The organism is Roseibium sp., from assembly GCF_965233565.1.
Lineage (GTDB): Bacteria > Pseudomonadota > Alphaproteobacteria > Rhizobiales > Stappiaceae > Roseibium.
Window position 1 is genome coordinate 1,762,632 of the sequence record NZ_OZ247494.1, and the last position, 115,343, is coordinate 1,877,974.

General features: G+C 59.8%; 68 protein-coding genes and 1 tRNA gene (2 of these 69 cut by a window edge). 33 read left to right on the forward strand and 36 right to left on the reverse strand.

Annotated features, from left to right (window positions below; translation table 11 throughout):
- From fliF to ACO6TG_RS08425, 5 genes are all read right to left on the reverse strand, one after another.
- Positions 1-156, reverse strand: partial view of a flagellar basal-body MS-ring/collar protein FliF gene (fliF, locus tag ACO6TG_RS08405; protein WP_422377757.1) — the start only. It extends 1,461 nt beyond the left edge of the window; only the first 156 of its 1,617 coding nucleotides appear in the window; the start codon lies at positions 154-156; its stop codon lies off the left edge, out of view.
- A gap of 280 nt (positions 157-436) precedes the next feature.
- The gene (locus tag ACO6TG_RS08410; RefSeq protein ID WP_422377758.1) at positions 437-823 is read right to left on the reverse strand and encodes an ankyrin repeat domain-containing protein; all 387 of its coding nucleotides are present in this window, start codon (positions 821-823) and stop codon (positions 437-439) included.
- A gap of 120 nt (positions 824-943) precedes the next feature.
- Positions 944-1,219: a DUF1153 domain-containing protein gene (locus ACO6TG_RS08415; protein ID WP_008194991.1), complete on the reverse strand. Its 276-nt coding sequence runs from the start codon at positions 1,217-1,219 to the stop codon at positions 944-946.
- Positions 1,220-1,547: 328 nt separating this feature from the next.
- Complete coding sequence (locus tag ACO6TG_RS08420; protein WP_422377759.1) at positions 1,548-2,207, reverse strand: flagellar hook assembly protein FlgD; 660 nt, start codon at positions 2,205-2,207, stop codon at positions 1,548-1,550.
- Positions 2,208-2,236: 29 nt separating this feature from the next.
- Positions 2,237-4,240, reverse strand: a complete 2,004-nt coding sequence (locus ACO6TG_RS08425; RefSeq protein ID WP_422377760.1) for a flagellar hook-length control protein FliK — start codon at positions 4,238-4,240, stop codon at positions 2,237-2,239.
- 351 nt (positions 4,241-4,591) lie between these two features.
- Here ACO6TG_RS08425 and mnmA point away from each other — a divergent pair, with 351 nt between their 5' ends.
- The 5 genes from mnmA to ACO6TG_RS08450 all read left to right on the forward strand — a co-directional run bounded on the left by mnmA (position 4,592) and on the right by ACO6TG_RS08450 (position 8,762).
- Positions 4,592-5,770, forward strand: a complete 1,179-nt coding sequence (gene mnmA / locus ACO6TG_RS08430) for a tRNA 2-thiouridine(34) synthase MnmA (protein WP_422377761.1) — start codon at positions 4,592-4,594, stop codon at positions 5,768-5,770.
- Positions 5,771-5,885: 115 nt separating this feature from the next.
- Positions 5,886-5,962: transfer RNA gene (locus tag ACO6TG_RS08435), tRNA-Met, on the forward strand.
- Between the two features lie 347 nt (positions 5,963-6,309).
- Positions 6,310-6,744 carry a 4'-phosphopantetheinyl transferase superfamily protein gene (locus ACO6TG_RS08440; protein ID WP_422377762.1) on the forward strand — a complete coding sequence of 145 codons (435 nt, stop codon included), beginning with the start codon at positions 6,310-6,312 and terminating at the stop codon, positions 6,742-6,744.
- Between the two features lie 321 nt (positions 6,745-7,065).
- Positions 7,066-8,013: a LysR family transcriptional regulator gene (locus ACO6TG_RS08445; protein WP_422377763.1), complete on the forward strand. Its 948-nt coding sequence runs from the start codon at positions 7,066-7,068 to the stop codon at positions 8,011-8,013.
- Positions 8,014-8,105: 92 nt separating this feature from the next.
- The gene (locus ACO6TG_RS08450; RefSeq protein ID WP_422377764.1) at positions 8,106-8,762 is read left to right on the forward strand and encodes a thioesterase II family protein; all 657 of its coding nucleotides are present in this window, start codon (positions 8,106-8,108) and stop codon (positions 8,760-8,762) included.
- Positions 8,763-8,766: 4 nt separating this feature from the next.
- On the opposite strand, the gene ACO6TG_RS08455 is transcribed toward ACO6TG_RS08450, so the two are convergent.
- From ACO6TG_RS08455 to ACO6TG_RS08465, 3 genes are read right to left on the reverse strand one after another with little or no spacing between them, the layout of a single operon-like run.
- Complete coding sequence (locus ACO6TG_RS08455) at positions 8,767-17,835, reverse strand: amino acid adenylation domain-containing protein (RefSeq protein ID WP_422377765.1); 9,069 nt, start codon at positions 17,833-17,835, stop codon at positions 8,767-8,769.
- Positions 17,835-21,914, reverse strand: coding sequence for an amino acid adenylation domain-containing protein (locus ACO6TG_RS08460; RefSeq protein ID WP_422377766.1), 4,080 nt, complete (start codon positions 21,912-21,914; stop codon positions 17,835-17,837). The genes ACO6TG_RS08455 and ACO6TG_RS08460 overlap by 1 nt, the downstream gene beginning before the upstream one ends.
- Entirely contained in the window at positions 21,911-37,486 is a 15,576-nt protein-coding gene (locus tag ACO6TG_RS08465) for an amino acid adenylation domain-containing protein (protein ID WP_422377767.1), read from the reverse strand. The genes ACO6TG_RS08460 and ACO6TG_RS08465 overlap by 4 nt, the downstream gene beginning before the upstream one ends.
- A gap of 286 nt (positions 37,487-37,772) precedes the next feature.
- On the opposite strand from ACO6TG_RS08465, the gene ACO6TG_RS08470 reads away from it, so the two are divergent.
- The 3 genes from ACO6TG_RS08470 to ACO6TG_RS08480 are packed head-to-tail and all read left to right on the forward strand — an operon-like array spanning position 37,773 to position 40,706.
- A complete protein-coding gene (locus ACO6TG_RS08470; RefSeq protein ID WP_422377768.1) occupies positions 37,773-39,017 on the forward strand; it encodes an MFS transporter in 1,245 nt (414 codons plus the stop codon).
- The gene (locus ACO6TG_RS08475) at positions 39,014-40,039 is read left to right on the forward strand and encodes a GSCFA domain-containing protein (RefSeq protein ID WP_422377769.1); all 1,026 of its coding nucleotides are present in this window, start codon (positions 39,014-39,016) and stop codon (positions 40,037-40,039) included. Before ACO6TG_RS08470 ends, ACO6TG_RS08475 begins: the two co-directional genes overlap by 4 nt.
- Positions 40,014-40,706, forward strand: coding sequence for a hypothetical protein (locus ACO6TG_RS08480; protein WP_422377770.1), 693 nt, complete (start codon positions 40,014-40,016; stop codon positions 40,704-40,706). Before ACO6TG_RS08475 ends, ACO6TG_RS08480 begins: the two co-directional genes overlap by 26 nt.
- A 189-nt stretch (positions 40,707-40,895) precedes the next feature.
- Here ACO6TG_RS08480 and ACO6TG_RS08485 read toward each other — a convergent pair whose 3' ends face one another.
- From ACO6TG_RS08485 to ACO6TG_RS08495, 3 genes are all read right to left on the reverse strand, one after another.
- Positions 40,896-41,789, reverse strand: coding sequence for a TauD/TfdA dioxygenase family protein (locus ACO6TG_RS08485; protein ID WP_422377771.1), 894 nt, complete (start codon positions 41,787-41,789; stop codon positions 40,896-40,898).
- Positions 41,786-42,487 (reverse strand): hypothetical protein, encoded by a 702-nt coding sequence (locus ACO6TG_RS08490; protein WP_422377772.1) that lies wholly within the window; start codon positions 42,485-42,487, stop codon positions 41,786-41,788. The genes ACO6TG_RS08485 and ACO6TG_RS08490 overlap by 4 nt, the downstream gene beginning before the upstream one ends.
- A gap of 568 nt (positions 42,488-43,055) precedes the next feature.
- Positions 43,056-43,895 (reverse strand): PhzF family phenazine biosynthesis protein, encoded by an 840-nt coding sequence (locus ACO6TG_RS08495; RefSeq protein WP_422377773.1) that lies wholly within the window; start codon positions 43,893-43,895, stop codon positions 43,056-43,058.
- Between ACO6TG_RS08495 and ACO6TG_RS08500 the strand changes: the two genes are divergently transcribed.
- Positions 43,884-44,471, forward strand: a complete 588-nt coding sequence (locus ACO6TG_RS08500) for an Lrp/AsnC family transcriptional regulator (protein WP_422377774.1) — start codon at positions 43,884-43,886, stop codon at positions 44,469-44,471. The genes ACO6TG_RS08495 and ACO6TG_RS08500 overlap by 12 nt on opposite strands.
- Before the next feature lie 172 nt (positions 44,472-44,643).
- Here ACO6TG_RS08500 and ACO6TG_RS08505 read toward each other — a convergent pair whose 3' ends face one another.
- Positions 44,644-45,525, reverse strand: a complete 882-nt coding sequence (locus ACO6TG_RS08505; protein WP_422377775.1) for a LysR substrate-binding domain-containing protein — start codon at positions 45,523-45,525, stop codon at positions 44,644-44,646.
- A 109-nt stretch (positions 45,526-45,634) separates the two neighbouring features.
- On the opposite strand from ACO6TG_RS08505, the gene ACO6TG_RS08510 reads away from it, so the two are divergent.
- Together ACO6TG_RS08510 and ACO6TG_RS08515 are read left to right on the forward strand one after the other, a co-directional pair.
- Positions 45,635-46,384, forward strand: coding sequence for an SDR family oxidoreductase (locus ACO6TG_RS08510; RefSeq protein ID WP_422377776.1), 750 nt, complete (start codon positions 45,635-45,637; stop codon positions 46,382-46,384).
- A gap of 109 nt (positions 46,385-46,493) precedes the next feature.
- The gene (locus ACO6TG_RS08515; RefSeq protein WP_422377777.1) at positions 46,494-46,637 is read left to right on the forward strand and encodes a hypothetical protein; all 144 of its coding nucleotides are present in this window, start codon (positions 46,494-46,496) and stop codon (positions 46,635-46,637) included.
- A 246-nt stretch (positions 46,638-46,883) separates the two neighbouring features.
- On the opposite strand, the gene ACO6TG_RS08520 is transcribed toward ACO6TG_RS08515, so the two are convergent.
- Complete coding sequence (locus ACO6TG_RS08520; RefSeq protein ID WP_422377778.1) at positions 46,884-47,303, reverse strand: hypothetical protein; 420 nt, start codon at positions 47,301-47,303, stop codon at positions 46,884-46,886.
- Positions 47,304-47,412: 109 nt separating this feature from the next.
- On the opposite strand from ACO6TG_RS08520, the gene ACO6TG_RS08525 reads away from it, so the two are divergent.
- A complete protein-coding gene (locus tag ACO6TG_RS08525) occupies positions 47,413-47,646 on the forward strand; it encodes a hypothetical protein (protein ID WP_422377779.1) in 234 nt (77 codons plus the stop codon).
- Positions 47,647-47,838: 192 nt separating this feature from the next.
- Here the strand turns inward: ACO6TG_RS08525 and ACO6TG_RS08530 are convergent, their stop codons facing one another.
- Positions 47,839-48,684 (reverse strand): enoyl-CoA hydratase/isomerase family protein, encoded by an 846-nt coding sequence (locus tag ACO6TG_RS08530; protein WP_422377780.1) that lies wholly within the window; start codon positions 48,682-48,684, stop codon positions 47,839-47,841.
- Positions 48,685-49,180: 496 nt separating this feature from the next.
- Here ACO6TG_RS08530 and ACO6TG_RS08535 point away from each other — a divergent pair, with 496 nt between their 5' ends.
- On the forward strand, positions 49,181-49,816 hold the full coding sequence (locus ACO6TG_RS08535) for a 4'-phosphopantetheinyl transferase family protein (RefSeq protein WP_422377781.1): 636 nt from the start codon (positions 49,181-49,183) through the stop codon (positions 49,814-49,816).
- Positions 49,817-49,902: 86 nt separating this feature from the next.
- Here the strand turns inward: ACO6TG_RS08535 and ACO6TG_RS08540 are convergent, their stop codons facing one another.
- Positions 49,903-52,695 (reverse strand): bifunctional aconitate hydratase 2/2-methylisocitrate dehydratase, encoded by a 2,793-nt coding sequence (locus tag ACO6TG_RS08540; RefSeq protein ID WP_422377782.1) that lies wholly within the window; start codon positions 52,693-52,695, stop codon positions 49,903-49,905.
- 285 nt (positions 52,696-52,980) lie between these two features.
- On the opposite strand from ACO6TG_RS08540, the gene ACO6TG_RS08545 reads away from it, so the two are divergent.
- Positions 52,981-53,637, forward strand: a complete 657-nt coding sequence (locus ACO6TG_RS08545) for a lipoyl protein ligase domain-containing protein (RefSeq protein WP_422377783.1) — start codon at positions 52,981-52,983, stop codon at positions 53,635-53,637.
- Between the two features lie 314 nt (positions 53,638-53,951).
- A complete protein-coding gene (dld, locus tag ACO6TG_RS08550) occupies positions 53,952-55,658 on the forward strand; it encodes a D-lactate dehydrogenase (protein WP_422377784.1) in 1,707 nt (568 codons plus the stop codon).
- Positions 55,659-55,711: 53 nt separating this feature from the next.
- On the opposite strand, the gene ACO6TG_RS08555 is transcribed toward dld, so the two are convergent.
- The 7 genes from ACO6TG_RS08555 to ACO6TG_RS08585 all read right to left on the reverse strand — a co-directional run bounded on the left by ACO6TG_RS08555 (position 55,712) and on the right by ACO6TG_RS08585 (position 76,127).
- Positions 55,712-56,362 carry a peroxiredoxin gene (locus ACO6TG_RS08555; RefSeq protein ID WP_422377785.1) on the reverse strand — a complete coding sequence of 217 codons (651 nt, stop codon included), beginning with the start codon at positions 56,360-56,362 and terminating at the stop codon, positions 55,712-55,714.
- A gap of 299 nt (positions 56,363-56,661) precedes the next feature.
- Positions 56,662-58,302 carry a cyclic peptide export ABC transporter gene (locus tag ACO6TG_RS08560; protein WP_422377786.1) on the reverse strand — a complete coding sequence of 547 codons (1,641 nt, stop codon included), beginning with the start codon at positions 58,300-58,302 and terminating at the stop codon, positions 56,662-56,664.
- Between the two features lie 46 nt (positions 58,303-58,348).
- The gene (locus ACO6TG_RS08565) at positions 58,349-58,558 is read right to left on the reverse strand and encodes an MbtH family protein (RefSeq protein WP_094072029.1); all 210 of its coding nucleotides are present in this window, start codon (positions 58,556-58,558) and stop codon (positions 58,349-58,351) included.
- Positions 58,559-58,583: 25 nt separating this feature from the next.
- Complete coding sequence (locus ACO6TG_RS08570) at positions 58,584-60,131, reverse strand: 4-hydroxyphenylacetate 3-hydroxylase N-terminal domain-containing protein (protein WP_422377787.1); 1,548 nt, start codon at positions 60,129-60,131, stop codon at positions 58,584-58,586.
- A complete protein-coding gene (locus tag ACO6TG_RS08575; RefSeq protein ID WP_422377788.1) occupies positions 60,121-73,746 on the reverse strand; it encodes an amino acid adenylation domain-containing protein in 13,626 nt (4,541 codons plus the stop codon). The genes ACO6TG_RS08570 and ACO6TG_RS08575 overlap by 11 nt, the downstream gene beginning before the upstream one ends.
- Positions 73,747-73,908: 162 nt before the next feature.
- Positions 73,909-75,282: an NtaA/DmoA family FMN-dependent monooxygenase gene (locus tag ACO6TG_RS08580; RefSeq protein WP_422377789.1), complete on the reverse strand. Its 1,374-nt coding sequence runs from the start codon at positions 75,280-75,282 to the stop codon at positions 73,909-73,911.
- A 167-nt stretch (positions 75,283-75,449) separates the two neighbouring features.
- Positions 75,450-76,127, reverse strand: coding sequence for a class I SAM-dependent methyltransferase (locus ACO6TG_RS08585; protein ID WP_422377790.1), 678 nt, complete (start codon positions 76,125-76,127; stop codon positions 75,450-75,452).
- Between the two features lie 280 nt (positions 76,128-76,407).
- Between ACO6TG_RS08585 and ACO6TG_RS08590 the strand changes: the two genes are divergently transcribed.
- From ACO6TG_RS08590 to ACO6TG_RS08600, 3 genes are all read left to right on the forward strand, one after another.
- Positions 76,408-77,514: a prohibitin family protein gene (locus ACO6TG_RS08590; protein WP_422377791.1), complete on the forward strand. Its 1,107-nt coding sequence runs from the start codon at positions 76,408-76,410 to the stop codon at positions 77,512-77,514.
- Positions 77,515-77,608: 94 nt separating this feature from the next.
- Positions 77,609-78,187, forward strand: a complete 579-nt coding sequence (locus ACO6TG_RS08595) for a DUF697 domain-containing protein (RefSeq protein ID WP_422377792.1) — start codon at positions 77,609-77,611, stop codon at positions 78,185-78,187.
- Positions 78,187-78,363 carry a hypothetical protein gene (locus ACO6TG_RS08600; protein WP_198338420.1) on the forward strand — a complete coding sequence of 59 codons (177 nt, stop codon included), beginning with the start codon at positions 78,187-78,189 and terminating at the stop codon, positions 78,361-78,363. The genes ACO6TG_RS08595 and ACO6TG_RS08600 overlap by 1 nt, the downstream gene beginning before the upstream one ends.
- A gap of 111 nt (positions 78,364-78,474) precedes the next feature.
- Here the strand turns inward: ACO6TG_RS08600 and ACO6TG_RS08605 are convergent, their stop codons facing one another.
- The 3 genes from ACO6TG_RS08605 to ACO6TG_RS08615 all read right to left on the reverse strand — a co-directional run bounded on the left by ACO6TG_RS08605 (position 78,475) and on the right by ACO6TG_RS08615 (position 81,942).
- On the reverse strand, positions 78,475-79,713 hold the full coding sequence (locus tag ACO6TG_RS08605; RefSeq protein ID WP_422374724.1) for a saccharopine dehydrogenase family protein: 1,239 nt from the start codon (positions 79,711-79,713) through the stop codon (positions 78,475-78,477).
- A gap of 48 nt (positions 79,714-79,761) precedes the next feature.
- Complete coding sequence (locus tag ACO6TG_RS08610; RefSeq protein ID WP_422377793.1) at positions 79,762-80,859, reverse strand: carboxynorspermidine decarboxylase; 1,098 nt, start codon at positions 80,857-80,859, stop codon at positions 79,762-79,764.
- A gap of 252 nt (positions 80,860-81,111) precedes the next feature.
- Positions 81,112-81,942: a nitroreductase family protein gene (locus ACO6TG_RS08615; RefSeq protein ID WP_422377794.1), complete on the reverse strand. Its 831-nt coding sequence runs from the start codon at positions 81,940-81,942 to the stop codon at positions 81,112-81,114.
- Between the two features lie 595 nt (positions 81,943-82,537).
- Here ACO6TG_RS08615 and ACO6TG_RS08620 point away from each other — a divergent pair.
- The 5 genes from ACO6TG_RS08620 to ACO6TG_RS08640 all read left to right on the forward strand — a co-directional run bounded on the left by ACO6TG_RS08620 (position 82,538) and on the right by ACO6TG_RS08640 (position 88,313).
- Positions 82,538-84,124: an ABC transporter substrate-binding protein gene (locus tag ACO6TG_RS08620; RefSeq protein WP_422377795.1), complete on the forward strand. Its 1,587-nt coding sequence runs from the start codon at positions 82,538-82,540 to the stop codon at positions 84,122-84,124.
- Between the two features lie 221 nt (positions 84,125-84,345).
- Positions 84,346-85,317, forward strand: coding sequence for an ABC transporter permease (locus ACO6TG_RS08625; protein ID WP_094072039.1), 972 nt, complete (start codon positions 84,346-84,348; stop codon positions 85,315-85,317).
- A 14-nt stretch (positions 85,318-85,331) separates the two neighbouring features.
- Complete coding sequence (locus ACO6TG_RS08630; RefSeq protein WP_422377796.1) at positions 85,332-86,306, forward strand: ABC transporter permease; 975 nt, start codon at positions 85,332-85,334, stop codon at positions 86,304-86,306.
- 4 nt (positions 86,307-86,310) lie between these two features.
- Positions 86,311-87,321: an ABC transporter ATP-binding protein gene (locus ACO6TG_RS08635; RefSeq protein ID WP_094072041.1), complete on the forward strand. Its 1,011-nt coding sequence runs from the start codon at positions 86,311-86,313 to the stop codon at positions 87,319-87,321.
- Positions 87,318-88,313, forward strand: a complete 996-nt coding sequence (locus tag ACO6TG_RS08640) for an ABC transporter ATP-binding protein (RefSeq protein WP_422377797.1) — start codon at positions 87,318-87,320, stop codon at positions 88,311-88,313. The genes ACO6TG_RS08635 and ACO6TG_RS08640 overlap by 4 nt, the downstream gene beginning before the upstream one ends.
- Before the next feature lie 106 nt (positions 88,314-88,419).
- Here ACO6TG_RS08640 and ACO6TG_RS08645 read toward each other — a convergent pair whose 3' ends face one another.
- From ACO6TG_RS08645 to ACO6TG_RS08675, 7 genes are all read right to left on the reverse strand, one after another.
- Complete coding sequence (locus ACO6TG_RS08645) at positions 88,420-89,853, reverse strand: MmgE/PrpD family protein (RefSeq protein ID WP_422377798.1); 1,434 nt, start codon at positions 89,851-89,853, stop codon at positions 88,420-88,422.
- Positions 89,854-89,916: 63 nt separating this feature from the next.
- Entirely contained in the window at positions 89,917-91,428 is a 1,512-nt protein-coding gene (locus ACO6TG_RS08650) for a tripartite tricarboxylate transporter permease (RefSeq protein WP_422377799.1), read from the reverse strand.
- Positions 91,429-91,440: 12 nt separating this feature from the next.
- A complete protein-coding gene (locus ACO6TG_RS08655; protein WP_422377800.1) occupies positions 91,441-91,899 on the reverse strand; it encodes a tripartite tricarboxylate transporter TctB family protein in 459 nt (152 codons plus the stop codon).
- Positions 91,900-91,960: 61 nt separating this feature from the next.
- Positions 91,961-92,917, reverse strand: a complete 957-nt coding sequence (locus tag ACO6TG_RS08660; protein ID WP_422377801.1) for a Bug family tripartite tricarboxylate transporter substrate binding protein — start codon at positions 92,915-92,917, stop codon at positions 91,961-91,963.
- Positions 92,918-93,083: 166 nt separating this feature from the next.
- Positions 93,084-93,767, reverse strand: a complete 684-nt coding sequence (locus ACO6TG_RS08665) for a GntR family transcriptional regulator (RefSeq protein ID WP_422377802.1) — start codon at positions 93,765-93,767, stop codon at positions 93,084-93,086.
- 83 nt (positions 93,768-93,850) lie between these two features.
- Complete coding sequence (locus tag ACO6TG_RS08670) at positions 93,851-97,066, reverse strand: reductive dehalogenase (protein WP_422377803.1); 3,216 nt, start codon at positions 97,064-97,066, stop codon at positions 93,851-93,853.
- A 63-nt stretch (positions 97,067-97,129) separates the two neighbouring features.
- Complete coding sequence (locus tag ACO6TG_RS08675) at positions 97,130-97,579, reverse strand: MarR family winged helix-turn-helix transcriptional regulator (protein WP_422377804.1); 450 nt, start codon at positions 97,577-97,579, stop codon at positions 97,130-97,132.
- Positions 97,580-97,694: 115 nt separating this feature from the next.
- On the opposite strand from ACO6TG_RS08675, the gene ACO6TG_RS08680 reads away from it, so the two are divergent.
- The 3 genes from ACO6TG_RS08680 to ACO6TG_RS08690 are packed head-to-tail and all read left to right on the forward strand — an operon-like array spanning position 97,695 to position 100,510.
- A complete protein-coding gene (locus ACO6TG_RS08680) occupies positions 97,695-98,711 on the forward strand; it encodes a TRAP transporter substrate-binding protein (RefSeq protein WP_422377805.1) in 1,017 nt (338 codons plus the stop codon).
- 3 nt (positions 98,712-98,714) lie between these two features.
- Entirely contained in the window at positions 98,715-99,209 is a 495-nt protein-coding gene (locus ACO6TG_RS08685) for a TRAP transporter small permease (protein ID WP_422377806.1), read from the forward strand.
- Positions 99,206-100,510 carry a TRAP transporter large permease gene (locus ACO6TG_RS08690; RefSeq protein WP_094072047.1) on the forward strand — a complete coding sequence of 435 codons (1,305 nt, stop codon included), beginning with the start codon at positions 99,206-99,208 and terminating at the stop codon, positions 100,508-100,510. Before ACO6TG_RS08685 ends, ACO6TG_RS08690 begins: the two co-directional genes overlap by 4 nt.
- A 21-nt stretch (positions 100,511-100,531) precedes the next feature.
- On the opposite strand, the gene ACO6TG_RS08695 is transcribed toward ACO6TG_RS08690, so the two are convergent.
- Positions 100,532-102,145, reverse strand: a complete 1,614-nt coding sequence (locus ACO6TG_RS08695) for a phage tail sheath family protein (protein ID WP_422377807.1) — start codon at positions 102,143-102,145, stop codon at positions 100,532-100,534.
- A 517-nt stretch (positions 102,146-102,662) separates the two neighbouring features.
- Between ACO6TG_RS08695 and ACO6TG_RS08700 the strand changes: the two genes are divergently transcribed.
- The 4 genes from ACO6TG_RS08700 (at position 102,663) to ACO6TG_RS08715 (ending at position 107,557) form a co-directional block, all read left to right on the forward strand.
- Complete coding sequence (locus ACO6TG_RS08700; protein ID WP_422377808.1) at positions 102,663-104,681, forward strand: FAD-dependent oxidoreductase; 2,019 nt, start codon at positions 102,663-102,665, stop codon at positions 104,679-104,681.
- Between the two features lie 18 nt (positions 104,682-104,699).
- Positions 104,700-106,244 (forward strand): ammonia-forming cytochrome c nitrite reductase subunit c552, encoded by a 1,545-nt coding sequence (locus ACO6TG_RS08705; protein ID WP_422377809.1) that lies wholly within the window; start codon positions 104,700-104,702, stop codon positions 106,242-106,244.
- Positions 106,245-106,318: 74 nt separating this feature from the next.
- On the forward strand, positions 106,319-106,900 hold the full coding sequence (locus ACO6TG_RS08710; protein ID WP_422377810.1) for a Tll0287-like domain-containing protein: 582 nt from the start codon (positions 106,319-106,321) through the stop codon (positions 106,898-106,900).
- A gap of 195 nt (positions 106,901-107,095) precedes the next feature.
- Positions 107,096-107,557: a globin family protein gene (locus ACO6TG_RS08715; RefSeq protein WP_422377811.1), complete on the forward strand. Its 462-nt coding sequence runs from the start codon at positions 107,096-107,098 to the stop codon at positions 107,555-107,557.
- Between the two features lie 69 nt (positions 107,558-107,626).
- Here the strand turns inward: ACO6TG_RS08715 and ACO6TG_RS08720 are convergent, their stop codons facing one another.
- From ACO6TG_RS08720 to ACO6TG_RS08730, 3 genes are all read right to left on the reverse strand, one after another.
- Complete coding sequence (locus ACO6TG_RS08720) at positions 107,627-108,421, reverse strand: YrhK family protein (protein WP_422377812.1); 795 nt, start codon at positions 108,419-108,421, stop codon at positions 107,627-107,629.
- 460 nt (positions 108,422-108,881) lie between these two features.
- Positions 108,882-110,537: a hypothetical protein gene (locus ACO6TG_RS08725; protein ID WP_422377813.1), complete on the reverse strand. Its 1,656-nt coding sequence runs from the start codon at positions 110,535-110,537 to the stop codon at positions 108,882-108,884.
- A 127-nt stretch (positions 110,538-110,664) separates the two neighbouring features.
- Positions 110,665-111,672 (reverse strand): helix-turn-helix domain-containing protein, encoded by a 1,008-nt coding sequence (locus ACO6TG_RS08730; protein WP_422377814.1) that lies wholly within the window; start codon positions 111,670-111,672, stop codon positions 110,665-110,667.
- A gap of 193 nt (positions 111,673-111,865) precedes the next feature.
- Here ACO6TG_RS08730 and ACO6TG_RS08735 point away from each other — a divergent pair, with 193 nt between their 5' ends.
- The 3 genes from ACO6TG_RS08735 to ACO6TG_RS08745 form a co-directional block, all read left to right on the forward strand.
- Complete coding sequence (locus ACO6TG_RS08735) at positions 111,866-112,246, forward strand: hypothetical protein (protein WP_422377815.1); 381 nt, start codon at positions 111,866-111,868, stop codon at positions 112,244-112,246.
- Entirely contained in the window at positions 112,243-113,457 is a 1,215-nt protein-coding gene (locus ACO6TG_RS08740) for an HlyD family secretion protein (RefSeq protein ID WP_422377816.1), read from the forward strand. The genes ACO6TG_RS08735 and ACO6TG_RS08740 overlap by 4 nt, the downstream gene beginning before the upstream one ends.
- Positions 113,458-113,799: 342 nt before the next feature.
- Positions 113,800-115,343 carry the 5' portion of an amidase gene (locus ACO6TG_RS08745; protein ID WP_422377817.1) on the forward strand. Its footprint extends 121 nt past the window's final position, so 1,544 of the gene's 1,665 nt are visible here — the first part of the coding sequence; it begins with the start codon at positions 113,800-113,802; its stop codon lies beyond the right edge, outside the window.

Sequence of the window (115,343 nt, forward strand, 5' to 3'; positions counted from 1 at the left end):
TTCAAGGGTCAGCTCATTGTAGAGCGTCGTCATCTGAGGGGCTGTGACACGGAAAATGATAAACGCGAACACGCCGATCAGGATAGCCGCAACCGCGCCCATCGCGGCGATACGTGCCGGTCCCAGTGTTCTAATGAATTCAGTTAGTCCGTTCACGAATGCCCGCCCGCATCTGAAACATGCCTAAAGCCGTTATTGTTGGAGTCGGCTCGGCATACCACACCTTCGATGGGCAAAATTTGCCGCCCAGAGGGTTAACAAGTGGTTAACAAACCCTTTCCCGCATTCCGGGATCGGCGGATTTCTGCGAATTCATATAATGCAAAACGCAACTCAGGTGGGGAAAAACTGCCTACCTGATTAATTTTTGGATAAGTTCCGTTGAGGTCAGCCGGCACCGCGCAGCGCAAATCAGCGGGAGTATTGGCGCTGACAATCAACGGCCCCGAAGCAGGCGCTGGACATCTCCACCAACCGCTTCCGCCTTGCCAAGTGGCGTGTCGCCAAACTCCGAGACCAGCGACGTGTTTGCTCCCGCCTCCAGCAGCGCCTCGATAATCTTGAGATTTTGCCTGGAGATCGCAACATGCAAAGGCGTCTCGGACATGTCGCCGACGGCGTTGACGTCCGCACCGGCACGTATGAGCTCCAGGGCAGAATATGTATCGTCCCGCCAGAGCATGACATGCAGCGGCGTGTCCCCATCGGCGCCGCGGCTGTCGAGACGGACCTCCGCCGCCCCCATCTCTGCCGGGAAGAGCGTTTCGGAACAGGAGGCGAGGATCTCCTGGAGACTGGCGCGTCGTTTGGGTCTTCTGGACATGGAAAACGCTTTCGCCAAGAAAACTGGAGGACAGGGTTTCTGCTGTTCAATAAAAAAGGCCGGCTGAGCCGACCCTTCAACGGCGCGCCATCCGCGCCGCTCCATCCAAATGTGTTCCGGTCAGTTCCGGTATTGCTGGATCCGTGTGGCCCTGAGGCCGGCAAGCCCATGCTTTTCGATCGAACTCTGCCAGGAGAGGAATTCCTCAACCGTCAAAGTGTATCTCTGGCAAGCCTCTTCCAGGGACAGGAGTCCCCCTCGAACCGCCGCAACCACTTCCGCCTTGCGCCGGATGACCCACCGTTTGGTGGAGGTCGGCGGAAGGTCCGCAATGGTAAGCGGGCTTCCATCGGGGCCGATGACATATTTTACACGCGAACGAATCTGTTCGGTCATTGTACTCTCACACTAACCATGACCAAGGTTGATTTGAGACTACCTGATGACGCTTAACAAACGACTAAAGCAAAGTTGTGTTTTTATTAACTATAAAATCTAAATTTAGTGAATGATATTTAGGGTTTCGTCAAAATAATCATTCGAATTGTAAATACCGATATATGAATTCGTTAACCATAGTTACTAACCCATGCAATTTGCGAGGCAATTCGGTTTCAATCCAAAATTGCGACAGACACACAAAAGACAGGAAGATGGTTGGACAACAAAAAGCCCCGAACAGGTTCGAGGCTTTTCGGATCGGATTATCCTGATCGACCTGTCGCTACGACGGGCTGGACACCTTTGTCACGGCGCTGATCGGGAATTCCTGGTTGCCGACCTTCAGCACTGCCTCGCCGCTGGACCAGTCCACGCTGTCAACAACTCCCGTCACCTGCGTGCGCACCGTCTCCGGCCGGCTTGAAGAGTCCTTCACGTCGAAGGCGATCGTATAAAGCCCGTCCACCGCCTGCTGGCCGCTGTCGGTGCGGCCGTCCCAGTTGAACGTGCCACTGCCGGCATCAAGCTCGATATCGCCGCTATAGACCACCGCGCCGCTGGAATTGCGGATCTCGAAGGTTCCCGTCGCCGCCTCGGTCACATCGTATGCCCAGCTCGCCTGACTGCCCGTCAGCGTCGTGGTAGAGGCGTCCGCCGTCACTTCATTGCCGATATAGCTGACATAGCTCATGCTTTGATTGCTCTGCAGCGTCGCGATGATGTCTTCCAGGTTCTGGTTCTGCTTGATCGCCTGCTCGACATTGGAATACTGCACCAGCTGGTTGGTGTACTCGGCCGAGTCCAATGGATCGAGCGGATCCTGGTTCTGGATCTGCGTCGTCAGGATACTCAGGAAGAGCTCGTAATCCGCGATCAGGCTGGCGCTGCTGTTTGCCGCATCGCCCGTCGTTGTCGCAGATGTGGATGAAGTAATTGTGGTCATGCTTCACTCCCGGGACGGATCCCGCCCCTTTATACTTTCATGTCCAGACCGCCGCGCTGTTCGGCAAGCATCAATCGGACCCGGTCACTGACCTCCGGGTCTGCATCTCCGGCGCCGTCTGCAGAGCCCTCATCAGCACTGCCCGAACCGTTCCGGTTCTCCTGGTCCCCGGCCATGTCCTGACCACCATCCTGCTTCAGCGAGAACTGCAGATTGTCGGAATCCGGATTGAGACCAGCCGCTTCGAGAGCGCGTTCCAGGCCCCGCTGGTCCCTGAGGAACATGTCGAGGGTTTCCGGCCGCTCGACGATCAGGTGCGCTTGAACGCTGCCGTCGGCGGCGACCCGCATGTTGACTTCAACCCGGCCGAGCTCCGGCGGATCGAACCGCATCTGAAATTGCGTCTGTCCGTTTTTCAGGTTCCGGACAATTTCTGCAGCCACCTGTGTGGCCACCTGCGTTGACTGAGCCTGATTGGGCGTCTGCAGGCTTTCCGTGCGCATTGCCCCGCTCATGTCACCGCCGCGAACGGTAGCCGTCGTGAACTCCGAGCCGGCTTCCAGTTCAAGAACACCTGGCGGCAGGTCGCCTTCCTCACTCAGGACTGGAGCCAGGGCAGCTGCGGCAACAGGCGCCGCCAGGCCGGCAGCTGTGTTTTGAGCTGCGCTTGATCCACGGTCAGAATTGGCGGAACCTGCCGTTCCCGCCCCCGCTCCAGCCGCAGGCTTGGCGCCGGTCGCTGGCGCAGTGTCAGCAGATAATGGCTTAAGAGGCAGAGCATCTCCATCAATGTCCTGATCCAGTGCCACATCCAGCCCGGACGCGACCACCACGGGTGCATCATCCGTCGCCGCCGGGATCTGGATCTGGGGCTGGACCGCGGACTGCCCCGCATTCGCAACAACAGCAGGAGCCGCTGCCGGCGCCCCTGCGGCTTGAGTGACGCCCCCCTGCCCGTCAGCCGGCTTGGACCCGAGACCCTGGCCGGCAATCTGTTGGACCGGCGCGGACGGCGCTTTAGTCATGACATCGGCCACTGTCTGCGATTGGAGCACCGCCGACGGCGCTCCACCGGTCATTGGTCCGGAAGTGTCGGTCACCGTTTGCTGCGCCGGGGCTGCGGCAGTTACCTGCACCACCGGTGGTTTCACCCCGGTTGCCGGCGTACCGGCCGCTCCGGCAGTGGCAACAGCGGGCAGTTGCATCTCAACAGTCGGAACAGGTCCGGCGGGCCGCGACTGGACGGGAACCGTTGTCGGCGCGCGGAATTCTTGCGGCAACTCGGTCTGCCAACGCCGCCCGGCAGGGGCTGTGGCCTGTTGAAGAGGTTCACCGGATGACTGGGACAGCGGACCCGTTTGCACACCTTCGCCAACTTGCTGAGGTGTGGCCGGCGATGCCGCTCCTGAAGAAGCCGATTGCGAAGGTTGGGCAGGTATCGGCGTCGCGGGCGCGGCACCGGAAACAGCACCAGCACCCACGCCTGCCGCCAGTCCGCCGGTCTGGGGCAAGGCACCCCCTGCGCCTGTATCGACTGAAGGCCCAGTCACCTGAGGCACAACGGCGGCACCTGCCGAAACGGCCGGCGACATAACCACGCCCATATGGGCCGGTGCCAACGCCGCCAGGGTAATTTCTCCGGCAGGCGTAGCTGGCAGACTGACGTCATCCGTCTCCGCGACCTCCACACCAGCTTCTGCCACCGGCATCTGCTGGCCTTCCTCCGGCACTGCCACTTCGGGCAAGGTTTCCGGCACCGCGTCTTGCGGCAGGACGGTCCCCTCCGGCAGTTCAGCGGAAGACTTTAAAAGCTGAAGTGTTTCCAGAGCGCTTTCCGCCGCCCCGGCCTGCCCGGCCTTGGCTCCGTCCTGCGCGAGAGCCTGCCCGGCCACCGCTTTCAGTTCATGCGCGAAACCGCCCGCTTCTCCACCGGCGATCACACCACCAGAAGCCGGCGCAGCTCCGAGCGCACCTCCGCCCCCGGCAGCCAGCGCCCCGGCAGAAACATCCGTTGTCAGTCCAAATGGCAGCACGATTGCCCCCGAAATCCTCGCCCGCCGCTGCAGGCACATTGCGTCACGAGACAGAAAGCAAGGAGCGGGCCAACCGAAGCCCCTTTGCAAGTGACTGATTTTCCTGACGAAAGGAGTCACATCCTCGCAATACATACCCTCAAGGGGCGGCAAGGTTTGCCGATCGGGCAAAGCGTGCCTGCCATGCACAGGCGGGCAATTGGCAAAGAATGACCATATCTGTATAGTGCCGCCAACTTTGAAACAGGCCTTGAGATCAGCGCGCAGCCTCTCCCGATGCAATCGGCGTGGACGGCCCGGGGCAACTGCCCGGAGCGCTGAACCGGCCAGGACTTCTGGAAGACTTTGAAAATGCGAAACAGTCTGGATCTGCCCGGCCGCCCGGAGGATACGCGTGTTGTCGTTGCCATGTCCGGCGGCGTCGACAGTTCCGTCGTCGCGGCGCTGATGAAGGCGGAGGGCTATGACGTCATCGGCGTCACGCTTCAGCTTTACGATCATGGTGCCGCGGTTGCCAAGGCCAAGTCCTGCTGCGCCGGCGTCGACATTCACGACGCCCGCCGCGCGGCCGAGACAATCGGCATCCCGCATTACGTGCTTGATTATGAAAGCCGCTTCAAGGAGCAGGTCATGGACCGCTTTGCCGACAGCTATATAGCCGGCGAAACCCCGATCCCCTGCGTCTCCTGCAATCAGACCGTCAAGTTCACCGATCTCCTGAAGACCGCGAAGGATCTCGGCGCAGATGCGCTGGCGACCGGCCATTATGTGCGCTCAAGCCAGCAGGGCAACAAGCGCGCACTCTACCGGCCCACCGACCTGGACCGAGACCAGAGCTACTTCCTGTTCGCCACGACCCAGGAGCAGTTGGACTTTGTCCGCTTTCCTCTTGGCGGCATGCCCAAGGCAAAGGTGCGGGACCTGGCTGAACAGTTCGGTCTGTCGGTGGCCAACAAGCCGGACAGCCAGGACATCTGCTTCGTGCCGAATGGCGACTATGCAGAGGTAATCCGCAAGCTGCGCCCCAATGCGGCCGAGCCGGGCGAGATAGTCCATATGGATGGCCGGGTGCTGGGCCGGCATGAAGGCATCATTCACTACACGATCGGCCAGCGCCGCGGTCTCGGCGTTGCCACCGGAGAACCGCTTTACGTGGTCCGCCTCGACCCGGACGAGCGCCGGGTGGTGGTCGGCCCGCGTGAAGCCCTGGCAACACGCACCATCCTGCTTCGGGACATGAACTGGATCGGCGATCAGCCGCTGGATGAGGGCGACGAGATAGAGCTCTTTGCCAAGGTGCGCTCCACCCGGCCACCGGCACCTGCCACCTTGCGCTTCCTGAACGGCAAGGCCTTTGTCGACCTGGCAAATGCCGAAACCGGAGTGGCGCCGGGCCAGGCCTGCGTCTTTTTCGATTCAGACGACGACACGGCGCGGGTTTTCGGCGGCGGCTGGATCGACAAGACCGAGCGCACCGGCACCTGGACCATCGATTTTCCACAAGCCGAAAGCCCGGTTTCTGCCGCTTGAGCAACATTGAAAAACTTTGCGGACGGGCATCGATTCAACGCTTGACGCCCGCCCGCCGCCTCACTATAAGCACCCCACGTTGCGCGGGCCGCCCAGGCCCTGAAGCGCATTGGATGGCGGAGTAGCTCAGCCGGTTAGAGCAGCGGAATCATAATCCGCGTGTCGGGGGTTCGAGTCCCTCCTCCGCTACCAATCCAAGTTGATCTTGTCCGATTTAATTCCACCCAAGCTATGACCCTGCAGCCATATCACCCTCACTGGGTTGGGCGGGCTTTGTGAACATAGTCTTCCTGGTTGAAGCGAAGGTGTGCTCGCCCCATGCACTTCCTAAACTCCGCGACCGAAAGGCTTCGCTCGGTGATCTGTACCGCCGTGTCCTGGCTGAAACCGTCACTGAAATTGATTGTGCCAATCATGCCCCCTTGCTGCTGATCTTCCCAGAGACCTAGCCCGTTAAGGCCCGGCTTTTACACTGAGAACTGCCCCATGTTTAAACCCACACCTGCGTGATTTCTGTGAAGGAATACGGAGTGAGAGACATGGCGTTGTTGAGCGTTGTCAGACACTGGCATTTTCTTGATCAGCTTTCGATCCAGGAGATTTCCCGGCGCATCGGATTGACCCGGAACACAAAGCGCAAGTATTTGCGCACCGATACGGTTGAACCCGTGTTCAAGGTTCCCGCACGGCCCAGAAAACTCGAACCCTCGCCGACAAGCTGTCGGACTGCCTGCGCACAGGGGCCACCAAATCGCGCAACCCAGAAACGACTGAGCTTCCTGAGGATCTGGTGTCTCAAGGAAGCCATTTTCAAAGCAGTGGGCAGCGGCCTTTCCGAAGATCTTGCGGCAATCGATCTGACGGCCTCCCCAGACGAAACGGTCAGGCCCGTCTTCTACCGGAAAAATTGGTGGTTAGCTCGCACTTTCAGAAATCACCACAACCCAGAGTTACCAATTGCAACATGGCCATGAAATCGCCCTCATTAACCTCAATTTGAAGGGCGTAAACATTGATGCAACTATTGATGCAACTATAAGTTTTTAAACACTTTTTCTGAAAAGATCACTAAGCATTTTCTCCAATTGCAGCACGCTGGGAGGGTATTAAAAACTATTTCTGACCGACGGATAATGTGGATTTATTTTTCGCGACCCACCGCATGCCGGAATATTCTATTCTATTTTTTATAGCGAAATCTAGAATACACGATCAGTAGTTGCGTACCTTGCGGTTTTGGATCTCTATGGCACAGCTACAGGAGATGTTCTCGGCTTAGCTATTGGGGAAGTAAATTGGAATTATCGTGGCTTAAAGATTTTGTAGCGCTGTCGGAAGTTAAAAACTTCTCGAAAGCTGCAGACTCTCGCAATGTAAGCCAGCCTGCATTCAGTCGACGCATTAAAATACTAGAAGAAGAAGTCGGAACAAAGCTTATAGATCGCACGACGGTTCCATTATCCATGACATCCGCCGGAGAAATTTTCCTTTCACAAGCGAGACATATACTTTCCACATACCACGACACCGTCACACGATGTCGCGAAGCGAGTACAGTCCTGGCCGGCAAGTTGCGCATAGCGGCTCCCCAGTCGCTTTACCTCACCCAATACCTCTGGCATCTGGAGCGGCACCTCGATCCGCAAATGACAGAGCGGAACCTGAAGTCTCCGTCCTGGTCGTCCGATCAGTACATTACGGCCTTGCAGCAGAAGTATTGTGACCTGGTCCTCCTTTATTGGCATCCGGAGATGCGTCACGCAGAAGAACTCGACAAGGGGGAATTCGAACACATCTCGCTGGCACATGACCGGCTGATCGCCGTGACCTCCACAAAACCGTCGATCCCGATTGCAGCGGGCAGCCCCTCTCCTTTCAGCCCTGGTCCGGTTCTCGGCTATTGCTCGACTTCGTCACTCAGTTCGCTGGTGGACCAGCTGATTTGCCGGCATTTCCCGCAAATCGGCGTCGAGGAGGTCAACCGTGCCGGCAGAGCCGTCGGCGTCAAGGCACTTATCATGGAAGGTTTCGGGGTCGGCTGGTTGCCAAAGGCAATGTGCCAGAAGGAACTCGATTGCGGCCAGTTACGGCAGATCGGAGATGACAGGTTCTCCGCGCAACTTGAAATCCGCCTCTACAGGCGCCGTGCAAATACCAAGGAAAGCCTCTCGCGCCTCTGGCAACTTCTGCAATCGGAAGCAAAAGAACGCTCGAACGTTTTTCCACTTTCAAGAAATGCCTGAAACATATGTCTCCCTGGTTTCGCTCCCCCTTTCGATCCGACCACCTGAACCTTGTTTGCCTCCCGCAGGCCGGCTCGGATACGTCGCTCTTCATGCGCTGGCAGAAAGACCTTGCAACCCATTTGCATATTGTGCCGGTGGCCTTACCCGGGCGCAGCACGCGTCTAGATGACAAAATCCCCGCGAGCCTGGAGACCATGGTCGAAGAGCTGTTCGAAGCCATGATCCCCATGACCGTGTCTCCTTACGCAATATTGGGATCCAGCATGGGCGGGTGGTTGGCATACGAACTTTGCCGCCGGATCGAAGCACACAATCTTGCCCGGCCCGTCGCGGTGTTTGTCATCACGTCCCCCCCGCCGCACGCAGAGCGGATCTTGCCGGAGCTCGATCCTGGCAACATCGACTTTACCCTCGAGCAGCTGATCGCCTTCAATCCGGCGAATGGGATCCTCAGGGAATACCCTGAGCTTCAGGAGGTTTTGTTGCCGACTATCCTCGCGGACTTCAACCTCTGCCGCCGGTATCGGCTTGAGCGGCCGATCCCTATCGGAACTCCGCTTGTCGCCGTCAGCGCGAACCTTGACACGATAGTTCCGGCAAAACTGATGTCCGACTGGGGTGAATACACGATCGGGAAGTTTCAGCATTTCGAACTTCCCGGCGATCATGCGCTGATCGAAAATCCGCCGCCTCAACTGTTTCAGGCCCTTCGGTCTCAGCTAGGCGTTTCGCGGTTAGCTCCCTGATCGCCTATTCCGCTGCTTCGCCAGCCACGGTCTTCCGGTCGATTGTAGACAGCAAGAGACCTGAAATCTGCGAAACCGCAGGTTTTTCGACAATACCGTAGTGATCGGCATCCAGAAGGTGAAACGACGTCTTGCTGCCAAGCGATCTCGACCAGTTTCGCTGTTGCGCTGCCGGCTTCTCGAAGACGGCTCCTTTTAGTGAGCTCCCTTGCCTGGCAAGGAAAATTTGCGTCGGCACCGCGATCCTGCCAGGCCGCCACGAGCGCAAGAGGCCGATGTTGCGGATGCAGGCGCCGCGGACCTTCGCCACATAGTCTCCGTCAGGTGCGCCGACGGTTTCAGACCCTGAATGCGTTCTCGATACCGTCGCAAGCTCGCTGTCAAGAACCGCGTCGAGGCTGATTTCGTTTAGCGTTGCGAGGCCCCCGCCTTCGGGATGAGGAGGAGGGTCGATCATCCAAAGTCCGGCGATGTGCCTTCCTTCCTCCTCGAGCAGTCGAACCATTTCATGGGCGACACAGGCCCCGAATGACCAGCCGGCGAGGATCCATGCCCCGGCGAAAGGTTCGACAGCGGCCTGCAGTTCATCCAGATAGCAATTGGCCTTCTGCCTCAGGGTCTCGTGGATTTCGCCCGGAGAAATAAGAGAAGGATCCGAGATCACGCAGATGCCGGTCTCGCTCGGCAGGGCATTGGCCAAATCATGATAGCACTGGACATCGCCACCGACCGGATGCACGAAACAGACCATTGGACCGCCAGCGGGCCACCGCCAGATTTCCGCTTGCGGCAGCGGTTTCTCCGCCTTCGCCGCGCGAACCTCGCTGGAAAGCAGAGCGGCGATGTCGGAAATGCAGGACCGGGGTCCAATCGCTGCGATGTTGACGCGAATGCCTAGCTCTTTCTCCAGGCCCTCCAAAAGTTCGATCGTTGCAAGCGAATCCACTCCCAGGTCAGAAAGCAGATCCGCTTCCGTGACCGTTTCGCAGTCCAGCAATTGCTTCAGGTGCCGGACTACTGTGGCTGCCGAAGTTTCCTGCGTGTGTCTGGCGGATCTGCGGTCAGCTGAATTGACCGCGCCATAAAAGCGGCTCGCGGCCCTTTCAGGGTCAACCGTCGACACTAGCACCCGTGGGAGGCCCGATGTCACACATCTTCGGAACACATCACGTCCGTCGGCATTGGACAGTCCTACTGCAAGATGCTCGGTATGGGTCTTTCCGCCCACCGTCGAGCGAACCGCCATGCCTGCTTCGGACCAGATATCCCAGTTGATGGAAAGACGCTGAGTACCAACCCCGGTATCCGCGTCCATGACGGCAAGAGCATCGAGAACGGCATTGGTTGCCGCATAGTCGAATTGCCCAAGCCCCCCGAAATGCGCTGCCATCGAGGAGCAGTAGAGCGCGAATTGAGGGCTGAATTCCCCGATCAACTCCTCGCAGAATATCGCCGTTTCGATCTTCGGCGCTCGCAATTTTCTCTGCTCGGCGGCGTTCCGGTGTGCAAGCAAGGCGCCATGTCCCAGCCCGACCGCATGCACAATACCGGCCAGGGGTCCGGCTTCATCACGAAGTGCCTGCTTCACCTGCTGCCTGCCTTCCAGCGTAACCAGATCGGCGCGTAGTGTGCGGACGCGTCCTTCGTAACCTGCCATTTCCGGCATGACGTCGGTTGCAGATCGCCCGACCAGAAGGACCCTGGTGTTTGTCTGAGACAGGATTTCCAGCGCAAGGGAAGCACCAATGCCGCCTGTCCCACCAAGGACCAGATAGAGCCCGTCGGGAAACACGCTTGCCCCCCCAGAAGGGTTTTCCCTGGCCGGCATCATCCGCGCGGCAAAGAGTTTCCGCCCCCTGACTGCAAGCTTGTCCGTTCGATAAAGCTCCAGCAGGTGCGGCAATGCAGCCAGAAGGCCTGCCGACATCTCTTGATCGTCGACATCGATCCAAAGCGTGGAAAGACCGGTTTCCTGCCTGAAGACCGGAAGGACGGAGCCCAGCACACAAGCCGAGGTAAAGGGTTCGGAGCCGCTAACCGGTGCAGCGTTCCTGGAGAGCGCGACAAGACGAAGATCTGCCGGGCCGGCATTGGCCAGCTCCTGTCCGGTAGCAGCCAGACCGTCAACGCAAAGCTGTTCACCACGCAGGAGAGCCTGGCGGGTTCGCCCCGCCTCGACACCCAGGGCTCCGGCATGGACCCAGTCCACACCCTTTGCGTCCGGATATCGCTGCAAAAGACCCTTCAGAAACTCGCGCGCCTGACCGAAACCCACCGGCTCCTCCAGCGGCAACCATTCAACGGCTCCGTATGTGCTTTCCAGCAGCCGGACAGTTTGTTCCGGCAGGCGCTCAAGCGATTGGACGACCAGAATTCGGCCGGTGTTTTCATCACGGGAGCGGAGGCGTCCGGCCTCGATCCAGCATTCCTGGTACAACCAGTCTTCAGGGTCGCTGCGTTTTGCTGTTTCAGACGGTTCGACGATGGCTGGCTGGCCGTTCGTCTCAAGGAGGTTGAAGCGTCGGCATCCGAACGGATAGGCCGGGAAGTCATCCGGTGAAGGCCCAACCCCGTTCTCGATCCAGGGGCCCCCATTCAGCCAATCGGCCAGGTCAGGATCAACGGGAGCGGAAGGTTTTTCTCCCTTTTCGACTGACCTCAGGAAACCAATGGCGGTCTCGCAGTCGGGACAAAGGGCGGCGGTTCTGAAGGCAAGGTGACGTTGTCCCAGCCGGAGGTGCCGAAGAACCTGGGGCAATTGCCCCGGGTGTCGTTCGAGATAGTCGGCGATCAGTCCTGCCCATGACCGTAACACGGTTAAAGCAGCCGCGGACAGCAGAAGGACCGGACGGTCTGCCGTTTGCTCTTGTTTCACAGAAAGTGGCGGTGCGGCTCTCAGAACCGCATGCGCGTTGGTGCCGCCTATGCCGAAACTGGAGATGCCTGCGATCATGGGACGGTCCGAAGACCAGGGTTCTGCCTGCGCGACAACCCGGAACCCCAGCGCAGACAGGCTTGTTTCCCCGTTCTCCTCCGAGAAATGAAGACAGGGCGGCAGCATGCCGATGCGCATCGCCGAAATGGCCCGAATAACCCCGGCGAGACCGGCAGCCGCACCAAGATGGCCGATCTGACTCTTGAATGAGGTCAGCGGGACGACCGGATGCTCGCCACCATAGGCAATGGAAAGCCCCTTGATCTCTATCGGGTCTCCAAGGGCGGTTCCGGTTCCATGCGTCTCGACAAAGCCGATATCGGCAGCAGTCAAACCCGCTTGACGCATTGCCCGTTTGATCGCATCGGCCTGCCCTTCCGCAGACGGCGCCGCGTAACCCATCTTTGCACGGCCGTCATTGTTAATGGCGCTGCCGAGCAGAAGCGCATGCAGGCGACTTCCATCCTGCATGGCAACGGGAGCGGACTTCAGGACCACCGAACAGACGCCGCTCGCACCGATCGTGCCGGAGGCCAACCTGTCAAAGGGACGGCAGGTTCCGTCTCTGGAAAAAATGTGGTTCGGGCGATAGCGGTACCCGTCAGTCAGTGTCGGGTCCGCGAGGACCCCTGTCACGACAACGATGTCGCAGTCGCCGGACCGCACCGCCTGAGCCCCCAGATGCAAGGCGACGAGCGAACTTGAGCAGGCGGTCTGAACGCTGTAGGCCGGGCCGGTAAACCCCAGGCGGTAGGCAATCTTGCTCGCCAGGTAATCCTTGTCGTGATGCAGCGCCAACTGGAAGCCATCGGGCAGCCTCTTTCCGTCAACGTGCTTCAACACCTGCTGAAAATAGACATTCTCGCCAGCACTGGCGATTATCCCTATCTTTGCAACCGATCTATCCGGATCGACACCGGCATTGGCGAGTGCCTGGACAGCATTCAGCAGGGCATGACGCTGCTGCGGGTCCATCAGTGCAGCCTCCGCGTCCGAAATCCCGAAATAGCCGGGGTCGAAGTCCATCAGACCTTCTATCTGGCTGCGGACGGCAACGTGGTCGCCCCGGTCCTCACCGATCCGCTCGATGCCGCAGAGACCGCCACTGATCATGGCGCCAAGCTCATCCGTGGTGGCGGCGCCGGGAAGATTGAAGGCCATTCCGACAATGGCGACATCGGCTGACCGGGGCAGTTCCGGGGAATGGCCATCTGCTGCCGCAAACGCGCGGCCAACTGGCTCCCCACCTGCCAGCGCTGCCGCGACGGCCCTCGGAGTGGGATTGGAGAAAAGGTCCGTGACCGCAATGTTGCAACCAAGATGTTCGCCGAGCTTCTGCTTGATCCGGACCAGGTCCAAACTGGTTGCCCCGGCGTCGAAAAATGTCTGGCCGGCGGCGATACTGCGTCCAGTCACGACAGCGAAGCACGCCTGCACTTCAGCGACAATCGTGTTTGTTGCAGGCAGGTCCTCACCGGATTGCACCCTGAGGGGCTTCCAATCGGCCTGCTCCAGATTGCGACGGTCAATCTTGCCGCTCGGCGCGCGCGGCCATTCAGTCAATACCCGGTAACTGGACACCCGCACATGCGCCGGCAAGGTGACCCGAATGGCATTGTCAAGATCGGTTTCGCTCGCAATCCCGGGTTCACCGACGAAATATGCGCAGATCCGGCCCTCCCCGTTCGGCTGAACGATCGTGTTGTCATTGCCGGACGCGACGCGGAGAACATCCTCGATCTGCGCAAGTTCCACACGGTGCCCTGATATCTTTACTTGCGTATCGCTGCGGCCGGTCCAGGATAAACAGCCATCCGCATCCATGACGGCAAGATCGCCCGACCGGTACCAAAGCCAGGTCCTGGCTCCTGGCAGATCATCCCGGGAAACAAAGTGGAACGCATTGAGGTCAGCATTGCCGACGTAACACCGGCGGATCAGCTCTCCACCAATCCACAGATGTCCCTCCTGGCCAAAGGGAACGGCTTCCCCGGCATCGTTGAGGACAGCCAGGCCGAACCCCGGCACGGCCGTGCCGATCGGAACTGTGTCGGGCCAGTCTGTACTCGCGCCCTCCAAGCTATACGCAGAGACGACGTGCGTTTCGGTGGGACCGTACTGGTTGACAAGACGTGCTCGGGGGCTGCCGGCGAACCAGGCGCGGATCGCGCTGGTGCAGACCAGCTGTTCTCCGGCGACGATCACCTCACCAAGCTCTTCCGGAAATCGAGCGCTTGAACGGCCTTCCTCGGCAAGAATCTGCAAGGCCACATACGGCATGAAAATTCGCTCGACAGAATGGCGTTCGATATTGTCGAGAAGCGCCGACATATCGGTTCGCCACTCTGATTTCAGAAGGCAGAATATTCCTCCAAAACAAAGCGTTGAGAGTATTTCCTGGAAAGAAACATCGAACGACAACTTGGAAAACTGCTGTGTGGTTCTTGCGCCGCCACTGGACTTGTTCTGCCACGCGAGGAGGTTCCAGAGGAGATCCTCCCAGACCGCAACAGCCTTTGGGACGCCGGTCGAACCGGATGTGAACAGCATGTAGAAGGGCGCCCCGTCCTGTATGCGGGTTGCCTGGCTTTCCGGTTCCGGCAAAACGTCGTTCACATCGAAGAGCAGATGGTTTTGCGCTGAAAGTGCAGCATGCTCAGAAACATCATCGCGGGTGCCATCGTGAAGGATGACCGCCGGCCGGGCCTGTTCCAGCACCTGAAGTTGAAACGGGAGCGGATAGCTCATGTCGAGTGGTACGACTGTCAGTCCCAGTCGAGCCAGAGCCAGCAACGAAACAATATGTCCGGCACCCCCTGACATGGCTATCGCAACCCTGAGGGCGTCATCTCCACACCCGGCTATCCGCGGGTCATTGTGCAATGTCGCCGCAAGCCGGTTAGACCGCCGTAAGAGTTCCTCGTAACTGACTGTGCAGCCCGTTTCAGTCACGAGGGCACATGTCCCGGGCGACGCAGCAACAGCCGCGTCGAATGCATCAATGATACGGCTGCCGGTCGACGTGGAAACACCTCCCGCGGTCACGAGGATCGACCGGCTCGCGGACAGATGATCCAGTCGCGCCGTTTCGTCGCCCAGTGCCTGCAGCAACCCTTCAAAGACGTCCTGAATTTTCCGAAGAACTTGCCCGGATATCCGCGAAACTGCAGCTTCCCAATGGAAATCGACCGTGGCCCCGTGATCGAATGCGGTGACGAGAAGCGGGCACTTGGCTTCCGCATTACGAAGAAAATCTACGTCTGCCTTCGCCGAACCGAGTTTCAACGCATCATAATCGGTCGTTTCCAGAACAAAGAGAAAATCGAAATCGCCAGTTCCGACACTCTCGCGATAGACCGGATCAGTCAAGAGATCCTCGAGCAACACGCTGTCGTGCGCCATGATCCGCGCCGTGCGCCGTGCCTGATTGACGATTGCTTGCCCCGCATTGCCAGTCCGGACCGAGTGGCAGGGAAGCAGAACCGTGTTTGCAAACATGCCGACCCCCTCCAGCGCTCCCGAAGGAGCTCTGTTGGCAGCAGGCGTTGCCATAACGAAATGATCAAGTCCCAGGACGCATCCGAGTGAAAGTGCCAGTGCGCCTTGCAGAACCTGAAACCGCGTCAGCCCGTGCACCCTTGCAAAATCGGCCAGGTGGTCCGCGGCTTCGGCTGAAAGACGCGTTTGAAAGATCTCTGCACTTTCTCTGCCAGGACCGGGTTTCGCAGGAAGCCTGTCCCGTACGGGTCCTTCCTGACCGGTTGCGCCGCAAGCCGCCTCCAGCGATCTGCGGTAATCCTCGCCGCGTCGCCAGGCCCGTTGCCAGTTTCCGAAATCGAGACTGTCCATTCCCGCCGGCTCGAGAAGCATTTCGTTCCCGGTCGCGTAAAGAAGACTGAGATCCCGCAGCAATTCTGTCAGCGACCAACCGTCAATGACGATGTGGTGACAATGAATGAGCAAGGTCCCTCCGGTCCGGTCGGAAGGAACCCAGAAAACCCTGAAAAGATCCGGTCTGCCGAGATCGAAAGGAATGCGAAAGACTTCGTCTGCAACGTCTTGCCAACGGTCTCCTTCGCGAACCGAAAAGCCTGTATCAGGCCAGTCCTCCAGCACCTGACGAAGCTCACCGTCCTGCTCGCAGAACCGGACGCGCAACGACCGGTGCCGCTGGGCCAGCTTCCGGAACGCATCTTTGAGACGGCCTGGATCCACCTGCTCATCAAAGTGGAAGACCAGAGGCACGTCATAGGCTCGGCTCTGCGGATTGACTTGCTGAAATAGCCAAAGACGAAGCTGCTCGCTGCTGGCCGGGGCGCTGCTCAATGTTCCCCAGATGCGTTCGGGACCGGCCGTTTCCGAAGATGGAACAGCAAGCAGTTCAACAATTTCGGTCAGTGTCCGGTTCAGCAGGTCACCAGGTTGAATTCTTTTTCCAGACTGTCTTGAAATCCGGCTTGCGAGCCTCATTGCCGACAGCGAGTCCCCACCGCATTCAAGGAAAGTCCGTCCCTCGTCGACAGGGCGTTGCTCCAGGATCGTTTCGACGAGACGGAGCGCGTCGTCATGCGCCGACCCGGGTCTCATTGCGGTCGTGTCGATCTCGCCGACTGACCGGGCAGGCAGGTCGAGCAACGCCGCCTCGTCGATTTTCCCGTTTGCGTTCAGCGGAAAGCGGTCCACCAGGAGGCTTGCGTGCGGATGCATCTGTCTCGGCAGCGTTGCCGCGACCTGTTCCCGGTAGCGGACCTCGTCCAGGTCCTTGTCCGCGATCAGGAAGGCAAGGAGCTGAAGCGTACCCGAAGAGGATTTTCTGACGCAGACATGGACCCCTCGGATGCCTTGTAATTCGCAGAGCCTTGCCTCGACTTCACCTGGTTCCACCCGGAACCCGCGGATCTTGACCTGCCGGTCCATACGGCCGACGAAACGCACCAGACCATCCGCGTCGAGCTGGACCAGATCTCCGGTTCGATAGTAACGCCGCGTTTCCTCTCCGTCCTGAAGCACAACAAAGGCCCTGGCGGTCTCCTCGGGTCGATTGAGATACCCTCTTGCCAGACCGGAACCGCCAAGCAGCAGTTCGGCGATCTCTCCGGGATCCGCCGGATGTCCATCCGGCCGGCGCAATTTGACAACCGTTTCCGGTAACGGGCGGCCAATCGGCACGACCTCGCCCTGATGGTTTCGGGGAATGGGATAGCTCAGAGCGAATGTCGTGTGCTCGGTCGGACCGTAAACATTGTGGATCGTGCAGCGCGACTGTGGGTTGGCAGCGTACCAGGCCCGCACCTTGGCCGCATTGAGCTGTTCACCACCAATCAGGACCGTTTCCAGAGATGCAAAGCAGGTCGGCACTTCTTCGACAAGCAGGTTGAACAGCGCAACCGTCATGAAGAGGCGATCTATGCGAGCACTCTCGAGCCATCTGGCAAAACCGTCTGCATCGTCAGCAATGTCCATGGGAACGATGACACATGTTCCACCCGTCAGGAGCGGGGTCCAGACATCGAAGCTGATGGCATCGAAGGCCGTATTGGAGAGGCAGGCCGTCCGATCTCCTTTGGCCATGGGGACATAGCCCGGCTGCATAGCAAGCCTGAGCAGCCCGGCGGTCGTCACTTGAACGCCCTTCGGCATACCGGTGGAGCCTGACGTATAGAAAAGAAAAGCGGTCCTGTCTTCCGCCATTCCCCCGAACACAGGCACCTTATCGCCGGTGTCTTGCGACAAGAGCGTTTCCACATCCAGGACAGGCAAGTCTCCGGCCGATTGTGTTCGACAACTCCGCTTATGTCCCAGGATCGCGCGTGCAGAAGCATCGGCAAGCATACGCTGGGTCCGCTCCGGAGGACTTGCGAGGTCGAGCGGCATAAGCGTTAGACCAGCCCGAACGCCCGCGACCATGCTGACGACCAGCGGCCACCCACGCGGGAGCGCAAGCGCGATCACATCGCCCGGATTGAACCCGCGCCCGAGCAGGCTTTCGGCGAGCTTTCCGGCCTTCTCCCAGAGACTGGCATAGGTGAAGGTCGCATCACCGTCCGTGACCGCAATGCAGACCTCATGTTTGGCAAAACTGCTTTCTAGGAGATCCAGGAAACGCGAAGCTTCGCGTGTGTTTACGCCAGCTTCCATCATTCGGCTCCTTCCAGTTCCAGGAGCCTGAGGGGAACCTTTTCGTCAGCCCCTTCAAGAATGGATGCTTCCGTGAGCACGGCCTGACGCACGGTCTCCAGCTCTTCGGTTTCCAGCATGTCCCAGTGATCCCCCCGGACCAATCTCACGGACAGACCGCCCAGGGCGCGGCGCTTCCAGAAACGTCGTGTCTCATGGAGAGCCGGGCGCGGAAGATCGGAAACGGCCTGGATGAAAACGGTTCTTGCCTTGGTAGGGGGCACCTCATACTCGCGGACCGACAACCGGTTTTGGTTATAGACCGTGAAATACCGCTCGATCTGGCGATCCTCGATCCCCGGATAGGTGCCGTTGAAACGCACCAGCTTGGAGCGAAAGTCGTCCATGTCGACTTCACCGATGGACCGCCGGATCCGCTCGTCCTCTGTCCCCTGCGTGTCCAGAAGAACCACCGCAACATCCTCTTGCCCTCTCGCGGTGAGGCGCGCGCCCATTTCGTGAGCGACAAGACCGCCAAAGGAAAGACCAGTCAGGATCACGGGGCCGGCAAGATGAGGCGCAAGCCGCTCCAGATAGAGCTCGGCCATCTGCTCGACCGCTTGCAGGGGAGCTTCTCCATTGTTGAGGCCAACCGATTGCAACCCGATCACCCCCATGCTTTCCGGGAGAGAACGCGCCAGCGACAGATAACAAAAGGCCGTTCCGCCGGCTGGATGGATGCAAATCAGTTTCGGTCCCGGAACTCCCTTGCGAAATTCAATGAGGATATCGTCTGCCTGCCGGCCGGACGTGTTGTCCCGAACAAGGGTCGCCTGCGCTTCAATGGTCGGGTTTTGGAAGATCTCCCGGACAGGAATGTTCTTCTCGAAGCACTCCGATATGGCATGCGCCAGCTTAATTGCCGCTATCGAATTTCCCCCAAGGTCGAAAAACGTGTCCCTTATCCCGATATGCGGATGGGTCAGCACACGCTTCCAGATCTGATAGAGGATCAGTTCCGTTTGATCCCGTGGGTTTGTCTGATTGACTGCATTGGAACGGAACTTGCCGGCGAGCTCGCACAGGGCCTTCCGATCTGGTTTGCCGTTGGGCAAGCTCGGCAGGGTCTCGGGAAATAGGAACCGATGTGGCTGCATGTGGGAGGGAAGTTCGCGCGCGATCGCGGCTTGCAGCGTTTCCTCGTCGTCCTCGCTGCCCGGAACGAAGGCCGTCAGTTGCTCGTGCGCGGCAACGACCACTGCACCGAGCGCACCGGCCCGCTCCAGCGCGGCTTCGATCTCTCCGAGTTCGATCCGGAAACCGTTGAGCTTTACCTGAAAATCCCGTCGTCCTTCGAATGTCAGCAGTCCGTCATGGCTAACACGAACCAGGTCACCGGTTCGGTAGACCTTTTCGTCGATGGCCCACCGATCCGGGACAAAGGCTTCATCCGTGAGATCCTGGCGGTTCAAATAACCCAAACCGACCCCGGCGCCGCCAACAAGCAACTCCCCAGCCATGCCCGGCGCCACCAATCTGCCGAAGCTATCCACTACACGGACATGGGCACCATCAATCGGGCGACCGATTGGAATGCTGTCACCTGCCAGATCCTCTGCTTCGACCACATGCCAGGTCGAATCGACGGTTGTTTCCGTCGGCCCGTAGACATTGACGAGTTTGGCCTCCGGGAGCCTTGTCAGAACTGTCGACGCGAGCGCTCCGGTAAGCTGACCTCCCCCGCAAAAGACATAGCGCACAGAGGGACAGCTGCCGAGATCCAGTCTATCGGCGAAGAGCTGAAGCGTTGCCGGGACGAACTGAAGCGCGTCCACCTCGTGACGCGCAATCAGGTTCGCCAGGGACACCGGGTCGGCAGCCTGTTCCCCGGCTGCGATGACAAGAGTGTGTCCCGCACACAAGGGCCAGAACACTTCCCAGATGCCGGCGTCAAAGCTGAGACTGGTCCTTTGCAGGACCTTGGCTCCGTCCCGCAAGGGGAAGGCTCCGATGGTCCATCCGACAAGGTTCGACAGCCCGCCAACGCTCAGGCAGGCGCCCTTCGGGCGGCCGGACGACCCCGAGGTATAGATGACATAGGCCAGGTCTTGTTGTGCCGCCGGGCATGGACTTGCCTGAGCAGCACGTCGCCACTGCGCTGATGGACCGTCTATCCGTGCCACCTTGGCTCTCTCGCCGGTCGGAGACATTGCATTGTCCAGCGCCGGCAGGCCCAGTGAAGCCTCGCCCGCCTCGTCGGTCAGGATCAGCGCCGGTTTTGCATCTGCAATCATCCAGTGCAGCCGATCGGCGGGGTAGTCCGGATCGAGCATGAGCCAGCCGCATCCGTTCGCCAATGCCGCAAGCATCGCGGCGACCGTGTTTGCAGAACGGCGGGCACAGATACCGACAAGTCGCCCCTTCCCGATCCCTTCGGCCTGGAACCAGCCAGCCAATTGCGCCACCATCTCGGAAAGTTCTGCATAGGAAACCGAGGTTTCGCCCTCCTGGATGGCGACAGCTGCCGGCGACCTGTCCACCTGGGCCTGAAACCGGTCAAGCACTGCGACTTGCGGCTCGGCAGGTACCCTGCCCGCCCCCAAGTCCACAATCAGGCTGTGTTCCAGTTCTTTGCTGATGAACCGGGCTTCGGTGAGAGCGGTTCGAGGATTGTCAAGGAGCCAATCAAGAACGGTTTCATACTGTCCGGCCCAGCCTTCCACTGTTCGCCGGTCATAGAGGTCGCTACGGTATTCGAACCCCAGACGCAGCCGGTTTTCGGTCCGGAAGACCTCGATGGTCATCTCGTATTTCGCCGTGCCACTGTCCGTCGCGAGCCCCTCGACATCGACCCCCGTCAGCCTCAGGCGGCCCGGCGGCGTGTTCTGGTAGATGAGCATGGTTTGAAACAACGGCGAAAAAGCCTGGCTGCGTGGTGGGTTCACGGCCTCGACGACACGATCGAAGGGAACTTCGGCATTGTCCATGACTTCCAGCTGCTGCTCATAAAGACGCTGGCACAGGCCGGCGAAATTTTCCGTCCAATCAAGGCGGTGACGCAAGACGACCGTGTTGATGAAATGCCCGACCAGGTTTTCCAGCGAGGTGTCTTCCCGACCGGCGACCGGAGACCCGACAGGAATGTCCGTCTCGCCGCTGTTGAACGCCAGCACGCACATGTGCAGGCCCATGAAGACCGCGAAGGGCGTCACTCCGGTCTCACGGCAGAACCGGTCGAGTCTTTCGGCTATCCCTTCGTGCAGGTCCACCTGCAGATGGGCTCCCGGGTTGCCTTCAGCAGCAAGGTGCTTGCGGTCCGGCGTGAACCCGACACGAACGGGGCATTCCTTCAGACTGCTTTTCCAGAATTCCAGTTGCGGCAGGAACTCCTGCGCTTCCTCGCGCCGTTTCTGCAGCCGGGAAAAGTCACAATAGCTCCGCTCGAGCGGCGGCAGAGTGGATGGTCGTCCTTCTACGTCCGCCGAATACAGCTCGGCCAGTTCATTGAGGATCAGACCGATGGACCAGCCATCGGCCGCAATGTGATGAACAGTGAGAAGGAGCACGTGCTCGCGTGGCGCCAGTTCCAGCAGCCTTGCCCTGAAAGGAAGATCCGACGCAAGATCGAAGCCCTTGGCTGCTTCTTCCTGCAAGAGTTCCTCGAGTTTTTCAGGGCCGGCCTCAAGGCGGTCCAGCAGACCGGACCGGCTGGCCATGACATGTTGTTCCAACCCGTTTTCGCCAGACCGGAACAGAGTTCGCAAAGCTGTCTGCCGGCTGCAGAGCGCGTCGACGGCGCGAGCAAGCGCGGCAATGTCCAGATGCCCCGTCAGGCGGAGCGCCAACGGGTTGTTGTAGCTGGCATCGCCCGGCGAGAGCTGGTCCAGAAACCAGAGTTGCGTCTGACCGAAAGATGCCGGGGCAGTCTGTTCGGGGCGGGACAGGAGGAGCGTGATGAGCTCGGCCTTGTGACGGGACAGCTTGTCTTTCAGCGCTCCGGAGAGAACTCCCTTCGGAGCCTTTACCTTCAGGTCTTTGCCATCTGTGCTGAGCTGGACCTTCAGCTCTTCCAGTCGGGTGAGGAGTTCAAGGGCGGTCACAGGTCGAACTCCTCGTATTCTTCCACCGAGGTCAAGGACGGGTCGACGGCATCGTCTTCAAGGTCCTCGCGAAGTCCGCCCAGGAGCGAGTACATGGGCCTGTGTGCGCTCCCCAGCCCAAACAGGCGGACGACGAGTTCCGGTTCCGCATTTCCGATCCCGCACAGGCCGAGACGGTTCTTCGCAGCTGCATGGGCAAGTTCCTGTGCCATCTCGCCGGTCTCGATCAGGCAGAATGCCTCGCTTTGCTCCCCATAAAGAGGTTCTATCGCAGCCAGATCGGCCACCAGGAATATCGAGAATGCGGCTCCCTCGAATGTCGGCCGGTTGACGAAAAAGTCGTAGGCATCGGCTGTCAGCCGCTCCTGCCCGCTCAAAGTTACCAGGGCGCCGGCTTTGGGATCGAAATAGTAGGCTCCCTCAGCGCAGCCTTCGACCAACCCGTCCTTGACATAGAGATAGGTCTGAACCGGGTAGAGACCGCCCGCCGAGGCATATCGGTAACGAGGAGCAGCATCGTCGCCGTTTCGCGCGAGCGCACCAAGAAGCCCGGCAAGTGCCGCAAGCGGCACCGGTTCCCGCCGATACTCCCGCACGGACCGAAGTCTGCGGTAATCAGCCGTATCCGGTGCAATCGGAAGCGCAACCCTGCGGGCAGACGACGGCAATTTGCGCAAGCCCCGCTCTTCTTCCTTGAACGAGGACCTTGCGGCATGATCCTCGATAGGCCCCCCGCGGGATACCGCCTCACCAGCCGCCGCCTCGGGCATCGGACGGGCTTCCCGCCAGATTTCAAGAAGCGTCAAGAGCGTCGGCGCGCGCATGAAGCGGGCAAGAGGCGGGCGAACCCCGAGTTCGGAAGCAATTGCATTCGACATGCGGACGATGTCGATGGAGGTTGCCCCGAAAGCCAGAAGGTTGTCCGACGGTTTTACCGACCGGCCTCCCATAATCCCGGAGACGATCTCGCCGATACGCTCCTCCTCGGCCGAACCGTACTCACAGCTCAACGCAGGTGCTGGAGTGGTTTCGCGAATTTCAGGCAAACGGGCACGATCGACCTTCCCGTTTGATGACAGAGGCATATTCTCCAGCTGGATGATCGAGGATGGTACCTCGTAGCTCGGCAGGATGGTCTCAAGAAAGGTCTTGAATGCAATTTCATCGAAGCTGCCCGCATTCATGACCACATAACCTGCCAGCGTCTTTGCCGACATGTTATCTCCCCAGACCCGTGCCGCCGCAGCCCGCACACCAGGGTAGCGCTCCAGAGCTTTTTCGATTTCCCCCAGTTCGATCCTGTAGCCCTGAACCTTGACCTGCGTATCCGCCCGGCCAAGGAATTCTATGATCCCGTCTGGCCGATACCGGCCCAGATCCCCGGTACGGTAAAGTCTCTGGCCCGTGACCGGATGCAGGATGAAACTGCGCGCCGTGCGCTCGCGGTCCTTCCAGTAACCCAGCGCAAGACCGCGCCCACTGATGTAGATTTCACCTGTTGCCCAGGCCGGGCGTTCGCGCAGAGCGCTATCGAGGACATGCATCCCCTGCCCGCGAAGGGCCGTGCCATAGGGAATGCTGCTCCAGCTTGGGTCCAACTCGTCCACCGGGTGCGATATGGACCAGATCGAGGCTTCGGTGGCACCGCCGAGGCTCAACACCTTTGCGGAAGGGCAAAGGGTGCGGAACCGGTCCGGCAGGGTCAGCGGGATCCAGTCACCGGACAGCATGGCAAGGCGCAGGCTCTCCGGAATCGAGCGGCGTTCAGCCTCTGCGGTCTCCACAAACATGGAAAGAAGTGCCGGTACCGAGTTCCAGACCGTCACGCCGAAGCGGTCAGCCAGTTTCAGCCAATGGACCGGATCTCGTGCCAGATCGGCCTCCGGATAGACCACCGCTGCGCCTGCCGTGAGCGTCCCGAAAATGTCATAGACGGACAGGTCGAAACTCAGGGCGGACAAGGCGAAGACGCGGTCCGACGAAATCAGACCAATGCGGTCGTTGATGTCCAGGATCGTATTCACGGCTCCGCCGTGATCGATGACGACACCCTTCGGAACGCCGGTGGATCCGGACGTGAAGATGACATAGGCAACGTCGGTCTCCACACGCTCCACACGCTGAAAAGCAAAGGCACTTTCCTCCGGATCGGGCTGCACCTCGATAATCCGCATCCCGCCCGGCAGACCGATCTGAACCTTGGGCTGCACAAGGGCGATTTTCGCTCCGGTCTGATCGACGATGGACCTGATCCGTTCTGAAGGCAGCGACGGATCCATCGGCAGATAGGCGCCACCTGCGAAAAGGATTGCAAGCGCGGCAACAGCCTGTTCCCAACCAGGAGACATCGCGATGGCGACCAACTCGCCTGGTTCCAGGCCCTCTTGCTGCAAACGTCCCGCCAATGACCTGGCTTCCGCGGCCACCTGTGCGTAGGACATCGACCGATGTCCGGAGAGGATTGCCGGAAGATCCGGCGTCAGAGCCGCCTGCCGGTCGAACCTGTCGTGCAACAGGCCGAGCTCCTCCCGTTGCCAGGAGGCAGGTTCCGAAGGAAGCGGCTTGCGATCGGCGAGGACCTCGTTCCATCCCCCGTCTGCGGAAAGCCGGTCCAGAAGCTCCAGGTATTCCGCGAACATTGCCTCCATCAGCCCGTCCGGGAAAAGGTCGTCGATGCTGTCCCAGTTGAAGGCGAGGCAGCCGTCGATCTCGACGATCGTGTGATCGATCCAGACTTGCGGCGTCTGCGTGATCGTGTGCACCCGTTCGGCCTTCAGCTCCCTGGAAAACCCGAGTTCCACCGGATCGACATCGCCAGCGACAAGCGTCGAATTGAAAACCACCGGAAACGGCGCCTGCTGGCTTTGCCGGGCCTTTGCGAGTTCCCGTGTAATGCGGATCCCGCTCACCTTGGCATGGTCCATGTCCCGCCACAGGCGGGTTTGCACCTGCCGCGCGAATTCGGCGAAGGGAAGGTCATCTTCAACCTCGACCTCACACAGCACGACCGACGTGAAGTCGCCGATGACACGATTGATGTGAGGGTGGAGCGGCTGCCGGTTGAATAGCGGAAGCGACAAGGTGAACCGGGATGTCTTTGCATAACGGGCAAGAACTTCCGAGAAGACGGCCAGCAACATCCCTGAAGGCGAAAGCCCCCGCGAAGCCGCCTGTTTCTTCAAAGCCGACCATTCTTCTGCATCCACGACATGCTCACGCCGGGTGAACCTGGGTTTCGTAATGCTGTCGGGTTGCCTCAGAAGGGCAAGATCGGGCCCGGAGGCCAATGTGTCCAGCCGTTCGAGCCAATAGTCGAGGGAAGTCTTGTATTGGGGGGCGTCGCGCATAGCCCGTTCGGCGAGCACATAGTCCCGGAAGGTTACGTCGATCGGCGGGAGCCGGGCTTCAGGATCCCGATAGAGTGTGACCAGTTCATGCATGAAAATGTCACCGCTCGCCGCGTCGACGATCAGAGAATCCATGCTGAGATGAAGATGGAAAACGGTCTCGTCGACACGGGTCAGAACGAACTCGTAGAGGGGCCAACGGGTCGCATCATGCAGCTGGTGGGACATGCGTTCGCGCGTCTCTGCCAGTCTGGTCTCCCGATCTTCGCTCGAAAGGCCTGATACATCCACGATCTTAACGGTATAGTGCGGCACATCCTGGAGGATCTTCTGTGTCCCATCCTCGAGGAACACGACGCGAAGCATGTCATGACGGGCAATCAGGCGATTGAGCGCCGTCTCGAACCGCTCCGGATCAAGCCCGGTCAAACGTCTTTCGTCATAGGCATGGGCACTGACCCCGCCGAGGCCAATTCCCTCTGATCGACCGACCCAATAGGCTTCCTGAATGTCCGTGAGAGGGAACGGGCAATAGCGATTGTCAGGGTCTGCAACGATCGAAACGACATCCTCGGCACCCGGCGACGTTGCCCGTCGGGCATCGACGACTGCAGCCAAATCGGCCAGCGAGGGATGCTGAAAGATGTCGCTCAGCCCGATTTGGACCGCAAATACTGAACGAATATGGTGGATCAGCTTCGCCGCCAGGAGCGAGTGCCCCCCGAGGGAGAAGAACGTTTCTCGGCGTCCGGCACCGTTGACCTTGAGAATTTCTTCCCAGATCGCCGCAAGACGCTGCTCCGTTTCACCGACAGGTGGCTCGTGATCATTCGGCCGGCTTTCGACAACATCTTTTGCCAATGCCCGACGGTCGATCTTGCCGTTTGCCGTGATCGGAAAACTTGCCAGTTGCTGCCAGCGCAAGGGCATCATGTGCTCCGGCAATCGTTTGGCCAGAGCAAGCTTCAGATCTTCGAATTCGACTTGTCCGCGGACAAAAGCAACGAGTTCAAGATCGCCGCGAGGTGTCGGCTGCGCGATTACAGCAGCCTCCTCGACACCGGGAAGATCCAGTATAGAAGCTTCGACCTCACCGAGTTCCACCCGGAACCCGCGGATCTTTATCTGGTCATCCTGACGACCGACATATTCAATCGCCCCTTCTCGATTGAACCTGCCCAGATCTCCGGTGCGGTACATCTTGCGCCCCGGATCGTTCCCCCAGGGATCGTCGACGAACCGCTCCAGTGTCAGTGCCGGGTTGTTCCAATAACCGGCCGCCACGCATTCACCCGCAACGACGATTTCACCGATCGCCCCCTGCGGCAGCAACTCCAAATCTGGGCCAAGGATGTAGACCCGGGTGTTGGGCAGCGGACGACCGATTGGCGGGCGCGCCGGCCAATCGGCCATGTCGGCGATGTCGAGCACCTGCTCGGTCACCACGTGCGTCTCAGTGGGACCGTACTGGTTGCACAGCACCCGGCCGCCGCACCGCCGGGCAAAGGACGTGACCGCCTCTGTCGCAACAAGGGCCTCGCCGGCGGTGATGATCTCGCAAGCGCCTCCCAGAGGCTGTTCGAAGCCCGCGAGTTGCTGGAGTACGGCAAAAGGCAGAAACGCCCTGTCTATGCCGGCTTCCGAGAGAAACTTGCCGAGCTGCTCCATATCGCGGCGCATGTCCTCCTCGACAAGAACGAGGCAACCTCCTCCCGAAAGCGTGGTGTAGATTTCCTGGAAGGCAACATCGAAGTTAAGCGATGCAAATTGCAGCACACGAGCAGGATTCGGCCTTTTCTGCCGGTCTGTGTCAGTCTGCCAGCTGACGAGGTTGCACAGCATCCGATGGGTTTGGGAAACCCCTTTCGGCCAACCGGTGCTGCCAGACGTATAAAGGATGTAACACACGTCATCCGGACCACTCTCATGGGCGGGGACAGAAGACGGCTTCCGGCTTTTCTCAAGGGTTTCCGGGTGGATGACCGCCTGTCCGGCGTTCGGCATCCCGGGCGTGTCGCCTTCACGGGCAATCCATACCCTCGGCTCGGCGTCCTTCAGGATGAAGGCACGGCGATCGGCCGGATAGGCCGGATCCACCGGCACGCAGACCGCACCAACACGGGCCGTTGCCAGCACGCCTGCGACCATGTCAAAGGAACGGTCAAGGCTGATCGCAACCCGGTCTCCAGGTTCAACACCGGACTGCTGCATCGCCCAGGCGATGCGCTCCGCGTTTTCCAGAAGGCCGGCATAGTCCAGTCGATCGCCGCTGAACTCGAGAGCCGGCGCATTCGGCGTCTTTCTGGCCTGGTTCTCGAAGCGATGCCAGAGCGGTACCCCGGAGTAGTCCACGCGAGCGCCACTTGAGAGGCTTGTCAGAATCCTGCTTCGATCCACGTCGCCCAGAAAATCGATTTCCGCCAATGCGATACCGGGTGTCCGGCGGACCTGCTCCAGCAGTCGTTCCAACACCTTAAGAAGCCGGAATGCCGTATCGTCCTCAAACAGCGCAGTGGAGTATTCAAGGCTTCCTCGAATGCCGTCGGCTGTTCCATGCAGTCCGAGCAACATGTCGAATTTGGCTGACCGACGCTCATGCGGCAGCAATTCCACGCTGAGACCCGGCATCGCAGGCGGCTCTTCGACGTCCCCTTCCCAGGCCAGCATCACCTGGAACAACGGGCTGAAGCTTGCCGATCTTTGAGGGTTCAGGACACGAACGATTTCTTCGAACGGAATATGCTGGTTGTCCTGCGCTTCGAGGAACCTTTCCCGCACTTGCGCTACGAGTTCGTCAAAACCGGAGGCCTCCGAAAGGTCGACACGCAGCGCAAGTGTATTGACGAAGAAACCGATCAGGTTCTGCGTTTCGGACTTTTGCCGATTGGCATTGGGAATACCCAGAACGAGGTCACTTTGCCCGGCAAACCTGCCGACGACCAGCGCCAGCCCTGCCAGCAGCACCGTGAAGACGGTGGTATCGCACTGCTTGGCCACTGAGTTCAGGCCGGCGGTCAGCTCTTTGCCGAAGGAAACCGGAAGCGCTCTTCCCTTGTAGTCCCGATTGCCTGAGCGCGGCTGGTCCGGTGGTGGCGTCGAGGTGGGCGGCGCATCACCCAACCTTTCCTTCCAGTATTCCAACTGGCCAGCAAAAGCACCGGACTGGAGACAGCGATTCTGCCACGCGGCATAATCCGCATAGGTGGCGGACGGTTCCCGAACGTCCAGAACCTCCCCTGCCCGGACTTGAGCATAATAGCTCGCCAGTTCCCGCCACAGCTCGCCGATGGACCATCCATCAGCCGCGATATGATGGATCGTGAGCAGCAATTCGTGGCAGCTCATGGAGCGCTTCAGCAAAGTCGCCCTGATCGGAAGGTCGCGTTCCAGATCAATTGGTCTCGCGAGTTCAAGCTCCCGTAGCCTTTCAATCTCGTCTGTATCGGCACCGGTCATGTCCTGGACCGAAAGGGAGAGTGTCGTATCCGGTGGCAGAATTTTCTGAACCGGTTCCCCTTCATCTTCGGCGATCAGCGTCCGCAGCGGTTCATGGCGTTTCAGGACTGCATTCAATGCCGTCTGCAGCGCCGCTGCGTCCAGCTCTCCGGTAAGGTGCAGGAACAACGGCATGTTATAGGCCGCGTTCGCGTTACCTTCCCTGGTCGCAAGCCAGAGCTGGCGTTGCGAGGGAGACAACTCGAGTGGCTGCGACCGATCGGCCGGCTCCATGTCCGGCAGAGTATCCGGGTTGCTCTCCTCCAGAGCACTGGCGAATTCGCTCAGGCAAGGCTTGCGGAAAAGCTCGACTGCCCGAATGTCCCGCTTGAGGATTTCGGTAAGCCGAAGAGCAACCCGCACCGCAGGCATTGAATGACCGCCAATGTCAAAGAACCTGTCGTTACGCCCGATGCGGGCGATCCCAAGGATCTCTGCCCAGACGGATGCGGCCAGCTTTTCCATATCGGACCGCGGGGCCTCGAACGCTGGGTCTTCCGCGTCGCTCGAAGAAGGCAAATCCAGGGCTTCCCGGTCAATCTTGCCGTTTGCAGTCAAGGGAAAACGCGACAGGGACAGGATCCGGGACGGCACAAGATAGGCCGGGAGGTCCGAGAGCAGTGCTGTCTTCAGCTTTTCCGGTGAAACGGCATCATCGGTGAAAGCAACCAGACACCCGGAACGTTCGACAACGACGGCGGTACCGGCACCGGCGCGCAGCAAAGCAGCCTCAACTTCGCCGGGTTCGATACGGTGTCCGGACACTTTCACCTGATTGTCGGCCCGCCCAAGAAATTCCACGTCGCCGTCTTCCGTGAGACGCACGCGATCACCGGTTCGGTACATCCGTCCGAGGCCACACAGATCCAGTTCCACGAACCGTTCAGCCGTCAATTCCGGCCGGTTCAGATACCCTCTCGCGACACCCGCACCGCCGACATAGAGCTCCCCCACCTCGCCTTTGGCGACCGGATCGCCCCGCTCATCCAGAATGGCCGCGCACATTCCTGGCAACGGTCGGCCGAGCGACAGGCGGTCTATTGCCTCCGGACTGGTCGGAAGAACAGACACAAGACTGTCAATCGTTGCTTCCGTCAGGCCATAGGCATGCAGCAACCTCGCGTCAGAAACGCACAAGCTCCGCAAACGGGTGGCGGACTGGGCACTCCACCGGTCCGAACCACACACAACGGTTTCGAAATGGCCGAAACATTCTTCGTCCCCCCACCGGGACTGCATCAGCATGTCGAGGGTCGCAGGCACGAAGTCGGCGAAATTCGTCCGTTCTTTCCTGATAAGCGCCGCCAATTCTTGCGGATCGAGCAGGCTTTCCCTTCCAGCTAGAACCAGTTTACCGCCAAAGCAGAGGCTTCGAATGACATCGGCGGTGAAAACGTCGAACGCAGCGGACGCCATCTGCAGAACCGTTGTTTGCGGCCCGAGATTGAGACCCTGATGCCAGGCATCGACGACAGCGGAAAGGTTACGGTGTTCAACGACAACGCCTTTAGGCGTGCCGGTGCTGCCCGACGTGTAGATGACAAGGGCTGCGGCGCTTTCAGAGACGCCCTCGCCGGCTTGCGCCAATCTTTCTTTCGGCAGGCCCCGGCTTTGTTCTAGAAGATCCGACACGGACGCAACCGTTTCGCCCGCAAAGAACTCCGTTCTCTCGTCCAGGCACACGATGACCTGCGGCGCGGCGTCCTTGCAGATCGCCTCGAGACGGGCCTGTCCGCCTTCAGGGTCCACCGGCAGATAGGCTCCACCTGCTTTGAGCGTTGCCAAGATGTACGTAACGAGCTCGAGACTCCGGGGGATCGCGAGCATCACGATCCGGTCCGTACCGACCCCGCGCCGAACAAGCACGCGTGCGAGCTGGTTGGAAGCCTCATCCAGTTCCCGATAGGTCATGCATCTGTCGCCATCGACAAGCGCGACAGAAGTCGGAGTTTGGCTGGACCGCTCCTCGAAGTGATGGTGAATTGCCTTGCCTTCGGGCGACGCAAGAGGGGCTCCCATGAGGATTGCTGACGAAAGATCCTTTGCGGTGGAATGTTGCCCTGCCTTCGACACGATGTCCGAAACCGGGATGTCGGAGCCGGTCTCGACCTGGCGAGCAAGATTGAGGCAAATATCGACGAGAATTGCGGCGATCTGGGAGGACTGTTTCCCGCCGCTCGCGGTCACAGCGATCCGCACATAACCGCCGGCATCGTCGACATCGACGGAAAGCGGGAAGTTGGATCGTTCCTGGCAGGACAGCTCTTCCACATCTGGCAGAACACGTCCCGATTGATCGCCATCCGCCATCGGATCGCGATGACGATAGTTGAGCAGGGCATTGAACAGCATCTTCGGGGCCTTGATGCCGCTGAGCTGTTGAATGAACGGGATCGAGGTATTTTCGAACCTGATCAGGCCGTTGAGTTCACCCTGCACATGGTTGAGAAATGCGCGCGGAGCCAGGTCAGGGCGGCCATGACTGAATGGCAACGTATTGATGAAAGGGCCGAGAACACGTTCGGCACCTGCTCCAGCGTTCATCCGCCCCGTCATGACCGAGCCGAAGGTAACTTCTTCGCGGCCGCTGCCCTTCATCATCAGCAGCGTCATAGCCGCATGGGCAAATGCGGCCAACGACACACCGGCCGCACTCGCCGCCCTTCTGAGAAGGGCAAGGGACCCGTCCCGGAGAAACACGGTATGGGCATGGGTCATCTTAAGCGCTTCGACCGACACGTCGCATCCGAAGGCAACCGTGGGCTCCGTTAGTTGCCCCAGCCGAGCTCCAAAGTATGCCGCCGCCTCAGGCGTTTCCATTTGTTCGCGCATGGCAAGCAGGTAGGGCCGGAATGGCACCGGTTCAGGCAGCTCAGCGACTTTCCCCCGCATGACCTGCGCGACTTCGAAGTCAAGCTGTTTCAGCGAGGTATTGTCGTCGATGATATGGTGGAAGACATTCAGCACCACATGGGCGCCATCGACATCCCGCGCATGGTAAAGCTTGAACAACGGCGGTTTTGACAGGTCGAAGCGAAAAGTTTCGAGCCCGAGGATCTTCTCGAGTTGAACGACAGGGTCACTCTCGCGGTCCAGAACGGTCTCCAGCTCGACCAGCTCGACCGGAGCATGCCTGGCGACGAACTGGAGGGGGCTAACGAGCTGCTGCCAGACAAAACCGGTGCGCAGGGCGTCATGCCGGTCGATGACCGTCTGGAGGGCTTCGACATATCGATCCACCTCCACTCTCGAACGGAAGCGGTAGCCCCGCCAGATCGTGTAAGGATCGGTCTCGCTCGTCATGAGATGGTGAAACAATGCCCCTTCCTGGAAAGGACCGAGCGGATAGGCATCCTGGAGATTGTCCCGGCCGCCGGGAACGGCTTTCTCGACTGCTGCCCTTTCGGCATCTGACATGACGAAGCCGACGCAGTCGGCCTCCGCCTTGTTCTCCGTGCTGCAATGGAGCGCGAGATCCGACAGGACCGGATTGGCGAGGAAGTCCGCAGCAGAAACCGAAATGCCTTGCTGACGAAGCAATCCGATTGCACGAATTACAAGAAGGGAATGACCGCCAAGGGAAAAGAAGTTGGCGCTCCGGCCGACTTGCGAGACACGGAGAAGCTGGGACCAGACTGCGGCAATCCGCCTTTCGGTCTCATCCTTCGGGGCGACATAGATCTCAAGATCGAGATCTGTTTCATCCGGATCAGGGAGCGCGCGGCGGTCGATCTTGCCGTTCGCCGTCAATGGCAGAGTGTCCAGCGTCAGTATGGCTGACGGTATCATGTAGTCAGGGAGATGGCGTTTCAGACCGTTCCGCAGCTCATCCAGATCCGGCGCACCGGCCACATAGCCAACCAGCCGTTCCTCTCGCTTCATCACGAAAGCCTGCGCGGCTCCGCATGCAACCAGCGCGGCTTCGATCTCGCCGGGTTCGATCCGGTAGCCCCGCAGACTGATCTGGTGATCGATCCGTCCCAGGAATTCGACCGAACCGTTGTTACGGAACCGGGCAAGGTCGCCGGACCTGTAGAGCCGTTCCCCTGGAACAATGAGGTTATCGACAAACCGCTCGGCCGTGAGATCCGGATTGCGTAGATACCCCCGAGCCACTCCGGCCCCGCCCACGAGGATCTCGCCCGGCACGCCAGGCGCACAAAGAGCGCCGTTCCGGTCAACAACATAGAGCTTCAGATGATCGAGCTTGCGGCCAACCGGACTGCCTGGCCGGACGTCCTCGATGAGTTCCTTCGACATGTCACATTCGGTTACATGCACGGTTGTCTCGGTGATGCCATACATGTTGGTGATCACCGAACCGGCATTCTCCGGACGTTTCAGCCAGGGACTCAACGACGATACATCGAGGATGTCGCCCCCCAGGATTACCTGACGAACGCAATGACTTTTTTCCGCCTCCGTTTCACCCTGCACCTCGATCAGGGCGCGGAAGGCCGCGGGCGTCTGGTTCAGAACCGTCACGCGTTCGCGGACCAGGAGCGCGAGAAACTCCGCCGTGTTGCGTGCCATGTCGCTGGGCAAGACGATGACCTTGCCGCCGTGGATCAATGCTCCCCAAAGCTCCCAGACGGAAAAATCGAAGGCAAAGGAGTGAAAGCAGGTCCAGACATCCGTGGGGTCAAATGCAAACTTGCTCTCAGTTGCCTGAAACAGGCTGCTGATCTGACGATGCTCGACTTCCACGCCCTTTGGCCTGCCGGTCGATCCGGAGGTGTAGATGACATAGGCGCGGTCCTCCGGACCGATCCCGCTCTCGCTCGGAGACAGGTTGGACGCAGGATTTGCCTGCCAGAAACCTGTCTCGGTGATATCGATCAAGGGAATGGCAAGTCCGTTCGCTGAAAATCTCTCTTCCTCGACCGTCCCGTCTGTGAGGATTGCCACAGGCTCCGCATTCTCAAGGATGAAGCGGATCCGTTCCACCGGATGCGTGGGGTCCAGAGGCAGATAACCTGCTCCCGCCTTGACCGCGGCGAGCATGGCAACCACCATCGAAACGCCACGATCCATATGTATGGCAACGAGCCGTTCTGGCCGGGCTCCGAAACGGCGCAAGTGCCGGGCAAGCCGGTTCGCGGCGGCGTTCAGCTCGCCATAGGTAAGCGCACCGCCGCCAAGATCGGTGACTGCGACGGCGTCGGGCGTCCTTTCAGCGTGTGTTTCGAAACGTGTGTGCAGGCAATACGGCTCAAGCTCTTCGGCGCTGCATGGATTCCAATTCAGGGTGATCTGTTGGCGAAGACGTGCTGAAAGGGTTGGGAGGTTCGCCAGCGCGGTCTCCGGTGCCTCGATGCAACGCGCCAGCAATTCGTCGTAGCATTCCCACATGGTCTCCATGCGCGCACGCTCGAAAAGCGAAGACGCATAGGTCCAGACCACCGTGAGTTCCCGCTCCGAGCCGTCGGGATCGATTTCGGGAACCAGAACGACCTCAAGGTCGAACTTGGAACTCCTGTTGCTGTAAGCCGCTTCGACACTCAAATCGAAATCATGCCGGTGCATCAGGGGTTGGTCGGAATTGTGGTAGCTGAAGCCCACCTGGAAAATCGGGTTGTGGGAGAGCGTGCGCTTCGGATCCAGAGCCCGCACGACCTCTTCGAATGCCGTATCCTGATAGTCCTGGGCATCGGCGATTTCACCCTGGACACGCTGCAGGTGGGCGGCGAAAGACATGTCTTTTTCCGTTCGGCTGCGGATAACGGTGCTGTTGACCCACATGCCGATCATGGCCTCGGAAGCCTTGGCCCGCCGGTTTGCCATGGCCGAGCCGACGAGAACGTCATCCTGACCGCTTTGCTGGTGCAAGAGCACGGTAAAGGCAGCAAGCATGGTTGCGTAACGGCTCGCCCCGCTTTTGCGGGCAAAGGCATCCAGTTGGGCAAGTCGGTCGGCCTTCAATGTGAACCGAAGCTGCTGCCCCTTGAAGTCCTGTCGCGGAGGACGGGGAAAGTCCGTGAGGATCGGAGGATGAAAACTGGAACCGGCCAGCTTCCGTGACCAGAAGCGAACACCCTCTTCGGTGCGCCTGCGGCCCGCTTCGCTCTTCTGCCAGGCGACGTAGTGACGGTATTGTGCAGGCGGCGGGGCGAGTGGTTCGACCTGGTGGCCCGCGAGCCGATCATAGATGTCCAGCATCTCTTTCAGGAAAAGATTTGCACTCCAGCCGTCATGCACCAGGTGATGCTCGATGTGCAGAAGCGCGTGGTCACCCGGTCCCATTTCCGCAAGGACCCACCGAACCAACGGCAGTTGGCTCAGTTTGAACGGTTTGGCGACCTCGCGGTCGACGAGCGCACGTAACGCCTCTTCACCCTGTCCTGTCAGGTCCGCGAAGGTCAGAAAGGCCGGTGCCATCGGGAAAACGATCTGGCATGGCTCTCCGGAAGCATCCATGCGGAACGCCGTGCGGAAGATCTCGTGGCGTGCCACCACCTCGTCCAGAGCCGCCTGCAGGAGTTCCCGGTCCAACCGGCCTTTGATCCTCATGATCGCCTGTGCATTGTAGGCAAGCGAACCGGTTGTCATCTGTTCGAGCAACCAGACCCCGCGCTGCTGGAAGGACAGGGGCGTTGTCCCTGGAGTTTCCAGTTGATCGTCGAACTCGAACTGACCGTCGAAGGGCATGTCTTGCCTGGCATGGGCCGCGCAACCTGCGACGGTCGGATTTTCGTAAAACTGCCGGATCGAGATGTCCTTGCCGAAGACCGCCCTGTGCCGGGACTGGTAGCGCACGCTGGCCAATGAACTGGCGCCCGGCATGTCGAAAAAACGTGTTCCGGCATGTTCCGGCCTCGCGCCCAGTATTTCTTCCCAGATCGAAACGACGGCCTGCTCGATCCCCGCATCAGCGGACACGTCGATGGCACTGACCGGAGCTGCGTCACCGGCGGCGAAGCTGCTCTCAAGTTCCTTTTTCAGCGCTTGCCGGTCCACCTTGCCGTTTGCAGTGAGCGGAAGATCCGGACGCTGGTGAATGACCGGTTGCATGTAGTGGGGGAGCATTTCGGCGAGCGCCTTGACAAGGTGCTCGGGAGATGTCCCACCGCTGTAGAAGGCGTGCAGCCCTGTGGCCACGATCGCGCACGCTTGAACGGCCCCATGGGCCAGCAACACCGCCTCGATCTCGCCGAGATCGATCCGCCGCCCATCGATCTTCACCTGGAAATCAGTTCGGCCGAGGAAAGTCAGCTCGCCCGTCGGTTCGAACCGCACGCGGTCGCCGGTTTTGTAGAACGTCTCGTCAGGGAATTCCTGAAGTTGCACGAACCGGTCGGCCGTGAGCTTTTCGTCGCCGCAATAGCCGAGCGAGACACCCTTACCGCCGAGATAGAGTGTCCCTTCGCCTCCCGGAGGCATCCGCCTGCCTTCGCCATCAAGGATGGCGGCCAATGTATTGGTTCCCGGAAAGCCGATGGGCGGCGTTTCCATCTCCGTTCCCAGGCACAAATGGGTCGTGGCATGGACCGAGCACTCTGTCGGCCCATAGGCATTGAAGACCCTGCGCCCGCTTGCACACCAGTCGCGGACTGTTTCCGGCGCGGCGGCCTCGCCTGCCAAAAAGAGCTCCCGCAAGTGGTGAAGACCGGTTCCCGGCTCAAGACCAGCGAGCACGGCAGGCGGAAGAATGGCATGCGTGATCTTCTGCCCGGCAAGTACATCGATCAGCACGTCACCGATGAGTGGCATGCTTTCATCGGGCATGAACAGGGCCGCCCCATTGGAAAGAGCAAGAACCAGCTCGGCGATGGACGCATCGAAACTCGATGATGCGAACTGCAGAACCGTGTCTCCCGCCACCGGACCGGACACGCCGCGCAATACCTGAACCAGGTTCGCCAATCCGCGGCGGGGAACCATCCCTCCTTTCGGCTTTCCGGTCGAGCCGCTGGTGAAGATGATGTAGGCGAGGCTCTCGCCAGAGACGGAACGGGCTGTAAAAGCTGCCTGATCCTGGGCGTGCTGCGGCAGGTCAGCGAGGTCAACCACGGAACAATCGCAGGCGCCGGCTGTTGCCAGCTTTGCTGCCTTCGCCCGGTTGGACGCATCGCAGAGGACCAGCTGCATGCCGGAATCACTGACCATGCCCTGGAGCCGTGCCATCGGATAGGCTGGCGCAAGCGGTACAAATGCCGCGCCAGCCTTCAGAACCGCCAAAAGGCTCGCAACCAGCTCGAAGCTCTTGTTGAAGAACAGGCCGACGCGCGCGCCGGGTTCCACACCTCCGTCGATCAGTTTCATCGCCAGCAGGTCCGAGTAGCGTTCGAGCTCTGCGTAAGTCAGGCTGTTGTTGACCGATACGAGTGCCGGAGCATCCGGAGCGACATGGACCTTGCGCGAAAAGACCTCGAGAAAGTCCGACGGTGCAGCCGCCCGCGAAGGCCCAAGGATAAATCCGCCACGATAGGTTACGCCGTCGGCGGGCGTGCCCGGCGCGAAAAGGGTAACGTCGACACCGTATTTCAGCACCTCGGTCAGCACACCGTCATCGAGGAGAGGGCCGGAACCGAGGTCAAGCACGATCCTGTCGAACTTCTCACAGGATAATTGCGGGTGCGCGGGCGTCGCGTCCTCTTTCAGGAAGAACGAAAGAGAGAGCTTTTCTTCCGGACCAACACCCAGCGCATGCCGCAACAATGCAAGGTCCGCCTCTTCACACAAAGACAGTTTCGAGGATGACTGGCTGTTGGCAATGATCGCGGCACGCATAGGGGAGTGAGGTCTCTCGCGTTGGTTCTTCCAGCCGGCGGAAAGCCCTTGGGCGCTGTCCGGTCGGATGCTCGGGATCAGAACACTATTGGCAAGATAGCCGCGAAATCTAATGCAGAAATTGAAACGCCGATCCAATATTTGAATAGGCCAAAACCTTGATCAAATTCGCTTTTTTCATAAGCTGCTGCATCCTGCTTCGGTTTTGGGCGCAGCTACCTGCCTCTCAGCGCTGACAGCATCCCTGCAAAGGTGCAGGGCGAGTGACAAAGCGAGTGCAGCCTTCATGAACCTCGTCGGAACGTCGGTCTACAGAACTTACAAGGGCGCGCCGCGACCGGCGCGGCTCCTCCTGACCGGGATCTGTCTTGCGCGTCTGGCCCAGCTCATGATCTGGCCTTTTGTCACTATCCTGCTGACGAGGAACCACGGTGCATCGATCGAGGAAATCGGACTGATGTTCACCGTCTCCGCCCTGTGCGGCATGGCGGTAGCCCCATTCGGCGGAAGCTGGGCAGACAAGATCGGAGCCAGACAGCTCCTTCTGACTTCCGTCGCCGTCAATATCCTCTGCCTGCTGCTGATGATGACGGCGACCGGCAAGGAAATATTCTTTGCCGCCATATTTCTGTCGTCGTTGGTGTCAGGTGCGGCCGAACCGCTCTTCCGCTCGGTCCTGGGTGCCTGCGCAGAGAATACGGCGCAGAGAAGCGGTCTTTATCATCTTCGGTATTTCGGTGTGAACCTCGCAGCGGCGATTGGCCCGCTTTTGGGCGTGATGTTCATCGAAACCGGCAACAACGCGATCTACATCGTCTCGTGCGGTTTGTATGCCGTTCTCGGATACTGCGTCCACGCCGTGGTTCCCGCGCACAGGGTTTCAGAGCAGCCCGAGAGTGCACCTTCTGCCATTCGTTCCTTGCTGATGGCCTCCAGTGACAAGGCCTTTGCGGCGCTGTTTGCCTGCAACTTCCTTCTGGTCCTCGTTTATGCCCTGACGGATGAGCCTCTGACCTTCTACCTGGTGTCGCTCGACGTCGCCGACATCACCTGGCTTATTGCGGCGTTTTCCTTTGCCAACGCTGCGACTGTTCTGGTTGTCCACGGCCTGTTCATGCAAACCATCGCGACCATGCCGGAAAACCGCGCCCTGACAGTGGCCATGACAGCCCTCGCGATTGCGCTGCTGATGATCGCCTTTGCCTCGGCAGAAACCCAAGCGCTCTGGATTGCCGCCATCGTCGTCGCCACGATAGCGGAGATCATAGCGATGCCGCTGTTTCTCACCGTGGTCGACAGGATTGCCCCGGAGCGTAACCGCAATGCCTATTTCGGCGCCTATTCCCTTTCCAATGTGGGAGGGGCTTTCGCTCCGGCCATGATGTCGCTCGCGCTTACGATCGTTAGCGGAGCGATTGTGTTTGTCCTGGCGGCGGCAGCCTGCGTTCCGATCATTCTGTTCGGTGTTGTGGCACTCCAAAAGCTTCCTCGCCGAGAATCGCTGGCCATCGGAAAGGATGCCCAGGCATGACCCCTTACGATTCCCTTCCCAACACCGCCTTCTGGAAGCCTGCGGTCGCGGAAGCCGATCCAACGGCGCTTGAGAGCCTCTGGCAGCCGAAATTCGAGATCTCCGCTCAGGACCTCATTCTCACCGCGGGATCCTGTTTTGCACAGAACATCGGCCGGCAATTGCGAAGTCGCGGTCTGCGCTGGTACGAAAGCGAAACACCACCCGCTGATTTGCCCCGCTCGCAGCACGAACAGAACGGCTACGGCCTGTTTTCGTTCAGGACAGGCAACATCTATACGGCTCCCTTGTTGCTGCAATGGGTGCAATGGGCCTTGGGCACCCGGAAACCGGATAGCGAAGTCTGGCAGGCCGACGACCGGTTTCACGATCCTTTCCGGCCCAGCATTTCCGTTGACGGCTTTCCCAGCGCCGAGGAAGTTCTTGCCACGCGCCAGCGCACACTGGAAGCCATGCTGGCCGCCATTCGAAAAGCCACCTTGTTCATTTTCACGCCCGGCCTGACGGAAGCCTGGGTCAACTGCGCAACCAGCGCGGTCTATCCGGCGTGCCCCGGCACCGTGAAAGGCCGGTTCGACCCGGAACGCCACGAGGCGCGGATCTTCGGCTACGCGGACTGCCGGGATGCCCTGGACAAGACTCTCGAACTGTTGTGGTCGGTCAATCCCGGACTGAAGATCCTCTTGACCGTATCGCCGGTTCCCATCACGGCAACCATTTCCGGAAAGCACGTGCTTGCCGCGAACTTTCAGACAAAGAACACCTTGCGGACGGTGGTCGGCGAAATCGCGGATCAATACGGCAGGGTCGATTATTTCCCATCCTTCGAACTGATCGGCAATCCGTGTTCCGGCGCCCGGTATTTCGCGCAAAATGGCCGGACGATAACCGAACAGGGGATCGACGCGGTTATGCGGCACTTCTTCAAGGCCACAGGGTCCGGTTCCACGACCCAATGTGTTCCGACCGGCGAAATCATCTGTGAGGACGAGCTGCTTGAATACTATGCCCCCCTGCCCTGACTTTCTGTTGCTGGGCGACTCGCACGCAGCCGCCATCGGCCGGGCGGCCAGGCTTGACGGAGTCTCGTTTCACGGTGGCCCGCTCGGATCCGGACGAGAATTCTTCAGCCCGTTCTTCACCGTCGGCGACGGGCGCCTGGCGCTCACCGGCGAGCAGGCCGCCAAGCTCCTGGCAAAGTTTTTGACCGATCTTGGTATCCCGGCGCTAGAGCAACTAAAATGCCCTCTGGTTTCCACGCTTGGCCTCAGCCCGCATTTTATGGCGACACGGGAGATCTGGTCCTGCTACGCCGCACCCGATACTGACCCCGACACGGAAACGCTGCACAGTCCGATCTTCGCCGAGGTGGTTGAAGAGATGTTGGCCGTTCCGCTCACCTTTTATCGGCATCTGGTCGGCAACGGCGTCGACGTCATCGGCGTGGCAGCTCCGCAACGGGTGCCGGACCTTTCCATTCCATCCGTCTTCACGGCGGTTCAGGACCAGATGCTCGATCGCTACCGCGCAATCGGCATGAGATTGATCGACCTGCGTCAAGACACCGGCGGGTCGGACGGCTGGCTCAGGACGGAGTTCTGCAAGGACAACGACCCACTACACGCAAACGAGGCCTTCGGCAGACTGGTTCTCCAAGAAATACGCGGGGTCCTTGTTACTGAGAATTGACGGCGAAAGCCCGAAGGCGCGTCGACCCGCGCATCTTCAGGGTCTGGCCCATGGGCCTTTCGCCTCTGAAGCGGTTCTCAGGATGCGAGCTGCACCTTGATACATCTCATTACGGTGGGCAAAGCAAACCCCTCGGATCAATCCGAGGGGTTTTGTTTTTGCTGATACCGTCCGGAGGAACCTTTTACATCAACCGGTGGCCGTTGCCCTTTGCGGCGACAGGATAGGTGATCCGAGCAAGGTTACCCGCTCGCCGTATCGGTTGCAGGGGAAATAATCCCAGATTGCTCTGTGCTGAGTACAGCGGTTGTCCCAGAATACCATTGTTCCGGGTTGCCAGGAGATACGACAGCTCAACGCGTGTTCCTGATCGACCAGCGCAAACAACATGTTCAGCACCGCCTGACTTTCTTCCGGTGCCAATTGGGGAATATGCGTGGTAAATCCCGGGTTCACGAACAACATCTTGCGCCCGGTTTCCGAGTGCAGAGCCACGACCGGGTGTTCGGTTTTCGGCAAGTTGGGTGGCGCGTCATAGCCCCGCCAGGGAACCGCACCGTCGTGTATTGCCGTCAAGCCGTCAAGAAACACCTTCATGGCCGGCGAAAGCATCTCGTAAGCCATGTGCATGTTTGCGAACATTGTGTCGCCACCGCATCCGATCTCCGGAATTTCCTTGAGATAAAGGATCTGGGCAAAAGCCGGTTCAGCCGCTGCGGTTCCATCGGTGTGCCAGGATTCTCCGGCAACGAATTTTGATTGTTGGGAAGCCTGGATAAGGACAATTTCCGGATCATCCCCATCGATGTCTTCGACCGGTAGGCTGCGCAAGGTTCCAAACCTGCGACCGAAAGCCTTTTCCTGCTCACGGGTCAGATCCTGGTCGCGAAACACCAGGACATGATATTCGAGCAACGCTTCGCGGATCTCGGCAATCGCCTCATCATCAAGCTCACGTGAAAGGTCGATCCCCGTGATTTCCGCCCCGATAACAGGTGTGATCTGGCGCGTGGAGAAATGCCGATGGACCGGGCGCTTGCGCGTGACAGTCTTCTTGATGGCGTCGAGGCCCCACTTGTTCATCTGATAGTCCCTGAGTTCTGCGCCAGTTGGTCCGGGCGGGTTGAAAACGCTTCGAGAAGGCCGCCGAGAAGTCGTGAACTCAGCTGCGGCCGATCCTCGACCGCAACCGAGAACAGCAATGCCCGAAGCCTCATCGGCAACCCCGATCCGCAGATCCGGCCCAAGTCGCAGGAAGCATAGGCAGGCGCTGCCAGCCGCGTATGCGCGGCAGCATGCGCGCGGCAGCCGAAATCGCGGATCGCAGTCGTATTCGTGTCGCCGTAATATTGCGCATAAGCTTCCGCCGATCCGAAGGCATCCTCAATCATCTTGCGGTTCGTTCCGGCGAACTCGAGTGCCGAAGCATAGGCTTTGGCATACCCCTGGTCATAGGGAAAGGCGGCGACGAACAGGGCATGGTAGACAGGCCCCAGGACGTCCCGCCATTGGGCAATTGTTATCGGAAAGCCTTCAGCTGCTGTTTTGTGCAGCTTCAAAAGGGCTGGCCAAGGGGGTGCGTTTTCAACGTCCCTGGTTCTGGCACCGGTAGCGGCAGGAAGGACCGCATCCGCCATCCATTTGTGGAAGCGCGCTGCATCTGAAGCACAATCATCGCGATAAGCGACGATACGGCTTCCAGAGGCGTCCAGCACGCTTATGGTTGCCCTCAACCTGCAGGGCAACCGCACCGAGACGCTGTCAGACGCCTGCGCACTCATTTGCGTATCATTCCGAGCTGACTGGGTCTGCCGACCAAGACCGTCACCTTTCCGATCAAATCACTGGGAACTATGTGCGGGCGGACTGGCAATGACCAACTCAAGTTTTGAATACCCCATGCAAAAATTGGAACACAGGAGAGGCCATCGCAGAGTGCAAGGGAGATCGTCGCAGATTATGGGATGGCCGCCCTACCGAGGAAATCCCGCAGTCGAGAGCTTGGCCGCCAGTGCCCGAGAGAACAATAGGAGCCTGTAGAGTAATGCCGGCAGATGGCGGATCGACGGCAGTGGGTCCCGCTACCGACATTCTCCCAGAGGCTTTCACACCGTTTGAATCGCGCCGTTCGTCGAACAGTGCTGACGGGTCCCGATTAGCTTCAATCTCGATCACACCAGACACTGCCGGGCAACACTGGTCAGTGACCCATCCGGCGGACCTCATGACTGCCCATCCTCAATCCAGGACTGTCCGACAGCTTGTGGGCTCAGCGCAATTCAAGGCTCCGTCAAAACCGTCCGCTGACGGGGGGCATATCCCTCCTCTTTCGGTCTGTGTTTGAGTATCTTACTTTATCGCCCGCGCGCTGCCGGACACCCGAACCGGCGCGCCTGGAGTGTCGTTCAACTCGACCTCAATCAATGAGGGATGGCCCATATCTTCGCCCTGACGGATCGTGAATTTTCCGCCGTGGGGCCAGTTCCTGTCTCTCAGATAGCCCGCAAAGGCTGCGGCAGCTGCCCCTGTGGCGGGATCTTCCGTAACCCCACCTGATGCGAAGGCGTTCCTGACGGCAAACATCTGATCGGCTTCGATAAAAACGAGCATGACTGTCACGAGGCCATGTTTGCGCATCACGTCGCGCCCCTGGTCAAGGTCATAGCTCATGCCCGCCAATTGAGCGCGGTGTTGCAGCGGCAGGACGATGTGATCTGCCCCGCCATGAATGCGGGCTGCCGGAAGTCGGGGATCAAGATCATCCAGGCTCAGTCCAAAGAGTGCCAGCACATCGGAGAGCTCATCTTCGCTGATTGCCCGGCTCTTCGTCGGCGGTGAGGTCAGCGTCGCGATCATGCCCGTCTCGGACGGCTGCGCTTCAACGGTGATCGACGCGTCGTTCAATGTCAGGGCAAACGTCCCCGGACCGGCATGCTGCCCCAGTACCGCGCCGAGCGCGATCGTCGCGTGACCACAGAACGGAACCTCGGATTCAGGTGAAAAATAGCGCACCCGCCAGTTCATTCCGGTGTCGTCTTGCGGAACGGCAAAGGCCGTTTCCGAATAGCCGACCTCGGCGGCGACACGGGCCATGTCCGTCACCTGTGCGGGCTCGCTCAACAAGACTACGCCTGCCGGATTGCCCCCTTCACCACCTTGACTGAACGCTGCAACTCTTTGGATTTCCATGATGCTCTCCTGTTTGTTGGGGCGCATTTTAGTCATCCGGGGTGCAACTGTCCGGGCAGTCGCAAAGGGAAACTGGAAAAAGGCCTTTCAAATCGCGCGCCAATTCCCGATTATGCCTTCATGTCAAAATCACTGGACCAAACAGATTGTGAGATCATAGAAATTCTCGATTCGGATGGCCGTTCGAGCCTTGCGGAAATCGGCAAGGTGGTTGGCTTGTCTGGTCCCGCCGTAGGAGAGCGCCTCCGCCGACTGCAAGAGACAGGATTTGTAGACGGTTTCGGTGCCCGGATCGATTTGCGCTCGCTGGGCTATACCGTGCAAGCACTGGTCCGGATCAAGCCTCGCAGCGGGCAGCTGCATGTGGTCGAGCGGATGATTGAAGACCAGCCTCGCTTCACGTCCTGCGACAGGGTGACAGGTGAAGATTGTTACGTTGCGCGTCTCGTCCTGGTGGAGGTGGCCGAACTGGATGACATTTTGTTGCCATTCCACGACCGGGCAGAAACGCATACTTCAATCGTGAAATCTTCCATCTTCGAACAAAGGCTGCCTCCGCTGCTCCCCCGTGGCTGAGGCGACGAGCCAGGAGAAGTCAGTCGGCTCACTGGATCTTGAGTTCAAACGGAACGAAATTCGAACAGGCGGCGAGAATGAGTCGCTCCAGCTGGTCTCATGAAACCCTGGTTCGTCCCCACCCGCTGTGATGACGCCTAAAACATGAAGGTCAGACAGGGACTATTGCAGATCAAAGCCACAAACAGACCTCGGTAAGCCACACGCGAAGCGCTGACACGGGAAGAGTTTTTTCATCGCCGTCCCGGCACACAAAGAGCAGCGATCTGTCTTGCTCAACGCCAATTTTGCTTAATCGGACCAGCCGCCCTGCCTCGATATCATCTGCCACGAGTATGTTGCGAACCAGAGCTGCTCCCTGCCCATCGATGGCTGCTGCAATCAGCACTGCCGAGTCGGGGAAAGGAGAACTCCTTGATTGAACATCCGGCTCATGCAGTCCGGCTGCTCTCGCCCATGTATCCCAGTGCGGATGGAATTGGTCATGTAGCAGAGGGAGTTTTGCGACGGAGGCAGGCGCGATAGCTCCTTCCGGTACAAGGGAAGGCGCCGCGACCAGGACCAGACGTTCGCGCATTAGGTGCTCGCAATAAAGGTCCCGCCCTTGATTGCTGCCGAAACGCAAGGCGACATCAACATCACTGTCGGCGAAGTCGACGACCTGATCATCAGTATCCAGATACACCGAAATGCCCGGATACCTTGCGCGGAAGTCCCGGAGCTTCGGTACCAGCCATTTGATCGCCAACGAGGACGACAGCGATATTTTGATCGAACGTTGCTTGCGGGCTCGCCTGGTTTTCTCGATCCCCTGCTCCAATATCCCGAACGCTTGCCGCGTTGCCAGGTGCAGGCGCGTACCCGCTTCCGTGAGCTCAACACCGCTAGGCAGCCGTCGCAGCAAAACGACATCCAGGTATTGTTCCAATTGCTTGATCTGCCGGCTGACAGCGCCGTGCGTTACCCCGAGATCCTCGGCGGCTTTGCTGAGGTTCGACCGTTCTGCTGCTGCGTTGAACGCCTGCAGCGCCCGAAGGTGTCTAACATGTGCCATGGCTGTGAGTTTATTTCACATCATACGGCTGTAAACTCGTTACAAGACAATAATTTTCTGCCTTATCTTCGCTTCAGGATAAGAAAGTTCTTCACAGCGAGGCAATCGAATGTCTGATCTAAAAGTCGCCCTCATGACTGGAACCGGACAGGGCATCGGCAAAGGCTGCGCGATCGAGATGGCAAAGGCGGGCTACAAGGTATCCCTGATGTCGCCTTCCACACGCTCCAAGGATTTGGCCGAGGAATTGGGTGGCATTGGATGCCAGGGCTCGGTTCTGGATACCTCAGACCTGCAGAAAATGGTCGACGCGACGTTGGAAGCGTATGGCCGTATTGATGCTGTTGTCAGCAATATGGGCCATGGTGGCGGCGTACCGGAAACCATCAAGACGGTCGGCTTTGATCCTGACTACGACGGGCCGTTGCTGGAATTGCCTGACACGCTTTGGCACGAAAGTCTCGACATGTATGTGCTCAACGTCGTCAAGTTGGCGCGGATCGTGACTCCGATCATGATCAAGCAAGGCGGCGGGTCCTTTGTGAACATCTCGTCCATGAATACGGTCGAGCCGCGCGCCCCTTATCCCATGAGCATGTTGCGTGGCGCTTTGCACAGCTTCTCAAAGCTGTTTGGAGACCGCTACGCGCGCCACAACATCAACATGAACAATCTGATGCCTGGTTTTTGCGAGAACGTGAATCTCTCCGAATTCGCGCAGCGGTCCATTCCGGCTCAACGGCCCGCCTCATTCGCCGAGATCGGCAAGGCCTGCGTTTTCCTTGCCTCCGAAGCGGCGCGATACATCAATGGCCAGAACATCCTTTCGGATGGAGGCATGAACCGCGCCGTGCGTTAACTGCGGAAGACAGAGCCTGCCATTCGGCAATATTGAACGCATAAGACTTGTACAAATCCGCACACGCGAGCCTTCGGCGGAGTGCGACTGGGAGCTCGAGCATGACCTCATGATGGTCTGGAGAAACGGCACCACGCTCTGCAAGGTCGGTGGCTATGATGGCCATCTTATCAACGCCGATACCTACGGCGACGAGCACCATTCAGGCGTTGTCTGCCTGGCAACCAACCCCGGATTTATACCAAGCGCTTAGAGTGCGTGCCGCTGAAAGACAGTGCGTTCAAGGTCAAGGACGTTGACGAAGAGCGTGCTGGCCGCACGATCGAGGCAACTTCCGCTGGCATTGGGCCAAACCGGCGCGGCCCTCCGGGATTGTGTCTGGCGGACACCTGCTTTTTCGGGCCGTTTGCCCATAGCCCCGCTATGGACTTCACGCCCCCCGGCGCTGATCGTCTCGCCAGACTTCAAACAGACTGAGCCAATCTAACCGGGAAGTGCTCTACCTCAAGAAGTGAAGTCGCTCGCTTCTTGCATCCGAGTAATAGGTGACTTTCGAGTGAGGCAATTCGTCGGACAAGCGTTTGGCGATTTGTACGCCTGCCTCATCCAGAGCCGTCACGGTACCGCGGTCTCGAAAACCGGCAAAAAATGCGGCTTCATACCTTGAAAGCCACGTTCGGATATCCTTCTGCAGCCGCTCGGTGATACCGAGCGCATCCAGTTCAATATAACCGCCTTCGTAAGTGTCTCGCACTCCAGTGCCGAAACCCATACCGTCTACCGTCAGATACTTCATCTCGAACTGTCCAGTGATTTCTCGACAAGGCCATGCTCCAGTTTGTGACTTTGCAATATCAACACCAGTTTGAACCGGAATAATGGGCTGACATCTCGTGCCGAACAACAAAAACGTGCCCATCGTCTCTCGTGTAATCTGTTCCTGGTCAACCTCGTCGGATCAACTCTTTTTGGTGTCAGGCCTGTTAATGTGATATGCGCCCGCAAACAACAACTTCGGGAATGGACCAGTGAGTGAACTGACCGTAGCGGACGCAACGAGCCGCATCTATCAATCTCTTCAGGCGGACAATGAGGACATCGACCTGCATATCGCTGCACTCAAGACGGCGTTGCAGGCAGAGGGCCTGAAGGAAGCGGTACTGGATGCTTCGAAGCTCGTCCAGAACAACCGATCCGGCCGCAAGTTGCTCCAGGCCTATTTTCGCCAGCGCGGCGTCAAGGTCACCTTCGCGTCGTCCTAGGAGAGGCTGCCGGCTGACACGCCTCTCCCTTCTTCCCCAAGGGGTCGCCTCCGGCGAACGCCTTGAGTGAGTCCAAACGTCGGGAAAGTCCTGCCTACGCCCCGCTGCGGTCTTGTCCAGCAAGACTATTGAAACAGCGGATCACAGGCTGCCGGACATGTTCCACCCGGCAGCCCTCCAGCCTGTTCCCGATTACTGGATCTCCTGGACTTTCATGACAAGTTCGTTCCAGTTGCGCTGGTTCTCGATGTCATGTTCCAGACCCTGCTCGTCGGCAACCGTGAACCGCTTCAGGGCCGGCGTCTTGCTGGTCGCCTGATAAAGCCAATAGGCTTCCGCCTTCAAAGCCTCGTTGATGGGCTTGTCGATGGATTCATAAACCGCCTGCTTGCACGCATTGATGGACTCTGCCGGGAACTGGGCGATCCGTCTGGCCAGAGCCTCGACATAGTCACCGATTTCATCCGGGTCCAGGGCCTTGTTGACCGTGCCGAGCGCTTCCGCTTCATCAGCATCAAAGTCACGCGCACTCAAGACGATTTCGAGCGCCCGGCCAAGCCCGGTCTGACGCGCCATGCGCGAAGCTCCACCACCACACGGCAGGATCCCCATACCGACTTCCATCTGCATGAACTTGTATTTGCCTCTTGCGGCAAAACGCATGTCGAGTGCCAGCGCAAGTTCGTGCCCGCCACCGCGGGCAAATCCCTCCAGTTTCGCGATGGTGGCCTGCGGAACCTTGCTGATCCGCTCGCAGACAGCCTGCAAATCGAGCAGCTGCGCCTCATCTCGCGACACCGCCTCGTCAGACATGTCTTTCAGCAGTTCGGTATCGTAGTGACACACCCAGATTTCCGGGTTCGCGGACTGAAACACAACCACCTTGGTTTCCCTGTCCCGCTCCAGCCGCATGGCCAGACTGTTCAGGTCGGCCAACATCTGTTGCCCCTGCACATTGACAGGTGGAAAGTCGAAGGTGATCCAAAGAACGCCATTATCCGCACGGGCGCTGAAAGTGGAAAAGTTCTCGTACTTCATGAGAAATGCTCTCTTCTGTCTCACGCGGACGTTCTCGCCCGCAATCGGGAGGATGATCAGTTTGTGAGACGGGCCCGGAAACATCCGGCCCCGACAGGAGCTAATCTATTTTTTAAATTTCATATATAAAGATATCTAAATTGATTTCAGAATTTAGTTTTTCAATATAAATTGCGATTTATCAGAGCGGAACGTCGAAAAACCGTCTTTTGGAAGCAAAACGCAGGAGGGCACCCAGGGCGAACGGCCTGCGCCCTTGTGAGACACATCACGTTACTTTGCGGCCAAGTTGGAATGGAGCCAGCCCTTCCGCCTCCGCATACCCTTTGCACAACTCTCTCCAATTCAAGTTCTCAGTTTCGACTGGCCAGCTGGACCTTTGCAGTGCAATTCTGGATTCATGATTGAGGTAATTGAATGTGCCCCCACACCATTGATCGTGAGCATTGATGCGCTCACTGATCCTGCTTCCCACCTTGAAGGAGGTCAGGCCCTTGTGATTGCTGCGTCCATCACGGATGCCAACACCGCTGACTTGCTGGCTTCAAAGCTCACCAGCACGTTGGAACGTGAGCGGGCGGACCGGTTCCGGCTGGAGCAGAACCGCCTGGAGCATCTTCTCGGCCGGTCCATCCTGCGCCGCGTGCTAGGCGATATGCTGAAATTGCCCCCCGGCGCCGTGCCGATCGAAACAAACGCACAAGGCAAGCCCTACATTGATGGCCAGGCGTGCCAATTCAACCTGACCCATTCCAATGGCTGGGTAGCAGCCGCCTTTTGCATGGGGCGGCGGATCGGTGTCGACATCGAGGCAACAGGGCGTATCGATGCAAGCGAAGCGGCAAACCTGTCGCGGCTGACCCTGTCGCAAGCCGAGCAGCGCCTGCTTCTGTCCGCGCCCGCCGATGTCCGGGTGGATCTGTTCCTGCGCCTGTGGCGCATGAAGGAGGCGGTGCTCAAGGCAGAGGGCTGTGGGCTGATCGACGATCTTCCCGGCCTCGATCTGGCCCACCTGATGCTCCGGCCTCAAGGCGAGGTTCGGTTCGGTGACGCAAGCTGGTCTGTCAGCGAAGAGCGCCCCGAGAACTTGCCACCTTTAGCGATTGCAATCGAGACGTCTCAAGACACCTGAAACAAATCTGCCGCGCCAACCATCTCCGAAAAACGCGGAGACGGTCGGCACGGCAGCTCATTTCCAGCCCTTTTGGCCAGCGGTCCTTAGAAGTGGACCGACTGGGTATCGAGCGGTTTCTGCAGCGGCGGCGCGAACTTGGTCAGGTCGATGCCTTCAACCGCGGTCTTGTATTCCTCGACCGTCGGCGTTCTGCCGAGGATTGCGGAGAGAACCACGACAGGCGTCGACGCCAGCAGGGACTCGCCCTTCTTGTCGTCGCTGTCCTCAACCACGCGGCCCTTGAACAGGCGGGTCGACGTCGCCAGCACCGTATCGCCCTTGGCTGCCTTTTCCTGGTTGCCCATGCAAAGGTTACAGCCGGGCCGCTCGAGATAGAGAATGTTCTCGTATTCTGTGCGGGCCGTGCTTTTCGGCGCGGTATCGTCGAACTCGAAGCCGGAATACTTCTGCAGGACCGACCAGTCGCCCTCTTCCTTCAACTCGTCGATGATGTTGTAGGTCGGAGCAGCGACAACGAGCGGTGCCTTGAACTCGACATTGCCATTTTCTTTTTCAAGATTGCGCAGCATCTGCGCCACGATCTTCACATCGCCCTTGTGAACCATGCAGGAGCCGACAAAGCCCAGATCGACCTTCTTTTCCGCATTGTAATAGGAGATCGGCCGGATCGTGTCGTGGGTGTAACGCTTGGAAACGTCGGCATTGTTGACGTCCGGGTCGGCGATCATCGGCTCGTTGATCTCGTCGAGATCGACAACGACTTCCGCGAAGTATTTCGCGTTGGCATCCGGGGTAAGTGCCGGCTTTTCCCCCGACTTGATTTCGGCGATGCGCTTGTCGGCAATGTCGACCAGGCCCTGGAGCATCTTGTTGTCGTTGTCCATGCCCTTGTCGATCATCACCTGGATGCGATGCTTCGCGATTTCCAGCGATTCAATCAGCGTCTCATCGTTGGAAATGCAGATGGAGGCCTTGGCCTTCATCTCGGCTGTCCAGTCGGTGAAGGTGAAGGCCTGGTCAGCCAGCAGCGTGCCGATATGAACCTCGATGATGCGGCCCTGGAAGACGTTGTCGCCGTGCTGCTTCAGCATCTGCGCCTGGGTGGCATGAACCACATCGCGGAAATCCATGTGGTCGGCCATGGAGCCCTTGAAGGTCACTTTGACCGATTCCGGGATCGGCATGCTGGCTTCGCCGGTGGCCAGCGCCAGGGCAACGGTGCCGGAGTCCGCGCCAAAGGCAACGCCCTTCGACATGCGCGTGTGGCTGTCGCCGCCGATAATGATCGCCCAGTCATCCACTGTGATGTCGTTCAGCACCTTGTGGATCACGTCCGTCATGGAGTGATAGACGCCCTTCGGGTCGCGCGCCGTGATCAGGCCGAACTTGTGCATGAAGGCCATCAGCTTGGGCGTGTTGGCCTGTGCTTTCAGGTCCCAGACCGATGCCGTGTGGCAGCCGGACTGATAGGCACCGTCCACGGTCGGCGACAGCACGGTCGCAGCCATGGCTTCCAGCTCCTGGGAGGTCATCAGGCCGGTCGTGTCCTGCGACCCGACGATGTTGACCTTCACCCGCACGTCGGAGCCGGCATGCAGGACCTTGCCCGGAGTGGAGCCGACGGCATTCTTGTTGAAGATCTTCTCAACCGCGGTCAGGCCCTGGCCTTCGTGGGAGATTTCCTTCGACGGGGCAAAGGCGGATTTCAGTTCCACACCGAGAATGTCGCAGGCAACGCTCTGCAGCTTCTTGCCGAAGACGATGGCATAGGAGCCGCCGGCCTTGATGAACTCGAGTTTCTGCGGCGAGAAGGACGAGGACACGTCGACCAGTTCCTCGTCGCCTTCCCCGTTATAGAGCTTCTTTTTCTGGGTGTTGATGGTCAGCACCGTGCCGGTTTCAACGGAGTATTTCTGCTCCAGAACCGGATTGCCGTCATTGTTCAGGATCGGGTTGCCGTCTTCATCCAGCTTCTTGACCCAGTTCTTCAGGTCGATGCCGACGCCGCCGGTCACGCCGACGGTGGTCAGGAAGATCGGGGAGATGCCGTTGGTGCCTGCAACGATCGGCGCATAGTTGACGAAGGGAACATAGGGGCTCGCCTGCTTGCCGGTCCACAGCGCAACGTTGTTGACGCCGGACATGCGCGAGGAGCCGACACCCATGGTGCCTTTCTCGGCAATCAGCATCACCTGCTTGTCCGGATGCTGCAGTTTCAGAGCCTGGATTTCCTGCTGCGCGCGCTCGGAGATCATGCACTTGCCATGCAGTTCACGGTCGGCGCGGGAGTGAGCCTGGTTGCCGGGCGACAGAAGGTCGGTGGAGATATCGCCTTCAGCGGCGATATAAGTGACAACCTTGATCTCCTCATCGATCTCCGGAAGCTTGGTAAAGAATTCGGCCTTGGAGTAGCTCTGCAGGATATCTGCGGCAATGGCGTTGCCGGCGGCATAAGCCTCTTTCAGGCGATCGGTATCGGCTTCGTAGAGGAAGACCTGGGTCTTCAGGACGTCCGCCGCGCTCCTTGCGATCTGCTCGTCATTGCCGAGGGCCAGGTCGAGCAGGACCTCGATCGACGGACCGCCCTTCATGTGGGACAGCAGTTCGAAAGCGAAGGCCGGGAGAATTTCCGGCACGTCAGCCTCACCAAGGATGATCTCTTTCAGGAACCGGGCCTTCGCGCCGGCGGCGCTGGTTGTGCCCGGCAGCGTGTTGTAGATGAAGAACTTCAGGGACGCTTCGCGGTGCTCGTTGGCCGGGTCCTTGATCTGTGCGACGATTTCGTCGACAAGCGCACCATCGTCAATCGGCTTGGGATTCAGACCCTGCGTTTTGCGTGTCTCGATCTCTTTCAGATAATCGGCATAAAGGCTCATGATACCCCCGGCGCTTTGGAGTTGATGATCGCTATGACGCCGGGTCGCGTTCTGTTCTGGCGTGCCGGGTCAAGCTTGCTGGGTGCCCTAATAGTTCAGTATACACTGGTATGCAATCTTTTTCCGAACTGACGATCACCACTCCTGGTGATTGTTGCAAGCCGATGGATGCCGGCCGGCACACTGCGCGTGATCGTTCCGCGGGGCGCAGCGCTGCTGTTGTGTTCTGTTCAAGGATAATCTAGATCCAAGGCAATCTGAAGACGCGGTCCATTGAGGTAGCTCTTGATCGATTTCCTGGATGCCGCCGAGGCATTGGCGCATGAGCTCGACCTGCTGGAAGAGGTCAGCCAAAATCCGGCCAAGCGCCATCTCTGGTTCTGGGAAAGCCCGACATGTCTGGTGTCGCCGAAAAACCTGAGCAACAAACCTCTTTTCGAGAAAGCTTCGCAAATCCTTGAAGCCGAAGGCTGGCCCGTGCACCTGCGCAGCACCGGCGGAGACGTGACACCTCAGGGCACCGGCATCCTGAACGTCACCCATGTTTACGCCACTCAGTCCGGCATCCAGGTCGATATCCGTCGGGAATATGACCGGCTCTGCACTGCGATCGAACAGGCGCTTGGGCCGGGCGCCAGCCGGGGCTGGCAACCGGGCGCCTTCTGCGACGGAGAGTTCAACGTCCAGTTCAATGGCCGCAAATTCGCAGGTACGGCCATGCGCATCCGGCGCGGCAAGGCCGACCGAAGCCGCAGCGCCGTGCTGGCCCATGCCATCATGCTGATAGAACCCGTGTCCCTCGACGCGATTGACGCCATCAACCGGTTCCTCGATCAACTTGGAGAGGTCCGGCGGATCGACCCGGCCGCACATGCCAGCCTGCCGGAAGGCGACAGCAAGGAAGACTTTGTCAAAAGACTGACCGACGCTTTTGCCATGTAATCCGCCTCTTCGGATCAGACAGCAGGCATCGCTTAGCTCTCTGTCGGCACCTATCTGAGCACCTGCCGCCTGTTGACAGCCTGGCTCCGGCACTGCCGCGGGCCGGACTGCAGTCAGTCCTCCGTTTGAAACTATGTCACGGTCTGCCGCCAATCCCTGACTGACCGACCTATCCCGCCGTCTTGGCAGAAGGTCTGATTGCCAGCTTGCGTGCCAGAAGGTAAATTGGTAAAAAATATATACCAAAGCAACCCGACACGCTTGACCCCCTGCCGTTTGCCGAGACGCGACGGATCAGAAGCCGGAGGCACAGCATGCAAGCCCAGGCCAATACACAGACTGACGATCAGCTCGTTGCCGCACTCAAGGACATTGTCGGAAACCGGCATGTGATCACCAATCCGAGGTCGATGGAGCGGTTCTGCAAGGGTTTCCGCTCCGGCGAAGGCAAGGCGCTCGCCGTCGTGCAGCCCGGAACCTTGCTGGAGCAGTGGAACGTTCTGAAGGCCTGTGTCGCCGCAGACAAGATCGTGATCATGCAGGCCGCCAACACGGGCTTGACCGAAGGGTCGACACCCAACGGCCAGTATGACCGGGACGCGATTGTCCTGAGCACCAAACGCATGGACAAGATCCAGCTGCTGAACGAAGGCCGGCAGATCGTCTCCTTTCCCGGCGCCACCCTGTTCAGCCTGGAAAAACTGATGGCACCGCTGGACCGGGAACCGCATTCGGTCATCGGCTCCTCCTGCATCGGCGCTTCGATCATCGGCGGTGTCTGCAACAATTCCGGCGGTTCCCTTGTCGAGCGCGGTCCGTCATACACAGAACTCTCGCTTTATGCGCAGGTCCGCGAAGACGGCACACTTGAACTGGTCAATCATCTGGGCATTGCGCTGGGGGACGACCCGGAGACCATCCTGACGCGGCTCGAGACTGGCGACTACACCGACCAGGACATTGAAGAAACCAATCTCAAGGCCTCGGACACCGACTATCACCAGCGGGTCCGGGACATCGACTCGCCGAGCCCCGCGCGGTTCAATGCGGACAAGCGGCGGCTGCACGAAGCCTCCGGCTGCGCCGGAAAGCTGGCGGTATTCGCAGCCCGGCTCGACACCTACCCCAAGCCGGAAACCGAAAAGGTCTTCTATATCGGCACCAATGACACCCAGGTGCTGACAAGACTGCGCCGCCACGTTCTCGCGGAGTTCGAACACCTGCCGGTCTCGGGCGAATACATGCATGCCGAGATCTACGACATATCCAAAAAATACGGCAAGGACACGCTCGTCCTGATCGACAAGATGGGAACGGACAAGCTGCCGGCCATCTTTGCCATGAAAGGCTGGGTGGATGCGCGGCTTTCGAAGATCCCGTTGCTGCCCTCCAACCTGACCGATCGCTTCATGCAGGTGCTGAGCTGGATGTGGCCGAATGTATTGCCGAAACGAATGGAAGAGTACCGGGCAAACTACGAGCACCACCTGATCCTGAAGATGCGGGACGGCGGTGTTGCCGAGGCGGAGGCTTTTCTGGCGGACTTCTTTTCAGGCGAGGACGGTGCCTGGTTCACCTGCACGCCCCGGGAGGGCAAGATTGCCGGACTGCATCGCTTCGCCGCCGCCGGTGCGGCCGTCCGTTACCAGGCCGTGCATGCCGGTGACGTCGAGGACATCCTGGCGCTCGACATTGCACTGCGCCGGGACGACCGGGACTGGTTCGAAACGCTGCCGGCGGAGATCGAGGACAACCTGCTGCACAAGCTTTATTACGGCCACTTCTTCTGCCACGTGTTGCATCAGGACTATATCGTGAAGAAAGGCCGGGACCCGAAGGCGCTCAAGCAGAAGATGCTGGCGCTGCTGGATCAACGCGGTGCGGAATATCCGGCCGAACACAATGTCGGCCATCTCTACGCGGCCAAGCCGGATCTCGCCGAATTCTACAAGAAATGTGATCCCACCAACACGCTCAACCCGGGCATCGGCAAGATGTCACGCCGGAAGTGTTATCACTGACCGGCCGGGGCGCTGTCACGGCACCGGAAATGCCGTGACAGGCTCTTTGACGCTTAGGCCGGGGCCTTGGTCTTGCGCAGGTAAGGCAGGACGGCGTCGAACTCGCCGAATTTTGCCTTGGCATCTTCGTCGCTGACGGCCGGCGGGATGATGACATCCTCACCCACCTGCCAGTTGGCCGGCGTGGCCACACCCTTTGCGGAGGTCTGCAGGGCGTCCAGCGCGCGCAGCACTTCGGCAAAGTTCCGGCCAACGGTCATCGGGTAGGTCATGGACAGTTTCAGCTGCTTGTCCGGACCGATGATGAAAACGGAGCGAACGGTAGCGCTGTCGGCCGGCGTGCGTCCGTCCGGCAGATAGGCTTCGGCAGGCAGCATGTCGAATGCCTTGGAGACCGCCAGGCCTTCGTCGGCAATGATCGGGAAACCGGCGGCAGCCCCACCGACCTTTTCAATGTCACCTTTCCATTTCCGATGGTCTTCCGCGCTGTCGACAGAAACGCCGATCACCTTGGTGCCGCGCTTTTCCCACTCGGCAGCCAGCTGTGCAACGGCGCCGAATTCCGTGGTGCAGACCGGAGTGAAATCCTTCGGGTGGCTGAACAGGATCGCCCAGCTGTCACCGATCCAGTCGTGAAACGTGATCTGCCCCTGATCGGTCTCTGCGGTGAAGTTCGGGACGGTGTCGTTGATACGAAGTGACATGCGTTCTGTCCTTTTCAGACGTTGATGTTTGCTCGCAGGCAAGCGGAAGAGCCTGCGACCAGGCGCGAACCTGCCGGCGTCGGCTCAGGCGGTTGACCTGCTGCAGCGCCGCCCGTCAGGCCATGCCTGACCGTTGTAGAGGCAGCAGCGGTCCGGTCCGAGCAGATATTTCGTCGCGACCATTCGTGCGGCCCGATAGATGACCATCAATTGCTGATAGTCAAATTGAAATTTTGCAACATTCGGCGATGACGGCCGGCCCACGTGCCAACAGGCCGGAGCAGGGATCTCATAAAGCCTCAGGCGTCAGCCTCGGCCGGGCGCGCCACTTTGCTGATCCTGCCTTCTTCCATCCAGACAACCTTGTCGGCAACATCGAAATAGCGATCGTCATGGGTGATCGCAATGACCGTACGGCCGTCCTTCTTCAGCTTCGTGAGAAACTCCGTGTAGTACCAGCGGCGATATTCCGGATCCTGGTCGGCAGCCCATTCGTCGAACACATAGACATCCCGGTCCTCCAGCAGGGCAACCACCATCGCAAGGCGCTTGCGTTGGCCCGTGGACAGGTTGGTCGTGCTGAAGCGGTTGTTGCGATAGTGGACCTTTTCATCCAGCTTCATGTCTTCCAGCAGATCGTAGAGTTTCTGCTCATCGGACAGGTCGACGCCGTAAAGCCTGTCAAACAGGTGAAAATCGGAAAAGATGACGGCAAACAGGCTGCGATACAGGTCGATATTGGCAGCCTTCACGGTTTTTCCGTCCCAGGAGATATGCCCGCCATTGGCGTCGTAGAGCCCGGTCAGGATCTTGGCCAGGGTCGACTTGCCGCTGCCATTGCCGCCGACAATAAAGACCATTTCACCCGCTTCGATCTCCAGATCGCAGGGACCGATGGAGAACGGCCTGTCTCCGTTTTCGCTGTGATAGGTATAGGCGATCTTCTTGAGCGCCAGCGACTTTGTCAGCCTCGCCTGCTTGACCGGACGCCCCTCCTCCGCGCGTTCCGCGTGACCGGCCAGCAACGTCTCCAGGTCTTCAATGTTGGACACTGCAAGATTGGCGCGGGAGACGACAGGCAGCATGCGAATGATCGACGTGATCGCGCCGCTGGCAAAAACGATGACGGTGACGATCTTGCCCGGAACAGAGAGGTCGGACACGTAGAAGGGAATGGCGAAAACCAGCGTGCCCATCAGCGTGTAGAAAAAGACATCGCTGACCGACTGCCCGTAAATGAAGGAGCGGCCGGACTCCACCCGCAGCTCCTCGACCTTCTCGGAGCGCGGCACCACGTAGTTGTGAAACAGGTCATCGCTGCGCTGCCCGTTCAGCTTCACTTCCTTGAAGCCGCCCAGGATATTCTCGAAACTGTTCTGGAATGCCTGCTCGCTCAGACTGGCCTGGCGCATCAGCTCCTCGGCGTCCTGGTAGCTCTTGCGGTAGAAGAAGACAGCGCCCGCCAGGAAGGCCAGAGTGACGGCAAAAGCCAGCGGGGAGAGATAACAGATGTAAAGCGCTGACATCACCAGCTGCATGACGAAGTAGATCAGTCCGACCAGCGCCGGCGCCGTCTCTTCGATGGTCTGGTGATCGCGCCCCACAACGGACCGGATCCGGTTGACACCGATCTCCTCCACCGCGGCCAGATTGAGACTGCGGACCTGATCGGTGACCTTGATGCGCAGCCGGCTCAGATAGTCGGCAATGATCGCCGTGGCCATGTTGAGCGCCCGGTTCATCGTGAACAGGACCGTGGCACAGCCGATCCCGAACAGGCCGAGATATTGCCACTGGACGCCGCCCGCACTTTGATAATTGGTCACCGCGTTGATCACCGCGATCACGAGGCCCATCACAAGACCCGGGATCAGGGAAAGCAACAGGAAGGTGCGTTTGCTGTCGCCTGCTTCGCGATACAAAAGACGAAAGAATTTCATCGGAAATCAGGCACTCCAGGTGGTTCGCCGCAGCGTGTCTTTCAGGTCAGTTGCCCGCCGCGTCCCGGAGGCTCTTCGGTCGGATATCTGGCCAGTTGGCATTGACATAGTCGAGACAGTCCTGCCGCTTGCCGGGACCGAAGACGGACCGCCAGCCTTCCGGTATCGCAACAAAATCCGGCCACAGGGAATGCTGTTCCTCGTCATTGACCAGCACGTGAAATGTGCCGTCGGGATCGTCGAACGGATTGGTCATCGCATGGTCTCCCCAACTGGTGGCATCAGTCTTTCCACGCCGTGTTGCACCAGCCAAATTCATCATAGTCTTCAAGACACTGGTCAACAAGCGACAGCATCTGGTCCATCGACCCGTCGCGCCGGGCAATCGCCGGCAGCTGCAGTTTGACCTCTTCGTGATTGCCGGCGTAATTGCGCTCGTAAAGCTCGTGCCGCCCGGCGAATTCCGAGCCGGTGGCGTCCCAGAGCAGCTTCATCAGCTTGATGCGATCTTTGTATCCGATGCCGTTGGAGCCGCGCACGTACCGTTCCAGGTACGCGTCGATCTCCGGGTTCTGAAAATCCTTCGCCGAGGACGGCAGATAGATCAGCGCGGACGCCACGATCTTCTGAACGATTTCCTTGACCCGGCCATAGGCATCGGGAGCCAGGGCGCGATAGGCCTGGGCCGCACTGACGCCAGGCAGAACGGCCCCGTCGGCGAACGGCTCCGGCGTCTTTGCCATCGCGTCCGACAGGGACCAGAACAGATGCCGGAGCGCGATCACCTCGCCCTGCAGCACCTGATTGCCGCGGAACTCGTCACCGCTTGTGATGTGCAGCGCCTTGGTCAGGAGACCGGCCAGAAAGTCGAGTTTGACCGCGAACCGGGTGCAGCCGTGAAAACAGGTCCCCTGCAGGTAGCCGGTGTCCATCAGAAAATCGATCGGCTTGTGCGCCGGACCGTGCACCAGGACGTTTTCCCAGGGCACAAAAGCATTGTCGAGCACGAGAATGGCGTCGTTTTCGTCGAACCGGGACGACAGTGGATGATCGAACGGGCTTGAGGCTTCGTGTGCGGCGAATTCGTAGGAATTGCGGCAGATCAGTTTGATGCCCGGTGTCGACATGTCGAGAAAGAACATGAACGCCGTCGGTGGCCCGTTGGTCTCCGAGACGGCATGGTGGCTGAGGAAATTGAAGTGTGTCAGGGCAGCCGAGGTCGCGACCACTTTGGCGCCCGACAGGTAGAGCCCGGCGTCCGTTTCCTTCACCACATGAACCAGGATGTCCTTGGCGTCGCTAAACGGCTTGGCCCTGTCGATGGGCGGATTGGCCACCGCATGGTTCATGAAATAGGTCCGCTCCTGCGCCAGGTGGTACCAGCGCCGGGCATTTGCCGCAAAGGGCCCGTAGTAGTCCGCATTCGCTTCCAGCGTGTTGACGATGGCGGCCTTGTAGTCGGGTGATCTGCCCATCCAGCCGTAGCTGAGTTTCGCCCATTCGGCGATGGCCTTTTGCTGGCCAAGCAGATCCTCAGCTGTTCGGGCCACCTTGAAATACCGATGGGTATAGCCAGTCGGATCGGCATCTGCCGGGGCAGTCAGGATGCCGGCGCCGCTGTCATGGTCGTCATGGAGCGCATCATACAGCCTGGCGAGGGATCGCACCGAGTTGCGGAAGGCGGGATGTTCGGTGAGATCGGTGACCCGTTCACCGTTGAAATAGACACAGCGCTGATCCTTGAGACTGTCGACAAATTCGCGTCCGGTCATCGGCGTGGCGGTCACCACCTCCGACCGCTCCACAGGATTGAGAGGTTCAACCGACATTCTCAACTCTCCCTTTTCCATCGTCCTGGCCGGAGGACCGTCCGGCCCGTCGCATCAGATCCGTAAGGTGCTTGCCGATGACGTCCAGCGCCGCCGGGGTCGTCATCTGGTGGTGGCCATGGTCCAGCATGCGTCTCTCGAAGCCCCCCCTGGTGAGGCGCGACCAGGGATCTTCTTCCAGCCCCATCATGGCCCAGCTTGATCCTGAAACGAAATGCACAAGCGGTGCGTTGATCGCTTCGGGACGGAAGCCATGCGCCAGCGTCGCGTTGTTGCGCGCGATCCGCAGCATGTTGTCGAAATCGGCAGCACCGAGATCCGAAAGAGGATGCGCGTTTTCCACCAGGAACCGCTTCAGATCCTCAAACGCCACATCGTCCGGCGCACGTCCTTGCGGGTCGAAGCCGATCATCTCGAAAAACGCCTGACGCGCGCCCTGATCGGAAAGATCCGGCAACGGATCGCCATCCTTCATCGGGTAACAGTCCAGCAGCGCAACCAGATCAACAGCCCGTCCACGCGCTTCCAGGTGCCAGGCCATTTCGAAGGCTGCCAACCCGCCAAAGGACCAGCCGAGCAACCGGACAGGCCCGTCCGGCCACAACCGGTTGACATGATCGATATAATCGGCCGCCATGGCATCGAGGGTGCGCGGCAGATCTTGCTCGCCTGCATATCCGCGGGCCTGCAAGGCCGCGACCGGGACGTCGTTTGGCAGAACCGACACCAGCCCGGCATAACTCCAGCCAAGCCCGAAACCGGGATGAACGCAGAAGAGCGGCGCTTCGCCGCCGGAACGTCTGATCTGAAGCACCGGTTCAAGGAGACCAGATTTGCGATCCTTGCCGAGAGACAGCAAACCCCGCACCGTCGGCGTTTCAAAAATGTCATGCAGGCTGACATCAAGACCAAGCCTGTCACGCATCTGAACCTTGAGGCGCGCCGCCAGAAGCGAATGGCCACCAAGTTCGAAAAAGCTGTCTTCCGGTCCGGCCGTCACCCCGGGCAGCAGATCCGAGAACAGATTGCAAAGCAGGGTCTCGCGCAAGGAGCGCGGTTCCGATGAACGGCTGGCGTGGTGTGGCGCCGGCAAGGCCAGACGGTTCACCTTGCCGTTGGGCGTCAGAGGAACGGCATCGATCATAACGAACTCCGCCGGAACCATATGGTCGGGCAGAAGCTGCTGAAGCGCCTTGCGCATCGCCTCCGGTTTCAGGTCGGCACCGGTTTCCGGCACCACATAAGCCACCAGCACGGGAGCCCCTCCCGGTCCCGGTCTGTCGATGACAACGGCGCGCGCAATGTTGGTCATTGCCGCTATCACTGCCTCGATTTCCGCTGTCTCGATCCGGTGTCCCCGGATCTTGACCTGTGCATCGCTTCTGCCGAGGAAGACCAGCCCTCCATCCGGCCTGCGGAAAACAACATCCCCGGTGCGATACATGCGAGCACCTGCGCCGGCGAAGGGATCGGCGACAAAGCGTTCGCTCGTCAGGTCGGCCCTGCCATGATAGCCGCGCGCAAGGCCCAGTCCCCCGATGTAAAGCTCTCCCGAGACCCCGTCCGCAACAGGCTGCAACGCCGCATCCAGCACATGAACCTGCGTGTTCCAGAGAGGGTGACCGATTGCCGGAGCCTCAGCAGTTTCGGGCAGGATCGTCTCCATCAGGGACCAGATCGTTGTTTCCGTCGGGCCGTAGAGATTGGTCACGGGGCCCGCCTCCAGAAGCTTTCCGGCCAGTTCCCCATCAAGCGCTTCCCCACCGGCCAGAATGCGCAAGGGCGGCAAGTCACCTGTCTCAAGCAAGGCACGCCACAAGGAAGGCGTTGCCTGCATGACCGATGGGCTGTTTCTCTCGATCCAGTCCGACAGGGCGTCGGTTTCCCGCTGCCGGCCGTCAAACAGAAGCACCGTCGCGCCTGTGAGTAAGGGGCCGAAGAGTTCCAGTCCGGCAATGTCGAAGCCGATTGTCGTTGCGCTCAGCAACCGGTCTTTTGGTCCCAAAGGAAGGGTCCGGGTGAGGCTGCAAAGAAGATTTCCCAGCCCCTGCCGTGTGACGACAACGCCCTTTGGCTTTCCTGTCGAGCCTGATGTGTAGATGACATAGGCTGGATGGCACGGATCGATGGGGACGCGCCGATGGTCATCCGTGGGCGGCAAAGCTGGTGCCGCCTGAAGCTCCGCCCTCGTCGCCGCCGAGTCCAGCTGCAGCACCCCACACCCGGCCAGCCCGTCTGCAAGCTCTATCGCCGTCGCGGCCTCGCTGAGCACAAGCCGGGGCGATGCATCGGCAAGCATCATGGCAATCCGCGCCGGCGGATAGGCCGGGTCCAGCGGCAGATAGGCCCCGCCCGTTTTCAGGACCGCCAGCATCGCGACGATCATCTCGGCAGAGCGCGGCAGCGCAATCGCCACAACATCTTCCGCGCCGACACCCCGCCCAATCAGAACATGCGCAAGCCGGTTGGCCCGCTCTTCGAGCGCGGCATAGCTAAGCCGCTCCTCACCGCTGACCACAGCCTCCCGGTCAGGATGTCTGAGAGCCGTTGCCGCGATCAGCTCCGTCAGATCGCCTGTCGGCAGATCATGTTCCGTCTCGTTCCAACGATCCTGCGCGCGCTGGCGTTGCTCCGGTGCAAGCGTCTCAAGGGCGCCCAGAAGTGCCTCCGGACGGGCGCTCATCTGCCGAAGCAGATGGCAGAGCTGCTCCAAGAGGCTCTGGCCGAGGTCCGCCCCGATCCGCTCCTTCCGGCAATCCAGCCGCAACAGCAATTGCGCGCCCGGCACCACCATCAGACTGGCCGGATAATGGGTCCGGTCGTGGACCTCCAGCCCCTGAATGGAAAGCCATTCTGCAGTGGAACCGCTCAGATCCTCCTGATCAGGATAGTTCTCGAACACAACCAGCGTGTCGAACAGATCCCCGAGCCCCACGGCGGCCTGGATCTCCGGCAGGCCAAGGTGCTGATGTGGCAAGAGGCGCGCCTGCGCGGCCTGCAGATCCTGAAGGAATGCGCCAACGGACTGCCGGGGTTGCGGCTGTGCCCGCACCGGCACCGTGTTGATGAAGAGACCGGCCATGGCCTCCACGCCGGCAATCTCCGCTGGCCGTCCCGAAACGGTCGCCCCAAAGACAAGATCCGTGCTGCCGCAGATCCGTGCGAGCAGCACGGCCCAGGCACCCTGAAGAACGGTGTTGAGCGTGATATCGAGCCCGCGGGCCAGCGCCTCCAGAGATCTGGTCGCCTCTGCGCTCAGCAAACTGTCGAAGCGCAGCACGTCCTCCGAGGCGTTTTTGTCCGCGGACGTTTGCCCATGGACAGAGGCAGCAAGCCGGGTCGGTTCGTCGAGACCGGAGAGCGCCGTCTGCCAGGCAGCACGCGCGGCGTCCTTGTCTTGGGCTTGCAGCCAGCCGAGATAGTGATCAAAAGGCACGACGGGCGGCAAGGACGCTGCCCCGCCTGCAGCATGGATCTGGTGCAGCTCACGCATCAGCACCGGCAGCGACCAGCCGTCGAGCAGGATGTGATGGTTGGTCAGGATCAGCTCGGAGCGGCCCTCAGGCAAGCGCACCAGCTGCGCTCTGAAAAGCGGCCCCTTCGCCAAGTCGAACGGCACCTTCCTGTCTTCGGCCAGCAACTGGTCAAGGGCCACCTTCGGGTCCTTGCTCTTCGTGAGATCCCGTTCCTGAAACGGCACGGCAACCTCCCCCAGGATCACCTGAACCGGATCACGCACGCCCTCATGGCAGAAGACGGCCCGCAAGGGGGCATGACGGGCGACGAGTGTCTGAAGGCTTGCGCGCAGTTCCCCTGCCTCCACCGGGCCGGCGAGAGACACCACCGTCTGGACCTTGTAGGCATCCTCACCCGTTTCCGCATCCATCAGCGAATGAAACAGAAGACCCGACTGCAAGCCCGTCAAAGGCCAGACAGCCGAAACAGACGACCCGTAGCGGTTGACCAGAAGGTCGACTTCGGACTGTGCCAGGGAAACCAATGCAAAATCGGCCGGCGTTTTTCCGCCTGCGTTCTGCCAAGCTGCATGTGAAGCCAGCCGTTTCAGTGCACTGTCCCAACAAGCTTCGAACTCGGCAGCATCAGAAGCGGACAAGTGCCGTGTGGCAAAACCAAGATCGGTCTGAAGACGATAGCCGTCGAGGTCCTCGATCGCCTGGCAGTCGATTGAAAGTGCATGCTCCAGCGGACTTGCCGCAGGAAACCCGCCGCGCAGACCGCCGAATTCAGAGGCTGCTGCCCAGTCGTGGTTTCGCCCGGCATCGAAACGGCCGAGATAGTTGAAGGAAATTTGCGCCTTTTGCCCCTTGGCGAGAAGACCCGCCGTCTCCTCATTCAGATAGCGCAACAGGCCGAAGCCGAGGCCGCGATCAGGCAGGCGGAGCGCCCTTTCCTTGGCCCTCCCGATCATGTGTTTCAGGACCCGGTCAGGCACATCGGCGATGGGCAGGTCCAGATCACATGGCTCCAGCCGCACCGGGTAAAGGCTCGTGAACCAGCCGATGGTTCGGCTGAGATCCGCCTCACCGAACGCCTCGCGCCCGTGACCTTCGACATCGCAGAGAATGGCTGCACCGGTGAAAGCGGTTCGTTTTCTTAAGAAGGCACCGAGCGCGAGGCTGAGCGCGGTCAGCAGAATGTCCTGCGGGTTGCAGGCATAAAGAGCCGGTAGGCGGGTCAGAACCTGCTCCGTTCTGGCAGAATCGAGTGTCGCGTGTCGCAAGCCAAGGGTTGCAACGGTATCCAGGTCTCGGTTGAACGGCTCCACAAGAAGCGAGGCAGTGTCAGCGCTTGTCACCTCCTGCCAATAGCCGCATTCCCGAAGGCGTTGCTCCGAGCAAGCGTCCTGTTGCAAGAGCCGTCCCCAATCCTGAAAGGATGTCGATGCGGGCTCAACCGAGACAGACCGGCCCGCGCTCCAATCCTTCCAGGCTGCCTGCAAGTCATCGGTCAGGATCCGCCAGGAAACACCGTCAATGACGAGATGATGGGCGCATAACAGCAAAAGGTCCGGGGCGCCGTTTTCCCGCCGGCACCAGGTCGCATTGAACACCGCTCCGTCAGCGACAGATAAGGCCGAAACGGCGGCTGCATTCGCCTGCTCCAGGCGCTGCGCCACATCCAACCTCGTGTCGCAATCGGTCAGGTCGAGCGTTTTGAGGGGAACAATCTCCGGCCTTTCTGCAAGAGGCTCTATGCGCAGGTTTCCAAGACCGTCTGAAGCCTTCAAACGCAGCATCTCATGCTGACGCAACAAGGCTGCCAGCGCGGTCTTCAAAAAGCTGCCGTCTGCGCCTTCCGGGAGTGTCAGGCAGACCGATTGGAAAAAGCCGTCGACCGGACCACCTTGCTCGGAAAACCAGCGCATGATCGGCGTCAACGTAACGGTCCCACCGCTGGACGAGGTGTTTCGAACCGGGCGGTCAATGTTGAGCGGGTGGACAACACCGGCCAGTCTTGCAACTGTCTTCTGCTCGAAAACATCCCTGGGCGACGTCAGCCAGCCCGCCTTGCGCAAGAGACTGACCAGCCGGATCGCGGAAATACTGTCACCGCCGAGCGCAAAGAAGCTTTCTTCCGGTGCAACTGCCGCAAGACTGAGCGTTTCAGCGAAAGCGGCCGACACCGCCTGTTCCACCGGGGACAGCTCCCGCGACACGGCATTGCGTTCCGGACGGCTGGGTGCCGGCAAGGCCTTGCGATCGATCTTGCCGTTCGGCAAACGCGGCAAATAGGGCAGAAGGTCGATCTGTGCGGGCACCATGTAATCCGGCAGGCGGTCGTCGCAATACCGCAACAGCTCATCTGCATCCGGCTCGATTGTTTCCGGACCGATCACATAGGCAACCAGTCTGGCCCCTCCCTGCGGGTCCCCATAGACGCTGACCAGACATTGGGCGACGTCTGCCCTTTGCAGCAGAACCCGTTCGATTTCACCCGGCTCGATGCGCCGTCCCCGGATCTTGACCTGCGTATCGCTGCGGCCAAGGAAGAAGAGCGCGCCATCGGCACCGCGGTAGACCCGATCCCCAGTCCGGTACATCCGGGCACCGGTTCCGGCACTGGCACCGGCAAAGGGATCTGCAAGAAACCTCTCGGCCGTCAGGGTGGGCTGGTTCTGGTATCCCCGAGCAAGACCGATGCCGCCAATATAGAGATCGCCCGCGACGCCGTGACCGACAGGCTGCATGGCCTCATCAAGCACATAGAGCTGCGTGTTCCAGATCGCGTCGCCAATCGAGGCAATGCCTTCAGGATGACCGGAAGACATCGGCTGGCTCATGGAGCCGCACACCGTGACCTCTGTCGGACCATAGGCATTGATCAGCCGGCACCTTGCCGCCCATCGCCGGACCTCCGCAACGCCGATGGCTTCGCCTGCCGTCACCAGAACACATCCTTCCGGCAGATCGTCTACCGCCATCACGCCCAAAAGGCTGGGAGACAGCGTGATATGAGAGATTGCCTCCTCCTGCATGAAGGCTTTCAGCGTAACCGGATCGGTAAAAGCGACTCTCGGCCAGATCACCAGTGCCGCCCCGGCGACAAGGGCCGTCGAGACTTCTGAAAACGCCGCATCAAAACTGAAGGAGGCAAACTGGGCCACACGTGAGGTCGCCGAAATGTCAAACCGTTCATTCTGCGCAAGTGCCAGATTGCCAAGCCCCTGCCGCGTGACGACAACGCCCTTCGGCTTGCCGGTAGAACCGGACGTGTAGATGACATAGGCCGGATGGCGCGGATCGATGGGGATCCGCCGATCCTTGTCCCCGGGTGATCTGACTGGCGAGGTCTCAAGCGCCGCCCTCGTCGCCGACGCGTCCAGCAGCAGACGCTCACACCCGGTTAGTCCGTCTGCAAGCTCTGCTGCCGTCCCGGCCTCGCTCAGCACAAGTCGGGGCGATGCATCGGCCAGCATCATGGCAATCCGGGCTGGCGGATAGGCCGGGTCCAGCGGCAGATAGGCCCCGCCCGTTTTCAGGACCGCCAGCATCGCCACGATCATGTCAGCGGAACGCGGCAGCGCAATCGCCACGACATCTTCCGCGCCAACACCCCGCCCAAGAAGAACATGCGCCAGCCGGTTGGCCCGCTCCTCGAGCGCGGCATAGCTGAGCCGCTCCTCGCCGCTGACCACGGCCTCCCGGTCCGGATATCTGCGGGCCGTTGCCGCGATCAGCTCCGTCAGATCGCCCGCTGGCAGATCATGTCCCGTCTCGTTCCAGCGATCCTGCGCGCGCTGCCTTTGCTCCGGTGCCAGCGTCTCAAGGGTGCCCAGAAGAGCCTCCGGACGGGCGCTCATCTGCCGAAGCAGATGGCAGAGCTGCTCCAGGAGGCTCTGGCCGAGCTCCGCCCCGATCCACTCCTTCCGGCAATCCAGCCGCAACAGCAATTGCGCGCCCGGCACCACCATCAGGCTGGCCGGATAATGGGTCCGGTCGTGGACCTCCAGCCCCTGGATCGAAAGCCCTTCTTTGGAGGAACCGCTCAGATCCTCCTGATCGGGATAGTTCTCGAACACGACCAGCGTGTCGAAGAGGTCCCCGAGCCCCACGGCGGCCTGGATTTCCGGCAGGCCGAGATGCTGATGTGGCAAGAGGCGCGCCTGCGCGGCCTGCAGATCCTGAAGGAATGTGCCGACGGATTGACGGGGCTGCGGCTGTGCCCGCACCGGCACCGTGTTGATGAAGAGACCGGCCATGGCCTCCACGCCGGCAATCTCGGCTGGTCGCCCGGAAACGGTCGCCCCAAAGACAAGGTCCGTACTGCCGCAGATCCGTCCGAGCAGAACGGCCCAGGCGCCCTGAAGCACAGTGTTGAGCGTGATGTCGAGCCCGCGGGCAAGCGCCTCCAGGGATCTGGTCGCCTCTGCGCTCAGCAAACTGTCGAAGCGCAGCACTTCATCCGGCGCGTTTTTGTCCGCAGACATTTGCCCATGGATGGAGGCAGCAAGCCGGGTCGGTTCGCCGAGACCGGAGAGCGCCGTCTGCCAGGCAGCACGCGCGGCCTCCTTGTCTTGGGCTTGCAGCCAGCCGAGATAGTGATCGAAAGGCACGACGGGCGGCAAGGACACTGCCCCACCCATTACATGGATCTGGCACAACTCGCGCATCAGCACAGGCAGCGACCAGCCGTCGAGCAGGATGTGATGATTGCTCAGGATCAGCTCCGCCCGGCCCTCCGGCAAGCGCACCAGCTGCGCTCTGAAGAGCGGCCCCTTCGCCAGGTCGAACGGCACCTTCCTGTCTTCGGCCAGCAACTGGTCAAGGGCAGCCTTCGGGTCCTTGCTTTGCGTGAGATCCCGTTCCTGAAACGGCACGGCAACCTCCCCCAGGATCACCTGAACCGGATCGCGCACGCCCTCATGGCAGAAGACGGCCCGCAAGGGCGCATGACGGGCGACGAGTGTCTGAAGGCTGGCGCGCAGCTCCTCTGCCTCCACCGGGCCGGCAAGAGACACCACCGTCTGGACCTTGTAGGCATCCTCGCCCGTTTCCGCATCCATCAGCGAATGAAACAGCAGACCCGATTGCAGACCCGTCAAAGGCCAGACAGCTGAAACAGACGGCCCGTAGCGGTCCAGGATCTCGGCCCGTTCGGCCGCGTCGAGCCAGCCATCCTTGAGACTTGTATCGCTCTGCTCGGTCTCTTTCTTGACAGTGGCCTTGGCAAGGGCCTCCGGCGTCTTGCATTGAAAGACATCTTTGGCAGAAAAGATCAGACCCTGTCGCCGCGCGCGGCTGACCAGCTGGATCGACAGAATGCTGTCGCCGCCGAGCGTGAAAAAATTGTCCGCCGGACCGACCACCGGCAAGCCCAGGACATCGGCGAAGAGCCCGCAAAGATCGGCTTCCAGTCCTGCTTTTGCCGCCCGCGATGTTTCACCTTGAATGTCCGGCGCCGGCAGTCTGGACACATCGAGCTTGCCGTTGGTCGTGAAGGGCAGCTGGTTCAGCGGAACAAAATGGGCTGGCACCATGAAGGCGGGCAAGGCCTCGGCCAGATGCGTGCGCAGCGCCAGGAGATCCGGGGCAGTTTCACCCGCCGCAACAACATAGGCGAACAGCTTCTTCTCGCCCGGCCGGTCCTCACGCACGATCACGCTGCACTGGCCAATATCGGGATTGGCACCAATCGCGTTTTCAATTTCCTGGGGCTCGATGCGAAAGCCGTTGATCTTGACCTGGTGATCCGCCCTGCCAACGAAGGTCAGCAAGCCGTCGCTGCGCCAGCGGACGAGATCACCGGTGCGATACATCCGCTCGCCCGCCGGTCCGAAAGGATCGGCGACAAACCGCTCTGCCGTAAGACCCGTTCTGCCGAGATAACCGAGTGTCAGGCAATCCCCAGCCAGATAAAGCTCACCCACCATGCCGAAGCCGACAGGCTGCAAGCGATCATCCAGAATGCGCACCTGGCAATTGTCGCGTGGCAATCCGATCGGAACCTTGTAGGCGTCGGCCTCCAGTGACCGCATCGCATGCCAGGTAACGAATGTGGTGCCTTCTGCCGGACCATAGCCATTGACGAAACGGGTATCGGGTGCCGCAGACGTTGCCCGGCGAAGGGCCTCTGCTGACGCCGCCTCGCCGCCGATCAGGACAGATTTGAGCGGCCGGAAGGCAGCCGGTTTTTCCCCGGCAATGATGTTGAAGAGCCGTGTCGTGATACAGGCGGCTGTTATCTGATGCGTCGCGATGAGGCGGCTGATTGTTTCGGCGTCCAGAAGTCCGGGCGGTGCCACGAACAGCTCCTGGCCGAGCATCAGCGGCGTCCAGATTTCGTAGGTCGAGGCATCGAAGGCATAGGGGGAATGCAACAGCACCCGCTCGTGCGATCCTTCCGGCCAGCACCCGTCCAGCGCCAGCGCCTGTATGTTGCGGTGGCTGATCGCGATGCCCTTCGGCCGGCCGGTCGACCCGGACGTGAACAGGACACACGCGATCTGGGCCGCCTGTGTTTTCGGCAGGGCGCTATCCGGATTGCCCGCCTGCAGGTCGCGAAAGGGGATGCAGTTGGCCGTCACCCCAATAGCCGACCCGTCCTTCGGACCATCGATCAGGACAAGGCTGGCAGCTGTATCCGCGACGAGCTGCTCCAGCCGCTGCGGCGGATCGTTGCGATTGAGCGGCACATAGGCAGCGCCTGCCTTTACAATGGCAAGCGTTGCAACCACCAGATCGATGGATCGCTCCATGAACACTGCAACACGGTCACCTGGTTCTACGCCGCGCGAAACGAGGTTGCGCGCCACCAGATCGGTGCTGCGCTCCAGATCCTTGTAGGAGAGCGCGAAGGCCTCGTGGGCAAGCGCTGTCTTGTTGCCGTGCCGGGCTGCAAGCGTTCTGAACCGCTCAACAAGCGAGACTACGGCGTCCGGCCTGACCACCTGCCGGCCCTGGCTGCGCGAAGCGACATCGGCGAGTTCCGCAAAATCGGTCATCGTCAGAGTGTCCAGCCGGTCGTCCGGATCCTGAACCACTGCGTCGAGAAGGTTCACAAAACGGCGCGCAATCCAGGTGGCGCTTTTCTGGTCCAGCAAATCCGTGCGGAACTCGATCCGTCCGAAGATGCCGGCCAGCGCTCCTTTTTCATCGCGGCGAGCTGTCAAGTCGAAGGAGAGATCAAACTTGGAAGCGATCACCGGCACGTTGAGGGGTGTCGCCGCCAGTCCGGGAATGTCGAGCGACGCTGGTCCTTCCATGTCGAGGGCGAGAACCAACTGGAACAGCGGATGGTAGGACAGGTCCCTTTCGGGCCTCAGGTCATCGACCACGGTTTCAAACGGCACGTCTCTACGCTGATAGGCCCGCAGGCTCCGCTCACGCGTGGCAAGCAGAAGATCGCGAAAACTCGGCCGGCCCGAAAGATCGTTGCGAAGCGCCAGCATGTTGACGAACAGACCGGCTGTTTCTTCAAAGGCCTTGTCAGGACGGCCCTCCACCGGCGTCCCGATGACGATGTCCTCACCGGCGCCTAGCCGGAACACGGTCGTGGCGAGCGCCGCCTGAAGCACCATGAAGAGGCTGGTGCCGGTCTCCGCAGCCAGTGCCACCAGCTGCTGGTGAAGCCGCGCCGGCAGATCAACTGTAACCTCATCCCCCAGCCAATGGGCCGTCTGGCGACGCCCTTCTGCACACGGCAGGTCCAGACACTCCGGCGCAGCTTCAAGATCGGCCTTCCAGTCTGCAAGGTATCGCTGCGCATCTGCGGCCCCTGCGTGTTCGAGCCAATCCTGTTGCCAGACTGCGAAATCCGCATAGGCGACTAACGGGCGGGCCCAGTCCGGCCGCTCCCCCTTCCGTCGAGCGGCAAAGGCTGTCTCGAAATCCGCCAGAAGCAGGTTGATGGCGCCGCCATCGACCGCGATGTGATGAAGCACGATCTGCATCAGATGAGATTCTGAAGATCCTGTAGCGGCCGGTTCCAGATAAATCCGGATCGGCAGGTCTCGGGTCAGATCGAAGGGCAACGCCACCCGTTTACGCCGCGCCTCTTCCGCGTTTTGAAGCGCTGAAGGCGATACTCTGAAGACGTCGCTTTCAGGCCAGGTCGCCAGAATGGTCTGAAAGGGCGCGCCATCTTCATCTTCAAGATAGAGCGTTCTGAGCACCTCGTGCCGGTCGATCACATCCGTCCATGCCCGGCGCACTGTGTCGGGCTTCAAGGCACCATCGAGGCGGTAGGCATAGGTCAGCGCGTAAGACGCATCCTCCGGGTGCAACCGGTTCAGGAACCAGAGCCGCGTCTGGGCAGATGACAGGGGCAGCTTTGCCGGGCGCGGCTGCAGCGCAAAGGCGGCTGACTTTGATCCCGCTTTCTCGACAAGACGAGCAAGTTGTTGCGGCGTCGGAGCATCGAATACCTGAGCAGGTTCGAGCGACACGCCAAGCCGGTCCTGAAGCCGATAGGCAAGGCGCGCGGCCAGAAGAGAATGCCCTCCAAGAAGGAAGAAGTGATCCTCCGGGCCTACTCTCTTGAGGCCCAGCAACTCCGCGAAAAGATGACACAGCATTTCCTCCAGCGAGGTCAATGCTGCGCCACCTTCTGAAAGCGCCTGAGGCTCGGGGTCCGGCAAGGCCGCTCTGTCGAGCTTGCCGTTGGGCATCAACGGCAGCTCGGACAGTGTCACGACGGCCGACGGCAGAAAGGCTGGCGGCAATTGCACAGAGAGGTCCCGAAGCAGTTTCGGGACATTCTTTTCTGCCCCCCTGGTCCAGACGACATAGCCAGCAAGATAGACACTGCCGTTTTCCCGCCTCTTTGAGACAACCGCAGAACGGGCAATCGCCGGCAAGGCGTCCAGTGCGGCGGCAACTTCGCCGGGTTCCACCCGCACACCGCGGATCTTCACCTGGTGATCGCTCCGGCCGAGATACTGATACTCACCAGAGGGCAACCGGCGTGCAACATCGCCTGTTCGATAAAGAAGGGCGCCCGGCGGCCCGAACGGAGAGGCAACAAACCGGTCCGCTGTCCTGTCCGGCTGGCGATGATAGCCGAGGGCCAGCCCCTCGCCGGCCAGATAAAGCTCCCCGGCATCACCTTCAGCGACTTCGGCAAGATTTCCATCGAGCAGGAACACCTCCGTCCTGCGCACCGGCTTGCCGATCGTGACGGGTTTTCCTGAAACACAAGCCGCCCAGAGACTGTCGCCGGCCGCCTCGGAAGCGCCATAGAAATTGTAAAGCCGGGCAAGCGGCAGCTTTTCACTGAAGCTGTCGAGCAGACTCGTGGGCAGCGTTTCCCCGCTCGTGATCCAGCTTCGGCAGTCCGACAGATGGTGCAGACAGTCGTCCTCAAGCAAGGAGGCGAGAAGACTGGGCACGACGGTCAGCCTCGTGACGCCAAAGTGTTCGACGGCTTCCGCAAGGCGGCGGGGATCACCGGTCACCGGGCCCTCCGGGACGACGACGGCACTGCCATTGGCCAGTGCGCCCAGCAGCTCCGTCGATCCGTCAATGAAATTGAGCGAGGTCTTGAAGAGCGTCCGTTCCCCCTCTTGAAACGGCAAGGCTTCGCCGATCCAGAGAAGGCGGTTGACCAGGGCCCGTTGTCGCCCGAGCACCCCTTTCGGCCGCCCTGTGGAGCCGGACGTATAGACCAGATAGACCGGATCATCCTGGCTGGATGGCCTGATCAGATCTTCCGCGGTTGGCTCATTGCCAGGCAGCGAGTCGATAAGCGAGCGAACATGTTCCTGCCCGATGGCTAGGATCCGGTCGCTCATGCCGGCAGCTGCTGCAATTTCCAGCGCGGAGGGTCCGCAGATGATCAGATCGGGCTCGGCATCTTCCAGCATCATGACCAGCCGCCCTGCCGGATAGGACGGGTCAAGGGGCATGTAACAGGCACCGGTTTTCAATATCCCGAGCAAGGATACGACGAGGTCGGCACCTGAAGGACAGCCGAGCGCCACGATCTTGCCCGGCCCGATACCCTGCCGGATCAGATGCCACGCAAGCCGGTTTGCCTGGCGGTCCAGTTCTTCAAAGCTCACCGATGTCTGGCCGATGAGCAGCGCAGTTTGATGGGGACGTGCACGCACCTGGCTTGCAAACAGATCCGCAACACAATCCATAGACTTCTGCGACAAGGTATCAGGATCCGCGCACGGAGCCCCCGCTGCGGCACTCCTGGCCGTCACAGCTCTGGAAATCGGGTCGCGGGGCGCCATTCAGATCAACTCCGTTGGAGGCTCGCCAGATCACATGCACAGGTTTGCGTTGGCCCCGCTGATACCGCGGGGCCGGTCTCTTCAGGTTTGCAGTCCCAGTCTTTGTCTGAGGGAGAGCGGTCCCGAAGCCGCCTCCGCCACATGTCCTCGCTCGCGCAGGATGGGCACGACCGACCGGGAAAACTCGTCGAAACTTCCCGGAAAATGGGTTGGGGTGATCACGAAACCGTCGCAGGCCCCGGCAAGGAAATAGCTTTCCAGCTGGTCGGCCACCTGCTCGGGCGTCCCGACAAGACGCGGCGTTGAAGTGCTGCGCGCCATGCGGATGGCAATCTCGCCGAGCGTCCAGTCGTGGTCCGCATCTTCCTGCCGGATCCGTTCAAGCCAGGGGAACGCCGCACCGCCGTCCACGGCCGCTTTTTGAGCCGACGGCCCGTTGGCGCGTTTCAGCACATCTTCAATCGGTGTCTCGGGGCAAAACCCGGTTGCGTCAAGGCCGAGCATGCCGGACAGAAACGCGACGGCGACGTCGGTGTGGATGAGCTCGTCCAGATAGTCAGCCCGCGCCCTGGCGATGGCTTCCGTCTCGCCGATCACGGGCTGGACCGCCGTCAGAAGAAACAGTTTCTCCGGATCGCGACCGAGTTCAGCCGCCCTTCGGCGCACATCGGCGCGCAACTCGGACATGCCGTCCGCGTCGGCCTGGATCGCAAAGATGACGTCCACCCATTTTGCGGAAAAATCCCGGCCGCGCGGCGAGACGCCCACACTCATCAGGATCGGTTCTCCGGCAGGGCCTGCCGGCAGCGATAAAGGACCGCGTAACTTGAACAGGTCTCCGTCGTGATCGATCGGTCTGACCTTGTCGGTATCTGCGTAGATCCCGGCGGCTTTGTCGGCGACCATGGCGTCCTGGTCCCAGGACTGCCAGAGGCTTCTGCAGATCTCCAGTGTCTCTTCGGCCCTGTCATAGGATTCCGGAGACGTGAGTTTCGGGAAGTGACCGAAATTGTGCCCGTTGCTCGGACCGGCTGACGTGACGACATTCCAGGAGATCCGACCGCGGCTGAAGTGATCCAGCGTGCTCAAGGTGCGCGCCAGATGATAGGGTTCCATGAAGGTCGTGGACAGGGTGACCGTGAAGCCGAGCGACTGTGTGACGGAAGCCATCAGTGAAACGAGCTGGCTCGGATCATGCCGGATCGCACCAACTGCGCCGCGCTTCAGGAAGGTTTCGTAGTCGTCATTCAGGCCGGTCGTCACGCTCAGGGATTCAGGAATGAACGCCAGATCAAACCCGCCGCGCTCCAGCGTGACGGCCGTGTCCTTGAACAGGTCCGGATCGCAATAGTCGGTCTCGCTGTAAGGGTGCCGCCACATCCCGGCGAAGTGACTGCCGGGAACGAGGATATACCCGGCCAGGAACATGCGGCGACTGGCAATATCTGAAACCAATTCGGCCCCCTTCAAGGCGTTAGAAGGAACGACTCACTTAAACTTTAAATTGCATCCTTTCAGTCTCCACATTCTTTCCTTAACGGCAAGATAAATCACGCCGCTGATTTTCCACCAAAAAATTTGTTAAATTTCCTTAACAAACTGACAAGTCAAAGACGTGCAGTTTATTTACTTACCCTCCTGAAAACCAGAAGCGTATTGCCATACCACAGTCTTGGTATTTCCATATCTTCGACAAGGTCAAATCCTGAATTCAACACCTGCTTCCTCAACTCGGCTGTCTTGACCTGCGTCACCCATTCACCGGAGAAGATGTAGTCGTCGAGATTATGCGCCAGGCGGCGCCAGTAGGGCCCTTCGACCATATCCTTGAACAGGAAAATCCCGCCTGGAGCCACCCGCTCCAAGGACTGGTCGACGGCCCTGGCCCGATCCTTTTCGGCAATGTGATGCAGAACATCGATCATTGTCACCACGTCGAACTGCTCGCCGGGAAGATCTTCAAACCCATCAATTTTCCGGAAGGCCACCTGGCCACCCTGCCCCGTGCGCCCGGTTGCCGTGCGCGCAGAGACAAGCGCACCTTCATGGACGTCACAACCAACCGCTTCACGAATTCTGCCCGCGGCGAGCAAGATCGCCAAGAGCGCACCATTCCCGCTCCCCACATCAAGCAGCCTGGCCCCCTGAGGCACATGCCGTTCGATCTCATCGAAAGGGCAGACATAGGGCCGCGCCGAAATCAGGCGGCGCAACATCTTCGGCTCGTAATCGTAGAGATCGTAGAGGAACCGGCTTAGTTCGCGCCGGTCGAAACTGAATGTTCCCGAACTGGACGCCACCACCCGCTCCTTCAGTCTCGAAAGCCCGGCACCTCGGCCGGGCCATTAACCACAAGTTGCGATGACGCAACGCAATGCAAGACGACTTAAGCAAATTATTCCAGCTTTGACCAGTGCAACAATCCCGCTTGCCACACAGGGGTTTTCTTGCAAGTCTGCAGCTTGTGCCCTGGCCGGCTGTGCACCGGAAGGCATTGAGAGGCCTTGATTTTATGCCGGCTTTGAACAGTGAGATCAGCCGGGCGGCCCGACACACCGGTCCGTTTTCAGGGAGTTCCGGATGAACGTTGCTGATGACGAGGTTGAAGCAAAGGCCGTGGCGGGCAAGCCCCGGAAACGCCACGGGCTGAGCCGGACGGACAAGGCGATTGCCTACCTGATGTTGCTCGGCTTCGCTTCCATTGTGCTCTGGCCCCTGACCTTCTTCATCATCGGCCCCGGTGAGGTCGGCGTCCTCTTCCGCACTCTGACAACCGGCACCGATACCAGCTTTGTTTACACCGAAGGCATCAATGCAAAATGGCCCTGGAATCGGGTCTACCGGTATGAAGTCCGTGTGCAGAAGCAGGACGACACCGTTCACGGGCTTGCCGCCGACGGACTGCGCATCACCAGTGACATTTCCGTGCTTTTTCACCCGAAAGCCGAAAATGCCGGCAAGCTTCACAAGGCCATCGGCCCCGAATATGCGGAACGCTTCGTCCGGCCAACCGCGATCGAGGCCATCCGCTCCGTCATCGGCAAATATGATCCGCACGAACTTTACCAGGTGGATCTGACCCGGCTGGAAACCGAGGTCATGGAGGCTATCGATTCCAATGAACAGGACATGGTCATTTTCGAGCAGGTCATTCTCCGCCGCATCCAGCTGCCGAAGGAACTCAATCAGGCCATCTCGCGAAAACTGACCGAAGAACAGAACGCCCTCGCCTATGATTACGTGCTTGAACAGGCACGCAAGGAGGCCGAACGCAAGCGTATCGACGCCATCGGCTATCAGACCTTCTATTCAATTGTCGCCGATGCCCTGACACCTCAACTGCTGACCTGGCGCGGGATCGAGGCGACGGTGGAACTTGCCCAGTCGAACAACAGCAAGATCGTGATCGTTGGCAGTGGCGAGGACCAGCTGCCGCTCATTCTGGGCAGCGACATCACCAAACAGCCGGACCTGCCGGCCCCGGCAGCCGTCAATCCGCAGCACTATCGGCTGCCGGATTTTGCAACCCTGCCCAAGCTGTTCCCCGACACACCTCAGGCACAAGCACCTGAAACTGCAGACGACAAAATGGACGCCGACGGCCCCAGTGCGACCGACGAACCGCCAATGGAAACCAGGGTCGAAGAGACGGAAAACACGGATAATAAGCAAAAAAATGAAAACTAAACTCAGGATTGCAAGATTGAATTCGCAGCCTTCTCAAGTTAGTCTGACCTAGAGTAAGCAGCGCGGTGCTGCCAAGCTGAAAGGAATATGTGACATGACGACGAAGTCCACTCGCACAGGTTCCACCAAGGCAGGATCGGCCGACAAGGCTGAAGAAGCCGAGAAACTCGCCGAAAACACGGAAAAGACCGACCAGGCGGAAATGACCGCCGAAGAACGCACCGAGCGCGCGGACAAGATCATTCGGGATCATGTCATCGTCGGCGCGGGCACCGGCCTCATTCCCATTCCGGTTTTCGACCTCGTCGCGGCCATTGGCACCCAGCTCAACCTGATCCGCAAGCTTGCACAGGCCTATGACGTCCCGTTCTCGGAAAATGCCGCCAAATCCGCCGTCACGGCACTTCTCGGAAGCCTTGGCGGTGTTGGCGCAGGAACTTTCATCGCCTCAAGTTTCATGAAGACCATTCCCGTCGTCGGAACGGCCCTCGGGATCGCGGGATCCGGAGCGACGCTCGGCGCTTTCACCTACGCTGTCGGCAAGGTGTTCCAGCAGCACTTTGAATCGGGTGGCGACGTCCTAAACTTTGACGCCCAGGCCTACAAGGATCACTTCAAGAACATGATCAGGAAAGGCGAAGACGTGGCGGAAGACAAACCGGAAGCCGCCTGATGTATGTTGCCCCGCTGATCATTTACCTGTTCCTGTGCGTGCTCGTCGGCTACCGGGGTAGGGAAACGCGCCTCGGCTCCTTCGGCTGTTTTCTGGCCAGTGTGATTTTCACGCCGGTGCTGGTTTTCGTCGTTCTGCTCTTGACCGAACCGCCGAAATACCTGTCCCAGAAATAGGGCATCTCCGGCTTCATGGTTCGAAGCCCTGAGCCTTTGACGGATTGCAAAGAAAGGCCGGCGGCATGACACCATGCCGCCGGCCTTTTGCTTTCAGTGTCTGCGCAAGACTTAGAATTCGATGGCCCGGTCGCCATCGGCGTCCTTGATGCGGGTCGGCAGGCCGATCCGGTTGAGGATGCCGAGGAACGGGTGCGGCGGCAGTTCTTCTACATTGGCCATCTTCTTCACGTCCCATTCGCCGGTCGCAATCAGCATGGCCGCGGCCACCGGCGGCACGCCGGCGGTATAGGAAATGCCCTGGCTGCCGACTTCCTCATAGGCTTCCTTGTGGTCGGCAACATTGTAGATGAACACCTCGTGCTCCTTGCCGTCCTTGATCCCTTTCACGAAATCGCCGATGCAGGTCTTGCCTTCATATTCCGGCGCCAGCGAGGACGGGTCCGGCAGGCAGGCCTTGACCACTTTCAGCGGCACGACCTCCAGCCCTTCCGCCGTGGTGACCGGCTGTTCGGAGAGCAGGCCGATGTTCTTCAGGACGGTGAAGACATTGATGTAGTGCTCGCCGAAGCCCATCCAGAAGCGGACATCCGCGCCGTCCATATTTTTGGCCAGTGAATGCACTTCGTCATGACCGCACAGATAGGCCATGCGCTTGCCGACCACAGGCAGGTCGTATTCCTTGCCGATCTCGAACATCTTGTTCGACTGCCATTCGCCCTTCTGCCAGGAATAGACGGTGCCGGTGAACTCGCGGAAATTGATCTCCGGATCGAAGTTGGTGGCAAAGTAGCGGCTGTGGCTGCCGGCATTGATGTCGACAATGTCGACATCGGTGACCTTGTCGAGATAGTCGTCCTTGGCCAGACGGGCATAGGCATTGACGACGCCCGGGTCGAAGCCGGCCCCGAGAATGGCCGTCACACCGGCCTTTTCGCATTCCTCGGCCCGCTTCCATTCATAGTTGGCATACCAGGGCGGGGTTTCGCAGATCTTGCCCGGCTCTTCGTGAATGGCCGTATCGATATAGGCGGCACCGGTCTTGAGGCAGGCGCTGAGCACGGACATGTTCAGGAACGCGGTGCCGACATTGATGACGATCTCGGATTTGGTGCTCCGGATCAGGTCTGCGGTCGCGTCGATGTCGAGTGCGTTGAGTTCATGGCCTTCCAGAACGCCCGGCTGCTTCAGGGCATTCTTGTCATGAACGGTCTTGATGATCTCGTCGCATTTGGAGCCCGTGCGCGAGGCAATGTGAATGTCCCCGAGGACATCGTTGTTCTGCGCACATTTATGCGCCACCACCTGGGCGACACCACCGGCGCCGATGATAAGGACGTTCTTTTTCATGAGGTTTCTTACCTTCCCTGGAACTTTGGGGGTGTTCGGGTTCAAGTCTCAAGACAGACTTTGTTCGTAATCCTGGTAGGTGAATTCGCGCACCGGCACGACCGTGCCGTCCAGCTCCTTCATCGCGATGGCCGGCATTTTCACACCGTTGAACCAGTTCTTCTTGACCATCGTGTAACCGGCTGCGTCCTGGATGGAAACCCGGTCACCGGTCCTGAGTTCGGCCGGGAACCTGAACTCGCCGAAAATGTCGCCGGCAAGACAGGATTTGCCGCAGATCATGTAGGAATGCGCGCCCTCATCAGGGCTCACCTTGGCACTTTCCCGGTAGATCAGAAGGTCAAGCATGTGGGCTTCGATGGACGCATCGACGATCGCCAGGTTCTTGCCGTTGAAGAGCGTATCGAGCACGGTGGTCTCCAGCGTGGTCGACCTGGTGATCGAGGCCTCGCCTGGCTCCAGATAGACCTGGACGCCGTATTTTTCCGAGAACGCCTTGAGGCGGTCCGAAAACAGGTCCAGCGGATAGTCGTCGCCGGTAAAGTGAATCCCGCCGCCGAGGCTGACCCATTCAACGCGCTCAAGAAGTGTGCCGAATTTCTCCTCGATGTCGCCGAGCATGCGGTCGAACAGCGCGAAGTCGTTATTCTCGCAATTGTTGTGGATCATGAAACCGCTGATCCGGTCGATGACATTTTCCACCTTGGCCACATCCCATTCGCCAAGGCGCGAGAAAGGACGCGCCGGATCGGCGAGGTCGAAAGTCGACGAACTCACCTGAGGGTTCAGCCGCAGCCCCCGGACGATGCCGGACGCCTTGCCGCCAAACCGTTCCAGCTGACTGATCGAGTTGAAGATGATCTTGTCGGCATGCGAGATCACCTCGTCGATCTCGTAGTCGGCATAGGCAACCGAATAGGCGTGCGTTTCCTTGCCGAACCGTTCATGGCCAAGCCGGACCTCGTTCAGGGACGACGATGTCGTGCCATCCATGTACTCGCGCATGAAGTCGAATACGCACCAAGTGGCAAAGCATTTCAGCGCCAGAAGCGCCTTGGCACCGGAACGTTCACGCACATAGGCGATCTTTTCCAGGTTCCGGAGCAGACCGGCTTTGTCGATCAGGTAATAGGGGGTCTCGATCATGTGTCTCCAGGTCCAACCCGCCTTGTGCGAGCTTTGTTGCGTATGGGTAAGAGACGGCACGCCCTTCGATTTCGGTCCCGCTTGAACAGGTCGCTGACCAGGCGTCAATCTGCCTGACAGGACCGCAGTCCGCGGACCGGGCTTGCTGTTTGCGTGACGGATATCGCCTCCATCCCGCATTGACAAGCAGGTTTGGAAAATCTCCTGCTGTCAGCGGCTTCCCTGTCTGACATGCGGTCGGCACACCAGGCCTTAGGTCAGCTTGAAACCCTTGGCCCGGATGAAAGCCCCAAAGCTGTCGCGTTCCGGCGAAGAATACTGGCGGCTCTTGTCTTCCGACCAGCCATATGTCGCCGTAAGACCATGGCGTTCGGGCGAGCGTTGCTCAGCGTAAGGCTGCTGGACCTCTCTGCGCCGGTCATAGTCGGCAATCACCGTCTCCGGATCACTTTCCTGGAACCGGTCCTCATGCACGGTCACGGACAAGGGCAACCGGACACTGATGGTCGGCGCTGTCTGCTTCGGATAGCCATAGGCCAGACCCGCAACGGGAAAGACATGGTCGGGCAGGTTCAGCAGCTCGCTCACCTTTGCGGCTTCGTTCCGGACCGCGCTGATCGGACAACAGCCAAGGCCGATTGCCTCGGCAGCCATGACGAAGGCGGCGAGTGCGATACCTGCATCGACGGCTGCATTGAAGAACGCATCCAGATGGTCATTGACGAACGGATGCCCGCGCAGGTCGTGCACCTGTCTCTGACGCCGGTTGTTGCCGCAAAAGACCGCAAGGTTCGGCACGTTGGCAAACCAGGACGCCGGACCGGCCAGTTCAAGAAGGTCGGCTTTCAGGTTCGGGTCACGCACGAGAATGATGTCCCGCTGCTGCAAGTCGCTCTTTGTCGGCGACGCCAGCGCTGCTGCGCATAACAGCCGGCTGAGCTCGGCGTCGACTGTCCTGGGTTCAAAGTCGCGACAGGAGCCGCGTGCGAGCATGCCGGCGAGAACGCCGGCAGCTTCAGGAAACCGGTCCGGATCAAACGGTTCCCCAAAACGGTGCTCGAACTGTTCCGCAAGTTTTGTCATGGCCCCACCCGGACTGAAATTGGAAGACGGTGCAACAGGTGAATTGGCGCCCCAGGAGCTGTCGGCAAGACAATGCACGGCAGGCACCAACGAGCCGAGAGACCTGAAACAGGTCGAAAAGTCGCCGCGCAACTCATGGAATTCCGAGACCAGTTGACACAACCAACCGCACACGCGCTCGACACGTTAACCATAATTGGCATTTGTCGCTTCTCAACAGGAGCAAATCTGCTTTCGGATTTTTCGGTTTTTGTTTCAAATTCCCGTGAACTTTTTATGCCGGAAAGCCTAACCCCCTCTGGCCCCAACGGCAGAAAACATCCGGCAAAGCAATGTTTGGGGGACAGGCACATCAGATTGTTCCCGAACTTGCGTTTCAGAGGAACGAAATTGCACGTAACGTCAGCTGCGTAGATATACTTATCGCTTGACTCTCGAAAGTCGGAACGCTTTTTTAACCAACAGGATATCGCGGGAACGGGCCACATCATGTGAGAACACCAACCCGGCCGCGAAGACGTCCTTAAAGCAAGGCTGGGGATCGCCATAAGATCACGCCGGAAAAACCGGCCCAGGCAAAACCGAGGGGAACTACATGACCAAGACTTTCCTGAAACTGACCGCGGCCAGTGTGGCGCTTTGCGCCGGTCTGAGCGCGGCCAATGCCGAAACGCTTCGCTGGGCACGCGCCGGCGACTCGCTGACGCTTGATCCGCATGCGCAGAACGAGGGCCCGACCCACGCGCTGGCTCACCAGATGTACGAGCCGCTCCTGCAGCGCGACATGGAAGCCCAGATCATTCCGGCACTGGCCACCAGCTGGGCACCGACCGACAATCCGAATGTCTGGGAATTCAAGCTGCGTGAAGGCGTGAAGTTCCATGGCGGCGAAGACATGACCGCCGACGACGTCGTTTTCTCCTTCAAGCGCGCCATGATGCCGACTTCGGCCATGAAGGAACTGCTGGCGTCCATCAAGGACGTGCGCAAGGTCGACGATCTGACCGTTCACATCGAGACCAACGGCCCGAACCCGCTTCTGCCGAACAACCTGACCAACCTGTTCATCATGGACAGCGACTGGACCGTTTCCAATGGCTGTGAAGCACCGCAGGATGTTGCCAATGGCGGCGACAACCCGTGCGTCCGCTCTGTCAACGGCACCGGTGCCTTCGTTCTGGAAAGCCGCAAGCAGGATTCCAAGACGGTCCTGAAGCAGAACGAAAACTACTGGGGCAAGGGTGAGTTCCCGATGGAAGTCACCGAAATCATCTATACCCCGATCCAGGAAAGCGCGACCCGCGTCTCCGCCCTCCTCTCCGGTGAAGTTGACCTGATCCAGGACGTTCCGGTGCAGGATCTGGCACGTGTGGCTGAAACCGATGGTCTGAAGCTCAGCACCGCCGCCCAGAACCGCACCATCTTCTTCGGCATGAACATGGGTGATGCGGACCTGACCAGCGACAGCGTTGACGGCAAGAACCCGCTGGCCGACCAGCGCGTGCGTGAAGCGATGAACATCGCGATCAACCGCGATGCCATCAAGAAAGTCGTCATGCGCGACCAGTCCGCTCCGACCGGCGTCATCATGCCGCCGTTCGTCAACGGCTGGAGCGAGGCGCTGGACGCCTATCCGGAGTATGACGTCACCAAGGCCAAGGCCCTGATGGACGAAGCCGGTTACGGCGATGGCTTCAGCCTGACGCTGAACTGCCCGAACGACCGTTATGTCAACGACGAAGCGATCTGTCAGGCAGCTGTCGGCATGCTCGGCCAGATCGGCATCAAGGTGAACCTCGACGCCAAGCCGAAGGCCCAGCACTTCCCGCTGATCAAGAACAAGGAAACTGATTTCTACATGCTCGGCTGGGGCGTTCCGACGTTTGATTCCGAGTATATCTTCAACTTCCTCGTTCACACGACCACCGACAAATACGGCTCCTGGAACGCGACCCGCTACTCCAACGCCGACATTGACGCCAAAATCCAGAGCCTGGCTTCCGAGACCGACTCCGAAGTCCGCAACGGTACGCTCGGCGAGATCTGGGACACGGTGAAAGCAGAGACCCTGTACCTGCCGATCCACAACCAGGTTCTGAACTGGGGCATGAAGGGCAACATCGATTTCCCGGTTCAGCCGGAAGATCAGCCGCACTTCAAATTCATGACCTTCAGCAAGTAAGTCGTGAAAGCGGCGACCGTGCCGGCTGTTCTTCAGCCGGCACGGTTTCCGTGATTTTGCTCAGACGTGCCGGCATGTCTTCAGAGACCTGCGACGGGTGAATTGCACCTTGCCCGTGAAACGCATCAGGCCTGACCGTCACCGAACAGCAATTGCATCCCTATCGATGGACTCCAGCAGACTGTTGCCGACGCCACAGTCTTTCGATTGGCATATACAAAATGCTCGCATTCATCATCCGGCGCGTGGGCCAGGCCCTGCTTGTTCTCATGGCCGTTGGTTTCGTCTCCTTTGCCATGTTCAAGTTCATGGGCGATCCGCTCGAGAACATGCTTGGACAGGAAGCCACCGTCGCGGACCGCGCCGAACTGGAAGAACGGCTCGGCCTCAACGATCCGCTCATCGTTCAATATGTGCGCTTTTTCCAACGCGCCCTGACCGGCGATTTCGGTGTCTCCTACCGGGCCGGCCTGCCGGTCGGCGAAGTGATCCTGGAACGCCTTCCGGCCACTCTGGAACTGGCCTTTCTTTCCGGGGTGATTGCCATATCGCTGGGCTTCGTGCTAGGGGTCTACACGGCCATCCGACGAGATGGCTACATCGCCAATTTCATCATGACGTCCTCGCTGATCGGCGTGTCGCTGCCGACCTTCCTGATCGGCGTGTTTCTGATCTGGCTGTTTTCCGTCAATCTCGGCTGGCTGCCATCGTTCGGACGCGGTGACACGCGCAGTTTCCTTGGTGTCGATCTTGCCATCCTGACATGGGACGGCTTCAAGTCGATGATCCTGCCCGCCGTCACGCTCGGGCTCTACCAGATGACGCTGATCATGCGGCTGGTACGCTCCGAAATGCTCGAGGTGCTCCGGACCGATTACATCCGGTTTGCCCGCGCCCGCGGTCTCAGCCAGAAGACGGTCAATTTCGGTCACGCCATGAAGAACACGCTGGTGCCGGTGATCACTGTCACCGGACTGCAATTCGGCTCGATCGTCGCCTTCGCGATCATCACCGAAAGCGTCTTCCAGTGGCCCGGCGTTGGTCTTCTGTTCCTCAATGCGGTGAGCTTCGTCGATATTCCCGTCATGTCGGCTTATCTGCTGCTGGTTGCGGTCATCTTTGTGACCATCAACCTGATCGTCGACCTGCTCTATTTCACCATCGATCCACGTCTCAGTGTGAGCAACAGCTGAGGACAAGAGGCATCATGGATATTCAAACCCCAAAAGGCGCGTCGGCCCGGCCCGAATTCAAGGAAGCCGTCGCGACCACTTTTCTGCAACGTTGGTTGCAGTCCGACGTCTGGCACTCCTACAAGTCGGCGCCGGTCATCATCGTGTCCTCCATCGTCTTCGCGGTGCTGGTCCTGGGCGCGGTCTTCTCTCCGCTGCTGTCGCCCTACACACCGTTCGACCCGGCCAGCCTCAACCTGATGAACGGCTTCACCAAGCCGATGTCGGCCAACGACTTTACCGGCGACTACTTCCTGCTCGGTACCGACGACCAGGGCCGTGACGTCTTCTCCACCATCCTGTTCGGCTTGCGCATCTCGCTCTTTGTCGGCGTGGTTGCGGTTCTGTTCGCCATGACCCTCGGCGTGGTGCTTGGCCTCATCTCCGGCTATGTCGGCGGCTGGCTCGACGGCGTCATCATGCGCATCGCCGACATTCAGATGACCTTCCCGTCCATCATGGTCGCCATGCTGCTCTACGGCATCGGCAAGGGCCTCATCCCGCCGGACCTGCGGGACGAAATGGCGATCTGGGTCCTGATCCTGTCAATCGGCCTGTCGGAATGGGTGCAGTTTGCACGCACGGTGCGCGGCGCGACGATGGTCGAACGGCAAAAGGAATATGTGCAGGCCGGCCACCTGATCGGTCTCACCCGCTGGAGCATCATGCTGCGCCACATCCTGCCGAACGTGACCGGACCGATCCTGGTGATTGCCACGATCAGCCTGGCCCTGGCCATCATTGCCGAAGCCACCCTGAGCTTCCTGGGGGTCGGTGCACCGAAAACCGAACCGTCCCTTGGAACGCTGATCAATGTCGGCCGGCAATACATTCTCTCCGGTGAATGGTGGATCCTGCTGTTCCCGTCCCTGACCCTGTTGGCGCTCGCCCTCTCCGTGAACCTGTTCGGAGACTGGCTGCGGGACGTCCTGAACCCGAAATTGCGATAGACCCGTGACAGACACACCTCTTCTCAAGGTCTCCGATCTGATCGTCGAGTTTCCGACACGCAACGGCGTTCTGCGCCCGGTAGACCGGGTCAGTTTCGAAGTGCGCGCCGGCGAAATTCTCGGTCTCGTCGGCGAAAGCGGCGCCGGTAAATCCATGTGCGGTTCCGCCATCATCGGACTGATCGACCGTCCGGGCCGGATAAGCGGCGGTGAAATCCACCTAGACGGCAACCGCATCGACAATCTTTCCGAAGACCAGATGCGCCGGATCCGCGGCAAGAAGATCGCCATGGTCTTCCAGGACCCGCTGACCAGCCTCAATCCGCTGATGACGGTCGGCCAGCAGCTGATCCAGACCATCCGGACGCACCTGCCTGTTTCAGCCAGCGAAGCCCGGACCCGGGCCATCGCGCTCCTGGAGGAAGTCGGCATTCCCGCGGCTGCCAGCCGGATCGATGCCTATCCGCACCAGTTTTCCGGCGGCATGCGCCAGCGCGTGGTGATCTCGCTGGCCCTGGCGGCCGAACCGGAACTGATCATTGCCGACGAACCGACGACGGCGCTCGACGTCTCGGTCCAGGCGCAGATCATGGCGCTCTTGAAGCGCCTGTGCCGGGAGCGCGGCACGGCGGTCATCCTGATCACGCACGACATGGGCGTGATCGCGGAAAGCACCGACCGCGTTGCTGTTCTTTACGCCGGGCGCATTGCCGAGATCGGCCCGACCCGGAACGTGCTCAGCACACCGTCGCACCCCTATACGACCGGCCTGATGGCATCGACACCGTCAACAACAGGCACGATGCACACGCTGAGCCAGATCCCGGGATCCATGCCGAACCTGCGGGCCATCCCGAAGGGCTGTGCTTTCAACCCGCGTTGCGAGAAGGCCATCGGCGCCTGTTTCCAGGACATTCCGATCCTTGAACCGGTCGATGGCAGCGAAGTCGCCTGCTGGCTCTACGATCCCGCCTATCAAGCCAAAACAAAAGAGTTCTCCGGAGCCACCGAATGACCGGCGAGACCCCCCTTATCCGCGCCCAGAGCCTGGGCGCCATTTTTGACGTCTCCAAGCCCTGGCTGAACCGGATGCTGGCGCTGGAGAAGAAACAGTTTCTGACCGCGGTCGACACGGTCGATTTCGACATTCCGAAGGGCAAGACCTTCGCGCTTGTCGGCGAGAGCGGTTCGGGCAAGTCAACGATTGGCCGGATGATTGTCGGCCTGCAGAAACCGACCAGCGGCAAGGTGCTGATCGACGGCGAAGACTTCTTCGCCATCAAGGACCGCAAGCGCCAGATGGCCATGCGGCGCCGGATCCAGATGATCTTCCAGAGCCCTTACGCTTCGCTCAACCCGCGTTGGCGCGTCAAGCACATCATCGGCGAACCGATCCGGGCCTTTGAACTGATGCCTGTTGCGAAGATCGACAAGCGGGTTGCCGAACTGCTCGACCAGGTCGGCCTTGCCAAATCGGATGGCGAAAAGTTCCCGCACGAGTTCTCCGGCGGCCAGCGCCAGCGCATTGCCATTGCCCGCGCGCTCGCCTCCGATCCGGAGTTCATCGTCTGTGACGAGCCGACCTCGGCCCTCGACGTCTCGGTGCAGAGCCAGGTGCTCAACCTGATGAAGAACCTGCAGCGGGAGCTTGGCCTCACCTACCTCTTCATCAGCCATGACCTGTCGGTGATCCGCTACATGGCCGACGAAATCGGCGTGCTCTATCTGGGCCGTCTCGTCGAGGTCGCCGACCGGGACACGCTGTTCCAGAACCCGCGCCATCCCTATACGCGCATGCTGATGGATGCGGCGCCTCATATCGATGCCTTCGGCCGTACGGCGGAGATCGTTTCGGGTGAAATTCCGGATCCGATCAACAAGCCGAGCGGCTGCAGCTATCACCCGCGCTGTTCCCTCACCGAAAACCTCTGCCGGAAAGATCGCCCGGACGTTCGCGAATTCGGTCAGGAACACGCCCGCGTCGCGTGTCATCTCTGCACGGCCTAGGGTCAGGGCCACCAGCAATGGTGTGGCCAGGCGGAAACCCGGAAAAACAAACGGAAGACGGCGTGCTGTTTCACCAGCACGCCGTTATGTTTTGTGCCAGGGACGATCAGGGCGCCGAACGCAGCAGCTGCGCCAGAACTCCGCTGTCTGGCAGCTCCTGCACCTTCCAGGCGGTCTCGATCAGCCGGTCCTGCCCGGCCTGGTCGAGCAGGCCTTCGCAGCAGGACCGGACCTTGGCCTCAAGATCTGCATCGCTCAACGGGTTTTCCGGCCCGCCGCGATAACGCTCATCGGCCCAACCGGCGACTTCACCGTCTCCCTTGAGCTTGACGGTGATGCGCGACCGCATGACGTTGAAACCCTGCGCCTCGATCTCCGGATCGAGCTCGGTTCGAATGCGCCGCTGCATGGCCTGCATGGCATCGCTCTGCACGAACTCATCTGAGAACTCGCGTTTGCCGGCTTTGCGGGCCAGAGCGATCATGGCCAGCGCCGCCGGCAGCGAAAACTTCGCCTGCAGGTGATTGGCCGCAATCGGGTAGCGGATGGGTTTCAGAATGTTGGTGCCCGCATGTACCGTGACACCTTCAATGTCGTCCGGGGCAATGTTGGCATCGGTGACAAGGCGGAGCATCAGATCGATGGTCGGATGGGTCAGCACACCGCACGGATAGGGCTTGATCGAGACCCCCGGCTCGACGATGGTCCAGGTCCTGCCGAAGCCCTGGCCCAGCTTCCCTTCACTGACGCCGCCACCCTGGACGGCAAAGAACCCCCAGGGGCCGTCGAGCGCATTCGGGTCCGCCGTATATCCGCGCTGCGCCAGAAGTGCTGCCGTGATGCCGTTTTCGCAGGCGCGCCCGACATGAAGCGGTTTGGTCATCGTACCGAAATTGCAGCGAATGCCAGCGGCAAGGCTGGCGGCAATGCCAAAGCCCCAACGCAGCTGATCGCCCTTCAGCCCAAGCATCTTGGCGGCTGCAGCATAGGCACCAAAGGTTCCGACCGTGCCGCTGGAATGCATGCCGCTCATGTAGTGCTGCGGCAGCATCCATTCGGAAATCTTGCATTCGACCTCGAAGCCGGTGAGAAAGGCCAGCATGAAGGCGCGGCCATCAACATTGCCGATCTTCTGCGCCATGATCAGTGAAGCGGTCAACGGCGGAATGGTCGGGTGGGTGAGCAGGCCGTAAATATGGGCCGGGTCGGTACTGACCTGGCTGTCGTCCCAGTCATGAGCGTGGCCGGATGTGCCGAGCACCCGCGCCGCCATCGGCGCCGGTACGCGCGCTGCAAGGTCGAGGAGCAGGGCATCCGGCCGCCCTGCATTGTCCAGCGCTTCCGCCTTCAGGATTTCGACCATCTCGTGATCGGCCCCTGCCACATAAAGACCGAGGCCGTCGAGCAGGCAGCGGGTGCCGATCCTGAGCGCTTCTTCCGGCAGATCCGCATAGGTGACGGTTTCAACGAATTGTGCCGCTTCTTCGGTCGCCCTGGAGTTCTCGGGCACTTCAGCAAAGATGTTGCGGGCTACGGACATGATGAGTGTTCCTTCTTGATCGTCCTTTCGGACAGCAGTGACATTGAAACGGGTGGCGAGGGCTCATTCGTTGCCGTGTGCGAGACGGTCCGCCTCCTCCCGACGGCGCGTCTTGATCAGCCGGCCGATCGGCGTCGACAGAATGCTGAGGGCAGCAAGAACAAAGAACAGCACCGCGATCGGGCGGGTCAGGAAGCGCCAGGCGTCCTGGTCGAACAGGATCATCGACTGGGCGAGCGAGTTTTCGACCATGTGCCCGAGAACCAGTCCCATGATGATGGGAGCGGGCGAGAAGCCGGCCCGGTTCAGGAAATAGCCGATGAAACCGGCAGTCAGCATGATGTAGACATCGTTCAGTGACTGCCCGACGCCGTATGCCCCGACAACACAGAGACAGAAGACGGCCGGCCACAGGAACTGACGCGGGATCAGCGAGATCCGGGAGAAGTAGCGGGCCCCGAACAGGCCGAACACCAGGAACACGACATTCGCCAGCAACATGGCAAAGAAGATCGCGTAGAGCAGGTTCGGCTGGTTTTCGAAGAGATACGGGCCAGGACGCAGACCGTGGATCTGCAAACCGCCGAGAATGACCGCGGCGGTCGCAGAGCCTGGAATGCCGAGCGCCAGCGTCGGCACCATGGCGCCGCCGGTGGCTGCATTGTTGGCAGCTTCCGGACCGGCAACCCCTTCAATCTCACCCTTGCCGAAATTGTCCTTGTTTTTCGACCAGCGTTTGGCCTCGTTATAGCCGATCATCGCGGCAACCGTACTGCCCTCGGCCGGCAGGATGCCGACAAAGGTGCCGATGCCGGACGAGCGCAGGATCGTTTTCCAGACGCGTTTGAAATCATCCAGCGACGGTAGTTTGAGCGCTGACATGGCAAACCGCTCCAGCGGACGGTCCTTCTGACCCGCCTGGTCGAGCAATTCGGCCATGGCAAAGAGACCTATCAGCACCGGAATGAAGCTGATGCCTTCATAGAGCTCCGGCACGCCGAAGGTGAACCGCTCCACACCGGTCGTCAGATCGACCCCGACCGTTGCAAGCAGAACACCGAAGGCACCACCAATCAGGTTCTTGACCGCGGACTTGCCGCTGATCGACGCCAGCATCGACAGGCCAAAGACGGTCAGGGCAAAATACTCAGGCGGTCCGAACCGGTAGGCGATGGTGGCCAGGAAGGGCGCGGCAAAGATCAGCACAAACAGGCTGAAGATACCGCCCGCTACACTGGCGGCTGCGGCCATGCCAAGGGCGCGCCCGGCCTGACCATTCTTGGCGAGCGGATACCCGTCAAAGGCTGTCGCGGCGGCCGGCGGCGCGCCGGGCGCATTGATCAGGATGGCCGTGATCGAGCCACCGAACGTTCCGGCACAGTAGAGCGCAGCCAGCATGGCAATCGCCGGGATCGGCTGCAGGTAGATGGTGAAAGGCAGCAGCAGGGCCACGGCCATCGAGCTCGACAAGCCCGGAAGAGCACCAACCAGAACGCCGACAAGCGTTCCGGCGCAGATCAGAAGCAAGGTTTGCGGCTGCAGGATTTCCAGCAGCCCGCCAATGAGAAATTCCATGGGTTTTCTCCGTCAGCTGAGGAAAGCCAGCGGCCCGAGCGGCAGGCGCAGGCCGAGCAGAAGCTGAAAGACGACATAGATCGCAATCGGCAAGGCCACTGCGAAGGCGAGGATCAGCGGCAGGTTGCGCGCGCCCCACAACAGCGGCAGGGCAACACAGACTGCGAAGAAGGCGAGCGGCACACCGATGACGGGGAAAGTGAAAGCTGTCACGGCAAGCAAACCGGCAGTCGCCCACATGCGCCAGGGCGGATTTGTCAGATGGCTCCTCTCGCCGGAGCGCAGGCCCTGACCAATCATGATCACGGCAAGTCCCGCAATGACCGTCAGAACAAGGCGGGGCATGTGTGTTGCAGGCATGCCCTGGGCCGCTCCGAGCGGATCGCTGTCGAATGTGGTGGTTATGTAGAACAGCACGGCACACAGAAGAAGTATGGCGCTGCCGGGCACAAGATCCTTGGGCACCCACATGGCGGTTCCTCCCATTTGGCAGCGCACGCCGAAAGGCAGGCGCTGCCGTCAATCCGGTTGATTATTTGCGCAGGCCCAACTCACCGAGCGTCTCGTAGATGCTGGCATACATGTCGCGGATCTGCGTATCCCATTCCGAAGCGCCACCGACGGAGGACGGATCAAGGCCGATGCCTTCCAGGTAGGACTGGTAGGTACCGTGCTCCATGGCTTTCAGGAGTTTGCTTTCCAGCGCCGCAACCCGTTCCTCAGGCGTATCCGCCATGACGACGATGCCCCGCACGGTCGAAAAGTTGACCCCTTCGATGCCAAGTTCTGCAAGCGTGGGTGTGTCCGGCAGGGCCTTCAGGCGCTGGTTGGCCATGACAGCGAGTGGAATGAAGTCACCCGACTCAATGCCATCGACAGCCTCGCCATAGTTCAGGCCGGCCGCCTGGATATTGCCGCCCATCAGGTTGGTGACCATGGCGCCGCCGCCGTCAAAGGGAACATAGGCGACCTTGACGCCGGAGTTCTTGGAAAAGGTCATGGCCGCGATATGGTCGATGCCGCCGGCCTGGGTGCCTCCCCATTTGATCGGTGCCAGTTCGGAAGCTCCCTTGAGATCCTCGAAGGAGTTGATACCGGCACTTTTCGCGACGACCAGAATGATCGGGTCGTCGGTGGAGCGCACGACGCCCTTGATTTCGTCGATGCCGATCGGGGCGCGTCCGCGGGCCATGGTGATCAGGTGGGTCGGCGTAATCGCCATCACCGTGTGACCGTCTGCCGGTTTTCCGGAGACATAGGACATGGCCACGGTGCCGCCGCCGCCTTTCTTGATCTGGACGAAGGCATCGACACCAAGTTCACGCCTTGCGCGGATCAGCATCGTGCGTGCGGTCGTGTCGGTACCGCCGCCGGCGGATGCATGCGTAACCACTTCAACCGGTTGCGACGGAAACTCGTCCGCGGCGGCAAAACCAACGGTCATCGCCAGCGCCGTCGCGGCCAGGGTCACGGATTTCAGGATAGTCATTCGGTCCTCCCATCAACGCCTGCGCGACGGGTGTCGCGCCGTTAATAGGAGGCAACGCTATTCTGCAAACAGTAAACTGTCAACAGTTTTCAATTTCGTGAGGGTACACAAGGAGATGGGTCCCCTGGAAGGACTTCAAGACGTGTTCAGATGGAAATTGCCGAGGTCAGGACGGTGCGGACATGCGCGCCCAGCCACCAGCCACATGCTGTCGCATGGCGGTGTCGGCTCTGTCCGGATCGCGTGCCAGAAGCGCCTCGAGAATAGCCCGGTGCTCCTGGTTCGAGACGATCAGATTGCCCTTCTGGACCAGACCGCGCCGGCGGAACAGGTGCAGCTGGTTGACGATCCAGCGATAGCTCTGCTGGAGAGCCGGATTTTCGGCCGCCTTTACGAGCAAATCATGAAAATCCAGATTGAGCGCGTAGTAGCGTGACAGGTTGCCCTCATTGGCCGCGACGTCCATGTTTTCGACGAGTTTTTTCAGGTCCTGCAAGGTCTCGTCGCTGGCCCGCTCGACGATGAGCCGCCCGGTCAGCCCGGCCAGCGAGCCCCGAACTTCATAAAGGTCACGGGCCTCGTCCAGGGTCATTTCCCGCACATACATGCCATGATTGGTCGCACTCACCAGGAGCCCCGCCTGCTCCAGGCTGCGGCAGGCTTCGCGGATCGGCCCGCGGCTAACCCCAAGACGCGTGGCCAGCGCGCTTTCATTGATCCGGTCTCCGGCCTCAAGCTCGCCGGAAATGATCATTTCCTCGATTGCTTCACAGACAATCGTGCTCAGGGTCTTGGAGCGGCGCTGACTGATCTGTTCAAGCGCCGAGCTTTTCGATTTTTCCTTGGCCATGACGACAACATAAGACCGGGGTGCAAACTGTCAACAACTCGCAGGGTCGCCTCTTTCATTCTCGCGACATGCGCTGCCGCCCCTTAGAGACCAACTTCGATCACACCACCTGCTTTCGCAGCTCTGGACTGACACAGGATGACCGCAGTCTCACGCTGTTTTTGCGACAAGACGAAGTCGCGATGCTCGACCTCGCCCGAGACAAGATCGCATTTGCAGACACCGCAAATGCCGTCGGAGCATTTCACATCCACATGAATGCCGCGTGTCGCCAGCGCGTCCGTTGCGCTCTGATCAGCTGCCACTTCCAGCTCGATCCCCGACTTGGCCAGCTTGAGCGTGAAGGGGTGGTTTTCATAGTCCGGCATCTCCGGGACATTGAAATATTCCAGATGCCGCTCTTCCTCCGCGAAGCCGTTCGCCTTGGCCGCCGCCATGACAGCATCCATGTAGGAAGCGGCCCCGCAGCAATAGACATGATCGCCCGAACGATAACCCGTCAGGATCTCGTCGAACCTGGCGCGTGTGCCCTCCTGGCTGACATGAAGATGCACTTTGTCCGCCCAGGGGAAGGCGTCCAGGTCCTTCAGGTATCCAGCCGTTTCCCGAGACCGAACGGAATAATGCAGCTCGAAATCCGCACCGATGTCATGCAGCCGGTGCGCCATGGCAATCATCGGCGTGATACCGATGCCACCGCCCATCAGGAAGGACTTGCCCGCCTCCTCCACCAGAGGGAAGTGATTGATCGGCTTTGAAATGAAGATCTTCCGTCCCTCGGTGAAGATCCGGTGCAGCAGCTGCGATCCGCCCCGGCCCTGATCTTCCCGAAGCACGCCGATCTGGTAGCGGCTTCTGTCGGCAGGATTGCCGGAAAGCGAATACTGCCGCAGGAATTCCGGCGCAACGACGATGTCGATATGGGCCCCGGCCGTCCACTCGGGCAAGGGCGACCCGTCCAGCGACGCAAGCTCGTATTTGGTGACATCGCCGGCCATGGCCTCTGCCTTGACGACCTCCACTCGGATGACCGGCGCGTCGCCGGCGATGCGATATTCATGGGCAAGGCCTTCGGTCTGGCCGCGTTCCAGCTTTGCCTTGTATTCCTGTGCCGTGATCAGCGCCTGGTAGGCCTCGATCCCCTTTTCCCGATCCATCGGGAACGGGAAAGGCCAGGGATGCGGCGCAAGGTTAGCCGGATAAACGGCGAGCGTCTGGTCCTCGTATTTGAGGTCGAGATCCTTTTGCAGCGGACGATCATTGACCGGCTGTTTCGCGGGCCGGTAGGCGCCGTCCTCGGCCAGTTCGATGTCCCACCACCATTTCTTGACCGGGTTCTGTTCGCCATTGCCGACCATGTCGTCCAGCTTTGCCAGGAAGGGCGCGGCTTTCGGTATGTTCATTGCTGCCCACCGGAACGGCGCCTCGGCAAAGACACCTTCCAGGTTCCACGGACAGGTCTTCATGCACCGGCCGCACATCGCCCCGCCTTCATTGGTGATGCGATAGGTGGTGCATTTCTGGCTGTCGGATTTCCAGATCTCGTAGCCGTTGAACATCAGTTTCGGCCCGGCGGTGATCGCCCCTGACGGGCATTCCCGCGCGCATTTGTTGCAGGCCTCGCAAAAGCTCTGCAGGCCGAAGGAAATCGGTTTGTCATGGGCAATCGGCATGTCGGTGGTCACAGCACCGGACTTGAGGCGCGGCCCCAGAAACGGGTTCAGGATCACCTCGCCGATTCGACTGACCTCGCCCAGGCCTGAAAGCAGCAGAAGCGGCGGCTGCAGCACTTCGCCGTCGATTACCGTATGGGCCTTAGCCTTGTAGCCAAGGTTACGGATCTGCTTGGCGACGATGCTGCCAAGGATGGAAAACCGCAGATAGGCCCGCATCGACTGGGAAACGGCGATCCAGTCGTCGCCCGTCGCGCCTTCCATCGTCTCGTAGCCCTGGTCAATGACCATCGAGATGGCCTGATCATGGGGCGGATCGATCGGCGTGCCGGTGGCGTCATGCGAATACCAGGCCCAGTCCGGACAACGCGACAGACCGACGGCATCAACGCCCAGGAAATAGGACATTGCCTTCAGGTTCTGCGCATTTTCAACCGGGTCCGGCGGTGCCGAAGCTTCACGCTTCGCCGGCTCACCATCCTGCAAGAGGACGAAAGCGCCCAGCGCGCGCCGCTGCGCCATCGACGGTGCGGACTTGCGTACATATTGCCCATTGGTCGAGGCCTGCTGCACCTTCTTGCCCAGATCGCCAAAGAGCGAGCGTGCGAACATGTCCGTTCGCTTTGGAACACGCGGGACACGGTCCTCGTCGATATAGGTCGTTGGTGTATCGACCCGTTTCAGGGTTTCAAAAGGATGCGCACCGTCGACATAACGACGCTTCGCGTAAGGGTCGAGATTGCCGGCATTCCGGGCTGTCCGATATCCGACTTTCCAGGCAAGCCCATGGGTTTTCCACGTCGGTTGCTCTGCCAGCGGCTTCAAGGGCAAGTCATGGGCGAATGGCATTTCCGTTGTCACGGCGGCAATGGCAAACCGGTCTCCCAGATAGGGATTGACCAAGGCCCCTTCCTCGACACTCGCCAGACCCGACGCAACCGCGAGGACATTCAGATCCACATCGCTTGCCGAATGTCCATGCGCGCGCGCCTCAAAACCAAGCAGACGGATATACTGCGCAACCACCGCTGCGACTTCCATCGCCCGCAAGGCGGACCGGTGGCGTTCCGCCCCCTCCAGCCAGCGATGGCCCGGCTCGTCCGCCCGGATCGGGCGCGGTGTCTGAACCAGAAGGACAAGCGCATGCTGGTGATGCGCGACCGATTTCAAGGGCGCATTCACGGCATCGCGGAGATCCGCCATGATCATGTCGATCCCGGAGGCGAGCGACTTGTGCTGCCCGGTGCGCAGTTTTTCCGCCAGCTGGTCGATGTCCGGATTTCGCACCGGTTCGCTCAACAGGGCGACTGGCGGCACCGCGCAGGTGCCTGCCATCGAAACATCGGAATAGTAGCTGAAGGACTTCAGATGGTTCTGCCGTTCGACCAGATCGCCCGGAATGTCCGCGCGAGACCGGTTGACCAGCCCGTCGCGCACGGTGTCCAGCATCGCCTGGGCTTCCGTCATCGCGTTGATGATGTTTTCCGGTCGATCCGGTCTGGAAAAGGTCAGCGGTGCAAAAGCCGGCATGTCCGGCGGCAGCACGAGTACCTCCTGCCGCGCCAGACGCTCCAGTGGAAAAGGCCCCAGGTGAACGGGACGCGACTTGTCTGAAAAAAACTTCACTCTCTCCCCCGGGACATCAACCGGCCGATTACAAACACTCCGCAGCCACTGCCTGATCCACGCTCAAAGCCGTGTCAGCTGCACGTCTTCCCCCTCCGTCAGGCGGTCAATGGCATCCATGAAGACGTCGTAGATATCGCCATCCAGCTTTTCGCTGAAATGCTGGTTGAGCTCACGCACCAGGCCGTGGCAGGCGGTCAGCTTGCTCTGGCCAAGATCGGTCAGCGCAACTTCGGTAAACCGCTTGTCGTCGTCGATCCCGTTCCGGTTCACGAGCCCCTGCTCCTCCATGGACTTGAGCAGCCTGGAAATGGCCGGACGGGCGATGCAGATATAATCGGCAAGCTGAGACGGCGACGTTACGCCTTCCAGCCCGACACCACGCAACACACACCACTGCAACCGTGTAATGCCATGGACCGCGAGCTGCTTTTCCAGCCGGCTTTCCATGATCCGCGCCAGACGCGTCACCTTGAAGCCGATCCTGTTGTGAAGCGTGAACTCAGCCGCCATTATTCTCCCCGCGCGAACAGGCTTGACTCAGCCCGGTGCATCTCTTCTAATCAATTAACAATGATAATTACTCAAGTTAATTACCAATGTAAACTATTTTGGGAGGGGAGAGGAAATGCCAACCAAATCAATGAGTTTCCGCGCGGCACTCGCGGGAACCGCTGCCGCAGCGGCAGTTTTTCTGGGCCTGCAGACGGCCTCGGCAACAGAACTCAAGGCGGCTCACTTCATGCCGTCCATGCACCCGATGGACCGGGGTGTGATGACACCCCTGTCCGAGGACATCAAGGCAGCAACGGACGGTGAACTGACCATCCGGATCTACCCGTCCGGCGAACTGGGCAAGGGCCCGGTCCAGCAATACAAGCGGGTGGTCACCGGCGTGGCCGACATCGTCTTCGGCATTCCCGAATACACACCGGGTCAGTTCGCGACCACGGGCCTGGTCCATATTCCGGGTCTGTTCGCCAATGGCACCGAAGCCACCAATGCACTCTGGGACAATATCGATCTCTTTGAGGACGAATATTCACAGACCAAACTGCTGGGTCTGTGGGCAAACAACCCGTCGGTGCTGATCTCACGCGAAGACCCGGTGCGCACGCTCGCCGACATGAAGGGCAAGAAGATCCGTGCACCGAACCCGGTCATGGCAGACCTGATCGAGGCCTGGGGCGGCATTCCCGTCTCCATGCCGACACCGGATGTCTACAATGCCATGAACACCGGCGTGATCGACGCGGTCATGATCGGGCCGTCTGGCATCCGCTCCTACAAGCTGCATGAGACAGCCAAATACGTCACCACCAACATTCCTTCCGCGCTCGACAGTTTCTATCTTCTGATGAACAAGCAGAGCTGGGAAAACCTTAGCGACAGCCAGAAGCAGAAGCTGGACGAGCTGACGGGCCGTACCATCAGCCTTGCCGGCGCCAAGGGTTTCTATGAAGCCGGGCAAGCCGGACTGAAACTTGCCGCGGACAGCGGGGTGGAACTCATCGAGATCGATGCGGCCGCAGAGGCTGAATTCCGGGCGGCCATGGAGCCGGCCCTCGCCAAGATCCTCGATGAAAAAAGCGAGAAGATCGGCAAGGATGCCGAAGCCATCGCGGTAAAGCTGAGTGCCAACTGACAAATGGCTCTTGAAAAACTGGCAACCTCCAGCGCGGGATCCACGCGCTGGAGGACGTTTCTTGAAGTCCCGCTTGTCATACTCGGCGCAGTCGCCGTGTTTGTCCTGATGGGCCTTTCTGTCTCAGACGCCCTGCTCAGATCCTTCCTGAACAGTCCGATTTTCGGCGCCAATGACTATGCCCAGATCCTCCTGTCCTTCGTTGTCGGCCTGAGCCTGCCGCTCTGTGTGCTGGCGGGCCGCCTGATTGCCATCGACACGCTGGTGGTGCGGCTGCCCAAATGGGTCCAATCCCCCCTCGACTGGCTGACCTCCGCCCTTGGCATCGCCATCCTCTCCTATGTCGCCTGGCGCGCCTTCGTGAACGCGCGCGAAGCCGCAATGTTCGGAGAAACAACGCTCTTGCTGCAGTTGCCCTTTGGCCCGTCCTATTACGCGGTCGCCTTCGGCTGCGCGCTCTCGGCGCTCATTCTCCTTGTTGAAAGATTTTTCAGATGAGCCCGGAATATGTCGGCTTTCTGGGTTTCCTTGCGCTCTTCCTGCTGCTCGGCCTTGGAACACCCGTTGCCATTTCCCTGCTGGTTGTCGGCTTTGCCGGCACCGTCGCCCTCTCCGGTTTTCAGGCGGCGGCCTTCACGGTAAGCGGACAGGTCTTTGCAACCGTCACCGTTTACGAGCTGACCATCATTCCGCTGTTCATCCTGATGGGCAATCTGGCATCCGCTGCGGGATTGAGCCGGGACCTGTTTGAGGCGGCACACAAGATCATCGGACATCTGAAGGGTGGACTGGCCGCCGCAACCGTCATGGGCTGCGCAGGCTTTGCTGCCCTCTCCGGGTCCTCACTCGCCTCGGCCATCACGATGGGCAAGGTCGCCTATCCTGAAATGAACCGCTTCAAGTATGGTGACCGGCTGGCAACCGGTTCCATCGCGGCCGGAGGAACCCTCGGCATCCTGATCCCGCCTTCGACGGGTTTTGTCATCTACGCGGTGTTGACGGAGGAATCCATTGGCCGGTTGTTCATGGCCGGTGTTCTGCCAGGCCTGCTTCTGACCGCCATGTTCCTGGTGGCGATTGCCTTTGTCACCTTCTTCTGGCCCGAAGAAGGTCCGCGCGGGCCGGTGTTCACACTTCGGGAGAAGCTGATCAGCCTGTTTCGGGCGACCGGGATCGGCATCATCATTTTCATCACCATCGGCGGCATCTACACCGGCTTCTTCACGCCCGTCGAGGCAGCCGGGGTCGGCGCCTTCTTCGCCCTGCTGATGCTGGTCCTGCGCGGCAAATGCACCCTGCCGACACTTTACAATGTCAGCGCCGAAACCCTGAAGACGACCGGCATGGCCTTCTTCATCCTCATCGGCGCCAATGTGTTTGCACCCTTTGTTGCCCTTTCCCACTTGCCGGCCACTATCGCCGCCGGCATGACCGGACTTGATCTCGGGGTCTATGGAACCCTCGCGCTGATCCTGCTGGGTTACGTCATTCTGGGCATGTTCATCGAGGGCCTGTCTCTCCTGGTGATCACTCTTCCGATTGTCTTTCCCCTGGTGGTCGGCCTCGGGTTCGACCCGATCTGGCTGGGCGTAGTGATGGTATTGGTCCTGGAGATGGGACTGATCTCACCACCTGTCGGCGTCAACGTCTTCATCGTCAAGAGCGTCGTGCCAGACGTCCGGATCGAAACGATCTTTGCCGGCATCATGCCCTTCTGGCTGGCCATGATCGTCACCCTGGCACTGATCGTCGCCTTTCCCCAGATCGCGCTGTTGCTGCCCAACGCGATGTTCAATTGAGAAGCTTTGCTGGCGCTCGCCTCAGGCCTCGTCCATCTGTTGCTTGAGGGTCAGCTCGATGAACTCGCCAGGATGGATCATCTGCAGCCGAACCTGAACGATCATGGTGCCGTCCAGAATATCCTGTTCGGTCATGGTTGAGCCGAGGCCGCAGTCCACCGAATAGGCTTCAGAGGCGGTTGCGCCCAGCAATCCACCCTGTGCCCAGACCTGGTGCAGGAAATTGGAGACCGACGAAACCACCGTCGACCAGGTCTTGCTGTTATTGGGCGAAAAACAGAACTGCTGGAGCGCAAGCTTGATGGACTGTTCGATATAGATGATCGTGCGCCGCACCTGGATGTAGCGCCAGTCCTGGCTGTTGCCGAGCAACGTGCGCGCGCCCCAGACAACCGTGCCACGCCCCGGAAACTCCCGAATGGCATCCAGCGCCTTGCCATCCAGCGGCATGTTCAGATCTTCCTGCATCTTGTCATTGATATGAACGGTCGGTGCAAGGACCGACGCCAGAGCCACATTGGCCGGTGCGGACCAGACCCCGCGCGTATTGTCCACCTGGGTGTAGACGCCGGCCATTCCGGCACTTGGCGGCAGGACGCCGAGAAGAAGAGCCGTCTGCTTTTCGATCTCGCTCAAAACCGGGAGCGCGTTGAGGAGATTATCGTTGAGCGCGACGATTTCATCAGGTTTGGTCGGCCCTTCCCCCGATGCGGTCCGGTCGATCATGGCCTTGACCTCCACCAGCTGCTCTTCCTTGTAGAGCGCTTCTGCCTGCTGCGTCAGAACGGCAGCCAGTTCAGCCTGGTCGAACCATGTGTAGGTGATGTCCGAGACAGGATAGGTCGTGGTTTTCAGGAAAGGAAAATAGGCCGCTGCGTAGGAAAGGTCCTCCGACCCGATCTTGGTCCGGAATTCGGCAACGTTCGCCTCCAGATCCTTCTGGAACGTCTCCGGATCGGCCTGGTCGAGCGTCTCGGCCCCGTAAACATCCAGAATGGCAAACCGGTCCTGAAGCTGACCGCACTGCGCCTTCATCGCATTGACCACCTCGTAGAAGGCGTCGCAGCTCCAGGCTTTGTCCGGATCGTCCGGCGTCAGAAGAACCGCGTCGGGAACGACCAGCATGGTTGGTCCGACGATGTCTGCAAGTTCTGCAAGCCCCTCTTTCAGCTTGCTCGCGTCCACTGCAACACCGTCAGGCTTTGCGCCCTGATCGGTGTAGTCGCCGACGGAAACCACATAACAGTCGCTGCCACCGTTTTCGAAGAAAAGCTTCATGCTGGCATAGAGATTGAAGTGCACACCTCCAGACTTGCCGATCGCAAGATAAATTGTGGCTCCGTCTGCATCGACGAAGGAAACGTCATAGGCATCGGGGCTCTTCTGGACTGTTGCTGCGTCCACGGTGGTGATCTGGACAGCCGGTTTGAAACCTTGACCGAACACCTGAACAAAATCAGCAAAAGAGGAGATCTTCTGCGGTTTGAAAAAAACCGGCTTTCCTTGCACATGCGCCTGTTCGGTATAGCCGACAAAAGCGGGCAAAGAGGTTTCGACACCGACGACGGAGGCTGGAAAGCCATCGACCTCGGTTACATAGACACCTGGTGTCTTGTGCTGGGTGGTACTGGACATTGCCTCCCCTTTCGCCCTCTGCGCTTGTGCTTCAAGACTATTTGCGTTGGCCGACCACGATCAGGCTCCCAAACAGCGCATTGCCGGATGCCGACACCCGGTCCTGCGGTCGGCGTTATGTCTGAAGCAGATCGAGAAACACGACCTGCTGCCTGAAATTTCCGGATTACTCCCTCGCCCATGATTAACCAGAAGATGCATCAAAACAACTTTGCAATCAGATCAACCTGAGCCGAGGTGAGGATTTTGCGCTGCACAACAGAAAGGCAATCGCCGGGATTTGCCCAAGAAACCCGCATGTCTTCGAACATTAGAAAAGGCACCCAAAATCTAACTATCTGAATCACATGGACAAAATTACGTAGCTCTGAATGGCACGCTAATTGCTGCATCTGGTTCGGCCCGTGCCGGGTCCTGAAATCTGAACCGCCCAACGTTGGGCACGAGACAAAGCCGTCTTTTCCGGTTGCTCAGGAGAGTTTCCGGACAAGACGGCTTTTTGTTTGGCGGAAGACCCATGAATGTAGTTGCAGACGTCAAATCCAGCTCGGATCAAGGCCTCAAGGAAGAGACACTGATGCCTCCAGTCGTGGTCGTGGGGGGCGGTCCGGTGGGCACACGGGCCGCGCAGGAACTGTCCCGCCGCGGCCGGACCGTCGTCCTGTTCAATGCCGAGCGCTGGCGTCCCTATAACCGGGTAAAGCTCACCCCGCTCTTGGCCGGGGAAGCGCAAGTCGGGCAGATCTACGCCAGCGACCACTTTCCGCGCCCTGGCAAGGTTCACCGGTATGACGGGGTATCCGTGGTCGATGTCGACCGGGAAAACCGCCTGGTCGCGCTCTCCTCCGGCAGGATCCAGCCCTATTCGAAGCTGATCCTTGCCCTCGGCTCCCGTGCCTTCGTCCCGGCCATCCCCGGCGCCGGCTTGCCGGGCGTTTTCACCTTCCGCAATTTCGATGATGCCGAAGCACTGGTGGCCAGATCGATGTCCGCCAGGAAGGTGCTTGTCATCGGCGGAGGATTGCTGGGTCTGGAAGCAGCCCGGGGCATGGCGGCCCGTGGCGCGGCCGTCACGGTTGTTGAACACGAAAACCGACTGATGCCTCGCCAGCTCGATCTGGCGGCAGGCAACGTGTTGAAGGAACGGATCGAAGCCATCGGAATCAGCGTGCTTGTCGGTGAACGGGTCCACGAGATTTCCGGCAGCAGCCGGGTGGAGAAGGTTTTCCTTGGCCAAGACAGGATCCTGGAAGCCGACACGGTCATCATCTGTACCGGCGTGCGTGCCAACACCCAGCTGGCGGCCGGGATCGGCCTTTCCCACCGGCGCGGCATTGTCGTCGACGACAGCATGCGTACGGATGATGACGCGATCTACGCCATCGGCGAATGCGTCGAGCATGCCGGTCAGGTCTATGGCCTGGTCGGGCCCGGTTACGAGCAGGCATCGGTTGCCGTGGCCCATATCTGCGATGAAGAAGACGCCGCCTACCTGGGGTCCGTACCGGCCACCAAACTGAAGGTCATCGGCGCCGACGTCTTTTCGATGGGCGACTTTGAATCCATCGAGCAGCAGCAGGACATCAAGTCCTTTGTGTTCCAGCCCGCCGACGGAAGCATCTATAGACGCCTCTTCGTCGACCGGGGCAGACTGGTGGCCGCGCTCGGCGTCGGCGAATGGCCCGAGGCCACCCGGCTGCAGCAGGCCATCGGAAAACGGCAACCGGTCCGCTTCTGGCAAACCGCCCGGTTTGCCAGATCAGGCGACCTTTGGCCCCAGGGCGATGACAGTGTCGCCAGCTGGCCCAGGGAAGCAATCGTCTGCAATTGCACGGGAACCACAAAAGGCGCGGTTCTCGACAGCATCACGCTCGGGTCGCAGACCCTGGACGATGTCCGTGCGACCACCAGCGCCAACACGGTCTGTGGCACCTGCAAACCCCTTGTCCTGGAGCTTCTCGGCCAGGGCGACGCCCCACCCGAACCGGTCAGATGGTGGCGCTGGTTGATCGGTGTTTCCGTTCTGGGCGCGCTGGCTGCGCTCGCGACCGCAATCCTGCCCCGGATCGCGCTGGCCGACAGCTATGCCACGAAGGACTTTTGGTTCAGCCTGTGGTTCGACAGTCTCTGGAAACAATATACCGGCTACACCCTGTTGGCGCTGACAGTGTCCGCCGCGGTCATCGGATTGCGCAAACGCATCAGGCTGCTGGGACGTCTTGGCAGCTATGACGGCTGGCGCCTGGTTCATCTGACCATCGGCCTTGCCTGTGCGCTTGGCCTTGTTGTGCATACCGGCTTCCGCCTCGGTTCAAACCTCAACCTCTTGCTGATGCTCAGCTTCCTGGCAACGCTCGTCTTCGGCGCAGTGGCCGGCTTCGTGAAGGGAGCGGACCACGCCCTGCCGGATCCGGGTCAAGGTCAGGGAGGGGCAACAACTGTTCCGAAAACCCTGCCGCTCTGGGTCCACATTCTCGCACTCTGGCCCTTGCCGGTCCTGCTGATCATTCACATCGCAACCGTTTACGCATTCTAGCGAGGCCGGAGGGAGAGAATGAACAAGACGGCCCTGCTCTGGATCCTCTGGATCGCACTGACACTCATTGCCGGCTCCGCGCTTGCCGGCATCCTGTTTGTCGGCGGCCAGAGAGATCTGATGCTCATCGGCAAGACCACCAGTGCGCACAAGCAGTTCGAACTCGCCTGCGAAAGCTGCCACACAACAGGGCTCAGCGACAATCTGACCAGGAGCCCGAAGAAACTGGCCAAGGCGATGACCCAGGCCTGCCTCGGCTGCCACGAGGCGGAAAAGAAAGTTTCCAACGACAGTCATCCACCGAAGAAGTTCCGCGGAGCCAAGGGGGCAAGGCTGAGGGCGGCCCTCAACGCCCAGCAATGCACCACTTGTCACACCGAACATCTGCCCGAGCTGACGCGTGCGAATGCCGTCACCTTGCCGATGGACCTGTGCAGCGCCTGTCACCAGAAGATCGGCGAAGACCGGAAAAGCCACGAAGGCCTGGCCTTCACCACCTGCGCCAGTGCCGGATGCCACAATTTCCATGACAACACGGCGCTCTATGAAAAATTCCTGGTCAAACATGCCGGCGGCAACTGGCTCAAGGACCATCCGGTGCTGGCCCAGGACGGCCTGAAGCCTGCGACGCCCTTCCTGATCGAAGCTTCAAGGGCTCCCGATCCGACAGCTGCACTCAAGTCCTTTCTCGACAACAAGGCGGGCCAGGACACCGGGGAAAAAGCCCGAGAGATCTTTGCAGAGCTCCTGACTGCTGAAGACGCCATTGCTCCCGAAATCTACAGGACCGAGGCGGCGGTTTCGCTGTGGGCAGGGTCCGCGCATGCGGTCAGCGGCGTCAATTGCGCCGGTTGTCACGCGCCTGAGGCTGCCGAAACGACCGACCTGGCTGAGCTCAAGGAAAACTGGCTGGACGCCCCCGGCGCCGAGATCTGCGGCACCTGTCACAAGCCCCAGCGCAAGAGCTTCAGCGAAGGCAAGCACGGCATGCAGCTTCATGCGAAAATCGCCCCTCCGCGGCCCGTGGCTGAAGACGGACTGGCACGTGTTGCCCATACCCTGTTTCAGGACAAGCCGCTTCCCCCCTTCACAGTGGGGGACTCCTATCTTGCCGATAAAATGAAACCCGAGGCCCACGATGTCGCGCTCGGCGACTGTGGCAACTGCCATAAACCTCATGACGTCGACCTGCGTGTCGCCGCTGTTGAAAGCTGCGGCACCTGTCACGACGATGATCACAGCCGCAACTATTTCACTTCACCGCATTTTGCCCTGTGGCAGGCCGAGGTCTCGGGCGAGGCGCCAGCCGGAAGCGGGGTCAGCTGCGCCGACTGCCACATGCCGAGGATCGAGGGCCGCAGCGGTGAGATCTTCACCACGCACAATCAGAACGCCTATTTCCGACCGAACGAAAAAATGATCCGGCCGGTCTGTCTCTCCTGCCATTCGCTGGAGTTTTCCATCGACGCCCTGGCAGATCCGAATCTCGTTGAAAGCAATTTCAACGGGCGCCCGGCGGTGCATATCGAAAGCATCGACTGGGCCCTTAGCCGCGAGAAGTAGGGACCGTGATTGGACGCCACATTCCCCACTTCCCGCTTCATCGCACATCGTGCAATACGAAGGAGATAACGCCGATGCCTCGAAACTTCAACAAACTCGCTGCAGCGGGGCTGGGAGCGCTGATGCTGGCAGTCGCGCCGCAGACCGTCGCCAACGCGGATGGCATTGAGCCCAGGGACGTGACCGACATGCTTCACGCGGTCATGGATTCCGACCGCACCATCTACACCAAGATGATCGTTGGCCGGCTGGTCGCGAAGCACAAGCTGATCAAGGCCTCGGAATTCTTCGAAGATGACGTCGCCGCGCCGCTTCCCGCCCAGATGTTCCGCATGGGCGCGGAGGCCGTTGCCGACCGGACGGACCTCTTTGAATATTCGCTGCAGTCGCTCTGGCCGATCAACAAGCCGAACGCCGAGAACCAGACCGAGCTGGAGAAGGAAGGGCTGCAATTTGTCGCCGACAATATTGGCGAAAACTTTTACGGCGAAGAAGAAATCGACGGCACGACCTACTTCACGGCGGTCTATCCGGACATTGCCGTCGCCGAGGTCTGCGCCAGCTGTCACAACGACCACAAGGACAGCCCGCGCACGGATTTCAAGCTCGGTGATGTGATGGGCGGCGTCGTCATTCGTATTCCGCTCGACGGTTAAAACGGCAATGCACCGCCCGCCCAGCTGCCCTGTTCGGCACCGTTCCAAACCCGGAGCTCAGATGCCTGCACACCGGGGAAGCAGAGCGCTCCACGGCAACGGACACCGGGCGGCGGTGCCCCTCAGATCTTTCATAAAAGCAGCACAGCTATCGCCGTTCTCCAAAGCGGTGTAGACATTCAGAAAGGAAAGCGCATGACACCCGAAAAGATCAAACTCGTTCAGGACAGTTTCGCCCAGGTCGCGCCGATTGCGGACAAGGCGGCCGACATTTTCTACGACCGGCTGTTCGAGATCGCACCCGATGTCCGGCCGATGTTCCCGGCCGACATGTCCAACCAGAAAGACAAGCTGATGCAGACGCTCGGCGTTGCGGTCAGCAATCTGCACCAGGTCGAGACGATCCTGCCGACGGTTCAGGATCTGGGCCGCAAGCATGTTGCCTATGGCGTCAAGGACGAACATTACGACACCGTCGGATCCGCCCTCCTCTTCACGCTTGAAAAGGGCCTCGGCGAGGCTTTCACGCCGCAGGTGAAAGACGCCTGGACCGAGACCTTCACGACCGTTGCCGGCGTCATGAAAGAAGCCGCGGCAACCGTGGAAGAACCCAAGAAGGGCTTCTTTTCCAAGTTGTTCGGCAAGCGCGTGGCTTGACCGGTCGGGCTACGGTTTTGCAGGGCTTCGCATCTTGCCGGGCCCTGCACGTGGACAGGCGGTTTCTTCTCAGGGATCCAACCGGCGTTCCAGCGCCGCGCGCATGTCTTGTTGAAGTGCGTTTCCGTGATGATCATCCGGATCGCCACGCTTGTTGCCCCGGGTTTTCAGGGCTTCAATTACCAGCAGCGCCCGCCAGTAGTTGAAGATGCCACCAAGCAGGAACAGCGCACTGCCAATCACATAAAGCAGTGCCAGATAGGCAAACAGCTCCCGCGCGTCGGAAGCGCTCTCAACTGTCCAGAGATAGGGAACGGATGCCACTGCAAAGAGCACCGATCCGGCAACGAAGGAGATTGCGGTCAGGTTCATCAGCTGCAGCCGGATCATGCTGGCCGCAGACACGATCTGAATGACATTGACCACCGCCCCTGCCACGAACAGCAGACTGCCGATGATGAAGCAGTAGGCGCCAACCTCCGTCTGGTCGAACCGTTTGAGAAAACACAGACTGCCGATGATGAACAGCATGGTGCCGGTGACATAGGCTATGGCTGCGGCGGCCTCCAAACGGTTCCAGATCGTGGGTGGCGCGGTGCGATGCCGCCGCGCATTGAACACTTCCAGAAGATCGTGGCCGGTCACCAGCAGATAAAGCAGCGAGCCGACCACAAAGGACCAGGCGCCGAGATCCTCATAAGCACTGAAGGCCGGGAAGAACAAGACGCTTCCGAAAATGAAGATCACACCGCCGATCTTGTAGATGAAGGCGTTCAGGCTTTCCCAGAAAAGCTCTTTGCCCGCGCTGTCCCGACCGGACGCGAGATTGTATTTTCTGGGGCGGTTGAGAAAGAGATGCGGCATGCCGGAACCATAGAAAGTTCCGGCCCCCGCGAAAAGCCCTTGCGAGAGGCAAGGTCTACAAAGGTCGCTACTCAGATCAAGGAGGAAAAACTCTAGTTTTTTACACTGATTGACGGTTCGCCTCGATTGCTCGGTCTCACGAGTGCGCAATAGTTAGGATTATCTATGTTGCAGATGGCTACCCTTTGAATCTCATTTTGAGCAACGGCCGTTGACATAAAGTTTTGGAACACGGTTGCAACAAGAGCCACAGCGATGACGGTTAAAATGCATTTTGTATAGATATCAATCTTCATCGGGTAATCCTTTGTTTGAACTAAATTCTTCTAACTATCTATTTCGCTAAGCGTCTCTAAATCAGAACTTACTCAAAGAGTAAAAAATCAACTTAAGACGCACCCCAATCTTAACAATTAAATAGAGGACACAGTCAAACCATTTCCACACATCATTAGGGTTTCTATGGCTTCGGTCTGCCCGACAGGGCGGATGTCAGCCGTGCATCTTCCAGGTAAGGGTCGTTGCCGAACCGGATCGTACCCTGGCGCTGCACCCAGACGGACTGGTGCGAAACGACCGCCATCAAGCCGCCACGCGCTGGGAAGGTCACCGTCTCGTTCCGATCGATGCGCGGCGCCAGGCCGCCCGCCGGCAGGACCCGTGGTTCGATAATGTGGTCGAGCAGGTTGAGCCCGTCGACAATGCCGAAGGCGGATTTGGGCAGATACGGATTGCAGAACGTGTCGCCTTCCGGCACATCGGGCAAGTCGAAGAGCGAGAGTTTCTGCTCGCGGCGCAGGCGATAGGCATAACGCCCGAGCGGGTTTTGATCGGATCCGGACAGATAGAGCGTGGTCTCGTCTTCCAGCCGCTTCAGGTTTCGCGGCGTTGCTTCGCGCCAGGGCAGTGCGCTTAAGGGAACGTCCGCCCCCTGTCGGCGCAGATAGTAGCCTTCCGACGCCAGCTCATCCGGATCTTGCTGCAGCCGGCTCAGCAGTTCCTGGCCGAGATAGTCGAACGGCACCTGCCAGGTCGGATAGAGTGTGACCGCCTCGATGATCGTCGCCAGCGTGGTGTGATTGCGGTCCGGACAATTGGCATAGGCCCGGCCGTCCTGCAGGACACGACCGTTTTCCAGAAAGACAAACCGGTTTTCGCCCTTGTTGATGAAGAGCTGCAGGCGCGCATATTCATTCGGGATCCAGCGGATCCGCTCCATGGCGTTGCTGACCTGTTCGATCCGCCGATCCACCGGAATGTTGAGCGCCCGCACGAGACCGGGCGTCAGATCCGCGGAAACCGGTTGGCCATATCGCTGCTGCGCCTGCGCCACAGCAAAGGCCGTGCGCTTGTCGAGCAGTTTCTGTCCGGAAGCCTCAGAAAGCAGACCGTCTTCCATCAGCCTTTGCTTGAGAGCAGGGACACGGTCATCCGACTGACCGGCTCGGATCACCTCCCCCGGCTCCACATAGGTGAACCCGCCTGAAGCCGAGATCTCCAGAAGACGCGCGAGCTCTCCCTTGAGACGGCGATAGGTGTCGTCCTGCGGTTGCCAGGTCTCGACAAAGGCCCCGAGACTGCCGGCCTCTTCCAGGCGCGCCAGGGCTTCAAGCACATCGATCGCATTGCGCGGCATATAGGCGTCCGGGTAAAGCACCCGCGGCGAAACGCGTCCGGCCCTCAGATCGCTGGCAAAATCGAGGAATTGTGCCGTGAACAAAAGCTCGGTCCAGGCTGCATCCACCGGATCCTGCAGGTCTTCGGCATCGTCCAGCGCGGCAATCAGGACCTCTGCCGGATAGTCTTCCGGTCGCAGCCCTTCCCGGCTCACGGTTTGCAGAACCGCCAGGAAGTCTTCACTCAAGGAACCTTGCAGCCAAAGCAGCGACGCTTCATCTGCGGCGTAAAAATCGCGGATCGCCGAGCGGCGTTTTTCAACAACGAGAGGCAGACGCTCCGGCTGTGCCAGGGTCCGTCGCACCTCTTCCAGAACGCCGTTGGCAGCAGCGGGCCCGCAAATCCCCCCCGGCAGCATCACAACCACGAGCGCAACAAGCAACGCGAAGAGCCGCAGGGGCCGGTGGGACGCAAGCCGTCTGGTCATGGCGGTTTTCATGAAAAACGGTTCCTCGTCTTTACGCGGTGCGTTGGCCGCGCGGTCTGGCTCACCTCACGCAGGTCAGGTTTCTATTCATGGTAGGGTCCTTGCTGAGGTCCGGCAACGCCTGGCGTATCCCGAACGGTCACACATGTGCTCGCTTGAACTGCGCCGGCGTCGTCCCGGTCCATCTCTTGAAGGCGACCGAAAAAGCGGCCTGATCGGCGAAATCCAGCAGAAAGGCGACCTGGGCAATGTTGCCTTCGCCGACCAGAAGCCTCTTGGCCATATCGCAACGCGCCGTTTCCGCCAGGGCCTTGTAGCTCGTGCCTTCTGCCGCCAGGTGCCGTGTCAATGTTCTGCGGGTCATGCAGAGCGTGTCCGCAATCTCGTCTCCGCTCGGCAGATGCCCCGGCAATTGTCGGCGGACAAGCTTGATCACCTTCTGGGACAGGCTCGGGATGTCTTGCGATGCCTTCTCCAGCCTTGCATCCCCATGGGCCTGCAGATGATCGAGAAGATCGGCATCAAAGGTCGGGATCGGGTAGTCCAGACCGCCGACGGGCAGCCCGACACCGTTCATGCCATGGCCGCAGAAGACGTCGCACGCGACCAGCTGCGCCAGGGCCGCACAATGCTCTGCATCCGGCGTGTCCAGATAAAGGGCCAGCGGACCGAAGTCGGGGCCCGCAATCTGCTGAACACGCCTGAACATGCCAAACACCAGCAGCTCCCTGTGGCGCCGGGCCTGATGTCCCGCAAGGACACCGCTTTCCAGGGCGACAATTGGCCCCCGGTCGCTTCTGACCAGATGGAACTGAAGATCCGGATCTTCCAGCGCATAGTATTTCTGGGCGAATTGCAGCACCTGGCCAACTGTTTCGCTGGCCCGGGCCAGATAGGCGAGCAGTGTCTTGGCCCCCGGTGTCGAAAGCCCGGCCCGCGCCGCAAAGGTCTTGTCGGAAAGCGCATGGCACGCCAGTTCCACAACCTGTGCTTCCGCGGTCAGCTCGATCTTAGCGGACATGTCTTCCATCACGTCCGGGCTGACAGCTGCTTCGGCCAGGAGGTCCGTGAACGGTTTCGATGCTGCTGCTTCTTGCGCATAGACGCGCGCGAGATGTCTCAGTCGATAGGCATTGACACGTGGCAACCGGTTTCTCCCTGCCTTCTGCAGACCCGCAAATCGGTGACGATTCCACAGTGATTGTCCAAAACTAAAAAACCGTTGGCCAGATGACAAAAGAACGGAGCCGGTGTTTTTCCCAAATGCCTTTGTGACCAAGCGATCTGCCCCTTTTTGTTTTGGGAGGAGGTGGCTTTCGAAACAGCAAAGGACATTCATCGTGTTGAAACTCGTTTTGCCGTCGCTCCTGGCGCTCGGCGCATTGACCACACAGGCTGCCGCCGCCAGCGGTGATCCCAGATGGTGGGTTCAGCCCGGAGAAGGCGACTGGTACGCCTGGGTCGGACTGATCATCTTCTTCCTCGCGATCTTTCTGGTCGTGCACCTCTATTCCCGGTTCGATCACTATGCCGAACACAAGGCCAAGGGCACGCCGTTGCGGACAACCATTCCGACCATGCTGACCGTGGCGCTTGCCTATGAACTCATGCCGGCCCTGTCCCATTTCAGCATTCTGCTGCCCGCGGCCCTGATCATCACCGCGATTGCCCGCGACTTCATGTTGTGGTGGCGCCCGGAAGATGAGGAGGCAGCACAATGATCGAGATCATCGTCACATCGTTCCCCTTTGTCTTGCGGGTCATGTATCTCAAGTGGCGGGGCATGCCGATCACGCTCTACAACGTCCATCGTGCCCTCTTCACCTGGTTCGTCCTGGCCCTGATCGTCTTCTTCGCGGTCTTTTACTACTACCCGAAATCCTTTACCGGCATCGTGCCGTTCCGGACGGTTCCGGTCGTTGCAGAAGCCGGCGGCACGGTCACGGAAGTCTTCGTGAAAGGGGGCGACAAGGTGAAGGTGGGTGATCCGCTCTTTGCGATCGAGAACTCGGCCGAGCTTGCCAAGGTCGCCTATTCGGAGCGCAAGGTCGACGAGGTCCACGCCGCCATGACGGCCGCGCATCTGGACGTCGAAACAGCGCAGGCCGCGCTCGATGCAGCCCGCTCCGCCCTGAAACAGGCCGAGCTTACGCTCGCCGATCACCTGGAGCTGAAAGCACGCGGGTCGGCGGCCTATCAGCCGAGCCAGCTGGAACGTGCCACGTCTCAACGCGACGCCCGGGCCGCTGAAGTCGAGGCCGCGGAAAGCAAACTGGCAGCGGCAAAGGTGCAGGCAACGGACATTCTGCCCGCTCAGCTGGAAACGGCCGAAGCGTCTCTGAAACAGGCTCAGGTGGAGCTGGACAAGACGCGCGTCCTGAGCTTCGTTGACGGAACCGTCGAACAGCTGACCTTGAGCGTTGGTGCCCGCGCAGCCCAGGCCGCCATGAGCCCGGCCATGCTGATTGTTCCGGTCCGCCGCCCGAGGGAAAAGGGCCGGATTGTTGCGGGGTTTTCCCAGGTCTCCCGGACTGAACTTTATGAAGGTATGGCGGCGGAGATAGCCTGCGAGAGCAACTTCAACATCGCCATGACCAACACGGTTCTGCCGGCCAGGATCTCCCGCATCCAGCAACCGATCGCCTCCGGCCAGATGGCGCCCAGCGGACGGCTGATGGAACCGGCAGAACGGGCAAAACGCGGACAGGTTGTTGCCCATCTCGACCTCGTTCATCCCGAACACCAGGAGCTCCTGGTCCCCGGCAGCGGCTGCATCGTCCAGACCTACACGACACATCTGAAAGGTCCGCTGGAAGGAAGCGTCACCGCCCATGTGATCGAGGCGCTCGGCATCATCAAGGCCGTCGGATTGCGCATCAAGGCCTGGCTGGGTCTCGCCTCCGGCATCGGCCTCGCCGGCTCCGCCCACTGATCCTTGTCGTCCAACTTAAGATGCGCCCGGGCCCCCCGGGCGCTCTTTAACTTTTGCATGTTCGCAAATAAATCGGCTCTCTCGCCGCTTCATAAAGCGAGCGCCTTGTTCTGAAGAGACATATTGTTGCCATGCAGATTTTGGCTCCGGCGTTTAGCGAAGCAGACAATAACGCTTGGTAGGCTCGTAGTCGCTTCCGGCCCGGAGCGGTCACTCCCACGCAACGCAGCGAAATTACCATCAGAGCCCTAAGTGGACATGGTGAGCGTGACTCCCCCGGCATTCGCTGCTTGAGCGGATTCCAGTAGCAATATTCCTTCGTCTTAGTCAGGATTGTTTGAAATGACTTTGGATTACACAGGGAGCACCGGAATGCAGCTGACGTTCACAAGACGAGAACTGCTGAAATCTGGCGTAGCCGCAGGGGCCATTGCTTTGGCACCTGCTGGTTCAGGAGGTCGCGCCTCGGCTCAGCCTGGGAAAACCGGACCGATTGATGAACTGCTTGATCACGACACAATCGATCTCGCGGAGATGATTAAAAGCAAGCAGATTTCCCGGATCGAGCTTCTGGATGTCGTCATCAATCGGATTGAAACAAGCAACCCCACACTAAATTTCATGACGACTCGCGCGTATGACCGTGCACGTGAAAGAGCGCAAATGATCTCTGAAGATGCGCCATTTGCCGGCGTCCCATTTCTAATGAAGGATATGGTCGACGTCGGTGGCATGCATCGAACCGATGGCTCCAAGTTGCTGGAAAAAAACGTACCTGAAAGTAACGTACTTTACGTCGATGCAATCGAAGAGGCCGGTCTGAACATCATTGGCATGACCAACGTTCCCGAGTTGGCCAGTTACATAATGACGGACAACGCCTTGTATGGACCGACCCTTAATCCGTGGAACCTTGAGTACTCAGCCTACACATCAAGTGGCGGTGCGGCCGCGGCCGTGGCTGCTGGTGTGCTCACGATGGTGCACGGGACAGACGGTGCCGGTTCAAACCGTCTGCCTCCCTCGGCAACCGGAATTTTCGGGATGAAACCATCACGTGGACGGAAGCTGTCCGGCGAGGCCGACGGTGGTCACGACCTTGCGAAAACCAATCAGGCGATCAGCCGAACGGTGCGCGAAAACGCCGCCTTGTTCGATCTCACGGAAGATAAGTCTGGCGGAGCATACAAACCCGTGGGATTTGTTGAGGGCCCATCAGATCGTCGGCTCAAGATTGGATATGTCGCCAATCCACGCACCATGGTTCCCGTGGAGCCCGAAGTTTTGGCCGCTCAGAAGAGTACAGCCAACCTGCTAGAAGATCTCGGTCACAACGTAATCGAAGTCGAATTCCCAGTCGATGAACAGCAGATGCAAGAAAACTACTTTGCCTTTTTTGCTGGAAAGGTTGGCGGCCTGAAGGCATTGGTAGAGCAAGTGAGCGGTAAACCGGTTCTTGAATCCGGTCTGCTGACACGCCTTTTGGCATCAAACGTAGAATATAGTGTCAACAACTATACACCGGCGGACATTGAGGCCGGCATTGCGTATCTTCAGTCCTTGTCTGAAGTGTTTGCCAATGTTTTTTCAGAGATCGACGTTATGTTGGCGCCTATCTCGCCTGTAGTGTGCCCGAAGCTTGATGAAGCAAGTTATGACGATTTGTGGTCGGATGAGGTGGCAAATTTTATGATGGGGCGCTTGCGCTTTACGGCCCCGATCAATCCTGCCGGTATTCCAGCAATGTCGGTGCCGCTTAACTGGGGGGCGACATCCGGTATGCCCATCGGCAGCCACTTTATCGCCGGAGCAGGCAACGAAAGAACACTCTTCGAGCTAGCATACGAGCTTGAAGAGGCTCGCCCGTGGCGAAACCGTTGGGCACC

Bases quoted from the DNA above. Each gene is read 5' to 3' on its own strand.
- ACO6TG_RS08410 (WP_422377758.1), bottom strand. From the start codon at position 823: ATGTCCAGAAGACCCAAACGACGCGCCAGTCTCCAGGAGATCCTCGCC.
- ACO6TG_RS08415 (WP_008194991.1), bottom strand. From the start codon at position 1,219: ATGACCGAACAGATTCGTTCGCGTGTAAAATATGTCATCGGCCCCGAT.
- ACO6TG_RS08420 (WP_422377759.1), bottom strand. From the start codon at position 2,207: ATGACCACAATTACTTCATCCACATCTGCGACAACGACGGGCGATGCG.
- mnmA (WP_422377761.1), top strand. From the start codon at position 4,592: ATGCGAAACAGTCTGGATCTGCCCGGCCGCCCGGAGGATACGCGTGTT.
- ACO6TG_RS08440 (WP_422377762.1), top strand. From the start codon at position 6,310: ATGGCGTTGTTGAGCGTTGTCAGACACTGGCATTTTCTTGATCAGCTT.
- ACO6TG_RS08450 (WP_422377764.1), top strand. From the start codon at position 8,106: ATGCGCTGGCAGAAAGACCTTGCAACCCATTTGCATATTGTGCCGGTG.
- ACO6TG_RS08455 (WP_422377765.1), bottom strand. From the start codon at position 17,835: ATGGAAGCTGGCGTAAACACACGCGAAGCTTCGCGTTTCCTGGATCTC.
- ACO6TG_RS08465 (WP_422377767.1), bottom strand. From the start codon at position 37,486: ATGCGTGCCGCGATCATTGCCAACAGCCAGTCATCCTCGAAACTGTCT.
- ACO6TG_RS08470 (WP_422377768.1), top strand. From the start codon at position 37,773: ATGAACCTCGTCGGAACGTCGGTCTACAGAACTTACAAGGGCGCGCCG.
- ACO6TG_RS08475 (WP_422377769.1), top strand. From the start codon at position 39,014: ATGACCCCTTACGATTCCCTTCCCAACACCGCCTTCTGGAAGCCTGCG.
- ACO6TG_RS08485 (WP_422377771.1), bottom strand. From the start codon at position 41,789: ATGAACAAGTGGGGCCTCGACGCCATCAAGAAGACTGTCACGCGCAAG.
- ACO6TG_RS08490 (WP_422377772.1), bottom strand. From the start codon at position 42,487: ATGAGTGCGCAGGCGTCTGACAGCGTCTCGGTGCGGTTGCCCTGCAGG.
- ACO6TG_RS08495 (WP_422377773.1), bottom strand. From the start codon at position 43,895: ATGGAAATCCAAAGAGTTGCAGCGTTCAGTCAAGGTGGTGAAGGGGGC.
- ACO6TG_RS08505 (WP_422377775.1), bottom strand. From the start codon at position 45,525: ATGGCACATGTTAGACACCTTCGGGCGCTGCAGGCGTTCAACGCAGCA.
- ACO6TG_RS08510 (WP_422377776.1), top strand. From the start codon at position 45,635: ATGTCTGATCTAAAAGTCGCCCTCATGACTGGAACCGGACAGGGCATC.
- ACO6TG_RS08515 (WP_422377777.1), top strand. From the start codon at position 46,494: ATGATGGTCTGGAGAAACGGCACCACGCTCTGCAAGGTCGGTGGCTAT.
- ACO6TG_RS08520 (WP_422377778.1), bottom strand. From the start codon at position 47,303: ATGGGCACGTTTTTGTTGTTCGGCACGAGATGTCAGCCCATTATTCCG.
- ACO6TG_RS08530 (WP_422377780.1), bottom strand. From the start codon at position 48,684: ATGAAGTACGAGAACTTTTCCACTTTCAGCGCCCGTGCGGATAATGGC.
- ACO6TG_RS08540 (WP_422377782.1), bottom strand. From the start codon at position 52,695: ATGAGCCTTTATGCCGATTATCTGAAAGAGATCGAGACACGCAAAACG.
- dld (WP_422377784.1), top strand. From the start codon at position 53,952: ATGCAAGCCCAGGCCAATACACAGACTGACGATCAGCTCGTTGCCGCA.
- ACO6TG_RS08555 (WP_422377785.1), bottom strand. From the start codon at position 56,362: ATGTCACTTCGTATCAACGACACCGTCCCGAACTTCACCGCAGAGACC.
- ACO6TG_RS08560 (WP_422377786.1), bottom strand. From the start codon at position 58,302: ATGAAATTCTTTCGTCTTTTGTATCGCGAAGCAGGCGACAGCAAACGC.
- ACO6TG_RS08565 (WP_094072029.1), bottom strand. From the start codon at position 58,558: ATGACCAATCCGTTCGACGATCCCGACGGCACATTTCACGTGCTGGTC.
- ACO6TG_RS08570 (WP_422377787.1), bottom strand. From the start codon at position 60,131: ATGTCGGTTGAACCTCTCAATCCTGTGGAGCGGTCGGAGGTGGTGACC.
- ACO6TG_RS08590 (WP_422377791.1), top strand. From the start codon at position 76,408: ATGAACGTTGCTGATGACGAGGTTGAAGCAAAGGCCGTGGCGGGCAAG.
- ACO6TG_RS08595 (WP_422377792.1), top strand. From the start codon at position 77,609: ATGACGACGAAGTCCACTCGCACAGGTTCCACCAAGGCAGGATCGGCC.
- ACO6TG_RS08600 (WP_198338420.1), top strand. From the start codon at position 78,187: ATGTATGTTGCCCCGCTGATCATTTACCTGTTCCTGTGCGTGCTCGTC.
- ACO6TG_RS08605 (WP_422374724.1), bottom strand. From the start codon at position 79,713: ATGAAAAAGAACGTCCTTATCATCGGCGCCGGTGGTGTCGCCCAGGTG.
- ACO6TG_RS08610 (WP_422377793.1), bottom strand. From the start codon at position 80,859: ATGATCGAGACCCCCTATTACCTGATCGACAAAGCCGGTCTGCTCCGG.
- ACO6TG_RS08615 (WP_422377794.1), bottom strand. From the start codon at position 81,942: ATGACAAAACTTGCGGAACAGTTCGAGCACCGTTTTGGGGAACCGTTT.
- ACO6TG_RS08620 (WP_422377795.1), top strand. From the start codon at position 82,538: ATGACCAAGACTTTCCTGAAACTGACCGCGGCCAGTGTGGCGCTTTGC.
- ACO6TG_RS08625 (WP_094072039.1), top strand. From the start codon at position 84,346: ATGCTCGCATTCATCATCCGGCGCGTGGGCCAGGCCCTGCTTGTTCTC.
- ACO6TG_RS08630 (WP_422377796.1), top strand. From the start codon at position 85,332: ATGGATATTCAAACCCCAAAAGGCGCGTCGGCCCGGCCCGAATTCAAG.
- ACO6TG_RS08640 (WP_422377797.1), top strand. From the start codon at position 87,318: ATGACCGGCGAGACCCCCCTTATCCGCGCCCAGAGCCTGGGCGCCATT.
- ACO6TG_RS08645 (WP_422377798.1), bottom strand. From the start codon at position 89,853: ATGTCCGTAGCCCGCAACATCTTTGCTGAAGTGCCCGAGAACTCCAGG.
- ACO6TG_RS08650 (WP_422377799.1), bottom strand. From the start codon at position 91,428: ATGGAATTTCTCATTGGCGGGCTGCTGGAAATCCTGCAGCCGCAAACC.
- ACO6TG_RS08655 (WP_422377800.1), bottom strand. From the start codon at position 91,899: ATGTGGGTGCCCAAGGATCTTGTGCCCGGCAGCGCCATACTTCTTCTG.
- ACO6TG_RS08660 (WP_422377801.1), bottom strand. From the start codon at position 92,917: ATGACTATCCTGAAATCCGTGACCCTGGCCGCGACGGCGCTGGCGATG.
- ACO6TG_RS08665 (WP_422377802.1), bottom strand. From the start codon at position 93,767: ATGGCCAAGGAAAAATCGAAAAGCTCGGCGCTTGAACAGATCAGTCAG.
- ACO6TG_RS08675 (WP_422377804.1), bottom strand. From the start codon at position 97,579: ATGGCGGCTGAGTTCACGCTTCACAACAGGATCGGCTTCAAGGTGACG.
- ACO6TG_RS08680 (WP_422377805.1), top strand. From the start codon at position 97,695: ATGCCAACCAAATCAATGAGTTTCCGCGCGGCACTCGCGGGAACCGCT.
- ACO6TG_RS08685 (WP_422377806.1), top strand. From the start codon at position 98,715: ATGGCTCTTGAAAAACTGGCAACCTCCAGCGCGGGATCCACGCGCTGG.
- ACO6TG_RS08690 (WP_094072047.1), top strand. From the start codon at position 99,206: ATGAGCCCGGAATATGTCGGCTTTCTGGGTTTCCTTGCGCTCTTCCTG.
- ACO6TG_RS08695 (WP_422377807.1), bottom strand. From the start codon at position 102,145: ATGTCCAGTACCACCCAGCACAAGACACCAGGTGTCTATGTAACCGAG.
- ACO6TG_RS08700 (WP_422377808.1), top strand. From the start codon at position 102,663: ATGAATGTAGTTGCAGACGTCAAATCCAGCTCGGATCAAGGCCTCAAG.
- ACO6TG_RS08705 (WP_422377809.1), top strand. From the start codon at position 104,700: ATGAACAAGACGGCCCTGCTCTGGATCCTCTGGATCGCACTGACACTC.
- ACO6TG_RS08710 (WP_422377810.1), top strand. From the start codon at position 106,319: ATGCCTCGAAACTTCAACAAACTCGCTGCAGCGGGGCTGGGAGCGCTG.
- ACO6TG_RS08715 (WP_422377811.1), top strand. From the start codon at position 107,096: ATGACACCCGAAAAGATCAAACTCGTTCAGGACAGTTTCGCCCAGGTC.
- ACO6TG_RS08720 (WP_422377812.1), bottom strand. From the start codon at position 108,421: ATGCCGCATCTCTTTCTCAACCGCCCCAGAAAATACAATCTCGCGTCC.
- ACO6TG_RS08725 (WP_422377813.1), bottom strand. From the start codon at position 110,537: ATGAAAACCGCCATGACCAGACGGCTTGCGTCCCACCGGCCCCTGCGG.
- ACO6TG_RS08740 (WP_422377816.1), top strand. From the start codon at position 112,243: ATGATCGAGATCATCGTCACATCGTTCCCCTTTGTCTTGCGGGTCATG.